This window comes from Accumulibacter sp. (assembly GCF_023806625.1).
Classification (GTDB): Bacteria; Pseudomonadota; Gammaproteobacteria; order Burkholderiales; family Rhodocyclaceae; genus Accumulibacter.
Genome location: NZ_JAMTDX010000043.1, coordinates 1 through 115,343, shown reverse-complemented (window position 1 = coordinate 115,343; position 115,343 = coordinate 1). Strand labels below are relative to the sequence as shown.

The following is a 115,343-nucleotide window of genomic DNA, read 5'->3' as shown; positions in this document are numbered from 1 at the left end:
CTCGTCGAACCACTTTCCGCGGTACTGGCCAGCGGCACAGGCGAAGACCGCTTCGATCTCCCAGTACGGGCGCGGGCGGAAGCGACGGATGCGGTCCTCTCGCTCGACGATCAGCGCCAGCGTGGGCGTCTGAACGCGCCCCACGGTGGTCAGGTGAAAGCCTCCGGTCTTCGAATTGAAAGCGGTCATCGCCCGCGTTCCGTTGATTCCGACGAGCCAGTCGGATTCCGACCGGCAGACGGCTGCATCGGCCAGTCCGCGCATCTCCGCGCCGCTGCGCAGCCGGGCGAAGCCTTCGCGGATTGCCGCCGGGGTCATCGACTGGAGCCAGAGGCGCTCGACGGGCTTGCTGTTTCCGGCGTATTGGGCAATGTAGTTGAAGATCAGCTCGCCCTCCCGGCCCGCATCACAGGCATTGACCAGCGAGCCGACGTCGCGCCGCTTGATCAGCCGGACGAGGAGCTTGAGCCGTGTCTCGGTCTTGGCGATCGGCTGCAGGGCGAAATGGGGCGGAATGACCGGCAGATGGGCGAAGGACCATTTGCCGCGCTTGACCTCGTATTCCTCGGGGCAGGCGAGCTCGAGAAGGTGCCCGATCGCCGAAGAGAGTACGTACTCTTCGGATTCGTAGTACTCCTCGTGGCGAACGAAGCTGCCCAGAGCCCGGGCGAGATCGGCGGCGACTGAGGGCTTTTCGGTGATGATCAGTTTCTTCATCGGGGTCTCGTTCTGCGCGGGAGGATGGCGGGGAGCGTCTGCAGGAGGCCCCACGGGATGAGGATCCTCGGCCGATGATAAGAGGAGTCTGCGGGGCTTGGCAAGCGACCGGGTCGCTTCACGTATCTGGCCCGCTGGCCGGAACCGCCGGGCAGGCGGACCGTGGCGCTGGCCTGGCGGACCGGTCGGGGATCGAATCGTCCCGAGGCAAAGGGGGCAGCGGGCAGGGCGGCCGGGAGACTGGGGAGGCCTTGCCGGCGTTTGCCCACGCCGGGGAACTCGCGGTCAGGCTGGCGAAAGCCTCTGATAGCGACCGCCCGGGAGGCTGGCGACGGCTCCAGCGAGTTCGAGCTGCAGGAGCATCACCGCGACGACGTCGGCCTTCAGGCCGGTTCGCGTCGCGAGTTCGTCGAGGCCGCAGGGGTCGAAGCCCATGTTCCGGAGCAGCGTGTCCGATTCTTCCGGAGCATCGGGAAGCGTGGCGGTGGCGACTCGAGTCCCAGGCCAGTGGAGCTCTTCGAGCACGTCCTCGACCGTCTCGACCAGCTTCGCTCCCTCGCGGATCAGTCTGTGGCAGCCACGCGACTGAGGCGAGTGGATCGATCCCGGAACGGCGAAGACGTCGCGTCCCTGTTCCGACGCCAGTCGGGCGGTAATCAGCGACCCGCTCTGGACGGTCGCCTCGACGATCAGCGTACCGCTGGTGAAGCCGGCGATCAGACGGTTTCGCCGCGGAAAGTTGGCGGCAACTGGAGGTGTGCCGAGCGGCAGTTCGGAGACGATCGCTCCGCGGGTGGCGATCTCGCTGGCCAGGGCATGGTTGGCGGCCGGGTAGACGCGATCGATGCCGGTGCCGATGAAGGCCAGCGTATTGCCTGATACGCGCAGCGCGCCGCGGTGCGCTGCGGCATCGATGCCGAGGGCCAGGCCACTGGTTACGGTCAGTCCGGCTTCGGCGAAAGCCGAGGCGAAGTGCTCGGCGTTCTTCATTCCCTGGGGTGTGGGGTTGCGGCTGCCGACGACGGCCAGAGCCGGTGTGTTCAGCAGCTCGACCCTTCCGCGGACATGAATGAGGGTTGGCGGATCAGGAATCTGCAGAAGACTCTGCGGGTACCCCGGGTCGGCGAGGGTCAGTATGTGCCGATCGGGTTCCTCCGCCCAGGCAAGCGCCCTTTCGACCGCCTGGCGATTGTCGGTGCCAAGAATCAGGTCGGCTGCCCGGTTGCTGGTGGCTGCGCTGAGCGCGCTGCGGCTTGCGGCGAAGATCGCCTCGGGGAGTCCGAAGGCCTTGAGCAGCGTTCGCTGGCTTTCTCCGCCCAGTCCGGGAATCAGCGTCAGTCGCAGCCAGCTGGCCAGCGACCCGGCTGGATCCATGCTACGGCGTGCGGACGAAATCGTTGGTGTCGACGGTGCCTTCCGATTGAACGATCAGCGCGTACGAAATTCGGCTGAAGGTGCGAAAGACGAAGAGCAGTCCGCTGCGCTCGGGAGGGATCGTGACGGCGACCCTGCGGTCCGACTCGTCGCGCGCGACGACCGTGCGGTTGCGCTCGATGGCCAGAACGTGTCCGATCTCGATGCCGTCGCTGGTTCCGCGGTTGATGGCGACGATTGAACCACGGCCGGCGACTTCGACCCCACCGTAGATCGAGATGATCCGGCCGTAGACCGGGAAATCGGGTCGGTGCGGGGCGTAGGCGACCAGCGGCGGGCGGACGGCCGGGAGCAGGCGATCGCCGCGACCGACTTCCTGCTTGGCGGTCACGATTTCGAAGGTCGCAGGCTCGCCGGGCTCGATCTGTCGAGCCGTCCCGAGATAAAAGGCTTCGTAGCCGAGAATATCGCCAGTCTCGGGGTCGCGCAGAGGCCGCGCATTGCGATAGACCTGCCAGTCGCGCTGCGCGGGGTTGGCGTTCGCGACGTAAGCCCTGTCGCCGTTACCCAGGTTAACCCGATCCTGCGCGGTGGCGATGATGCGCGCCGCGGTGTCGAGTTCGTCGTTTTCGACGACCAGCGGGTCGGAGAGGAAGGGACGGATCAGATTCGGCGGAATCGCCGGGATGACCTCGGATACTCCCTCGGCGTAAATCCTCGGCTTCAGTCGGACCTCCTGGAGACGCAGGCGCGGTTTCCCGTCTGCGTCCCGGTCGAGCAGGATAACGTCGCCGGGGTAAAGGAGATGCGGGTTGCGCAGTTCCTCGCGATTCATTCGCCAGATGTCGGGCCACAGCCACGGATCACGGAGAAACTTCCCGGAAATTCCCCATAACGTATCACCGGGCTGGACGACATAGCGCGCCGGCGCGCCCGGGGTGAGAACGACGTCCTGCGCTCCTGCACCGTGCAGAGCACCGGCCATCGCGAGAAGGAACGCAAACAGAATGCGGATCATCGTGTTATCCTCGTACAGGCCGCCACGGACGCGAAGGAACTTGCCGTGCAGCGTTCTTGTCCGATCGGTCCAGAGAACCAGGCCTCTCGCCGGGGTCTCGTGAAAGCGCTGCCGGCGGTTCCGGAACGACTACATGGTCTTTGATTTTGCACGCAGTCCATTCTTCGAGCAAGCCCTTTATGTCCTTACTTCCGATTCTCCGCTTTCCCGACCCGCGGCTGCGAAAAGTCGCCGCTCCGGTCGATCGCATCGACGAGAGCATCAGGCGCCTGGTTCGGGACATGGCCGAGACGATGTACGAAGCCCCGGGCATCGGTCTCGCGGCGACGCAGGTCGACGTGCACAAGCGGGTCATCGTCATCGACGTGTCCGAGACCAGGGATCAGTTGCTGACCCTGATCAATCCGGAAATCGTCGAGCGGGACGGAGTCCAGGTTTGCGAGGAAGGCTGTCTGTCGGTTCCCGGGATTTACGAGCGGGTCGAGCGGGCCGAGCGTGTCATCGCCCGTTATCTCGATCCCGATGGCGTCCAGCGGACGGTCGACGCGAGCGGTTTGCTGGCCGTCTGCCTGCAGCACGAAATCGACCACCTCGAAGGGCGCGTTTTCGTCGAACACCTGTCCCAGCTCAAGCAGATGCGCATTCGCAACAAGCTGGCCAAGCAGGCGCGAATCACTGCATGAGGGTGGTCTTCGCCGGGACGCCGGAGTTTGCCGCCAGGGCGCTTCGGGCGATCGCTGGTTCTGGCGATCAGCTGGCACTGGTTCTCACTCAACCCGATCGCCCGGCAGGACGGGGCATGACGCTGCGCCCTTCGCCGGTCAAGGAGTTTGCTGAAGCGCGCCGGATACCGGTGCTGCAGCCGGCGTCCCTGCGCGACGCGGTGGTTCAGGAGGCGATCAGGGCGGTCGACGCCGAGGTCATCGTCGTCGCGGCTTACGGACTGATCGTCCCGCAGACCGTCCTGGACATGCCGACCTACGGGTGCATCAACATCCACGCGTCGCTGCTGCCGCGCTGGCGCGGGGCAGCGCCAATCCAGAGGGCGATTCTCGCTGGTGATGCCGAGACGGGCGTCACGATCATGCAGATGGATGCCGGCCTGGACAGCGGGCCGGTGCTGATCGCCGAGAAGGTGGTCATCCACGCCGGTGATACGACGGGCTCGCTGCACGACAGGCTGGCCGAAGTCGGCGCCCGCTTGATCGTCGACACGCTGGCCAGGCTTCCGCTGGTGGCGTGCCCACAGCCTGACGCGGGCATCTGTTATGCGCCGAAGATCGGCAAGAGCGAGGCGGCGATCGACTGGGGGTTGCCGGCCACCCAGATCGAGAGACAGGTACGCGCCTTCAACCCCTATCCGGGAGCCAGTGCGGCGTTCCGCGACACGACGGTCAAAGTCTGGAGTGCCGGGCTGGCCGAGGGTTGGGGATTGCCAGGCTCGGTCCTTGCCGCCAGTGGCCACGGCATTGTCGTCGCCTGTGGTGAGGGAGCGCTCCGTCTGACCGAAGTGCAGAAGGCTGGAGGAAAGCGCGTGTCAGCCGCGGATTTCATCGCCGGAGCGCGCCTCCGGGTCGGCGATCGCTGGTCGCCGGCCTGAGCTTGAAATCGCCGCGTGCTGCCCAATCTATCCCAACGAATGCAATCCGGTCTGTAAGGAGGGCTCGCGAAATGCTCGGAAACTGGCTGAAAACCTCGTTGCTGATGGCCGCGATCGTGGCGCTGTTCGGAGTCCTCGGCGCGATGATCGGTGGCCGGTCGGGAATGCTGCTGGCGCTGCTGATCGGTGCCGGGATGAACGTCTTCGCCTACTGGTTTTCCGACCGGATGGTCCTGCGGATGTATAACGCTCAGCAGGTCGACGAGCAATCCGCGCCGCAGTTCTACCAGATGGTGCGCGAGCTCGCCCAGCGGGCGGGGCTGCCGATGCCGCGTGTCTATCTGATCGACGAGGCGCAGCCGAACGCCTTCGCCACCGGCCGTAACCCCGAGAACGCGGCAGTCGCCGCAACGACCGGGATTCTGCAGTTGCTGTCGGCTCGCGAGATACGCGGGGTGATGGCGCACGAACTGGCGCACGTGCAGCATCGCGACATCCTCATCTCGACGATCGCGGCGACGATGGCCGGAGCAATTTCGGCGCTCGCCAACTTCGCCGTCTTCTTCGGTGGCCGGGACAGTGAAGGACGGCCGAGCAATCCGGTCGCCGGTCTGCTGGTGATGTTCCTGGCTCCTCTGGCGGCCTCGCTGATCCAGATGGCCCTATCGCGGGCACGCGAGTTCGAGGCCGATCGTGGCGGGGCCGAGATCTGCGGCGACCCGGGTGCTCTCGCCGATGCGCTGACGAAGATCGACGCGTACGCGAGGGGGATCCCGATGGCCTCGGCCGAAGCGCACCCCGAGACGGCGCAGATGATGATCATGAACCCCCTGTCGGGGGGCGGGATCGACGCTCTGTTCAGTACGCATCCGCCGACCGCCGAGCGCGTTGCCCGGCTGCGGGCGATGGGCCGGCGTTAGCCCGGGCTCCGTCTGCTGCTGTTTCACGTGAAACCTCGGTGCTCGGCCGCGAGCGGGCAGGCCGTCCGGAGGAAGAAGGCAAGTCGCCGACCAGCGCCTTGAGCAGCTCGGCGAGGCGATATCCGGCTTCGGTCACGCGACGATTGGCGATCGCCACGGAGCGTTCGTGGAATTCCCGGCTGATCGTCGCTACAGCTGCCCCGAGTTCCTCGTCAGGATAGGCAAACTGGCCGGCGATCTGCCGGCTCTCGGCGATCCACTGTGCCGGACCCGCGGGTGTCGGCGGCTGTGGGTGGCGGGAGAGCAGCGCGGTCACCGTGCTCTCGATCTGGCGATCACGTAGCCACGGCGGACCCGGCAGATCGTCCCAGTAGCGGTGCAAGCTGGTCGACGGTTGCCGGGTGCTGAACGGGTTGTGGATCATCATCGCGTTGCCGCCGCTGTCGCTCTCGCCCCCAGGCGTCAGGCGGCTCGCCGTATGCAGTGGCTGGTGGGCATCAGCAACCAGATGGATCAGCCAGGGCAGTGAGTACGCGCGGAGCGCTCTATCCGCACGGCGATTGCCGAGAATCGCGATCAGCTCCGGCAGCTGGCGATCGAGCTGGCCCGCCCCTGGAACGCGGTGACTTGCGTCGGCCAGCGGGGGATCGACGTAATGCCAGTTGGCACGCCGCTCCATGTCCGGGAACCCGGGCTGGGTGGCCGTGGGTTGGTCGAGGCCCGTGGTGTAAAAGCGCGAGTCCTTGCGGATGTCGTCTGCCCAGGTCGACGCCTCGACGAACGCGCGACGGTCCTCGTCGGGATCGTTGCCGCTGGCCAGCCAGTGCTCGAAATCCGGATGCTCGCGGAGCAGCGCGCTGAGCGAAGCGCGCGTCGTCTCGTCGAGCTGGATCCAGGCAATCAGTGCAACGATCCGGTGCCCCGCCGCGTTCCAGGCCAGCGCTGGCTGAGCGGCAGCAAGCAGAACGGCCAGCCAGGCGACGACGAGGCTGCGGGCGAGGCCGCGTGGGCTAGCGGTCAAGTCCGATGTCCTCCAGCGACGCCGGATCTTCGAGCGGCTCGAGGTGGGTGAACACCGACGTGCGCGGCAGGGCCTCGCGGATCTCCCGCTCGATTTGCTCGACGAGCTGGTGGCCCCGGTCGATGGTCCAGTTCCCGGGAACCAGCACATGGACGGTGACAAAGCGTCTGGCTCCCGATTCCCGGGTGCGCAGGGCGTGATACTCAATCCCCGCCGCGCGATGGCGCTCGAGTATGGCGACGAGCATCGCGTGCTGCTCGCGTGGCAGGCTGCCGTCCATCAGCCCCGAGGCCGAACGCTGCAGAAGATGCCACGCCGTCCACAGGATGTTCATCGCGACGAGCAACGCGAGCACGGGGTCGAGCCACAGCCATCCGGTGAGGGCAACGCCGGCGATGCCGAGAATGACGCCCCCCGAGGTCCACACGTCGGTGAGCAGGTGGTGCGCGTCGGCTTCGAGAGTGATCGACCGATGTCGTCGCCCGGCGAGCAGCAGGATGCGCCCGACGGCGAGGTTGATCAGCGAGGCGAGAGACGAAACCAGCAGGCCGCCGCCGATCTGCTCGAGTTCACGCGGGTGAACCAGTCGTTCGATCGCCGTGACGGCGATCCCGGCGGCGGCGAGGACGATCAGCAGTCCCTCGAAAGCGCTCGAGAAGTACTCGGCCTTGCCGTGTCCGAAGGCGTGACCCTCGTCGGCTGGCCGTTCAGCGACCGAGAGCATGCCCAGAGCCATCACCGCCCCGGCGAGGTTGACGAGCGACTCCAGAGCATCCGAGAGCAGGCCGACCGACCCCGTGATCAGCCAGGCGACGCTCTTGAGCGCCACCGTCGTCAGTGCGGCGGCGATCGACAGCCAAGCGTAAGGCTTGAGTGAGTAGGGAGTCACCAGAGTATTATCGGGGAAAGGCGCCATCCATGTGACCTCGATCACCGTCCCGCTCGTCGGTCAGCGGCGGTCATCGTGCTACACTGACCGGTCGGTTGATCGCACCCTTCCCAGGCCTTGTCTCCATCTGCTCAGACTTCGTCGTCGCCGCGGGCGGCTCATCGGCGCAAGCCGGCAGCTCGCACCGGACAGACCTTCCGGAACCCACGCTTCCCGATGGCGTTGCCGGCCGATTCCCTGGCTTTCGCGCTGCTCGTCGCAGCAGAGATCCTCGCCCGGGTGGATGGCGGCGAGAGTCTGAGCGAGGCGATCAGCGTGCTGGGGGACACACCCGAGGCCTGTCGGGCCGAAGCGCGGGAGATCGCTTACGGGAGCTTGCGGGCGTACGGCCGAAGCGAGTACTTCCTCCAGAGACTGCTGCACAGGCCGTTGCCCGACCGGCAGGTCGAAGCACTGCTGCGGGCAGCGCTCTACCGGCTGGACACCGAGCCCGCGACGGCGTATGTGGTCGTCGACCAGGCCGTCGAGGCGGTCGCTGCTCTGGCCGGCGCCTTCAGGGGTTTGGCCAACGCCGTGTTGCGCAACTTTGTCCGGCAGCGAAACGCGCTGACCGCCGCGCTGGACGGCGATGAGGTTGTGCGCAGCCAGCATCCACGATGGTGGCTGGCGCGTCTGCGGAGGGCCTATCCCGAACGATGGCAGGAGATCGTCGCTGCGGGTAACTCCCGGCCACCGATGACCCTGCGCATCAATCGCCGTCGCGTCGTGCTCGCTGCCTACCTCGAACGTCTGCAGGCGGCCGGCTACCCGGCCCGGCAGGTCGGACCGGATGCGCTGTTGCTCGCCACGCCCGTTCCGGTGGCTCTCCTTCCGGGCTTCGCCGACGGTGACGTGTCCGTTCAGGACGCGGGTGCGCAGCGCGCCGCGGCAATCCTCGCTCCCTGCGCTGGCGAGAGGGTTCTCGACTGCTGCGCAGCACCGGGAGGCAAGACTGCGCATCTCCTCGAGGTCGCCGATATCGAGCTGCTGGCTGTTGACATCGACCCCGCACGCGCTGCGCTCGTTCGCAACAACCTCGATCGCCTCGGCCTGAGCGCGGCAGTCGTCGTCGACGACTGCCGCACGCCGGAACGATGGTGGGATCGGCGACCCTTCGACGTAATTCTCGCTGACGTGCCATGCTCCGCATCCGGGGTCGTTCGTCGCTTCCCGGACGTCAAGTATCTGCGCCGTGAGAGCGACATCCGTCGCTTCGCCCGGCAGCAGGCCGGCATCCTCGATCGGCTCTGGCCGATCCTCAGGCCTGGCGGGCGCCTGCTCTACGCGACCTGTTCGCTCTTTCCCGAGGAGAACGATGCCCAGATCGACGCCTTCGTCGTCCGTCAGCATGACGTGATACGCGGTTTCGAGGAACGCCTCCTGCCCGGAGCCGAACATGACGGATTCTTCTATGCGCTGCTGCACAAGGCTGTTTAGGCTCTGCTGCCTGGTCCTGATGCTCGTCGCCTCGCCAGCCAGCCAGGGGAACGATATCGTCGCGCGCAATGCGGTGCTCTCACCAAGTGAGGACGGCTACACTCTGGCCGCGGATTTCACGGTCAATCTCAACGCGCGCCTCGACGAAGCCATCGCCAGAGGCATCGCACTGTACTTCGTCGTCGAGTTCGAACTGACGCGTTCGCGCTGGTACTGGCTTGACGAGCAGGTCGTCAGCCGTAGCCAGACCTTTCAGCTTTCGTATCATGCGCTGACGCGGCAGTATCGGCTCTACAGCGGGGCGTTGCATCAGAGCTTCACCTCGCTCGACGACGCGCTGCGCATCATGTCCCGGGTGCGCAACTGGCAAGTGATCGACAAGAACCAGCTAAGGCCCGATCAAAGCTACCAGGCTGCCGTACGCATGCGCCTCGATCTGAGCCAGATGCCAAAAACCTTCCAGGTCAATGCGCTGGCCAATCGCGACTGGAGCCTGTCCTCCGAGTGGGTCAGGTGGGCCGTCATCGGGGCAGACAGCGCGCCAGGACCAGGCAATTCCAGCGGTTCACCAGTCGCCGGGCCGGTTGAGGCAAGATGAAAGCGCTGCTCGTCGTCGCCGCCTCGTTCGGCGGAATTCTCCTCTTCCTCCTCGCCTCGGCGAGCGCCAACACGGCACTGTTCGCCCGGCACTACCCCTGGCTGCTCGGCCTCAATGCGGGAGTCGCGCTGGCGCTGCTCGTCCTGATCGGCTGGCAGTTGCAGGCTCTCTGGCGCGAACACCGGGCGCAGATTTTCGGCTCCCGGCTGAAGTTGCGGCTGATGCTGATGTTCGGACTGATGGCCGTCTTCCCTGGAGTGCTGATCTATGCGGTGTCTGTCCAGTTCGTCACCAAGAGCATCGACTCGTGGTTCGACGTGCGCGTCGAGAAGGCTCTCGAGGCCGGTCTGAACCTCGGTCGCAGCGCCCTGGATTCGCTGCTCGAAGATCTGGCGGCAAAGGCGCAGATCATGGCCATCGAGCTCGCCGACCACTCGGAGACGCAACGGCGGCTCGATCTGAATCGCCTGCGCGAACAGAACGGCGTGCAGTCGGCGGCCCTGTTCACGACCAGCGGGGATCTGCTCGCCACGGCCACCGGCGAACTGGCCACACTGCTGCCGGCACAGCCCACGGCGGAGCAATTGCGCCGTGCGCGCAGCGACCGCCGCTACGCGGTCATCGACTCCACCGGCGACAAGGAGCTGAGCCTTCGCGTCCTGGTTGCCGTCACCCCGCCGGGATTGGCCACCGAGATCCGCATCCTTCAGCTGATCGACCCGGTTCCGACGAGCCTGGCGGCGAATGCCGACAGCGTGCAGGCGGTCTATTCGGATTACCAGGAACTCTCGCTTGGCCGCGATGGCCTGACGCGGATCTACGCGATGACCCTGACCCTGACCGTCCTGCTGGCGCTGTTCACGGCGATCGCGGCGGCCTTCGTGCTGGCCCGCCGGCTCTCGGCTCCGCTGTCGATCCTCGCTGAGGGCACGCAGGCTGTCGCAGCGGGTGACTACACACCACGCCAGGCGGTCTACAGTCAGGATGAACTCGGTGTGTTGACCCGCTCCTTCAAGCAGATGACCAGCCAGCTCGCCGATGCGCGTCGCGAGAACGAACGCCACCGGGCCGAGCTCGAGGCTGCGCGTGCCTACCTCGAGTCGATTCTCGCCAACCTGTCGGCCGGTGTTCTGGTCTTCGATCAACGGTTGGTGCTGCGGACGGTCAACCAGGGTGCCGAAGCGATCCTCGACGACGACTTTTCCGGCCTGATCGGCGAGCCCAGCGGCCGCTGGCCGCGGCAGCAGGCGCTCGGGCTGGCGATCTCCCGCGAGTTCGAAGAGCACGAGAACGGCGAATGGCAGGAGCAGATCGAGCTCGATCAGCAGGGGGGCTTGCCGCAAATCCTGTTGCTCCGTGGAACGCGGCTGCCCGCCGGTTCGCACGGTGGCTACGTAGTTGTCTTCGATGACGTGACACGACTCGTTGCCGCACAGCGCAGCGCGGCGTGGGGCGAAGTGGCTCGGCGCCTGGCGCACGAGATCAAGAACCCGCTGACGCCGATCCAGCTCTCGGCCGAGCGCCTGCAGATGAAACTCGCCGGTCGCCTGTCCGGCCCGGACGCCGAAATGCTCGAACGCTCGACCCAGACGATCATCACCCAGGTCCAGGCGATGAAGCGAATGGTCAACGATTTCAGCGACTACGCGCGCCTGCCTGCTCCGGACCTGGCACCGGTCGATCTCAATGCCCTGATCGTCGAAGTTCTCGGTCTGTACGAAACTTCGCGGGCGGACATCCAGCTCAAGCTGGCCGCCAAGCTGCCGCCGGTCGCCGGCGATGCCAACCAGCTGCGCCAGATCATCCACAATCTGCTGCGTAACGCGGAAGACGCCCAGGAAGCGACCGAGGCTCCGCGGATCCTGATCAGCACCCGCCGCCGCGCGAACGACCTGGCCGAAATGGCGGTCACCGACAACGGCCCGGGCTTTCCTCCGGAAATCATCGCCCGCGTCTTTGAACCCTATGTCACGAGCAAGGCTCGTGGTACCGGCCTCGGTCTGGCCATAGTCAAGAAGATCGTCGATGAACACCACGCGCGGATCAGCATTCATAATCGTCAACCGAATGGCGCCGAGGTCACCATCTTGCTGCCGCTGGTTTCGTCGCCACCCGCCGTTCGTCGGTCAGCCAGGGTTCCTGCGGAGAAGTAAGCATGGCGCAAGTATTGATCGTTGATGACGAAATGGGGATTCGCGAGCTGCTCTCGGAGATCCTTGCCGACGAAGGCCATACCGTCTGGCTGGCCGAGAACGCGGCCGAAGCCCGCCGGCTGCGCATCGACAAGCGCCCTGATCTGGTTCTGCTGGACATCTGGATGCCCGACACCGACGGCATCTCGTTGCTCAAGGAGTGGTCGGCAGCGGGGCTGCTGACCATGCCGGTGGTGATGATGTCCGGGCACGGGACGATCGATTCGGCGGTCGAGGCGACGCGCATCGGGGCCAGCGATTTCCTCGAAAAGCCGATCGCGCTGCAGAAGCTGCTGGCGACGGTGAAGAAGGCCCTGAAGCACGAGACCGTCCTCCAGAAGAGGCCCCTGACTCTGGATGCCTTCTCGCGCTCGCCGCTGCTCAAGGATCTCAAGAAGCGTCTCGAGCAGGCCGCGGCGAAGACGTCCGTCCTGTTGCTCAAGAGCGCGTCCGGGAGCATCGCCGAGATCTGCGCGCGTACACTCCAGACCCATCGCACGCCGTGGCTCGACCTGTCGGCATCGACGACGGCGCTGACCCAGGACATGCTGCAGAATGCCAGCGGCGGCATCGTCTTCGTCGCCGACCTCGCGCAACTCGGCAAGTTGCAGCAGATGAATCTCGTCTTCGCCCTCGATCGTCTCGATCGCTACAACCTGCAACTCGTCGCCGCGTCGAGCCGGACGATGGGCGGGCTGATCGAGACAGGCTGGGATTCGGCCCTGGTTGGTCGGCTTGGCGAAGTGTGGGTGACTCTGCCGCAGATCTCGGGACACGCCGATGATGTTCCGGAGATCGCCTCGCTGTTGCTCGCCCACCTGGCCGAGCGAGGTGATGTTCCCCTGCGTCGCTTTTCCAGCGGCGCGCAGAATGCGCTGCGCCTGCATCGCTGGAACGGCGAATGGTCAGAACTGCTCACCACGGTCAGGAACCTGGCGCTTTCGGCGCTCGACGAGGAAATCAGCGTGGAGGACGTGGCGCTGATTCTCGAAAGTGACGCGGAGCCGCTGGGCGCTCAACCGTTGCCGGCGATGTTCTTCGATCAGCCGCTGCGCGAGGCACGCGAGGCATTCGAGAGGATGTACTTCGAGTACCATCTCAATGGCGAACGCGGTAGTATGACGCGTCTGGCTGAGAAAACCGGCCTTGAACGCACTCACCTCTATCGCAAGCTGCGGCAGCTGGGACTGACTGTCGGGCGGCGTGGCGAGGAGCGCGACTGAGAGGGTGTGAAGATGTCGTCCCGAGCAGGCGACGCCGTACTGCGCGGGCCAGGGACTGAAGATTGGCTCGGTGGGTGAGACCGGATGAGCGGATGCAAGGTGAAGGACTGAGCACGGTCACCGATCGGCCGGTCGGCAGAGCTGCCCAGAGATTCTGAACTTCATTTCCCGTGTCTTCGAGGGAGATATCGAGAAGTGCGCATTGTCATCCTGGGGGCTGGTCAGGTGGGAGCCAGTGTTGCCGAGAGCCTGGCTGCGGAAAACAACGATATCACGATGGTCGACAGCGACCAGGATCGTCTGGCCCATCTCCAGGATCGCCTGGACCTGCAGACCGTCAATGGCAACGCCGCTCACCCGTCGGTACTGGCCAGTGCCGGTCTCGATGACGCCGACCTGCTGATTGCCGTGACCCAAAGCGACCAGACCAACCTGGTTGCCTGCAAGGTTGCGCACAGCGTGTTCAACGTCCCCGCGAGGATCGCCCGGCTGCGCGCACACGATTTCCTCGACAACGCCAGGTTGCTGGCAGTGGAAAACTTTGCCGTCGACTACGCACTGTGCCCGGAGCAGGTGATCACCGATTACCTTACCCGTCTGATCGATTTTCCGGAAGCCCTGCAGGTCCTCGGTTTTGGCGGTGGGCGCCTGGTTCTCGTCGGCGTCCGTGCCTACGCGGGCGGACTGCTCGTCGGCAGGCCGATCCAGGAGATGCGCGGGCACCTGCCACCGGAGACGGACGCGCGGATCGCGGCGATCTACCGCCGGGACGGAGCGATCACGCCGACCGGCGAAACGGTCATCGAGGAGGGGGACGAAGTCTTTCTGCTCGCTGCGGAAGAACACATCAGACCTGTCCTTCGCGAGCTCCGCCGGTCGGTGGACCCGGTCAGGAGGGTGATGGTTGCCGGTGGCGGGAACATCGGCCTTCGTGTCGCCCAGGCGCTGCAGAGCAAGTGCCAGGTCAAGGTGATCGAGATCGACCGACGGCGTGCCGAGTTCGTCGCGACGACGCTGAAGTCGGTTCTGGTGCTCAACGGTGACGCGACTGACGAGGAATTGCTGCAACAGGAAGCGATCGACGAAATGGATCTCTTCCTTGCGCTGACCAACGACGACGAAGACAACATCATGGGAGCGTCGCTGGCCAAGCGCATGGGTTGCAGTCGGGTCGTCGCGCTGATCAACCGCCGGGCGTACGCCGAACTCGTCCAGGGTGGGCCGATCGACATCGCGATCTCTCCGGCGCAGATATCGATCGGCACTCTGCTGACCTATGTCCGGCGCGGCGACGTGGCACAGGTGCATAGTCTGCGCAGGGGCGCTGCCGAGGCACTCGAAATCGTCGCCCATGGGGACTCCAGGACGTCGAAGGTCGTCGGCCGCAAGATCGGCGAGCTGCCCCAGATACCGGGCGCGTTCATGGCGGCGATCGTCCGCGATCTCGACAGGAACAACGAGGCCGGTTCGCTCGGCCAGGCGAGACAGAAGCAGAAGGGTCGCGTGCTGATCGCACACCGCGACGTGGTGATCGAATCCGGTGACCACGCGGTCGTCTTCTGTCTCGACAAGAGGGTCGTCAAGCAGGTTGAAAGGCTGTTTGCCGTAGGTTTCCATTTCTTTTGAGCAACCCGACCGCCACCAGTGGCGGCAGGTGTTCGGCAAGAAGACGAGCACCTGCAGAACGTTTTCTTGAGAGCAAGCCAACCGCCACCAGTGGCGGCAGGTGTGCGGCATGAAAACAACGACCTACAGAACGTTTTTTTGAGGAATCCGATGCTCGTGCAGCGAGAGCGACCTGCCAGACAGGAGCCGTCCACAGCCCTCCGTCGATCGACGGATGAAGTGGGCCCGACGACGCCCCGCGCCACGCGGGCAGCGCCGCACGTCGGCGCGCAGGGCAGCCCGGTCAGCGGCGGTCTGACGCCCCAGAGAAAGCTTGCCGGGGGTCGCCGGTGACCCGCCCGAGTAACGACAGCGTTCTGCGCGCGCTGCTTCGCCAGCCAACCCGGCATACTCCGATCTGGCTGATGCGCCAGGCAGGTCGCTATCTGCCGGAGTACTGCGAGACGAGGCGACGAGCGGGGAGCTTCCTGCAGCTGTGCAAGAGTCCTGCGCTGGCCTGCGAAGTCGCCTTGCAGCCACTGGCCCGATTCGATCTCGATGCCGCGATCCTTTTTTCGGACATCCTGACCGTTCCCGACGCAATGGGGCTGGGTCTGTACTTCAGCGATGGAGAGGGTCCGCGTTTCGAGCGTCCGCTGCGCGAAGAGTGGGCGATTCGCGACCTGGCGGCTCCCGACCCCTGGGACCACCTGCGCTACGTGATCGACGCAGTGGCCGAGATTCGGCGGGCGCTGAACAACTCGGTGCCGCTGATCGGCTTTGCCGGGAGTCCGTATACGCTGGCCTGCTACATGGTCGAAGGCGCGGCAAGCAGCGACTATCGCCATATCAAGCGCATGCTCTACGATCGTCCCGATCTGCTGCATCGGATCCTCTCGGTGACTGCCGATGCCGTCGGCGCGTACCTCAACGCCCAGATCGAAGCCGGAGCACAGGCGGTGATGATTTTCGACTCATGGGGCGGGTCGCTATCGGCTGCGGCCTACCAGGAGTTCTCACTACCGTACATGGCGCGAATCGTTGCCGGACTGCTGCGCCACAGGGACGGCGAGCGCGTACCATCGATCGTGTTCACGAAGGGTGGCGGCCTATGGCTGGAATCGATGGCGGCCATCGGCTGCGACGCACTGGCCGTCGACTGGACGATCGACCTCGGCGAGGCGCGGCGACGCGTCGGTCATCGGGTCGCGCTGCAGGGCAATCTCGATCCGGCCATACTCTTCGCCTCACCTGAGCGCATCGCGGCCGAGGCGACAAGGGTCCTCGATAGCTACGGTTCGGACAACACGGGGCATGTCTTCAATCTGGGGCACGGCATTTCACAATTCACTCCACCCGAGAGCGTGGCAGCGCTCGTCGAGGCCGTCCACGCCCATGGCTGCGCCACTCCCCGAGACGATCATCAGGTGCCCGCGCCGGGTTGACTTATTCACAGAAGCGTGGTCGTTTTCCGGCGCTCCGGGAAAAAAGCCTTTTGAATCAGCTCGTAATTTCTAAATGACGGATTTAGCTCAATTTTTGATTTGCCCATTTTTCGGGCGACTGCTCCGGAACCCTTGCCGGACGGGCGCTTCAGGCACTTCTACGGGACTTGATCCACAGAGTTATCCACAGATTCGGTGAACAGTGGAGAAAGCCAGATAACTGAGGGTCTTATCGCGCATAGTCAGAACTTCTGCGAACTTTGCAGGCTAAGTCGAAGGCTTTGGGGTGCCGACTGCGCCGATGGCTGAGACCGTTGATCCTGCGAGAATCGCCCGCGTTGCGCTCGATGTGCCGCGGCCGCTGTTCTTCGACTATCTGGCTGTCGCCTCCGAGGCGCTTACGTCAGCAGACCTCGGACTTCGTGTTCTGGTCCCGTTCGGCCAGCACCGCAAGGTCGGCATCCTCGTCGACCTGCCAGCGACCAGCGAGTTGCCGCTTGCCCAACTCAAGCCGCTGCTGGCTGTTTTCCGGGATGTGCGGCCGTTGCCTGGAGACTGGTTTCGCCTGACCCGGTTCTGCGCCAGCTATTATCAGGTGGCTCCCGGGAGGGTCATGCTCTCGGTGCTGCCGGCCGGACTGCGCTCGCCGCAGATCGCCCGGACGATCTCGCCACGCAGGGCTCGGCGTCCCGTGCTTTGCGCACCCGACACGCAAGTCGAGCTGACCGGAGAGCAGGCTGCCGCGATCCTCGAGGTAAGCGGGAGCGGCGCTGGGTTCCACGCCTATCTGCTGCACGGAGTCACCGGCAGCGGCAAGACCGAGGTCTACCTGCGGCTCATCGAACGGGTTCTGGAAACCGGGCGGCAGACGCTACTGCTCGTCCCCGAGATCAATCTGACTCCGCAGCTCGAATCCCGTGTTGCCGCGCGCTTTCCGGACGGCGGGCTGGTCTGCCTGCACAGCGGGCTCGGCGAGGCCGAAAGGACTCGCAACTGGTGTGCAGCGCTGAGCGGCCAGGCACGGATCGTTCTCGGCACCCGCCTGGCCGTGTTCACTCCCTTGCCCGAACTCGGGTTGATCATCGTCGATGAAGAGCACGACACGTCGTTCAAGCAGCAGGATGGTGTCCGCTACTCGGCGCGCGATCTCGCCGTGTACCGGGCTCGCGACGGAAACCTGCCGATCGTCCTGGGCTCGGCGACTCCGTCTCTCGAAAGCTGGGCCAATGCCACGGCCAGCGAGGGGCATGGCCGTTACCGGCTGCTCTCGTTGCACCAGAGGGCCAACGCGCGGGCGTCGCTGCCTCGGGTGCGAGTCGTCGACACGCGTCAGGACAAGCCGCGAAACGGCCTCTCGTCCGCACTGCTCGGGGCGATCGAGCAACGCCTGGCACATAGCGAACAAAGCCTCATCTTTCTCAACCGCCGGGGATACGCGCCGGTACTGCTCTGCGCGCCGTGCGGATGGACCTCGCGCTGCCATCGCTGCGCCGCCAACCTCGTCCTGCATGTCGTCGATCGTCGCCTGCGCTGCCATCATTGCGGCTACGTGACCGCCGTCCCGAAGTCGTGCCCGGATTGCGGCAATCAGGACATCAGCGCCTTCGGCCGGGGAACGCAACGGATCGAGGCCACCCTGCGTGAAAGCTTTCCGGAAGCGCGGATCCTGCGCGTCGACCGCGATTCGGCGAGTACCCGGCGGCAGTGGGCAGCCCTGCTGGAAACCATCCACCGGGGCGGCGCCGATATCCTCGTCGGGACCCAGATGCTCGCCAAGGGCCATGACTTTCCGAAGCTCACGCTGGTCGGCGCGATCGCTCCCGACGCCGCGCTGTTTGCCGCCGACTGGCGGGGTCCCGAACGTCTTTTTGCCCAGTTGATGCAGGTCGCCGGGCGAGCCGGTCGCGCCGACCTTCCAGGCGAGGTTCTGCTCCAGACACAGTTTCCCGATCATCCGCTCTATGCGGCGGTGGCCAGGCACGATTATGCCGGCTTTGCCGCCGCCGAGCTTGCCGAGCGCCGACGCGCCGGGTTTCCTCCTTATGTGCATCAGGCCATGCTCCGTGCCGAAGCAGTGGGCATGGCTGACGCGCTCGCCTTTCTGGCCACTGCGCGGGCGCTTGCCCTGGCCGACGACGACGACCGGGTGACCCTCTACGACCCGGTACCGATGCGCCTGTCGCGTCGGGCGAACCGGGAGCGCGCACAGCTCCTGCTCGATTCGCCTTCGCGTCCGGCGCTGCAGCGTTTTCTCCCGCTCTGGCTGCGTCGACTCGACGCACTGAAGGTGCCGGCGACCCTGCGCTGGCATGTCGAGGTCGATCCACTCGAAGTGTAGGGTGCCGTCTCGCCAATGCCTTGATCGGTCGGGGAGGAGGCATCCGCGAATTCGCGGTGCCGGGATGCAGGTAAGGGCGACCGGATTCCGCGCAAAGGCCAGCAAGCGCATTCGCCAGACAGCACACCGGCGGTGGCCAGGGGATCTCCGGCCGGTCGCGGGCGAGTCGGACCCTCTGCCGCGGCGGAGGTCTCGCTGACCGCACCAGGGGCAACGCTCAGCGTCGATCTGGAGTCGACCCGGCCGGCAAAGGGGCGTGGCTCGGTGCCCCGGTTTGACTTGCCTAGCGGCGCGGACCATACTGGTTGCCGATCGGCAGCGCAGCGGTGACGATTCGTGAAATCCGCCAGAGTTCACGCGACGTCCGGGTGCTAGATTGTCCGGGCCGGGAGATGCGCTGCGCAAATTCCCTGACCGCCAGCGGCGCAGTCGGCCAGGGGGTCTGCGAGGCGGCTCCCGGCGTCGGAGCCGGCAGCCGTCGTCTGCAGGGTCAGACCGGCCAACGGCGACGCCCTCGCCTGCGGGGTGTCGCCGCGAGACCCAGTCGGCAGGCCGAGGAGTCCGATGATGTCCTCCGATTTCGTCGCGGCGATCGATCTCGGGTCGAACAGCTTCCACATGATCGTCGCCCGGATTGTCGATGGGCGAGTGCAGATTCTCGACCGGCTGCGCGAGATGGTCCAGCTGGCCGCCGGCCTGGACAGCCGGAATCACCTGTCCGGCGAGGCCCAGCAAAGGGCGCTGGCTTGCCTCGCGCGCTTCGGCCAGCGCCTGCGCCAGATTCCGCCCGAACGCTTGCGCATCGTCGGCACGAACACGCTTCGACAGGCGCGCAACAGCGCGGATTTCGTCAGCCGTGCCGAAACGCTCCTCGGGCACAAGGTGGAGGTCGTCAGTGGCCAGGAGGAGGCTCGGCTGATCTATCTCGGCGTGGCGCACAGTGTCGCTGACGTCGTGGGTCGGCGACTGGTCATCGACATCGGCGGCGGGAGTACCGAACTGATCGTCGGCGCCGGCTTCGAACCGCAGCATCTGACCAGTCTGAGAATGGGCTGCGTCAGTCTCAGCCGCGCATTCCCCGAGGGGCGAGTGACCCGCAGCCAGCTTCGCGACGCCGAACTGCGGGTCCAGTTGAACGTCGAGCCGGTTCGCGAGGACTACCTGGGGCGGGGCTGGGCCGTCGCCACTGGTGCTTCGGGATCGATCAAGGCGATCCAGGATGTGCTGATCAGCGAGGGCTGGAGTCGCGAATGCATCACGCTCGACGGACTGCGCCGGCTGCGTTCTGTGCTGCTCGAGCTGCGCGATATCGCCGCGATCGCCGAGCGCTGGCAGCTCGAACCGGCCCGCGCACGAGTCTTCGCTGGCGGCTTCGTCGTTCTCCACGGTCTCTGCGAGGCGCTGAACATTGAAGAGATGGGAGTCTCAGAAGGTGCTCTTCGCGAAGGGCTGGTTTACGATCTGCTCGGTCGTATCCGGCACGAGGACGTTCGTGACCGGACGATCACCGAGGTCACGCGCCGTTTCGGTCTCGACGAGGCGCAGGCCGCACGCGTCAGCCGGACGGCCCTCGATCTGCTGCGCCAGGTCAGCAGTCGCTGGCCACTGAAAGGGGAAGAGATGCGTGAGCTGCTCGAGCGCGCCGCCCGCCTGCACGAGATCGGCCTGCTGCTGACCCACGACCGCTACCATCGACACGGAGCGTACGTGCTCGAGCACTCGGACCTGCCGGGCTACTCACGCGACGACCAGCAGCTGCTCGCGGCGTTGGTCCGGCGCCATCGGCGTTCGTTCCCGTCCGATGCATTCGCCGGTTTGCCGAAGGAATGGGCCAGGCCTGCCGCTCGTCTCTGTGCGCTGCTTCGTCTGGCGGTGGTTCTGCATCGCGGGCGCAGCAGCGATCCATTGCCCGCGCTCGGCCTGCACGTCGCCGGCCGGCGGATCCGGCTGGGCTTTCCGCGCGGATGGCTCGACGGGCATCCGTTGACCCGCGCCGACCTGCTGTGCGAAGCCCGACTGCTGCGCAAGGCAGGCTTCGTGCTTGAACTCGACGACCGGCAGCGGCAGCCCACGGACCAGCCGGCAATGGACCAGGATTCGCACGCGTGAGCGACCGCCGGAGCATCGGGGGGAGCCCGCTGCCGAGTCAGCTCGATCCCGCTTCCCGATGCCCTTGCGGAAGCCCTGCTCAGCTGGGCTGCACAGCGCTGTGCTCGGGCCGACGACTGGCGGTTGGTCGCCGCGACGCCACTCACCGCGGGAGGCCCCCCCCGTTGGGCTTGGTGCTCCTCTGCAGGTGCTATGCTCAGCGCGACCAGCGGATCGACGCAGAGAACCAGGCGTAAGCGGCCAACTGCACACCGAGCAGGGCGAGAAACGCCCGGCGATGTGCGGCGGCAGCGTCGCAGCCGGTCGCCTGTAGCAGATCGATGAGCAGACCCATGCCCCATTGCACGGCGAAGGCGCCGACGAAGACCATCAGATTGAACGCCGTGTTGGCCCGGCCCGAAAGCGCGACCGGGAAGCCCGCCGCCGCCTGCGAGTAGGCGAGAGTCCCGAAGCTCGAGAAGCTGCCGTAGGCCACCCAGAGGAGCTGCGTGTGGGCGCTCGCTTCGCTGGTGATCAGGCCGAGAGTCAGCAGTGACAGAGCGAGTCCGACGGCGAGCAGGATCACCGGGCGAATCCCGCGCCGGGCCAGTGCCGTGGCGAGCAGGCCGATCATCAGATAGGCGACGAGCATTGCCAGACTCATCCCGGCCATGTGTTCGGCGGCCGTTGCACGCGTATGGCCGTTGACCTGCATCAGCCAGGATACCGACCACAGGCTCTGAACGGCCATGAAGCCGCCGATGGTGGTCAGGCCGAGCGGAGCGAATCGCCAGAAGTGACGGCTCGCAAACACTTCCCTGACCCCTGCCCACTGGGCGCTCAACGGCTGAGTCTGCGCGCCGTCGTCGCGATCGGGCACACTGCGCTGGAGCCAGACGGCGACGGCCAGCGTCAGGGCGGCGAGAGCGACGAAGATGTCGCGCCAGCCGAACAGCTCGACGGCTGCCTCGAGCGGTGCCGTCGCGGCGAGAGCCCCGAGTCCGCCCGAGGTCATGATCCAGCCGGTCAGCGATGCCTGGCGCTCGAGCGGAAACCACAGCGAAAAGGCCTTGAACGCGGCCATCAGACACGCCGAGACGCCAAGTCCGATCAACGCCCGGGCGATAGCCAGATCGACGATCCCCTTACCGACCGAGAAGAGCGCCGCGCCGGCCGCGGCGACGAGCAGCAGCGCCGACTCGACGCGCCGTGCGCCGAAGCGGTCGAGAAGCATGCCGAGTGGCAGCTGGGCGGCGGCGAAGGAGAGGAAGTAGGCGCTGGTCAGCAGGCCGAGGTCGCCAGCGCCGAGCTGCAGCTCGCTGGCGAGCACCGGGCCGATGACCGCATTGGCCGTCCGGTAGAGGTAGGACAGAAAATACGCGCCCGCGAAAGGCAGGAACAGACGGGTCCAGATGGCCATCGCCGGTCAGGGTCTCCAGATGAGGATGGCACGCGCCGCCTCGACGGTCATCGTCGGAGCGGGTCGATGAACGGCGCCGGGTCCTCTCGGCCATCGTTCCACAGCCAGGCGGCTCCGCGAACCCCCGAAGAGTCGCCGTGGACGTTGCGCAGCAGCCGCGTGCGTACGACGTCGGAAAAGATGTGCCGTCCCCAGAGTCGGGGAACGGCGTGGTACCAGTGTTCGATGTTCGACAGGCCACCACCGAGGACGATCACCTGCGGGTCGAGGATGTTGACGACCTCGGCGAGGGCTTTCGCCAGTCGCCTCGCGTAACGCCCGAGCGAGGCTGCACAGGAATCGTCACCACCGGCAGCACGGCTGGCGATCGCCTCGGCGCAGAGATCGTGCCCAGTGTGTCGGCGGTGGTCGGCGGCAAGTCCGGGACCCGACAACCACGTCTCGACGCAGCCTGAGCGCCCGCAGTAGCAGGGCTCGGGGGGCAGCGTCTCTTCGTCGGGTAGCGGCAGCGGATTGTGGCCCCATTCGCCGGCAATCCGGTTGGCTCCGCCGAGCGCGCGACGGTTGACGACGATCCCGCCGCCGACGCCCGTTCCGAGGATCGCTCCGAAGACGATCTCGGCCCCTTGGCCGGCGCCGTCGATCGCTTCCGAAAGCGCGAAGCAGTTGGCATCGTTGGCGACGCGCAGCTCGCGCTGCAGATGGGCTTCGAGATCGGCACGCAGCGGCTCTCCGATCAGCCAGGTCGAGTTCGCGTTCTTGATCCGCGAGTCGATCGTCGATTCGGCGCCGGGTATGCCGATGCCGACCGTTCCACGTTCCCCGAGTTCGGCCTCGGCGGTCAGGACCATCCCGGCGATCGCCGTCAGCGTCGCCCGATAGTCGTCCCGGGGCGTGGCCTGCCGCCGGCGCAGCCGCACTCCCCCAGCCTCGTCGAGCGCAATCAGCTCGATCTTCGTGCCGCCGAGGTCGATTCCGATGCGCATGCCAGGTCCTCGTGTCTGTCGTTCGGCGGGCCGTCAGAAGGCGGCGATTCCCGTCTGCGCGCGACCAAGGATCAGCGCGTGGACGTCGTGGGTACCCTCGTAGGTGTTGACCACCTCGAGGTTGACAGGTGACGGATCACGCCGTAGTCATCCGAAATTCCGTTGCCGCCGAGCATGTCGCGTGCCATTCGCGCGACCTCGAGCGCCTTGCCACTCGAATTCCTTTTCATTAGCGAGGTCATCTCGGGGGTCGCTTCCCCCTGCTCCTTCAGCCGACCGAGGCGCAGGCAACCCTGAAGGGCGAGAGTGATTTCGGTCTGCATGTCGGCGAGCTTCCTTTGGACGAGCTGGTTGGCGGCCAGCGGCCGGCCGAACTGCCGGCGCTCGAGCGTATATTCACGCGCCGTGTGCCAGCAGGCTTCGGCGGCGCCGAGTGCTCCCCAGGCGATGCCGTAGCGTGCCGAGTCGAGGCAGGTGAACGGACCCTTGAGCCCGCGCACCTCGGGCAAGGCGTTGTCTGTCGGAACGAAGACGTCGTCCATGACGATCTGGCCGGTGACCGAGGTGCGCAGGCCGACCTTGCCGCGGATCAGCGGTGTCGACAGCCCGGGCATTCCCCTTTCGAGGATGAAGCCGCGGATCGCTTCGTCGTCGTCCTTCGCCCAGACGATCAGCAGGTCGGCGACCGGCGAGTTGGTGATCCAGGTCTTCGTTCCGCGGAGCAGATGGCCCCCTTCGACGCGCCGCGCACGGCTTGCCAGGCTGCCTGGGTCGGAGCCGTGATCGGGTTCGGTCAGCCCGAAGCAGCCGATCGATTCGCCGCTCGCCAGCCGGGGAAGGTAACGGCGCCGCTGCTGCTCGGTACCGAAGACCTGGATCGGCAGCATGACCAGCGATGACTGGACGCTGATCATCGACCGGTATCCCGAATCGACGCGTTCGACTTCCCGGGCGATCAGACCGTAGCTCACGTACCCGAGGCCCGAGCCACCGTACTGCTCGGGGATCATCGGACCAAGCAGGCCCATCCGGCCCATTTCGGGGTAGAGCGAAGGATCGTGAAGTTCCTGACGAAAGGCTTCGCGTACGCGAGGGATGAGCCTCTCCCGACAGTAGGCGCGCGCGGCGTTGCGCACCGCGCGCTCGTCTTCGCCGAGCTGGGCATCGAGCAGCAGCGGGTCGTCCCAGCAGAACCGCGGGGTGCCTTTCCGGGCCATCGACTGCTCCTCTTTCGTCGTCACGACTGCGTAGCCGGGAGCGAGCGCTCACGGGTTGTGGTTGCGCCGTTTCCACGCCCTGACCAGGTACAGCCGCCATGCCGCCTTGGTCAGCAGGTACCCGGTCAGCGCCAGTCCCGCAGCCAGCGTCACCAGTCCGGCCGCAAGCGGCGTGGCCACGTCGAGCATCCAGCCCTGCATCGCCTCGACCCAGCTGGTGAAGGCCGTTGCGTCGAATTCCGGGGGAGCGAGGAAGCCGGCGTCGTCGCCGGTCAGCAGACGCCCGATCTGATAGGCCAGGAGGTAGAGCGGAACGATGGTCAGCGGGTTCGTATAGAGCGTGACGACCAGCGCCAGCGGCAGGTTGACGCGGAAGACGAGGGCGCTGATCGCTGCGCCGATCATCTGCAGTGGCCCCGGGATCAACCCGCAGAACAGGCCGACAGCGACCGCTCCGGCGGCGGATCGACGATTCAGGTGCCAGAGTCGGGGGTGCAGCAGCGAGGACTCGAACGGCCTCAACCAGCGGTTCTCGCGAATCGCGGCGTGATCGGGCAGATACCGTCTGAGGTAGCGACGCATGCTTCGTTCCGTTCGCTCGCCGGGTAGATCCTTTACGCGGCAGTCCCGCTTGCTGGCCAACCCGGGCGGCGGTCAGCCGCGACCGGCTCGCCGATGATTTTCCCACAGCGTGGCGATCGGGCGCCAGCGATCGATTGCCAGCGTCTCCGGGCACGAGCCGGCGTCGCATCGGCGCGGCTCGCCAGTTCACGCCGCTTCGAGCAGTGCACCCGTCACCGCGCAGCCGGCGACCACCAGCCACGGCGGTAGCCTCCAGAAGATCAGGGCGATCAGCGCCAGCAGCGCCAGGGCGAAATCCGCGGCCTGATGGATCGCGCTCGTCCACACCGGCTGGTAAAGCGCAGCGAGCAGCAGACCGACCACACCGGCATTGACCCCGGCCAGCGCCGCCTGCGTCCGGACGCTGCGGCGCAGGCTTTCCCAGTAGGGCAAGGCGCCGACGACGAGCAGGAACGACGGGGCGAAGACGGCCAGCAGGCAGATCATGCCGCCGGCCCAGCCCGACGGCGGCCTGCTCATTGATGCTCCGAGGAATGCGGCAAAAGTGAACAGCGGTCCGGGTACGGCCTGTGCCGCACCATAACCGGCAAGAAAGGACTCGTCGCTGACCCAGCCCGGAGGCACGACCTCGGCCCGCAACAGCGGCAACACCACGTGCCCGCCCCCGAAGACCAGTGATCCGGCGCGGTAGAACGCATCGACCAGCGCCAGGGTCTGGTCGGGAATCGACCCGGCGACAGCGGGCAGGCCGAGCAGCAGCGCCAGGAAAAGGCACAGCCAGACCATTCCGGCGCGGTGTCCGACTCTGATCGGCAGCGGCTCGTGGCTGGCTGGCTGCTCCGGCCTGAAGAGCAGCAGACCGGTGATGCCGGCGGCGACGATCACCGCCACCTGTGTCCAGGCCGACGGCACGAGCAGGACCAGGCAGGCGGCAATCACCATGATCGTGACGCGCAGGACACCGCTGCACAGAGCCCTCGCCATTCCCCAGACCGCCTGGGCGACGACTGCGACGGCGACGACCTTCAAGCCGTGCACAGCGCCGTGGGGAATCGCGTCGGCGTAGCTGGCGATGCCCAGCGCGAAGAGGATCAGGGCGATCGCCGACGGCAAGGTGAACCCCGCCCAGGCCGCCAGTGCGCCTCCGTACCCCGATCGCGAAAGGCCGAGCGCCATGCTCACCTGACTGCTCGCCGGACCGGGCAGGAACTGACAGAGGGCGACCAGATCGGCGTAGCTGCTTTCGCCGAGCCAGCCCCGTCGCGTCACGAACTCGTCGCGGAAGTAGCCCAGATGAGCGATCGGACCACCGAACGAGGTCAGACCCAGCCGCAGGAAGATCAGAAACACGGCCCAGGGGCTGCGGTCAGTCGCGGGTGTGCCTTCGTCGGGCGGCCTCCTGGTCGAAATGCGCGGCGCGCCCGGCGGCGGCTCTCGGGGCTGTAGACGCGGCATCGTCAGTCCTCGGCGGCACGCGCCTCGCGAACGCTCTGGCGATTGCCGACCCGGTCCAGGAAAGCGACTAGTACCGGCCAGCGGCCGAGATCGACGCCGACCGCGCCGCTCCAGGCGAGCACGGCAAACAGGTAGGCATCGGCCACCGTGAAGCGCTCGCCGAGCAGGTAATCGCGCTCTTCGAGTGATGCGGCCACATGGCCGAGCCGGGCGGCAAGATCGTCCCTGATCGACTGGGCATACGAGTCGGGCGTGTCGGGGAAGAACAGCGCAGCGAATCTCTGGTGCAGTTCCGAACTGATGAAGGCGAGCCACTCTTCGAGTCGGTAACGCTCGCGGCTGAATGGCTGTGGCGCGAGCCCGCTCTCGGGCACTCGGTCGGCGATGTACTGGACGATCGCCGGGACTTCGGTGAGCACGCTGCCGTCTTCGAGTTCGAGGGCTGGAACGTAGCCCTTCGGGTTGATCAGCCGAAAGTCGCTGCCGTCGGCAAGCCGGTGCGCGCGGAGGTCGACACGGACGAGATCGAAATCGAGGCCCGCCTCACGCAGCGCGATGTGCGCGGCCAGCGAACTGGTTCCGGGTGCGAAGTAGAGCTTCACGACAAGGCTCCCGGGGACGGCATCCGGCGCCGCGGCCACCCTCTGTTCGACCGCTGCCGACCACGGCAGCCGGGTCACCTCGACGCTCAGGAAGCCGCGGTTGTCGGCGTAGGCGAAAGCCGAGTCGTTGGCGAAGAAGTACAGGAAACCGGGCTCGATGATCTCGATTTCGCAGCCGTCGGGGGTGGCGATCAGGCTGCTCTCGTCGTCGATCCGGGCAACCCCGCTGATCGTGCTTTCGAGCAGGCCGGTGAGCATGTTCTCGGAAGCCGGATTGCTCGCCTCGAGATCGGGCAGTGGATGGACGGCGGCGACCAGCGAGAACCATGGGCGCTCCTCGAGCCGCCTGCTGCCCTGGGTCAGGTGGTGGAGCCAGCCATCCGATTCGTAACCATCGGCGTTTGCCGGGACGCCGCGGTCGAGCCAGGTTCCGCTGGCCGCGATCCGATACCTTTCGCCGACATCGACTTCGACTCCCGAAGCGTTCCACCACTTGTGGGCATGGACCGGAAAACGGGTCGCGCCGTCCACCGGCAGCTTGCGGAACGGCAGCTCTTCGCGTTCCTGTTGCAGTTGCTCGTCTGCCCGGCGCTCGTCGTCCTCGAAGAACCCGGCGCAGACCGGGAGATCCTCGAGCGCCTTCGGCCGGTAGTCGAAGCGTTCGCGCAGCCGCTCGAGGACGCTTTCGTGCAGCTCGGCATCCTCGGGGACGCGGCGCTCCTTTTGCGGCCGTGATCGCCAGATCGGACCGCGGGTTTCGTCGTGGCGGTCCGCGAGGCAGTCGGCTTCGAGCGGCGCGTCGAGCGGGTCGGGCAGCAGCCTGAGCCCGGCGTCGAGGGCGTTGACCTCGCCGATCATCCATTCGAGCGCGACGTCAGAGAGACCCCGGTGTTCGTATCCACCGCCGACGTCGGCGTGCGCACCGGCAAACCAGACTTGCCGGACGCCTTCGCGTGCGGTCCACAAGGTCGGGGCGAAATCGGCGCGTTCTTCGTCGATCGCCAGTGCCTGGCGTCCGTGCTCGACTCGCGGACTGAGTTCGCGGTCGCTGAACTGCATCAGCCCGAGTTCCTCGCGGTCGACGAGGTGAAGCCCGTTGAATTCGGGTACCCCATTCTCGCCGACCGTATCCCAGACCCCGATCATGCGGATCGGCACCTCGTCATGGTAGCGCCAGAAGCGACCACCGCGCTTGAGGCCGAGTCCTTCCTTGTAGTTCAGCCAGATGCGCTCGGCGTTGTCGGCCGAGTCGTCGTCGTCTGCTTCGGGTCCGGGTATCAGGCCCGAGCGCGCGATGAACGCGCCAAGGGTTCGCGCCGCCCAGGCCCCCCGCGAGAAGCCGAAAATCCAGATCTTGTCGCCCCGCCGGTAGACCTGGGAAACCAGCAGGTAGGCGTCGATCACGCTGTCGTGCACAGTGATTCCGTGGGTGCGTCCGAGCAGGCCGTGCAGCCGTCCGCCCCTGCCGATGCCCTGGAGATAGTAGGCGAGCAGATCCTCGTTGCGCCGGACGAGATGCGAGCGGATCGGTCCGCTTTCCTCGACCCGCTGCTCTTCGCCGGCGAGCATTTCGAACAGCCGGTAGACGTTGGTCTGCTCGACCGGGTTGTTCCAGGTGCCATCCAGGCACACGACGATCTGTCTGCTCATCTCCTCTCCTGACCTCATCGAGTGTGGCGACCGGCTCCCCTGCTGCAGACGCTCCGTGCGCCGGACGCCAAACTCGAAGGATACTCCGCTCGCGCCGCGGCGTGACCGTCGACCGGGGCGCTCCCGATTTCCCTGCAGGCGCTGGCTTCTTGCGAAGCGTCAGCAATTCCAGTACCTTGCAGAACCAGGGCAGACGTGCTGGCCGACAGGCTGCAGGTGCGCGGCAGACGATCCACCAGTCGGGGTCGCTGACGCTGACGCCCGGCGCCGTCGTCCGGTCAGGCGCCGGTCAAGCCCGCGGTCTGCCGGACGCTCCCGCTCCATGCACGGCGCCCGCTCTACCTTCGCCAGGAAAGACCATGAACGCCAACGAGAAATTCATCGCCGCCGAAGCCCATGTCGACGAGGCTGCGGTGAGGCCGCTTCCCGGTTCGCGGAAGATCTATGTCGAGGGGAGTCGCCCGGACATTCGCGTGCCGATGCGCGAGATCAGCCAGTCGGATACCGAGACCTCCACCGGCCGCGAAAGCAACCCGCCGATCTTCGTCTACGATTGCTCGGGGCCGTACAGCGAGCCAGGTGCGGCGATCGACATTCGCCGCGGGCTGCCGGCATTGCGCGCCGGCTGGATCGCCGAGAGGGGCGACTGCGAAGCCCTGTCCGAGCTGAGTTCGACTTTCGGTCGCGGCCGCGCTGCCGACCCGGCGCTCGATGGGCTGCGTTTCCCGGGTCTGCAGCGGCAGCCGCTGCGCGCGCGGAGAGGCGCCAACGTCAGTCAGATGCACTACGCGCGGCGTGGGATCATCACCCCCGAGATGGAGTACGTGGCGATCCGCGAGAACGGCAACCGGAGCCGCTACCTCGAGCAGCTGCGCGCGTCGGGACCGCAGGGCGAGCGTCTCGCGCAGATCCTCGGTCGCCAGCACCGTGGCAATAGCTTCGGGGCGAGCATCCCGGAGGAGATCAGCCCCGAGTTCGTCCGCTCAGAGGTGGCGCGAGGCCGCGCGATCATCCCGGCAAACATCAACCACCCGGAGAGCGAGCCGATGATCATCGGCCGCAACTTCCTGACCAAGATCAACGCCAATATCGGCAACTCGGCCCTCGGCTCGAGCATCCAGGACGAAGTCGAGAAGATGACCTGGGCAATTCGCTGGGGCGGCGACACGGTGATGGACTTGTCTACGGGCCGGAACATCCACGAGACGCGCGAATGGATCATCCGCAACAGCCCGGTGCCGATCGGCACCGTGCCGATCTACCAGGCGCTCGAGAAGGTTGGCGGCAGGGCCGAGGAGCTGAGCTGGGAGATCTTCCGCGACACGTTGATCGAGCAGGCCGAACAGGGCGTCGACTATTTCACGATCCACGCCGGCGTGCTGCTGCGTTACGTGCCGCTGACTGCGGGCAGGCTGACCGGAATCGTCTCGCGCGGCGGATCGATCATGGCCAAGTGGTGCCTGGCGCATCATCGCGAGAGTTTCCTCTACACGCACTTCGAGGAGATCTGCGAGATCATGAAGGCGTACGACGTGGCGTTCAGTCTCGGCGACGGGCTGCGTCCCGGGTCGATCTACGACGCCAACGACGAGGCCCAGCTCGGCGAACTCAGGACGCTCGGCGAACTGACCGAGATCGCCTGGAGGCACGACGTACAGGTGATGATCGAGGGACCCGGCCATGTGCCGATGCAGCTGATCAGGGAAAACATGGAGCTGCAGCTCGAATACTGTCGGGAAGCGCCCTTCTACACGCTCGGACCGCTGACCACCGACATCGCTCCGGGCTACGACCACATCACCAGCGGCATCGGCGCGGCGATGATCGGCTGGTACGGAACGGCCATGCTCTGCTACGTGACGCCGAAGGAGCACCTCGGCCTGCCGGAAAAGGACGACGTCAAGACGGGGATCATTACCTACAAGCTCGCCGCGCACGCCGCTGACCTGGCCAAGGGGCATCCGGGCGCGCAGATTCGCGACAATGCCCTGTCCAAGGCGCGCTTCGAGTTTCGCTGGGAAGATCAGTTCAACCTCGGCCTCGACCCGGACAAGGCGCGCGAGTTCCACGACGAAACGCTGCCCAAGGAGTCGGCGAAGGTCGCGCACTTCTGCTCGATGTGTGGCCCCCACTTCTGCTCGATGAAGATCACCCAGGACGTGCGCGATTTCGCCGCCGCGCAGGGCCTCGGCGAGGCCGAGGCCCTCGAGCGGGGCATGGAAAGCAAGGCCGTCGAGTTCGTCGCCGCCGGAGCCGAGGTCTATCGCCGGGTCTGAGAGGGGTCCTCGTCGCCAGCCGTCGCGCGATTCACCTGCAGGCACGCGGCGATGCCGCTGGCGATCGCATCGGCCATCCTGATCTGGCGCGCCGGGTCACGCAGGGCGAGCTCCTCCTCGCGGTGCTTGATGACCCCGGCCTCGAAGAGCACCGCCGGCAGCGTCGTCTGGTAGAGAACGATGAGCCGATCGTGGAAATGGACGGCGTTGTCCAGGTCGGCGACGGGCCGCGATGGTCCGGCCGCCGGTTCGGCGTAATGCCGGGTTGGGCTGAAGCCGGCCCGACGGAGCAACGCGCCGATCGCCGAGGCGCAGCGCAGACTGCCGGCGAGATCGGGATTGGCGCGCGAGACGAAGAGCGAGAAGCCGCGATGCACGTCGCTGTACGTCCGGCTGCTGCCATCCCAGTCCCAATCGGTGAGCCACTCGGGGTGCACCGAGTCGTGGTGGATCGAGATGAAGAAATCGGCGCCCGCAGCGTGCTGCGGGCGCGCGGCGAGGCTGTCGATCAGCCCGTCGAAGTTGATCTCGCGGACGGCGATCCGTCGCGCGCGAAGTTCCTGCGCCAGAAGGTCGGCCAGCACGGCGTTGAACTCGTATTCGCAACGGCCGCGCGCGCTGATCGCTCCGCAGGCCGCAAGCGTATGCCCGACGTCGACGGCCACCTCGGCCGCCTCGCCGCCCGTCGCGGCGACCAGGAGCAGCGCGGCGAGGCGGGTCGGCCAACGGCTGCGTCGACCGCCCGGGACGCCGTGTCGGGCGCAGTCCGTCGGGCTAGAAATCCTTCGCTGCCTCCCAGAGAACGAAACCTTCCTCCCGGCGAGTCCATTCGAACAGCTCAATCAGCGGATAGGCGCGCTGACCGAGACCGACCGGGGTTTCCTCCTTGTTCTCGTCGTCGCCTTCGTCGTCCTTCGACCTGGCGGGCGGGCTCGCCGCCGCGCTCCTGGCCGCGGCGACCGCCGCGCGCAGCCGGTCGATCGCCTCAGGCAGCTGATCGCTCATGATGACCCCTTTGGCCGCGCATTCCTTGCCGATGATCTCGAGCATCTGACGGGCGGTCGGGGCGAACATCATGAGCTGTCCGGACGTGCTCGAGCTGAAGGTAACCAGCATTTTCGGCGTCTCCGCGAGTTTGAGACAAGGCTTGCGCATTGTTGCAGGTGCTCCGGCGAACGGCAAGCGGCGATTCGCCGGCGGGCCGCAAAGCGCCGATGGATCGGTAGTCGCAGACCCCGCGCTCAGCTGGCGGACCGCGCCCCAGGCAGGCCCCGATGCGCAGACGGTGCGATAATCGTCGCGCGCAATCGTGACCGGTGGGTGAGGCGGGGTGCCGCTGAACTAGCGCTTCGCCGGCATATCGGGAGGAAGAGGTGGTGGATTTCTTGGCGGAAAGCGACGGGCCAGGTGTGCCGATGGCCGCCCGAGAGCGCCTGTGCCTGCTCGCGCTGGCCGTCGGGCTGGGCCTCGCCGGCCCGGCAGCCGGGAGCGAACCGGCGGCCGGCGAGCAGGGAGTGTCGGCGATCTGCCTCGAAGAATCAGGCTGGTGGGTTCCGGGTGCCCGCGCGGCACAGCGTTCGGACAGCCGGCGGGTCCTCGGTGCGGTGGTCCGGCGGGACCTCGTCCTGCTCGGCGAGGAGCACGACGACGCCGACCATCATCGCTGGCAGCTGCAGGTCCTTGCCGGGCTGCACGCGTTGCGGCCGAAGCTGATCATCGGCTTCGAAATGTTCCCCCGGCGAGTCCAGCCGGTGCTCGATCGCTGGGTCGCCGGCGAGCTGAGCGTCGCCGAGCTTCTTGCGCAGACGGAATGGGACGAGGTGTGGGCGCATCCGGCAGAACTCTACCTGCCGTTGTTCGAGTTCGCGCGCATGAACCGGATACCGATGCTCGCCCTGAACGTCGACCGGCAACTGATCCGTAAGGTGGCCGCGAGCGGTTGGGCCGCCGTCTCCGCAGATCAGCGCGAGGGCGTCGGCAACCCGGCGCCAGCCCCGGCTGCCTATCGCGAGCTCCTGTCCGAGACGCATCGCCAGCACGCATCCTTGCGCGGCGGCTCAGCGGACAGTCCCGGGCGCGACCCGGCGTTCGACCGCTTCGTCGAGTCGCAACTGGTCTGGGACCGGGCGATGGCCGAGATCCTCGTGCGCAGCAAGGCGGCCGGCGGCCGCGGACCGCTGGTCGTCGGCATCGTCGGCAGCGGCCATCTGCGCTTCGGGCACGGCGTCGCGCACCAGTTGCGTGCGCTCGGCTTCGGCTCGACGGCCACGCTACTGCCGCTGCCCGTCGCCAGCGCGGAGTGCACCGGGCTGCCGGCGCAACTCGCCGATGCGGTGTTCGCGATCCCGGCGGCACGCGAGCCGTCGGCCCCGCCGCGTCTCGGTATCGCTCTCGAAAGCCATCGTGGCCAGGTCCTCATCTCGTCGGTCGGCGCCGGCAGCCTGGCCGAGAGCAGCGGTCTGCAGCCTGGCGACCGGATCGTCGCAGTCGCCGGACGGCCGGCGGCCGACGTTTCGACGGTGCAGGGCGCGGTTCGCCGGCAGCCACCGGGCACCGTGTTGCCAGTACAGATCGAGCGCGGCGAAGTCCGCCGCGAGGTCCTCGTCCGCTTCCCGGTCGATTGACCGGCGAACGACCGACGCGGGCGGTCGGCGGTGCCGCGACCTGCGGCGATTTCCGGGGTGCTGGCCGGCGGGTCTGCGCGGTAGAATGTCGGCAATGCTGGTCCTCGGAATCGAAACCTCGTGTGACGAAAGCGGACTCGCGCTGTACAGCAGCGAAGCTGGCGGCGGCCGGCTGCTCGCCCACGCGCTGCACTCGCAGGTGTGCATGCACGCCGACTATGGCGGCGTGGTGCCCGAACTCGCTTCGCGCGATCATGTCCGGCGCATCGTCCCGTTGTTGCGGCAGGTGTTGGCGGCGAGCGGGCGGCGCCTCGAAGAGCTCGACGCCGTAGCCTACACGCAGGGCCCCGGACTCGCCGGTGCCCTGCTCGTCGGCGCGGCATTTGCCGAGGCGCTGGCCACCGGCCTGGGCATTCCGACCGTCCCGGTGCATCACCTCGAGGGCCATCTGCTCTCACCGCTGCTCTCGCATGACCCGCCGGCTTTTCCCTTCGTCGCCCTGCTCGTCTCGGGTGGGCACACGCAGCTGATGCGCGTGACCGCAGTCGGCGCCTATGAGTTGCTCGGCGAGACGCTCGACGATGCGGCCGGCGAAGCCTTCGACAAGACGGCCAAGCTGCTCGGTCTCGACTACCCGGGTGGCCCGGCGCTGGCCGCCCTCGCCGATCGCGGCCGCCCCGGGCAGGTCGTCTTTCCGCGGCCGATGCTGCGTTCCGGCGACCTCGATTTCAGTTTCAGCGGCCTGAAGACCGCGGTTCTCACCCGGGTGCGCGAGATCGGAGATCTCGACGAGCAGCGACGAGCGGACATCGCCCGTGGATTTCAGGAGGCGATCGTCGAAGTCCTGGCCAGCAAGGCGCTCCGCGCACTGCGGCGCTGCGGGCTCAAGCGGCTGGTGGTCGCCGGCGGGGTCGGCGCGAACCGCGAACTGCGCCGGCAGATCGACGCCCGCGCGGCCCGGGCGAGGGTCTCGGTGTACTACCCCGAACTCGAATTCTGTACCGACAATGGCGCGATGATCGCGCTCGCCGGTGCGCTGCGTCTGCAGTCGGGGCACGCGGCAAAGCCGGCCGGTTGCTTCGCGGTGCGTCCCCGCTGGCCGCTGACCGGCTAAGCATCGACGCTCGGCGCCCAGCCGTGGGCTAGCGCGCCGCGAAGACCAGATCCCACAACGCGAGGACCGGCGCGATCCATTGGCTGAGCGACGCGCGTTCGACCCGCGCCCGGCGTCCGGCGTTGAGGCGCAGGACGTGCTGCAGGCGGCGAAACTCGCGGTAGGCATCGCGCGCGCTCCCGGCGAGGTCGCCAGGGATCAGGCCCAACTCGGCGGCGATGCCGAGCAGCGCGATGTTGCCGAGGTTGCCGCAAAGGCGCGCGTGCCGGTGAGCATGGCCGAGGATCAGATACTGGACGATGAACTCGACGTCGATCAGCCCGCCGCGATCGTGCTTGAGATCGAACCACTCCTCGCTGCGCGAGCCGTGTTCGTCGAGCATCCGCCTGCGCATCGCGAGTACCTCGTCGCGCAGCTTGTCCGGGTCGCGTGGCTGGCGGAGGATTTCGACGCGGATCGCCTCGAACTGTTCGCCGAGGGCCGGGTGGCCTGCGCAGTAGCGGGCTCGGGTCAGCGCCTGGTGCTCCCAGACCCAGGCCTGACCGAGCTGGTAGCGGCGGAACGCGTCGATCGGACAGACGAGCATCCCCGAGTCGCCGTTCGGGCGCAGGCGCAGATCGACTTCGAAGAGCATCCCGGCGGGCGTCTGCGTCGACATCCAGGTGCTCATCCGCTGGCCGAGACGCGCGTAGAGCTCGCCGGCTCCCGGCTCGGGGTCGTCGTGCAGGTAGACGAGGTCGAGGTCGGAGGCGAAGCCGAGCTCCTTGCCGCCAAGCTTGCCGTAGGCGATCACCGCGAAGCGTGGCGGCTCGTCCGGGTGTGGGTGGCGGAGTCTGAGCTTCTCCCAGCAGAGGTCGAGGGTCGCCTGGACCATGATGTCGGCGAGCTCGCTGAGCCGGTCGGCGAGGTGCTCGACGGTGTGCAGGCCGGCGATGTCCTGGGCGAGCAGGTGAAAGACCTGGGCGTGGTGGGCCTCGCGCAGGATATCCATTTCGCGTTCGGTATCGCCCTGGTGCTGGGCAAGGCGCGTCCGGAGTTCGGTGCGGAAGTCGTGCCAGTCCGGAGCGACTTCGAAGATTCGCGCGTCGAGCAACTCGTCGAGCAGAATCGGATGCCGCGTCAGGTAGTCGGCCGCCCACGACGAGCTGCCCACCAGATCGGCGAGCTTGCTCAGCGCCTGCGGGTACTGCTGGAGCAAGGCGAGGTAAGCGCCGCGGCGGCTGATCGTGTCGAGGAAGTCGAGACCGCGTTGCCAGGTGGCGTCGGGAGTGGCGGTCGCCGCAGCGGCGTCGATCAGGCGTGGACCGAGTGCGTCGAGCCGCTCGCGGTTGCTTGCCGGCAGCTGCTGGTAGCGCCCGCTCTGCCGAAACGCCCTGAGCCGGTCGAGCAGAGCTGCGGGTTGAGCAAAGCCGAGCCCGGAGAGGCGCTCGAATGCTTCGTCGCCGCTCGCCAGACCGTCCCAGATCGCGGCCAGCGGGTGATGCCCCTCGGCGGGCTCCGAAAAGACGCCCTCGAAATGGCGCGAAACGGTCGCGCGCTGGGCGTCGAGCGCAGCGACGAAGGTCGGCCAGTCGGCAAAACCCAGCGAAGCGGCGATCAGCCGGCGTTCGTCGTCGGCCGTCGGCAGCCGGTGCGTCTGCGCGTCGTTCACGTACTGCAGTCGGTGTTCGAGCCGGCGCAGGAAGTCGTAGGCGGTGGCCAGCTCCGCAGCGGTGTCCGCCGGCATCAGGCGCCGCTCGGCGAGCAGTCCGAGCACCTCGAGCGTCGGGCGGACCTGCAGGACCGGATCGCGACCTCCGCGAATCAGCTGGAAGACCTGGGCGACGAACTCGATTTCGCGGATTCCGCCAGGACCGAGCTTGATATGGTCGGCCATGTCCTTGCGCGCGACTTCACGGCGAATCTGCGCGTGCAGCCCGCGCATGGCATTGATCGCTCCGTAGTCCAGATACTTGCGGAAGACGAAAGGGCGAGCGATCGCGTGCAGCGCGCTGACCCATTGCGGTTGCAGATTCGCCCCGTCGTTCATCACCCGCGCCTTGATCCACGCGTAGCGTTCCCACTCCCGCCCCTGGGCGATGAAGTAGTTCTCGAGCGAGCCGAGCGAACCGACCAGCGGACCGGAGTCGCCGTTCGGCCGCAGGCGCATGTCGACGCGAAAGACCAGCCCGTGCTCGGTGAGTTCGCCGAGTGCGGCGACGAGCCGCTTGCCGAGGCGCAGGAAGAACTCGTAGTTGTCCAGCCGGCGGCCGGGCCCGGCAGTCTGCCCTTCCTGCGGGTAGACGAAGATGTAATCGACGTCGGACGAAACGTTGAGCTCGCGGCCACCGAGCTTGCCCATCCCGATGACCAGCAGCCGTTGCGGCTGTCCATCGTTGTCGAGCGGTTCTCCGAACTGTGCGGCAAGCTGCCGGTGGAAATGGTCGAGCGCGAAGTTGGTGACCACATCGGCAAGGTCGGTCATCGTCTCGACGACTTCGCCGAGCGGGGCGGCCCCGGCGAGGTCGCGAACGATCAGTACGGCCATGATCCGCTGGCGCAGCTGGCGCAGTGCGCGCTTGATCTGCTCGTCGGTCGATGCCGCGGCGCTGGCCAGGAAGTCGCTCATCAGCTCCTTGCCGAGCGGCTCTCCGGCGTGCCCGGCAAGCCATTCGCCAACCTCGGGGCGTGCCGAGAGCAGATCGCGCAGGTAGCGACTGTGCGCCCGTGCGCCTTCCCAGGGGGCGGCCAGCGCTGCCGCGACGATGCCATGCATTTCGGTCTCGGCGACCATTCTCTCTCCCGGTGTGTGCGTGCGCCGGCCGGCGGTCCGCGCCGGCCGCGAATGCAGGCGCAAAGCCGGTACAATGGCCGGCGACCCCGATCGAGCGATTTGGACACATTCTAGTGACGCGCGCCGGCTGTTGGCAAAAGTGTTTCCGCGGTGGCCCGCCCTGATGCGGAACGACGAACTGCGTCCGGCGCTCTATCACCGCCTGCACTACCTCCTGCCGTTCGTCTCGTCCCCGCTTGCCCGGGGGCTCGCGCGCTGGCTGTTGCGCGGCCTGCTGCTCCTCTACTTCGCCTTCGTAATCGGCGTTCTGTCGCTGCGCTACTACATCCTGCCGCAGGTCGAGAATTACCGGCCGGAGATCGAGCAGGCGCTGGGCCGCGCGCTCGGGCTGGCGGTCAGCATCGGTCGAATCCAGGCCAGCTGGGACGGACTCAATCCCGACCTGATCCTCTCCGACGTGCGCATCGCCGACACCGGCGGACGGCCGGCGCTGGCCTTCAGTCGCGTCGAGAGCGTCGTGTCCTGGTCGTCACTGCCGAGCCTGCAGCTTCGCCTCAGCCTGCTGCGCATCGACGAGCCGACGCTCCATCTGCGTCGCGACACCGAGGGGCAGCTGTTCGTCGCCGGAATTCCGGTCAATGCCGGCGACGGCGAAACAGGTTTCGCCGACTGGATCCTGGCGCAAAAGCGGATCCGGATCAGCGGCGCGACGATCGTCTGGGAGGACGAGAAGCGTGGAGCCCCGCCGCTGATCCTCGAAGACGTGAACTTCGCAGTCGATCGGTCGGGACGCCATCACCGCTTCGGTCTGACAGCCCTGCCACCAGCCGAGCACGCATCGCGGCTCGATCTGCGCGGTGACTTCGAGGGTCGGCGTGTCGAGGAACTGAGTGCGCTCAACGGGCAGGCGTTCGTCCAGATCGACCACGTCGACCTCGCCGTCTGGCGCACCTGGCTCGATTACCCGATCGCCCTGCCGCATGGTCGCGGTGCGCTGCGCGCGTGGGTCACTCTGGCGGCGGGAAATGTCCAGCAGGTTACCGCGGACCTTTCGCTCGACGACGTGCGCCTGCGTCTGGCGGGCAACCTTCCCGAACTCGAACTCGATCACCTGTCGGGTCGTCTGGCGGTTCGTTCCGGCACGAGCGCGATGCGCATCGAGGGCAGGCGCTTCGAGCTGTTGACCAGCCGGATTCGCGACCACGACGACGCGGCGGCGCCGGTGGTGCGCATCGAGCCGACCGATTTCCACGTCGAATGGCAGCGCCAGCCAGGAGCCGGTGCGGCGGTGCGCGGCAGTGCCGAGGCCAGCGCCGTCGACCTCGGCGCGCTCGCTCGTCTGGCGAGCTACCTGCCGCTCGACGCGGGTTCACGCAAGCTGCTCGACGACTTCGCTCCGCGCGGGGCGATCGGCGGCCTGCAGGCCAGCTGGCTCGGCGACGCCGAGGCTCTGCACGGCTATTCGCTGAAGGCGCGTTTCCAGGATCTCGGGTTCAGAGCGCAGGGCAGTCTGCCCGGGGTCAGTGGTCTGTCGGGGGTCATCGATGCCAGCGACCAGGGGGGCAGCGTGCAGCTCGCGTCGCGCAAGGTGCGCCTCGATCTGCCCCAGGTCTTCCCCGAGTCGTCGATCGAGCTCGATGCCCTGAACGCCCAGACGCGCTGGAAGATCGGCAAGGAGAGACTCGACGTGGAACTGTTGCGCGCCGAGTTCTCCGGTGCCGACGCGGCGGGATCGGCACAGGGCCTCTATCACCGCGCTGCCGAGGGACCGGGCAGCATCGATCTCACAGCGGCGCTGAGTCGTGCCGATGCGCGCGCCGTCTGGCGCTACCTCCCGCTGACGGTCAATGCCGACGCCCGGTACTGGCTCCGCGATTCGCTCAAGGCGGGCAAGGCCAGCGAAGCGAAGCTCACCCTCAAAGGCGATCTCGCCCGCTTCCCCTTCGTCGACCGCAAGCATGGCCAGTTCCTGGTGACCGTCAAGGCGCACGACGTGACGCTCGACTACGCGACCGGCTGGCCGATGATTTCGGATATGGACGCCGAGCTGCGCTTCGAGGGGGTCGGCATGACCGTGCATTCGCGCAACGGTTCGATCCTCGGTGCGCACCTCGTCGAGACGCGTGCCGAGATTCCCGACCTCGACGCGCCGGTGTCGACGCTCAAGGTCCAGGGTCGAGCCGAGGGTGAAACGGCCGAGTTCCTCCGCTTCATCCGCGACAGCCCGGTAGCCGGGCGCATCGATCATTTCACCGACGAGATGAGCGCCAGCGGCAAGGGTCGCCTGGACATTGCGCTGGTCATTCCGCTCGATGAGGCCCATCTCGGCGAGTCGAAGGTCGATGGCAGCTATCATTTCCTCGGAAACGAGGTGACCGTCGATTCGGCGCTGCCGCCGTTGCGTCAGGTCAGGGGATCGGTGCACTTCTCCGAGCAGGATCTGCGCGTCCCGGAGATCGGCGCGCAGTTGCTCGGTGGTCAGCTGCGGATCAGCGGCGGTACCCAGGGCGGCAAGGTGCTGATCGGCGCCAGCGGAACGCTGTCGGTCGACGAACTGCGCCGCCGGGCGCAGTGGCGGGCGCTCGACCGGCTTTCGGGAAGTACCGCTTACCGCGCCGAGGTTCGCGTGCGCAAGCGCGACGTCGAACTCGTCGTCGACAGCAATCTCGTCGGCGTCGGCTCGACGCTGCCGGCGCCGCTGGCCAAGACCGCCAGCGAAGCCTGGCCGCTGCATTTCGAGCGCGTGCTCCTGCCTCCGTCGACCGAGCAGCGCAACGGCCAGGCGATCTCGAGGGACCAGCTGCGCGTGACGCTGGGCAGTGTGCTCAGCGGACAACTGATTCGCCGCCGCGAGGATCGCGAGATGCAGCTCGAACGTGGGGCGATCGTCATCGGCCGCGCTCTGCCGGCGTTGCCCGAGCGCGGCCTGAGCGTCGGTTGCACGGCCAGGACCGTCGATGTCGATGCATGGCAGAAGCTGATGGGCAGCCGGACGCCCCAGGAGGCGCCGCAGACGGCTTCGGCGTTGCCCGTCGCCGTCGATCTCAAGGCCGATGAGCTGATCGTCGTCGGCGCCCACTACAGCGACGCGGCGGTCAGCGCAAGCGGCGCAGCGGGGCAATGGCGCGGCACGGTGCAGTCGCGTGAGGCGGTGGGGAACTTCCTCTGGGACGGAGCGGGGGCCGGTCGGCTGGCTGCACAGTTCAGGAAGTGGCGGCGGCCGGACCAGGTCGACGTGGGCAACGAACCCGCCGCAGAGGCGCTCAACGAGCTTCCGGCGCTCGATGTGGTGGTCGAGGACTTCACCATCGGCGAGAGGCGGTTCGGACGGCTCGACGTTCAGGCACACAACGAGGGCGGACTCTGGCGGCTCGATCGGGTCCAGCTCGCAAACCCCCATGGCAGCCTGTCGGGCAGCGGCCAGTGGGAGGCAGGCAAGGGCAACCGCACCCAACTCGACTTCACGCTCGAGAGCAGCGACGTCGGCAAGCTGCTCGAGCGGCTCAATTACGGCGGCGTCGTACGTGGCGGCACGGCGACGCTGAAGGGCCGGATTGGCTGGAATGGCCCGCCGACGGCGCTGGACTACGCCAGCCTCAGCGGTGAGATGCAGCTCGAGGCGAGCGGCGGGCGCTTCGTCAAGGTCGATCCGGGGGTCGGCAAGCTGCTTGGTCTGCTCAGCCTGCAGGGCCTGCCGCGTCGGCTGTCGCTTGATTTCGGCGACGTATTCAGCGAAGGTTTCGCCTTCGACAGGATTCACGGGGGTCTGACGGTGAGCAAAGGGGTGATGCATACCAAGCGCCTGCAGATCGTCGGTCCGGCGGCGCAGGTGGTGATGCGCGGGGAAGCGGACCTGAAGAACGAGACCCAGCATGTCAACGTCGTCGTCCAGCCCGAACTCGGCGGCAGTGCAGCGCTCGGGGTCGCGGTGATCAATCCGGTGGCTGGCCTGGCCACCCTGCTTGCCGACAAGGTTCTGCAACATCCGTTGGGCAAGGTATTCAGCGTCGAGTACCTGGTGACCGGCAGGTGGGATGACCCGAAGGTCGAGAAGGTCTCGCGAACGTCGCTTCCCGAGTCGGCGGCAAGCACTTCGCCGGGTGCGAACGATGTCCCCCCGGTCCGTTGACCCGTCGGGGGCGCTGCCACGCGTTCAGCCGACCTTGCGCGTGGCCGCCGTGCAGATGGTGTCGACACCGCGTGTCGAGGAGAATTTGCACACCGCCGCCGCGCTGATCGCCGAAGCCGTCGCACGCGGCGCCGAGCTGGTCGCCCTCCCCGAGTACTTCGCGATCATGGGTATCACCGACGACGACAAGGTCAGGGTCCGCGAGGTCGAAGGTCGCGGACCGATCCAGGACTTCCTTTCGGCCAGCGCGCGTGAGCATCGTGTCTGGCTGATCGGCGGCTCGCTTCCGTTGTGGACGGCGACCCGGGGAAAGGTCTTCAATTCGTGCCTCGCCTTCGATCCGCAGGGGCAGCAAGTGGCGCGCTACGACAAAATCCACCTTTTCGGCTTCCGCCAGGGCGAAGAGTCGTACGACGAAAGCCTGACCATCGAGGCGGGTCGCCAGCCGGTTGCCTTCGACGTGCCTTTTGGTCGGGTGGGCCTGTCGATCTGCTACGACCTCAGGTTTCCGGAACTCTACCGGGCGCTCGCGGTCACCGATCTGCAGGTCATTCCGGCGGCGTTCACCGAAACGACCGGCAGGGCGCACTGGGAAATCCTGCTGCGCGCCCGGGCGATCGAGAATCAGTGCTACGTTCTCGCCGTGGCGCAGGGCGGTCGGCACGAAAACGGCCGCGAGACCCACGGCAACAGCATGCTCGTCGATCCGTGGGGTACGGTGATCGATCGTCGTCCCAGGGGCCCGGGTCTGGTTTTCGGCAAGCTCAGCCGCGCGCGCATCGCCGAGGTACGAGCGAGCCTGCCGGCCTTGCGTCATCGCGTTCTCTGAGGCGGGAGCGGAGCGCTCCCCGGAACGGCAACCATGGAAATTCGATGAACACAGGATCGCGAAGTCTTCTCGAGCAGGCGACTCGGACGCTGCTGACTCCCTACGGTCTCGAGGTCGCGGATCTCGAGCCCGTACTGGCGAGGATCGTTGCCCATCGGGTCGACTATGCCGACCTCTACTTCCAGTACAGCCGGTCCGAGGCCTGGAGCCTCGAAGAGGGGATCGTCAAGGCAGGTAGCTTCAATATCGACGAGGGCGTCGGCGTGCGCGCGCTGTCCGGCGAGAAGACCGCCTTCGCCTATTCGGACGACATCAGCGCCGAGGCGCTCGGCGACGCCGCAGCGGCGGTGCGCGCGATCGCCGCCGCCGGTCAGCAGCGGCGCGTTCCCGCCGTCCGCAAGCGGCGCGGGCATCGGCTCTACGCGCCGCTCGATCCGCTGGCCTCGCTCGACGCGGCGAGCAAGGTCAGCCTGCTCGAACGGCTCGAGGCGATGGCACGCGCCGAGGACCCGCGAGTCAGCCAGGTCATCGCCCATCTCGCCGGCGAATACGAAGTCATCCTCGTCGCCGGCAGCGATGGCCGCCTGGCTGCCGATGTCCGGCCGCTGGTCCGCGTCTCGCTGACCGTGATCGTCGACGAGCGCGGCCGCCGCGAGCAGGGCTCGGCTGGCGGCGGCGGGCGGACCGACTACGGCTGCTTCAGCGATCGACTGCTCCAGGAATACGCGCGCGAGGCGGTCCACCAGGCGGTCACCAATCTCGCTGCCCGCCCGGCTCCGGCCGGGACGATGCCCGTCGTCCTCGGTTCCGGCTGGCCGGGGATCCTGCTTCACGAGGCCGTCGGCCACGGGCTCGAGGGCGATTTCAACCGCAAGGGCAGTTCGACCTTCGCCGGCCGGGTCGGCAGTCGCGTCGCCGCTCCCGGGGTGACGGTGATCGACGACGGGACGATCCCCGGACGGCGCGGGTCGCTGAACATCGACGACGAGGGCAACCCGACGCAGCGCAACGTGCTCATCGACGACGGCATCCTCGTCGGCTACATGCAGGATGCGCTCAACGCCCGGCTGATGGGGGTCGCGCCGACCGGCAACGGTCGGCGCGAATCGTTCGCCCACCTGCCGCTGCCCAGGATGACCAACACGACGATGCTCGCTGGTGAGCGTGCCCCCGAAGAGATCATCGCCTCGGTCAGGAAGGGCATCTACGCGGTCAACTTCGGCGGCGGACAGGTCGACATCACCAACGGCAAGTTCGTCTTCTCGATGGCCGAGGCGTACCTGATCGAGAACGGGAAGGTCACTGCGCCGGTCAAGGGCGCGACGCTGATCGGCAGCGGGCCCGAGGCGATGAAACAGGTGTCGCTGATCGGCAACGACCTGCGTCTCGACCCGGGAGTCGGCACCTGCGGGAAGGACGGCCAGAGCGTCCCGGTCGGCGTCGGTCAGCCGACGCTGCGCATCGACGGGCTGACCGTCGGCGGGACGGGCTGACGGTGTCCCGGCCTCACCGCCCGGCCGCGCGACGCATCGCCCGCGGGTATAATTCCCGGCGCCCTGATCGTCGATCGCCCTGATGAACCCGATCCCTTTGGTTTCTTCCCGCTCGTTCGCAGCGCTGTTCCTGCTCTGCGTCGCCGTTCTTCTGCTTTCTGGTGGAGCACGTGCGGCGGACAAGCCCGTCGAGCCGGCGCAGCTTCCCGAGGCGACGCTGATCTATCACTTTCGCCCGATCTTCACCTTTCGTACGACCTTCGTCGGGGCGAGTCCCGAGCACCGCGTGCGGCGGGCGCTGAACCGCATCGACGCGCTGCCCGAAACAGCGCGCGAGCAGCCGGTCGAGCTGACCCCGTTTACGATCGGCGGTGGGAGAGGCATCGGTCTGCACATCGGCGAGCACGTCCTGTTCAACGTTCTCGAGGGCGACCTCGACCCCGAGGAGAAACTCTCGCTCGAGGAGGCCGCCCGGCGTGCCGCCGACGAGATGACCCAGGCGCTGCGGGTCAGCGAAACCCAGAGGCGCCCGGCAATTCTGCTCAAGGGCCTGGGTCTGTCGGTACTCGCGACAGTCATAGCTGCCCTTCTGCTCGGGCTCATTCGCCGCGCGACGGCGTGGATCGTCCACCACTTCCAGGAGATCATCGAGGCCGAGCCCGAGAGCGGCAGGTTCCGCTGGGCGCGCCACGGATTGCTCCTCGTGCAGCGGATCGCGCAGCTGTTGATGGCTTTCCTCTGGCTGACCGTCGCCTACCTCTGGCTGACCTTCGTTCTAGCCCGCTTTCCGCTCACCGAGCCGCTCGGCGAGCACCTCAGCGACTTCCTCCTCCGACTGCTGAATACGCTCGGCTACGGCTTCATGGAGGCCGTCCCGGGGATGGCCACCGCGCTGATCATCCTGTTCCTGACCAAGGCCTTCAACGAAGCGCTGGGCAACTTCTTCAAGGCAGTGAGAGCCGGTCGGGTGCAGATGCCAGGGGTGTACCCCGAAACGGTCAACGCGACGCAGCGCATTGTCGCGATCCTCGTCTGGGGGCTCGGCGTCGCGGTTGCCTATCCGTTCATCCCGATGTCCAACAGCGATGCCTTCAAGGGGCTGTCGGTGATGTTCGGCTTCATGCTCACGCTCGGTTCGGCAGGCATCGTCAATCAGCTGATGAGCGGTCTGGTTCTCGTCTATTCGCGGGCGCTGGCGGTGGGCGATTTCGTCGATCTCGGCGACACCGTCGGTGTGGTCAGCGAACTCGGCGTCCTGTCGACCAAGATCATCAACATGCGCAACGAGGAGGTGACGATCCCCAACGCCGTGCTGGTCAGCAACCCGATCAAGAATTACTCGCGTCTCGCCGGCGAGCGCGGCACGCTGGTGTCGACCAAGGTGACCATCGGTTACGACACGCCATGGCGCCAGGTCCATGCGCTGCTGATCGCTGCCGCCGAACAGACGCCGGGCCTGCGTGGCACGCCGAGAGCCTTTGTCTATCAACGCAGCCTGTCGGACTGGTACGTCGAGTACGAGCTTTTCGCGCACATGGACAATCCGCTCGAGCGGGTTCCGGTGCTCTCGGCGCTGCATGCGAACATTCAGGATCAGTTCAATACCTACGGCGTCCAGATCATGTCGCCGCATTTCGTTCTGCAGCCCTCCGGATCGGTCGTCGTTCCGCGCGAGCAGTGGCACACCGCACCGGCGGCGCCCGAAGCTCCGCCACCCGGGAACTGACGGCCGGAGACACTTCCCCCTTTCCTTTGCGAAGGCCGTGTGACTTCCCGCGCGCCGGCAAGCGGCAGGAAGCTTTCGTTGCCGCGCTGCCGGCCAGCCACCCGGACGAGCCCGATGATCAGCTTCGCGATAACCGTCTTCCTTTCGGCCTTCCTGCTCTTCCAGATCCAGCCGATCATCGCCAAGATGATCCTGCCGTGGTTTGGCGGCTCGTCGTCGGTGTGGAGCACCTGCCTCGTCTTTTTCCAGGCCGGACTGCTGCTCGGCTATCTCTACGTCCATCTGCTTCACGAGTGGCTGTCACCGCGGCGCCAGAACGTCGTCCATTGCGCGCTGCTGTTGCTCAGTCTGGCGACCCTGCCGGTCATTCCCGACGACGCGTTGAAGGGAGCTGCGTTCGCGAGCCCGACGTTGAACGTCCTGCTCGTCCTCGCTTCGGCCGTCGGCATGCCCTATGTGCTGCTCTCGACGACCGGTCCGCTGATGCAGGCGTGGTACGCCAGGTCGTTTGCCAGCCTGATGCCCTACCGCCTCTACGCGCTGTCGAACCTCGCCTCGATGCTCGCACTGCTCAGCTATCCGCTGCTCGTCGAGCCCTACCTGGTCGACCGCGAGCAGGCCCTGATCTGGTCGGGAGCCTATGTGCTCTTCGTCGTCGCCTGTTTCGCGAGCACCTGGCAGTCCTGGAAAGGGGTATCGGGCGAGCGCGAGCGGACCGCGGCGGCCACGGCGACCGATCCCCGCCCGGCGGTCGGCGAATGCCTGATCTGGGTCGGTCTGGCGATGACCGCCTCGCTGCTGCTGCTGGCGCTGACCAGACACCTGACCCAGGACGTCGCGCCGGTGCCTTTCCTCTGGGTCTTGCCGTTGAGCATCTACCTGCTGAGCTTCATCCTCTGCTTCGACGCGCCGCGCTACTACTACCGGCCGGGCTTCCTGCTCGCTCTGCCGCTGGCTTTCGTGGCCATCGATCGTGTCCTCGACGGAGCGGGGATGCCGGTTCCGATGCTGGTCAGCGTGCTCAGCGTCTCGCTGTTCGTGATCTGCATGGTCTGCCACGGCGAACTGGTCAGAAGGCGACCGCCTGTCCGCCACCTGACGCTGTTCTATCTGATGCTTTCGATCGGTGGCGCGCTCGGCGGGAGCTTCGTCGGCCTCGTCGCCCCCGCACTCTTCAACGCCTACTTCGAATTGCCGATCGGCCTCTTCCTCTGCGCGCTACTCGTGGTCATCGTCCTCTGGCGCGAACTTCGTCCGCTCTGGCGCGGGCTGGTCGTCGCCGCGCTCGTCGCCTATACCTGCCGCCTGACGGCGATCTCGATCGGCTATGTCGAGGACTACCGGCGCGTACTGCGCAACTTCTACGGGCAGCTGCGCGTCGCAGAGGTCAACGAGCCCCCGCTGGGGATCAGGCGCAGCATCGTGCACGGGCGGATCAATCACGGCGAGCAGTTCATCGGTGAAGCTCATCGCCGGGAGCCGACGGCGTATTATTGCCGCCAGTCGGGGATCGGTCAGTTGCTCCAGAGCCTCGCCGACGGCCCGCCGCTGCACATCGGCATCGTCGGTCTCGGCACCGGCACGCTGGCGGCGTACGGCCGCCGTGGCGACGAGATGCGAATCTACGAAATCAACGAACAGGTTCTCGAACTCGCCCGCCAGGACTTCAGCTATCTCGCCGACAGCGCGGCACGAATCGTCCCGGTGCTCGGCGACGGACGGCTGATGCTCGAAGCCGATCCCGACCAGAACTTCGACGTGCTGGTCGTCGATGCCTTTTCGGGCGATTCGATCCCCACCCACTTGCTGACCATCGAGGCGATCCGGACCTATTTGCGGCAGATGAAGCCCGACGGGGTTCTCGCCGTGCATATCACCAACCGCTACCTCGACCTGCGTCCGGTGCTGGCCGGAGCGGCCCGCCATTTCGGGATGAAGGCGCTCGCCGTCGAGCTCGATCCCGACGATGACGATCGCTTCTGTCGGCATTCGCTGTGGGTGCTGCTCGCGCGGCCCGAGCGCGCCGAAGCGCTGCGCCGGAGTCTCGACAACGCCGGGAAGCTGGCTCCGCGACCCGGCTTCGCGCTGTGGACCGATGGCTTCTCGAACCTGATCGGCATCCTCAAGTGAGAGGTTGTGAAGAAATCGTCGCGAGCAGGCCGAGATGCAAGGCGCGAGCGAGCGAACGACGAGACATATCAGATGGATAGGCGAGGGCGAAGGCGGGGTTTCGCGCAGCATGCTGCGCGCCGCCGCAGCCGGCCGGCTGTGCAAAGCCGGCCGTCGGCGGAGCGAGTGAGCAACGCCGCAGATTGGTCGCGCAGCAGATTTGTCCACAACCTCTGATCCGGCGCGCCTGACGGCGGCGGCAGGGTGTTCCGGTTCAGCGGACGCGGGTGACCTGTGCGCCGAGCTGACTGAGCTTCGCTTCGATCCGCTCGTAGCCGCGGTCGAGGTGATAGATGCGATCGATCAGTGTCTCGCCACGGGCGACCAGGCCGGCAATCACCAGGCTCGCCGACGCGCGCAGGTCGGTAGCCATCACCGTCGCGCCGTCGAGCCGGTCGACGCCGGTGACCATCGCATTGCTGGCATCGATGCGGATGTCGGCGCCGAGGCGGATCAGTTCGACGGCGTGCATGAAGCGGTTCTCGAAAATCGTCTCGCGGATCACCGCCGATCCCTCGGCGACACAGTTGATGGCCATGAACTGTGCCTGCATGTCGGTAGGAAACGCCGGATACGGCGAGGTGCGGATGCTCACCGCCTTGAGCCGCGGCGGTGCCTTGAGGCTGATCGCCTCGCGCTCGGTGGTGATCTCGCAGCCGGCGTCGAGCAGCTTGTCGATCACCGCGTCGAGGTAGGCCGCCGAAGTGTGCGTCAGCCGGACGCTGCCGCCGGTGACGGCCGTCGCGCAGAGGTACGTACCGGTCTCGATGCGGTCGGCCATGATCGCATGCTCGGCGCCGTGCAGGCTGTCGACGCCGCGGATTCGGATCTTGTCGGTGCCTGCCCCGGAGATCTGCGCACCCATCGAGATCAGGCAGTTGGCCAGGTCGACGACCTCCGGCTCGCGGGCCGCGTTCTCGATGACCGTTTCTCCTTCGGCGAGGACGGCGGCCATCATCAGATTCTCGGTTCCGGTCACCGTGACCATGTCGGTGACCATGCAGGCGCCCTGCAGGCCGCGTCGGACACCGCCGGGTGCGCGTGCTTGAATGTAGCCGTGCTCGACCTGAATCTCTGCGCCCATCGCCTGCAGGCCGCGGATGTGCTGCTCGACCGGGCGCGCACCGATCGCGCAGCCGCCGGGCAGCGACACGCGCGCCTCTGCGCAGCGTGCGAGCAGCGGACCGAGGACGAGGATCGACGCGCGCATCGTCTTGACCAGATCGTACGGGGCGAGCGGATTGTCCAGACCGCGGCTGTCGAGGACCAGGCTGTCCGGGCCTTCACGGGTCACGCGCACGCCCATCTGCTCGATCAGCCTGAGCATCGTCGACACGTCCTTGAGCTGCGGCACGTTGGTCAGGCGCAGCGGCTCGGTGCACAGCAGGCTCGCACAGAGGATCGGCAGCGCGGCGTTCTTCGCGCCGGAGATGGCGATCTCGCCCGAGAGTGGCGTGCCTCCACGGATCAGCAGCTTATCCACCGGCCAGTTTCCTCCTCCACTCGTCGGGCGTGCAGGTGTTCATCGACAGTGCATGCAGTTCGCCACTGTCGAAGTGCCCGCGCAGGATCTCGTTGACCTTCTGCTGCCGCCGCACTCGGCTCAGGCCGGTGAACTCCATGCTGACGATCAGCGCCGTGAAATGCTGACCGTCACCGCCGACCTGAAGGTGTTCGCAAGTCAGCCCGCCGGCGATGATCCGGCGAATCTCGTCAGGGTGCATCATGACTCAGGTTCTCAGTTTGTAGCCGCTTCTCAGGAGCAGCAGCGTCGCCGCCGAGACGACGACGAAGCAGCCCGCGACGACCGCGAGGCTGGTCTCCGGCGCGACGTCGGAGACCCCGAAGAAGCCGTAGCGAAAACCGTCGATCATATAGAACACCGGGTTGAAATGCGACACCTGTTGCCAGAACGAAGGGAGCGAATGAATCGAGTAGAAGACTCCCGAGAGCATGGTCAGCGGCATGATCAGGAAATTCTGGAAGCCGGCGAGCTGGTCGAACTTGTCGGCCCAGATGCCGGCGATCATCCCCAGCCCACCCATGATCCCCCCACCGAGGACCATGAAGCAGAGAATCCACAGCGGTGCGGCGAGGCCCGGCCGCGCAAACCAGACGGTGACCAGCAATACGCCGGCGGCGACCATCAGGCCGCGCAGCACCGCGGCGACGACGTAGGCGAGAAAGAATTCGGCGTAGGAGATCGGCGGCAGCAGCACGAAGACGACGCTGCCGGTGACCTTCGACTGGATCAGGCTCGATGAGCTGTTGGCAAAGGCGTTCTGCAGCGCGGACATCATCACCAGTCCGGGGATCAGGAAAGCCGTGTAGGCGACTCCGTGAACCTGGACGTGTTCCTCGAGGACGTGCGAGAAGATCATCAGGTAGAGCAGCGCGGTGAGCACCGGCGCGGCGATGGTCTGGAAGCTGACTTTCCAGAAGCGCAGAACTTCCTTGTAGAGCAGTGTGCGAAAGCCGACCATCAGCTTCGTGCTCCCGCTGTGCCGGCTCCGTGCATCATGCTCAGGAAGACGTCTTCGAGGTCGGCCTGGGTCAGGCGCAGGTCGTCGATCCGGCTGCCGGCGAGACGCAGTTCGGCGAGCAGCGGCTCGATCTCGCCAAGGCTGGCCAGCTGGAAGGTCCATGTCCCGTCGCTGTAGCCGCCCCGGACACGCAGCGCTGGCGGCAGTTCCTGACCGGGCGCGAGCCGGACGCGCAGCGTTTGCCCGGCGAAGGCGGCGAGCAGGTTGCTCGTCGAGTCGAGCGCGACGATCCGGCCCTGCTTGAGCATCGCGATCCGGCCGCAGAGTGCCTCGGCCTCCTCGAGATAGTGGGTGGTCAGGATCACCGTATGGCCGCTGCGATTGAGCCGGCGGATGAACTGCCAGAGAGCCTGCCTGAGTTCGACGTCGACGCCGGCGGTCGGCTCGTCGAGGACGATCACCGGCGGCCTGTGCACCAGCGCCTGGGCGACCAGGACGCGGCGCTTCATGCCGCCGGAAAGCCGGCGCATGTTCGTGTCGGCCTTGCCGGTCAGGTCGAGGTTGGCGAGGATCTCGTCGATCCAGTCGTCGTTGTCGCGGATTCCGAAGTAGCCCGACTGGATGCGCAGCGTTTCGCGCACCGAGAAGAACGGATCGAAGACGAGTTCCTGCGGCACGACGCCGAGCAGTCGGCGGGCGCTGCGGTAATCGCGGACGACGTCGTGGCCGAGCACGGCCAGCCGTCCGGAGTCAGCGCGGCAGAGACCCGCGAGGCACGAGATCAGCGTCGTCTTGCCGGCACCGTTCGGTCCGAGCAGGCCGAAGAACTCGCCTTCGGCGATGTCGAAAGACACCCCGCCAAGCGCGAGCAGCGCGCCGAAGCGCTTCTCGAGCCGGTCAATCGAGACGGCGAAGGTCATTGGCCAGAATTACCCGGATGCGGATGACTGCGCCTGTCCTCAGGACACTGGAAGCAGCTCCGAGACTCCGTAGAGCTCGGCGAGGCTCGACAGGCTCGCCGGCGGGTTCAAGACGCGCAGCGTGAGCCCTCTCGCTGCGGCGCTGCGCAGCCACGCAAAGATCAGGCTCAGCGCCGCCGAGTCGACTTCGTCGACCGCCGACAGGTCGAGCTCGCTGACCCCGCCGGGCTGTGCCGAGCGCAGGCATGCCTGCCCGGCGCCGAGCAGCGCTCGCGCGTTGGCGATGGTCATCGGGGCCAGCACGCGAAGCCGGCTGTCGGCCAGCTCGATCACTTCCGGGTGCCGGCTTCGAGCTGCCTGTTCCGGTTGGCGAGCATGGGGATCAGGCCGTCGATCCCGTTGTTGCGCACTTCGTTGTTGAAGGTGTCGCGATAGTTGGTCACCAGACTGACGCCGGCGACGATCACGTCGTAGACCTTCCAGCTGTCGCCCTGTTTTTCGAGCGTGTAATCGAGCTGTACGGGTTTGCTGCCCGGCTGCACGATCTCCGTCTTGACGACGACGTGTGGGTCGTCGGGCTGAATCCTGGTCGGCTTGTAGACGACCGTCTGGTTCCTGTACGAAGTCAGCGAGTTCGCATAGGTGCGCACGAGCAGCGTCTTGAATTCCTCGGAGAGCCGCTTCTTCTGCTCCGGTGTCGCCTTGTTCCAGTCGCGCCCCATGGCCAGCGCCGTCATCCGCTGGAAGTTGAAATAGGGGAGAACCTTGGCGTCGACGAGTTCGATCGCCTTGCGCGTGCTTCCACCCTGAATGTCCTTGTCCTGGCGAACGACGGTCAGCACGTCCTCGGTGACCTGGCGGACGAGTGCGTCGGGCGAGACCTCCTGCGCCAGCGCGGGGGCGACGGCGAGCCATGCAGCAAAAAACAGCGACAGTAGGGACTTCATCATTTCTTCCTGAGAGATTGCAGTCTTCGGTCAGCCCTGCCAGAGCGGCTAGCGCTCGTCGTCGAGGACTTCGTGCGGCAGCGCCCCGTCGAAGATTTCGCTCCGGCGGTGCTGCAGGTAGGCATCGCGGATATAGTCGTACTTGTCGAAAGCGGCTTCCTCGACGACCTTGTCGGCCGGCAGCAGGCTCGCTCGCAGGTTGATGTAATGAACGGCGACCATGCTGTTGCGCAGCGCCATGTCGTCGGTGTGGTAGACGTGCCAGACCGGGTCGACGTAAACGTCGACCATCCAGCCGAAAGTGTCGCGCGTCGTCCGTGGCCCGATGATCGGCCAGTAGAAGTACGGTCCGTCACCGACTCCCCATTTGCCCAGAGTCTGGCCGAAGTCCTCGGAGTGCTTGGTCAACCCCATTTCGCCGGCGACGTCGAAAGCTCCGCCGATGCCGATCGTGCTGTTGATCAGTACTCGGCCGACGTCCGAGACGGCGTCTCCGGGCTTGCCCTGGAGCAGGTTGTTGACCGCCGTCCAGCTGTCCCAGATGTTGCCGAAGAAGTTGCTGATCGCCACTTTCAGGGGCAGCGGAGCGGCCGCGTCGTAACCCTGGGCGACGGGCTTGATGACTACGTCGAGGGCCTCGTTGACCGCAAACATCGCGCGATTGAAACCCTCGAAGGGGTCCTTCGGATTGTTCGCCGTCGTCGCACAACCTGCCGCAGCGATCGCGACCGCGCCAGCCAGGCAGGTAGCCCGGCGAGTGGAAAGCTGTGTGTTCACTGACTCCCTTTCGGTCTACTTGTCGCCCTGTCCTTCGGACGCCTTGTTGAACATGAACTGACTGATCAGCTTCTCGAGGACCACCGCCGACTGGGTCTTGGTGATGACTTCTCCGGCCTTGAGCATGGCCTCGTCTCCGCCCGGGTCGAGGCCGATGTACTGCTCGCCGAGCAGCCCGGCGGTGAGGATCAGTGCAAAGGTGTCCTTCGGGAAGCGATAGCGCGAGTCCATGCTCAGCGTGACGACGGCCTCGTAGCTCTCCGGATCGAAACGGATGTCGGCGACTCGCCCGACGACGACGCCGGCACTCTTGACCGGCGCACGCACCTTCAGGCCACCAATGTTAACAAACTTGGCGGTCAGCGGGTAAGTCTCCGACAGGTTGGTCGACACGTTGCCGACCTTCAGCGCCAGGAACAGCACCGACGCCAGACCGAAGGCAACGAAGATACCGACCCACAGATCGAGCAACTTGCGACTCATCAGCCCTCCCGGAACATGAACGAGGTCAACACAAAGTCGAGAGCGAGTATGGCCAGCGCCGACTTGACGACCGTGCCCTTGATCGAACCCGAAACGCCTTCGGCTGTCGGCACCGCGTCGTAACCCTCGAACACGGCAATCAACGACACGGCGATCCCGAAAATGAAGCTCTTGACGATTCCGCTCCAGACATCGTAGCGGAAGTCGACCGAAGCCTGCATCTGTGACCAGAAGGCGCCCTCGTCGACGCCGATGAACACGACCCCGATCAGGTAGCCGCCGAAGACGCCAGTCGCCGAGAACAGCGCAGCGAGCAAGGGCATCGAGATCACTCCGCCCCAGAAGCGCGGGGCGACCACCCGGGCGATCGGATTGATGGCCATCATGTCCATCGCGGTCAGCTGCTCGGTGGCCTTCATCAGCCCGATCTCGGCGGTGATCGACGATCCGGCACGCGAAGCGAAGAGCAGCGCGGCGACGACCGGGCCGAGCTCGCGGACCAGCGACAGCGCGACGAGCACTCCGAGCGCCTCGGCCGATCCGTAGCGCTGCAGCGTCTCGTAGCCCTGCATCCCGAGGACCATGCCGATGAACAGACCCGAAACGATGATGATCAGCAGCGACTGGAAGCCGCAATAATAAATCTCGCGGATCGTCAGGTGAAAACGCCGAAACGACTGTCCCGACCAACGCAACAGCACGATCAGGAAGCGCGTCGCGAAGCCGAGCCGCGCAAGCGCATCATTGACCCGGTGGCCGAGGCCGGTGACCGCGGTGAGGATCGACGCGGGACCCCGACTGCGCTCGCTCATGCCGCGGCCCTTCCGAGCAGTTCGCTGGCCAGGGGGGGCGCCGGATAGTGGAAGGGTACCGGTCCGTCCGCCTCGGCGAAGACGAACTGGTGCACGAACGGGTGCGCCGACGCACGAATCTCGTCGGGATTGCCAAGCGCGACGATCTTGCCTTCGGACATGAAATAGATGTAGTCGACGATCAGCAGCGACTCCTGGATGTCGTGGGTGACCATGATCGTCGTCGCGCCGAGCGCGTCGTTGAGCTTGCGAATCAGCTGTCCGATCACCCCCAGAGAAATCGGATCGAGGCCGGCGAAGGGCTCGTCGTACATGATCAGCATCGGATCGAGGGCGATCGCGCGCGCCAGCGCGACGCGTCGGGCCATTCCCCCGGACAGTTCGGCCGGCATCAGCTGGTGCGCCCCGCGCAGGCCAACCGCGTTGAGCTTCATCAGGACCATGTCGCGGATCAGCTCTTCAGGAAGATCGGTGTGCTCGCGCATCTGGTACGCGACGTTGTCGAAAACCGAGACGTCGGTAAACAGCGCGCCGAACTGGAAGAGCATGCCCATCCGCCGGCGCAGCGCGTACAGCGCGTCGTCGTCGAGCTGCGGCACCGACTGCCCATCGACGATCACGTCGCCGCGTTGCGGCCGGAGCTGGCCGCCGATCAGCCGCAACAGCGTCGTCTTGCCGCAGCCGGAGCCTCCCATGATCGCCACGACCTTGCCGCGCGGGATCGCCAGGCTGATTCCGCCAAGGATCGGCCGGTCCTCGTAGGCGAAATCCAGGTCCTTGATCTCGATGAGATTTTCGTCAGACACGCGGTCCTTTCGCGAAAAAGGGACGAGCATTATACCCTGCGGCCGATGTCCGGATGGTGAAATAGTTGACGTTAATATAATTGTGGAATAATGGAGATTGGCCGCTCGACCCACGACCCTACGCCGCGATGCTTTCCCAGTCCGCCCCGTCTCAGCCGGAAAAGCCGCTGTTGCTGATCGTCGACGACGATCCGCTGATCTGCGACACGCTGAGCTTCTCGATGAGTCCGCTGTTCGAGGTGGTCACCAGTCACTCGCGTTCGCATTGTCTGCAGCTGCTGCGCCAGCTGCGCCGGCCGCCGGAACTCGCACTCGTCGACCTCGGTCTGCCGCCGGTGCCGCACCGGCCCGACGAAGGCTTCGCGCTGATCTCCGACCTGCTCAAGGTGGCCCCGGAAATCCGCATCGTCGTCCTCTCCGGCCAGAGCGACGACGGCAACGCGCGTCACGCGCGCACGCTCGGCGCCGCGGATTTCGTCGCCAAGCCGTGCAGCCCGGTCGATCTGCAGCAGGTCCTCCAGGGTGCGCTGACCTTCCGCGCGCTCGACGAAAGGCAGAAGGACAATGCGTCGCCGCTGATCGGCAACAGTCCGGCGATCCAGAAACTGCGCCTGCAGCTGCGCCAGTATGCGGACCTGCCCTTCCCCGTCCTGATCGAGGGCGAATCGGGCAGCGGCAAGGAGATCATCGCATCAAGCTGCCTGCATCACGAAACGCGTCGACGCTATCGCCCGTTCATGGCGCTCAACTGCGCGGCGATTTCGCCGAACCTGATCGAAGCGACGCTCTTCGGCTACGCGCGCGGCGCGTTCACCGGCGCAGTGACGACCAAGGGCGGCTATTTCGAAGACGCCGCCGACGGCACGCTCTTTCTCGACGAAATCGGCGAACTCGCGCTCGATCTGCAGGCCAAGCTGCTGCGCGTGCTCGAGAACGGCGAATACCAGCGGGTCGGCGAAACGCAGAAACGCGTCAGCCAGGCGCGGATCATCGCGGCGACCAACCGCGACCTGCGCAAGGAAGTCAGGGCCGGACATTTCCGCTCCGATCTCTATCACCGGCTGTCGGTGTGTTCGGTCGTCGCCCCGCCGCTGCGCGAAATGGGCGACGACAAGCTGCTGTTGCTCGGGCATTTCCGGATGCTCTACGCCGCGCAGACGCAGCAGCCGCCGTTCACCCTCGCAGCCGACGCCGAACGGCTCTGGCTGGCGTATCCGTTCCCGGGCAACGTCCGCGAACTGCGCAACATCGTCATTCGCCTGACCACGCGCTATCCCGGGCAGCTCGTCGAGGCGCCGGCGCTGGCCAGCGAACTCGACGTGCCTGACGATCCCCCGGCGCCGGCGGTCGGCGAGATCGTTAGCGGCGACGAGATCGTCGCCGCGGCGATGCTCCGTCTGCGCCAGCGCGAGCCGTTCAGCCTCGACCGCCTGCTCGACGCCACCGAGCGCGGCTACATCGAGGCGGCGCTCAAGCTGAGTCACGGCAACGTCAGCCAGGCGGCACGGCTGCTCGGCATGCATCGCACGACGTTGTACAACCGCATGGAAGCGGTCGCCCGGGAGCCCTGATGTACCTCGACCACTTCGGGCTGCAGCAGGCACCCTTCCGGATCACGCCGCACACCGAATTCTTTTTCGGCGGCGCGAAGCGCGGCGCGACGCTCGAAGCGCTGATCTACGCGATCACCCACGACGAGGGGATCGTCCGGGTCACCGGCGAGGTCGGCAGCGGCAAGACTATGCTCTGCCGGATGCTGCTCGAAAAGCTGCCCGAGAACGTCGAGACCGTCTACCTGGCCAACCCGATGCTCAGCTGCGACGAGATCCTGCTGGCGATTGCCGGCGAGCTCGGGATCAGCCTCGGTGAAGGGCGCAGTCACCAGTTGCTGCAGTCGCTGCACGAACGGCTGCTCGGCATCTACGCAGCCGGCCGGCAGGTCGTCGTGCTGATCGACGAGGCGCACGCCATGCCCGCCGCAGCGCTCGAGCAGATCCGCCTGCTCTCGAATCTCGAGTCGAGCCGGCACAAGCTGCTGCAGATCGTCCTCTTCGGGCAGCCGGAACTCGATCAGCGCCTTGCCGAGCCGTCGATGCGCCAGCTCGGCGACCGGATCACGCACGGCTTCCGTCTCGATCCGCTCGGCCGTGACGACGTCGCCAGCTATCTCGACTTTCGCCTGCGGGCCGCTGGCTACCGTGGCCCGGACCTGTTCACGCGCGCGGCAATCGGCCTGATCAGCCGCGCCTCGGGCGGGCTGACCCGGCGCATCAACATCCTCGCCGACAAGGCCCTGCTCGCCGCGTTCTCGGCGGGCGTGCATCAGGTGGGCAGCCGGCAGGTCAGGGCGGCGATCCGCGATGCCCGGTTTGCTCCCGTCGGCCGCGACTGGCGCCGCCCCGCAAAGTGGGTCGGTGCCGGCGCGCTGCTGCTCGGCGTCGCCGGGCTGGCCTTCTTTGCCGGCAGTCGGTTCGCCGCTCCGCGGCTCGATGGACCGGCGGCGCCGGCCGGAGATCCCGCAGCGCTCGCCCCGGGTCTGCAGGATCGGGCCGCAGGCGTCGCGGCGGCGGCTTTGCTGGCCAGCGAGCCTTCAGCAGCAGCGGAGCCGCCAAAGGAAAAGCCCCTGGCGGTCGTTGACCAGAGCGAGCCCGCGACGCCGCCCGGCCCGCCCCGCACCGCGGCCGTGCTGCAGGCGAAGGCGATGAGCGTCGACGACCGCCTGGCGGCCACCGAGCGCTGGCTCAAGACGACGCCGGACAGCCATCATTTCATCCAGTTGCTCGTCACCGACGCCACCGGCACGAGGGAAGTCTCTGATTTCATTGCACGCCATGCTCGGGTACTCGATCCCGCGCAGATCCGCGTCTATCGCTCGACTGCCGGTGGCAGGGCAAGGCTCGGGGTGATCTACGGCGATTACGCCACCCGTGCAGAGGCCAGCGCGGCACTCGCCGCGCTCGGCGAAATCAGTCCGGCGAGTCGGCCGTACGTCCGGGCGGTCGCCCGGCTGCGCCCGGCGGACCCGCCAGCAGCCCTTGACGCGGCCGTCGCCCCTTCCGGGGCTGTTGCAACACAATAAAATCATGAACTTGAACCGATATCCGGACGTGGTATGATGAGCCGGATTCTGCCCGATACAGGGATTCAGTGTGTTTAAGGGAATTGCCGGCCTTCTCCTCGTCCTGCTGCTCGCCGCGTGTACGCCGACGACGCTGAGCAACGGCCCTTCGCCCGGGCATTTGCAGGCCGACAGCCTCGCGCGTCCGCCCGGCGCGATTCCCGAACCGGTGCAGCAGAGCCCGGTCTTGCCGAGGCCGAGAACGACGGCGAAGACCGAGACCTACTCGGTCGTCGTGCACAACGTCCCGGTGCAGGACCTGCTTTTTGCGCTGGCGCGCGACGCGAAGCTCAACGTCGACATCCATCCGGGGATCAGCGGGACGGTGACCCTCAACGCGATCGATCAGACGCTGCCGCAACTGCTGACGCGCATCGCCAAACAGGTGGACATGCGCTTCGAGATGGACGGCCCGAACCTCGTGGTCATGCCGGACACGCCGTACCTCAAGAACTACAGGGTGGACTACGTCAATCTGTCGCGCGACGTGACGGGTCTCGTGGCGACCAACACGCAGATTTCCACGAGCGCGCTGGCCACCGGCAGCGGAGGCGTCGCCGGCAGCGGAAACACCTCGCGGATCCAGATCGAGAACAAGTCGAAGAATCACTTCTGGGAAGCGCTCGAGAAGAACCTCAAGGACCTGCTCCACGAAACAGACAAGGTCTTCCCCGAGGGGTCGACCGAGACGGTGACCGAGCAGGTGGCCTCGCAGACGACGACCGGCACGGGTGCACCGGCACCCCGGATCACCGCGCCGCGTGGTGCTCAGCTTGCGCCATCGCTGGCCACCAGTCCGAATCCTGCGACGCTCGAGAACGTCGGAGCGACGGTCGTCAAGCGGATGACCTTCCGCGAGGCCGCATCGGTGATCGTCAATCCCGAAGGCGGAGTCGTCACGGTTCGTGCCACCTCGCGGCAGCACGAGAAGGTTCAGGAGTTCCTCGATCGCGTGATGAGCGGTGCGCGCCGGCAGGTGCTCATCGAGGCGACGATCATCGAAGTGGCGCTGAGCGACGGCTACCAGCAGGGTATCGAGTGGAGTCGTCTGACCAGCGGCAGCACTTTCGAGGTGTCCCGGCCAACACTGACCAGCAATGTTCCGAACGCGGTGCTGCCTTACGTCATCAAGTACCGCAACATCAATCCGTTGAACATGGCTGCGACGGTCGATCTGCTGCGTTCCTTCGGTAGCGTAAAGGTCCTGTCCAGTCCGAAGCTGGCGGTGCTGAACAATCAGACGGCGACGCTCAAGGTGTCCGAGGACTTCGTCTACTTCAATGTGGCGTCGAATACGACGACCACCGCCAACGTTGGCACGACGGTGGGAATCACGACCACGCCGCAATCCGTTTCCGTGGGGTTCTTCATGAGCCTGACGGCTCAGATCAGCGAGGGCGGAACCGTGACGCTGAACGTCCGGCCGTCGATTTCCAGCATCTCGGAACTGAAGCGCGATCCGAATCCGGTCATTCCGACGACGATCCCGAACTATGTGCCGCAGATCAGGACCCGGGAAATCGAATCACTGATGCGTATAGAGAGTGGAGACATCGCCGTGCTCGGCGGGCTGATGGTGGACACCGTCGATAACAAGGATGGGCGACTCCCGGTGTTCGGTGACGTCCCGATCATCGGAGAAGTGTTCAACACGCGAGCAAACTCGTCGATGAAGACCGAACTCGTCGTCCTGCTGCGCCCGACGGTGATCAGGGACGCCTCGCTGGACGGCGACTTCAGCAGTTTCCGGTCGTCCCTGCCGAACAAGGACTTCTTCCGCACCGACCAGGTGTTCAGGCCCTTCTCGTTCCCCGAGAACCCACCGGGGCCGCTGCGATGAGCCTGCTGATGGACGCGCTGCGCCGCGCCGAGGAAGCGAAACGCCAGGCGGGCGCGGCCGTCCAGTCGCCGACCGCGAAGACCCCCGCCGAGTTGAGCCTCGACCCCATCGAAGCTCCCGCGCCGCCCGGCCGGTCGCTGCCGCCGTTGAGCAGCGCGCTCGCCGCAGCCGAGGGCGACCTCGCCTTTGCTGAGGATTCCCCGCGCGACAGGCGCCAGGCGCCACGGGTCGAACCGACGCTGGCCGCCCAGGCGGCCTCTGCGGACCAGGCGGCGCGAGCGGCAGCGAAGAACGTCTTCGCCGTCAAACAGGCGGCCCGTTCACCGGCGTGGCTGTGGATCGCGCTCGGCACGGCTGCCGTCGTGGCGATCGGTATCGGCGGCTACTTCTGGTGGCAACTGCAGGGCGTGTCGACTTCGTCACTGGTCCGCCCGCCGGGGATGACTCCTCCGCTCGCTGCGGCTCCGCCACTCGCGCCGGCGGCGCCCACCGCGCAACCGGCCGCTCCGCAGTTGCCGGCCGACACGCCCGCAAGCGCTGCACCGGCGGGGACGTTGGCAGCAGCACCGGCGGCGGTGCCCCCGGCGGCGGGCCCGGTCCAGGCGGAAAGGATGTCGCCAGCCGCGCCGGGCGACGTGCCGTCGTCCCGGCCCGAGCGGACGGCGCGCGCCGCCTCGTCGTCCGCGGGCCAGCCGGCCGGCGTCTTCCGCACCAGTCGTGGACGCCCGGGTCCCGACCAGACGCTCAACGAGGCGTATCAGGCGTGGCTCGCGGGCCGCTTCGACGACGCCCGACGGGCCTACGAGCAGGTCCTGCGCGGCGACCCGCGCAACGTCGACGCGCTGCTCGGTCTCGCGGCGATCGAGTCGCGCAACGGGCGCAACGAGCGCGCCCACGAACTCTACCTGCGCGCCCTCGAAGCCGATCCGTCGGACGCAACCGCGCAGGCGGCGCTGATCAACCTGCGCGGCGCCAGCGATTCGGGCCAGTCGGAGAGCCGCCTGAAGACGCTGCTCGCCGGCCAGCCCGATTCGCCAGCGCTGCATTTCGCGCTCGGCAACCTCTACGCCCGGCAGGGACGCTGGAGCGAGGCGCAGCAGGCGTATTTCCAGGCGTACGCACTCGAGCCGGACAACGCCGACTATCTGTTCAACGTCGCGGTCAGCCTCGACCACCTCCGTCAGGGCAAGCTCGCGGCGCAGTATTACCGGATGGCTCTCGCCGCCGCGGAGACACGGCCCGGCGCTTTCGATGCGGCGGCGGCCGGGAAGCGTCTTCTTGAGCTGCAATACTGAATACCCCATAAGGCGGCGAGCCGGTTCCGGCGACGCGCGCGGGGACACCCGATGAGCCGGCCGGCCGGGCTCGCCCACTCGCGGCCGCTCGGCCAGATCCTGATCGCCAAGGGCATTCTCAGCGAGGATCAGCTGCGCATCGCGCTGCTCGAGCAGATGAAGTCGAACCTGCCGGTCGGCAAGCTTCTGGTCGCGCTCGGTTTCGTCTCCGAGGCGACGCTGCGCGACGCGCTGTCGGAGAGCCTCGGCAAGCAGAGCGTCGACCTGTCGAATGCGATCATCGATCCCTCGGCGCTCAAGCTCGTCCCGCGCGAGCTGGCCAAGCGCCATCACCTGCTGCCGCTCGACTTCGACAACGAGAATCAACGGCTGACAGTGGCCATCGCCGACGTCAACGACATCATCGCGCTCGACCGGATTCGCGCGCTCGCCGGCGACGAGATCGAGATCGACACGCTGCTTGCCGGCGAGACCGAAATCGACCGGGCGATCGACCAGTGCTACGGCTACGAGTTGTCGATCGACGGCATCCTGCACGAGATCGAGACCGGTGAGGTCGACTTCCGCGGGCTGCAGTCGTCGTCCGACGAGTACAGCCAGCCGGTCGTCCGACTGATCGACTCGATCCTCACCGACGCGGTCAAGCGCGACTCGTCGGACATCCATTTCGAGCCCGAGGCCGGCTTCCTGCGCATCCGTTACCGGATCGACGGCATGCTCCGCCAGGTCCGCTCGTTGCACAAGACGTACTGGCCGGCGATGGCCGTGCGCATCAAGGTCCTCTCGGGGATGAACATCGCCGAAACGCGCGCCCCGCAGGACGGGCGGATCTCGCTGAACATGCGTGGCCGCCAGGTCGACTTCCGCGTTTCGGCCCAGCCGACGATCCACGGCGAGAACATCGTTCTGCGCATCCTCGACCGGCAGAAGGGGATCGTCCCGCTCGAAGGGCTGGGCCTGACCGAAAGGCAGCTCGACCAGCTCAAGCTGATGATCGCCCGTCCCGAGGGAATCGTTCTGGTCACCGGGCCGACCGGCAGCGGCAAGACGACGACGCTCTACTCGGTGCTCAACCACATCAATTCCGAGGGAGTCAACATCATGACCCTCGAGGACCCGGTCGAGTATCCGATGACCCTCGTTCGCCAGACGTCGGCGGCCGAGTCGGTCAAGCTCGACTTCGCCAACGGCATCCGCTCGATGATGCGCCAGGATCCGGACATCATCCTGGTCGGCGAGGTGCGCGACGCCGAGACGGCGCAGATGGCGCTGCGCGCGGCGATGACCGGACACCAGGTCTATTCGACGCTGCACACCAACTCGGCGATCGGCGCGATTCCGCGACTGCTCGACATCGGTGTGCTGCCCGACATCCTGGCCGGCAACATCATCGGCATCGTCGCCCAGCGGCTCGTCCGTCGCCTCTGCGTTCACTGCAAGGTTCCCTACCAGGCCGAAGCGCACGAGCTCCGCCTGTTCGGTTCGCTCGCCGACGGACCGCGCCCGGTGATCTATCGCCCCGGCGGCTGCGAGCGCTGCGACTTCCAGGGCTACCGCGGGCGGCTGGCGATCATGGAGCTGCTGCGCATCGACAGCGACATGGACGAACTGATCGCCCGGCGCAGTACGGTGCGCGAGATGCGCCAGCTGGCTGCCAGCCAGGGGTTCACGACGCTGGCCGACGACGGGCTGCGCCGCGTCCTCGACGGCTCCACCTCGCTCGAGGAGGTCGGGCGAGTCGTCGACCTGACCGACCGGATGTAGGGCGATGCCGATCTACACGTACAAGGCGGTGGCGCCCGACGGACGGATGGTCTTCGGGCGGATCGACGCGATCAACCTCGTCGACCTCGAGATGCGCCTGCGGCGGATGGAACTCGACCTGGTCAGCGGCGATCTGCTCAGCAACCGCAGCCTGTTCGCCGGCAAACGCGTCCCGAGGCGCGAGCTGATCCATTTCTGTTTTCATCTGCAGCAGCTCGTGCGCGCCGGAGTGCCGATCCTCGAAGGGCTCACCGACCTCCGCGACAGCCTCGAGCACCCGCGCTTCCGCGAAGTCGTCGCCAGCCTGATCGAGTCGATCGAAGGCGGACTGACCCTCTCGCAGGCGATGGACCAGCACCGGCGCGTCTTCGACCGTGTCTTCGTCAGCCTGATCCGCGCCGGCGAGACCACCGGGCGGCTGCCGGAAGTGCTGCACAGTCTCAACGAGGCGCTCAAGTGGGAGGACGAACTCGCTTCGCAGACGCACAAGATCATCGCCTACCCGGCCTTCGTCGCGACGATCGTCCTGGCAGCGACCTTCTTCCTGATGGTCTACATGGTCCCGCAACTGAAGATTTTCGTGCGCAACATGGGGCAGACGCTGCCGTTTCAGACCCAGGTGCTGTTCTTCGTCTCCGACCTGCTGGTCGGTTACTGGTACCTTCTGCTGGCGCTGCCGCTGCTCGTCGCGGTCGTGCTCCGCGTGTTGCTGGCCACCAATCCGCTGGCCCGCCTGCGCCTCGACGACCTCAAGCTCAGGCTGCCGCTGATCGGCGAGATCCAGCGGAAGATCATCCTTTCGCGCTTCGCGAACACCTTTGCCCTGCTCTACGCTTCGGGGATCCCGATTCTCGAGTCGATCCGCACGACGCAGGACGTCGTCGGCAATCGGGTCATCCGCCAGGGTCTCGAACGGGTCGAGGAGTTGATCGTCGAGGGGCAGAACGTCACCGCCGCGTTCCGCGTCACCGGTTTCTTTCCGCCACTGGTCATCCGCATGCTGCGTGTCGGCGAGAACACCGGTGCGCTCGACGAGGCGCTGCTCAACGTCAGCTACTTCTACAATCGTGACGTCAGGGAATCGGTGCAGAAGATGCAGCAGCTGATGGAACCACTGCTGACCGTGATCATGGGCGCGCTGCTCGGCTGGATCATGCTCTCGGTACTCGGCCCGGTGTATGACGTGATCAGCCGGATCAAGGCCTAGCCCGATGTACGAGCGGCGCCTGCTCTATGTCAACGCCAGTCAGCTGAGCGCCTTCCTCTGGCAGGGCGGAGTGCTCAGCGAGGAGGGTTGCTTCGCGGCCGGCGATGCTGGCCGGCAACAGTTTGCCGCCTACCTCGCGGCGAATGCGAAGAGCGTTTTCACGATGCTCGCCAACGTCGCCGAGGAAGGCTTCCACGTCGAGCTGATTCCCTTCCTGCGTGGCGCCAACCGGCAGTCGATCATCAGCCGCCGGCTCGGGCAGCTGTTCTTTGGCGCGACGCTGACCACGGCGGTGTCTCTCGGCTATCAAAAGTCGCGGCGCAAGGACGAACGCGTTCTGCTCGCCGCGCTGACCCGCAACGAGCTGTTCGCTCCCTGGCTCGAGGTCATCGCCCGGGCCGAAGCGCCGCTCGCCGGAGTGCATTCGCTGCCGCTGCTCGGCCCGCTGCTGCTGCGCAAGCTGGCCTTGGCCGACGAGCGCTGCCTGCTGCTGACCGTCCAGGACCAGACGCTACGCCAGAGCTATCTCGAGAAGGCCGAGGTGCATTTCAGTCGCCTGACTCCTTTGCAGAGCAGCAGTATCGGCGCGGTCGCACAGACCTTCGCCAGCGAAGCGCGCAAGCTGCAGCAGTACCTCGTCAGCCAGAGGCTGATCGGCCGGCAGGAGCCGATCACCGCCTACCTGCTCGCCCGCCGCGAGGCCGGCGAGGCGCTCGCCGCGAGTTGCGTCGACAGCGACAGCCTGTCGTTCGTCCATCTCGACCTCGAACACTGTGCCGAGAAGTGCGGCCTGCGGACGATTCCCGCGGACCTGCGCTGCGAACCGCTGTTCCTGCATCTGCTGGCCAGCGATCCGCCGCGCGCGCAGTTTGCGAGCGACGTTGAGCGCCACGACTACCATCTCTGGCTGATCCGTTCGGCGCTGCACGGCGCCGCAGCGGTCGCCCTCTTCGCGTGCCTGCTGTGGGCCGGAAAGCAGCTCTTCCAGGCGTACCGGATCCAGGACGAGGTCGACGGGATCCGCGCCGAGACTCTGCTCGCGCGGGGCCGCTACGAGGAGATCGTCCGGACCTTCCCGCCGATACCGACGACGACCGACAACCTGCGGCGGGTGATCGACCGCTACGCCGAAATCGAACGCGGCAGTTCGTCGCCCGTCGATCTCTGGCGCGAGGTCAGCCACGCGCTGCAGGGCGCGGCGAGCGTCGAACTCGAGAGCCTCGAGTGGAAAGCTGCCGACTCGCCGGCGGTCGCTCGGGCGCCGGCCGGCGCGATCGGCGCGAGCGCGGTTCAGCCGCCGCCGGTCGGCGAAACGGCGATTCTCGCCGGCAGCCTGCGCCTCGGCGCGGAGAGCAAGCCCAGGCAGGTGCTGGCCGCCTTCAACAGCCTCGTCGACGCGCTCAAGCGTAACCCGGGGCTCGAAGTCGAGGTCTTGCAGCAACCCTTCGACGTCGAGTCGGGCAAGCCGCTGAGCGGCGGAGATGCCACGTCGGGCGAGTTCCAGGCGCGACCGTTCCGGATCCAGGTGCGCAGAAGGGTCGGCCCGTGAACATCGGCTCGGCCGACCTGCCGAAGCTTCGCAGCAGCGTGCTGCTCGCGCTGCTCGGGCTGGCGACCGGGGCGGCGATCGTCTACGCTTCGCTACAGGTCAGGGAGAGCGCCGAACGCGCGCGGGTCTCCGCGACGATGCAGCGCGACGAGTCCGATCGCCGGCTGCGGCAGGTCCGCGACGAGGAAAGCGAGATCAAACAGAAATCGCGGCTCTTCAATCAGCTGCAGCAGCGTGGCATCATTGGCGAAGAGCAGCGGCTCGACTGGGTCGAGCTGCTCAAGGAAGTCCGCGACCGGCGTCGCCTGCTCGATCTGCGCTATGATATTTCGCCACAGCGTCAGATCGAAGGCGGCAAGCCGGGCGAATTCGCGTTCTACGCGAGCGCGATGCGCGTGCAGCTGAAATTGCTGCACGAGGAAGATCTCGTCCGGCTGCTCGCCGACCTGCGCGACCAGGCGAAGGCGCTGATCCGGGTCAACCGTTGCCGTGTCGAGCGCTTGCCGGCGGGCGCCGACGAGCGCAGCAGCGGCCGGGCGAACTTGCAGGCAGACTGCGAACTCGACTGGCTGACGGCCCGCGAGACGCCGGCGAAGTAGACACCAAGGAGGCTTGCCGATGATCGCCTTGCGGGTTGTGGCCCCCTTTCTCGGCTGCGCCGTGATCGTCGCGGTCGCTGCTCCGGTGATCGCCGGCGATCAGGGAATCGACCGCCTGTTCTTCACGCCCGAGCGGCGCCAGCAGCTCGACCGCCAGCGCGAACTGAACGTTCCCGACGGGCAGCCGGTCAGGGTCGATCCGACGCTGACCATCGACGGCGTCGTCACCCGCAGCAGCGGCCGGCGAACGACGTGGATCAACGGCGTCGCCCAGGACGAGCGGGACGCCTTCAGCGGCGTGACGGTCAGCCCGCGGCCGGGCGATCCCGGGAAGGTCGTCGTGCGCATGAGCGACTCGCCGGCGGCGCGCGCGCGCGTCGGCGAGACGGTGAACGCGAGCACCGGTGAGGCGATCGACCTGCTCAACGGGGGCTCGATCGGCGTCCATGGGGGTGCCCGCGGTGCGCCGTAGGACTCTGCCGGCGACCCGGCGGCAAGAGGAAGGCGTCGCGCTCCTCGCCGTTCTGACGCTGCTCGGTCTGGCCGGGCTGTACCTGCTGCTCGGACAGCTCAACGCGGCCTCGTATCAGGCGGCACGGGAGGAAAGCGCCGGCCGCGCGCTCGTCGAGGCCAGGGACGCGCTGGTCGGCGAGGCGATTTCCGATGCCAGGGTGGCTTACGCGGGAGTCTTTCTGCTACCCGACATCGGCGTACGGATAGCGACTCCCGACGAAGGATACGCCTCCGGCACGCCTCCGGGGGCTTCGCGCGACTACTCTGTGGCCGGGAAGATCCCGTGGAAGAGCCTCGATATCTCCGCGCCGCGCGATCGTTCCGGGGAATGTCTCTGGTACGTGCTCTCGGGTCGTTTCCGCAGCGACGTCCGCACCCTGGTGTTCAACTGGGACACCCGGGGTCAGCTGATGATCTTCGACGCGGCGGGAAACCTGCTCGCTGACAACGTGGCCGCGCTGGTCGTTGCGCCTGGCCCGGCGCTCGGGTCTCAGGACCGCCGCCGCGCCGATCCCGATGATCCGAAATACAGTGAATGCGGCGACAACTACGACGCGCGCAACTATCTCGACCCCTTCGACGCCGCCAGCGCGATCGCCGGGCGCGTCAATTACTTCCCGGGAAGTAACGGGAACCGCGTCGCCTCGGACGCCGGCGACAAGGAGTTCGTCGTCGGGGCGAACGATTCCTACAACGATTCATTCCTGTACATTACTGCCGACGAACTCTTCGATCGATTGATCCGGCGCAGCGACTTCGCCGTCGCGGTCAGCAAGCTGCTCGACGATCCTGACCTGCGCCAGCAGGTGGAGACGGGTCGTACGCAGACGGTCGCCGTTTCTGCCGGCCCCGGCAAGGGGACCGACAACCTCGACTGCGCGCAGGTCAAGGCCGCAGACGTCCGGGTTTTCTGCACCAACTGGAAGGAGATGTTGTTCCTGACCCAGTTGCCAGTCGCTTCGCCGATCACCATCGACGGACTGCAGACAGGCGCCTGCGTCCGGGTCCTGATCTTCGCCGGCCGTCGGACCGCCGGTCAGATTCGCGTCGCGCCAACCGACAGGGTCAATCCCGCGAACTACCTCGAGGGCGCCAACCTGACCTCGTTTCGCGTGCCGGTCGCCGCCGCGTCGAGCTTCGCAGGCTGGAGCCAGTTCGACGCCAGGTACCCCGAAAGGGATCTCGTGAGGTGTCTGCCATGAATGCAAACCATCGTCTGCCGCGTTCGAACTCCGGGTTCACGTTGACCGAACTCGCCGTCGTTCTGGTCATCGTCGCGCTGCTGCTGGGCGGCCTGCTGGCTCCTCTGTCGGCACAGATCGACGTGCGCAACACCAGCGACACGCGCCGGGCGCTCGGCGAGATCCGTGAGGCCTTGCTCGGCTTCGCCGCAGCCAACGGTCGGCTGCCGTGCCCGGCCCCGGCGAGCACGGCGAGCGGAGCGAACGGCGCCGGGATCGACCCGCTGGTCGGCACGACCCTCGTGGCCTGCCCGAGTGAATCGGGCGTGCTACCGTGGGCGACGCTCGGCGTCGCCGAGACCGATGCCTGGGGGCACCGCTATACCTATCGGGTCAGCGCGGCGTTCGCGCAAGCGCTGCCTTCGGGAAGCAAGGCCGCTTTCCAGCTTTCCACCCAGGGAACCCTGGACGTCTACTCGGCGGCCACTGGTGGTGCGGTCGTGGCCACGGGCGTCCCGGCGGTGGTCGTCTCGCACGGTGCCAATGGATTCGGGGCGTTCACCTCCGACGGGGTCCAGCTGTGGGTCGGTGACAGCAATGACGAAGCAGAGAACCAGCTGACCGGCGGCGGCTCCGCGATGGCCAATACCACCTTCGTCAGCCGGACGAGGACGCCGAGGTTCGACGACGAGGTCGCGTGGATCTCCCCCGGAGTTCTCTTCAACCGGATGATCACTGCCGGGAAGCTGCCCTGAACGGTTTTCCGACGGGTGGCGCAGACGGCGGACCCCGTGGAGAGGCTCGGGGCGTCGTGCGGGTTCCCGATCGCTGCCGCGCATTGACCGCGGGCGTGCTTCTGGGGTCCAATTGGCCGATGCCTCCTTTCCCCTTCGAGCTCACCCACGATGGACGCCGGTCGTTCGTTCATTGACCGGCTGCGCAACGCGGGGATCTCGCCGAGCGACCCGGAAGAGCTGCGTCTGCAGAAGTCTCTGCTCGTTTTCGCCACCGGTCTGATCTGCTTTGCGTCGGTGCTCTGGCTGTCGATCTATTGGCAGTTGGGGCCGCGCTTCTCGTCGAACCTCCCGTTTGCCCTGCAGCTGCTGCTCGTCGGCAATCTGCTGGTCTACCTGAAGACGCTGAACTTCAACGCCTTCCGGCAGATCCAGCTGGCGCTGTTCCTGTTCAGTCCCTTCGTCGCGCAATGGAGCATCGGCAGCTTCATCACCGCCAGCGGCGTCAGCCTCTGGGCGCTGCTCGCGCCGATCGGCGCGATCCTGTTCATCGGCCCGCGCGAGTCGGGTGCCTGGTTCTTTGCCTACTTCGTACTGACCGCGCTCTCCGGCGCCGTCGATTTCCATCTCGCGGATCTCCAGCCGATCGGCGAGTACCGCGTTCCGTCGCAGACCGCCGCGTTCTTTTTCGCGCTGAACTTCGTCGCCGTGTCGACGATCGTCTATCTGCTGCTCCGCTATTCGGATTCCGAGAAGCACAAGGCCCAGCAGCGGCTGCAGGAAGCCCACCGCCTGCTGCAGGTCGAGCAGGATCGCTCGGAGCGGCTGCTGCTGAACATCCTGCCGGCGCCGGTGGCCAGGCGTCTGAAGGACAGCGACCAGACGATCGCCGACGGTTTCGCCGAGGTGTCGGTGATGTTTGCCGACATCGTGAACTTCACGCGGGTTGCCGAAGGGCTGACCCCGCAGCAGGTATTCACGATGCTCAACAAGATCTTCTCGTGCTTCGACGAACTCGCCGAGAAGTACGGTCTCGAGAAGATCAAGACGATCGGCGACGCGTACATGGTCGCCGCCGGGCTCAACGAGGAGTGCAGACATCCGACCGAGGCACTCGCCGACATGGCCCTGGAGATGTGCGCGCTGCTGCACGAGGATTTCAGCATCAACGAGATGCATCTCGAGTTGCGTGTCGGCATCGGGACCGGCCCGGTGGTCGCCGGCGTCGTCGGCAAGAAGAAGTTCATCTACGATCTATGGGGAGACACGGTGAACATCGCCAGCCGGGTGACCAGCGAAGGCGTTCCGGGAATCGTCCAGGTCGACGAGCGCACCTACGAGCACCTGCGTGCCGACTTCGACTTCCAGGAGCCGCAGACGATCTACCTCAAGGGCAAGGGCAACATGGTTGTCCATCGGCTGATCGGCCGCCGCGCCGCCGGCCAGACGACGGCTTCGCTCCGCTGAACGTCGTCGCGCAGCGCCGGCCCATTGCTCGTCCGGACCACGCCACTCAGTCTGTCGCTGCGCGAGTCGCCGGTGCCGGCCGATCGCAGCGTTCCTTGCGGGTCAGTTCGAAGCAGACCTCGCCGGTCCGGTTGCCCGCCAGGCGCAGTTCGTAACCGCAGCTCTCGGCCTGGCGTGCCGCGTGGTAGAGGCCGATCCCGAGTCCGCGCTCCGAGCGCACCGGCTCGCGCAGCAGGCTGCCGGCGATGTCCTCGTCGATCGCGCTGCCACTGTCGCAGACGGCGAGTCGCGAGGCGTCCGCCGTGAGGCTCGCGCTCACCTCCAGCCCGCTCTCGGCCTGCGCCTTGAGCAGCGCGTTGTGCAGCAGGTTGTCGGCGACGCTGTCGAACAGTGAGGTCGGCACGAGGGCCTCGGGGTCGAAGTCGGTTTCGGCGAAGCAGACCGGCGCCGTCGCGTAGCGCTGCTGCTGGATCTTCCACCACATATCGGCGGGCAGTACGCCACCGGCCTCGCTTTGCGGCTTCTGCAGCTTGGCCAGCGTCTGCTGCACCCGTTGCGTGATCTGCGGCAGCTGCCGCTGCAGCAGCCCGAGGCGGTCAGCGTCGGCGCCATCGCTCGCCTGGGCGAGATAGCAGAGGTTGTTCAGCGACTGGAGGAGGTTCTTGACGTCGTGGGTCAGCCGCGCGCCGGTTTCGTGGATTGCGCGCAGGTAGCTGACCTGCTGCAGCTCGCGAGCGCGCAGCTTGGCGATGTAATGCTCGTTGGCCAGTTGCGCGAGGAGGTGGAAATGCCAGATCAGCGCGGGACTCAGCTGGTGTCGGGTATACAGCGTGAGGAGCATCGGCTCGGCAGGAAAGTCGTGACGGTAGCGGGCTTCGGCGCCGAACGTGCCGCTCTTCGATCCGGCGTGCCAGCGGCCGCCGACGACCCAGGGAAGGTCGCGCATCTCGGCGAGTGCCTGCGCGAGGAAGCGGTCGGGCTCGCTCTCGCGGCTGGCCAGGGTCGTCAGGCGATGCAGCCATTTCTCGAAGGGCAGGCCGATCGACAGCAGGTAGCGCGAGAAGAAGACGTCGATGCCGGTGTAGCCCGGGCGCGTATTCCACGTCCAGCCGATCAGCAGGAGCAGCAGCGCGATCGAGATCAGCGTGTTCAGCACGGCCTCGAAATACCCTGACTGGCGTAGCAGCATGAAGGCCAGGCTGCCGAGGACGAGCACGGCGATGAGCAGGAAAATGAACAGGCTGTAGAACAGGTCGACCATCGCACCGTCCGCCCGCTGGTCCTCGCCCGGGACCGGCAGCACACTCATTACCACCAGAAAGAGCGGCAGCGCCCAGGCGAGTTCGCCATCCAGAGGCGGACCGGCCAGGGCCGAGCCGGGGACGATCTTCGGCACCAGCCAGAAGAGCAGCGCGGCGAGCAGATAGGCGAAGGCGACGAGATGGAAGACGCGCGTCGGCCGGTGGTCGAGGAACATCACGCGTCCGCCGACGAGCGCGGCGAGGACGACCACCCAGACGATCAGCAGCCACCAGCCGTACCACAGGACACCGCAGACGAGCCACAGCGCGATCACCGCGAAGCCGCTGAAGTCGAGCCTGCGTTCGGCGTAGATGAACGGCTGCCAGAGGATGAACAGCCCGACATTGACCAGCCAGCAGACCAGGCTCATCGCCGATTGTGCTCCGGCGACCAGCGCGAGGTGCAGCGCGCCGAGCAGGCCGACGAGCAGCCAGCGCTGGCGCTGGCGAAGCGCGACGCCGACCTGTTGAAGAGCGGTCACCGGGCGTCCCCGGGACGGCAGCGGCGACCGCTGCGCAGTCCGGCTTTCGACAGGAGTGACCGGAATCCGACACTTTTCACCGCGCCGAACGCCGAAATGGCCGATTTATCCTGGCATGCATCATGCTTCAGCTTGGCCGTCATGGTCGGTAAGCAACGGAGAACGAGATGAATCTGGCGAAGGGACGGGAATCTGGCTTCACCCTGGTGGAGATTGCGATTGTACTCGTCATCATCGGCCTGCTGCTCGGCGGTGTACTGAAGGGGCAGGAGCTGATCAGCAGCGCGAAAGTCAAGAACATGGTCGGCGACTTCCGCACCGTGTCGAGCCTGATGTACGCGTATCAGGACCGCTTCAAGGCGTTCCCGGGTGACCAGACGCAGACGCAGCTCGACAACGCCTTCGGCGTCGCCGCCGCTCAGGCCTGCGCGCCGGCTGCGGCGGGGCAGTGCGCACAGAACAACGGGCGGATTGACGGCGCATGGAACGCCGGTGGCGCGGGCACCGGCGTGCTCACCGACGAGACTTCGCTGTTCTGGCAGCACGTGCGCCTGGCCAACCTGGCCACCGGGCCGACCGCGATCGCCGACCCCAACTACCGGCCGCGCAACGCCGACGGCGGGTTCATCGGCATCGAGATGGCCGGCGCAGCCGCGACTCCGTACATCCAGAACATGCGCGGCTCGTTCTTCGTCTGCTCGGACGGCATCCTCGGCCGCTACGTCAAGCAGATCGATACGACGATGGACGACGGCAATACCGCCGGCGGCTCGGTCCAGGCCGTCCCGACCGGGTCGGCGCGCAATACCGCGCCGACCGCAACCGTGGCCATCGTCGACGGCAACCAGTACACGGTCTGCGCCGCGTTCTAGCCCGAGTCCGCGCTGCCGGAAGAGCGGCGCGGCGACCTCGACGGCACACCTCCGGTCGGCTCTCGCGGTGGCGGACTTTGCCGCGCGCGCGATTGGCGCTATCATGATGATATCTATTTGCAAGCGCCTGGACGCAGCGGCCGTCGCTGCCCGCCCGGTCGCGAAAGGAGTTGGCGGTGGCGACGGACTCGATGGCGCGCTCGCAAGAGATCGAGCGCGAGACGATCAGCGGCTACGTCGGTCTGGCTCTCGGGCTCGGCTTGCTCGGCGGGGCGCTCTATTTCTTCCTGAACGTCGCGGCGAGCGGCCCACGCGCGCTGGCGATGGCGATTCCGCTCGCCGTGCTCGGGGCCTTCGTCCTCGCCGGTCTGTACATGCTCCAGCCCAACGAGGCGGCGATCCTGCTGCTCTTCGGCCAGTACAAGGGAACCGACAGGAGTGAGGGCCTGCGCTGGGCGAATCCCTTCTACCGCAAGCAGAAGATCAGCCTGCGCGCGCACAATCTGGCGAGCGACCGGCTGAAGGTCAACGACAAGCGCGGCAATCCGATCGAGATCGCCGCGGCGGTCGTCTGGCGGGTCGCCGACACCGCCCAGGCGAGCTTCGACGTCGAGGACTACCAGCAGTACGTGCGCATCCAGGCCGAGGCCGCGGTGCGTCACCTGGCCTCGACCTATGCCTACGACGAAGGCGAGGATCTGCACCCGGGCGAAATCACGCTTCGTGCGGGCCAGGACCGGGTTGCCGAGTCGCTGATCCGCGAGCTGACCGACCGCTTCGATCGTGCCGGCATCGTCGTCGAGGATGCCAAGCTGACGCACCTCGCCTACGCTCCCGAGATCGCCCAGGTGATGCTGCGCCGGCAGCAGGCCGAGGCGATCATCGCCGCGCGCAGCAAGATCGTCCACGGCGCGGTCAGCATGGTCGAAATGGCCCTCAACGGGCTCTCCGAACGCGACATCGTGCACCTCGACGACGAGCGTCGAGCGGCGATGGTCAGCAACCTGCTGGTCGTGCTCTGCGCGGAGAGCGAAGTCGCGCCGGTGATCAACACCGGCACGCTGTATCAGTGAGCGAGTGACCGCGCAACGATGAACCCGCTGCTCGTCGTGGTGATGATCGGCTGTGGTGCCGGGCTGGTGCTCGTCGCGTTGTTGCTTCACGGCCTCGGCCCGGCCGGGGAACGAGGCGCGATGGTCACCGGCGCGGTCGGCGTCGCCATCGCCATCGGCGCTGCGCTGCTGCGAGCCTTCGCGGTCGGGCGTCCGGACACCCGCCAGGCGGACTTGCCGGGTCTGCGTTACGCTCATCGCCAGCCCGGGCGCTTCGTCTGGCTGCCGGTGCTCCTGGCAGGAATCGGTCTGGGCGTCGCGCTTTCGGTGACGCACGACGCCTGGCCGCTCATGTTGATCCCGCTGCCGGTCGTCGTGCTCGTCGCCTTCGCTTTCGACGGACTGACGATCCGTGTCTCGGGCGACGAGCTCAGCTGGAGTTTCGGGCGTTTCGGTTTTCCCCGCGGGCGAGTCGGCCTTGCCGAGCTCGCGTCGACGAGCCTGACGCAGACGACCTTTGCCGAGGGGTGGGGCATCCGGCGGACGCGGCGTGGCTGGCTGTACAACATCTCGGGGTTCGACGCGGTCGTCGTTCACCGTCGCGACGGCAAGAGCTTCCTGCTCGGCAGCGACGAGCCGCGCAAACTCAAGGCGGCGATCGATTCGGCGCTCGCGGCGAGCCGCAGCGGATGATCACCGGCGATGCCCAGTCCGGCGAAGAAGGCCTTCCTGCTGCGCGTCGATCCTGCTCTCTGGGCCGAACTCGAACGACTGGCCGCGGCCGACCTGCGCAGCGTGAACGGGCAGATCGAGTACCTGCTCCGCGAGGCGCTTGCGGCGCGCGGAATCCACCTCGTGCCGGGTGGGCGAACGCCGCCCGCCGATCGCTAGCCTGCTTTCCCCGGCACCGGAGCGCTTCGCCGCCGTTCTTCGGCCTGCGTCAGGCGCCCGCGCGAATTCGCCGGTACAGGGTATTGCGGCTGACCCCGAGCCGCCGTGCGGCTTCGGACAGGTTCCCCCGACTGCTGTCGATCGCCTTGCGGATTGCCGCCTGCGAGATCTCGCGCAGATTCTCTCCGGCGGCGGAGCCGGTGAGGCGGGGATCAGCGCCGCTCGCGGCTGCGCGCAATTCTTCGGCGAGGTCATCGGGCAGGTGTGCCCAGCCGATGACCTTCTCGTCGTCGTCGATCAGTGCGCAGGCGGTGCGTAGCGCGTTGGCGAGCTGCCGGAGGTTGCCGGGCCAGGCGTAGCCGGCAAACGCAGCGGCGAGCGAGGCGTCGAGCGAGAGGGCGCGTTCGGGCGAGACTTCGCGGAGCATGCGCATGGTCAGCAGGGCCAGATCGCGGCGTTCGCGCAGCGGCGGAAGGATCAGTGTCAGGCCGTTGATCCGGTAATAGAGGTCGGAACGGAAGCGTCCCGCGTCCATCTCGGCCTTGAGGTCGCGATGCGTCGCGCAGATCAGGTCGAAGTCTACTGGAACAGGCTGAACTCCACCGACCGGGACGACCTCGCGTTCCTGAACGACGCGCAGCAGCCTCGCCTGCTGCGCGAGCGGCATGTCGCCGATCTCGTCGAGGAACAGCGTTCCTCCGTGGGCGCAACGGATGTGCCCGGGCGATCCTTCCCGCCTCGCACCGGAGAAGGCTCCGGGTACGTAGCCGAACAGTTCGGCCTCGACGAGATTCTCGGTGAGCGTCGCGCAGTTGACGGCGACGAACGCCTTGCCGCGCCGTGGGCCGGAGTTGTGGAAGGCTTTGGCGAAGAGTTCCTTCCCGGCGCCCGATTCGCCGCGCAGCAGCAGAGCGATCGGCTTGCCGATCACCCGGCGCGCCTTGGCGATGGCCGCCCTGAGACACGGATCGCCGGTGTCCAGCGCGCTCAGCGCGTCCGGGCCGTCGTCGCTCGCCGGCGCCGGTGCCGGCACGATCAGCCGCTGCTGTTTCCGGCCGATTTCGACGCGCAGGAACAGGCGCTGGCCACTCGCGTCGCGCGCGGGCATGGCCATGCCGGAGCGCAGGCGTCCCCAGTGGAGGAGGTCGGCGACCGATACGTCGACCACGGACGACACCGGGGTCGTGCCGATGTCTGCCGGGCGCAGGCCGAGCATCTGCAGCGCCGACCGGTTGGCGCCGACGACCAGGCCATCCCTGGACAAGGCGAGGCAGCCTTCGGCGACGCTGCCGATGCCTTCGCGAAGCCGATGGCAGCGCAGCCGCAGGTCGTCGCCGTGGCGCGCGGCGAACAGGCTGTTCTCGATCATCTGCGCGGCGACCCGGACCAGAGCGAGGGTGTGTGGATTCCGGCCGCGGCGGTCGCCGGAAACGTCGAGCACGCCGAGCAGGCGGCCGTCGGGAGCGCTCATCGCGGCTGCCGCGCAGGTGAGAAAGGCGTTGCGCTCGAGGAAGTGTTCGGCGCCATGGACGACGACCGGCTGCCTTTCGACCAGTGCGGTGCCGATGGCGTTGGTGCCGCGATCGCCTTCCGTCCACGACGCGCCGCGCATCAGGGCGACGCGCTCGGCGCGGCTCAGGAAGTCGGCTTCGCCGAGCGTCCGCAGCAGGATCCCACGATCGTCGGCGACGATCACCATGCTTCGCGAATCGCGCGTCTGGGCGTACAGGTAGTCGAGCACCGGCCGAGCATGGGCGAGCAGCTCGGCCTGGCGCTCGGCGGCGCTCTGCAACTCGCTGGTGGTGAGCAGGGCGGGCTCGGGCAGCGGGCCTGCCGGGGCGAGGCCGGCATCGAGACAACGGCGCCAGGAGCGCGCGACCAGCGGGCCGACCGACTCGTCGGACGGTGCCTCGCCGCGTTCGATCAGCAGCTGGCGCGCCTCGCGCAACGCGATCCCACTCGATCTGTTCGGCATCCGTCTCCTCCTTTGCCGCTGCGCAGCCGTGGTCGGCCCGTCGATCCGTTTTCCATGACCATACCCGCTGCCCCACCGGTGTGCAACAGTCGCCGGCGATCGATACCCGCGCCTGTGTCAGATCGGGACAAGTGCGTCATCGTGTGACGCTCCGCAAGCGTGTCGCTGGTCCTCTCGAAGACAGGAATGTCCGAGAAACAGTGCACTACGCCGGGCACATGGCTGGCACGTTCCCTGCTGTAGATCAGACGACACGCGTCAAGACGGGTCAGATTTCCGCACCACGACAACGCACAGAGGAGATACGGATGATCTACGCTTTTCCTGGCGCCCCCGGCGCGACGGTCGAGTATGGCCGCAGATACGACAACTTCATCGGCGGACGCTGGGTGCCACCGGTCAAGGGACAGTATTTCGACGTCGTCACGCCGATCACCGGCCGGTCGTATACCCAGGTGGCGCGGTCGACGGGCGAAGACGTCGAGCTTGCCCTCGACGCGGCGCACGCTGCGGCCGACCGCTGGGGACGGATTTCGGCAGCGGACCGCTCGAACGTCCTGCTGAGGATCGCCGACCGGATCGAGGCCAACCTCGAACGGCTGGCTTACGCCGAAACCGTCGACAACGGCAAGCCGATGCGCGAAACGTTGAATGCCGACATCCCGCTGTCAGCCGATCACTTCCGTTACTTCGCCGGCGCGCTGCGTGCCCAGGAAGGCGGCATCAGCGAGATCGATGAGACGACGGTCGCCTACCACATTCACGAGCCGCTCGGCGTCGTCGGCCAGATCATTCCGTGGAACTTCCCGCTGCTGATGGCCGCCTGGAAGCTTGCCCCAGCGCTCGCTGCGGGCAACGCGGTGGTCTTGAAGCCGGCAGAGTCGACGCCGGTGAGCATTCTGATCTTCGTCGAACTGATCGCCGACCTGCTGCCCCCGGGAGTCCTGAACGTCGTCAATGGCTACGGCCGCGAAGCGGGTCTGCCGCTGGCGACCAGCAAGCGGATCGCCAAGATCGCGTTCACGGGCTCGACGACGACCGGTCGGGTGATCGCCCAGGCGGCGGCCAACAATCTGATCCCGGCGACGCTCGAACTCGGCGGCAAGTCGCCGAACGTCTTCTTCGCCGACGTCATGGCCGCCGACGACGGCTTCCTCGACAAGGCGATCGAGGGTCTCGTGCTCTTCGCCTTCAACCAGGGCGAGGTGTGCACCTGTCCTTCGCGGGCGCTGATCCACGAGTCGATCTACGACCGCTTCATCGAGCGCTGCCTGCCGCGCATCGCTGCGATAAGACAGGGCAATCCGCTGGACACCGAGACGATGCTCGGCGCGCAGGCCTCGCAAGAGCAGCTGACCAAGATCACCTCGTACCTCGACCTCGGTCGTCAGGAAGGCGCCGAAATCCTCATCGGCGGAGCCCAGGCTGAACTCGGCGGCGAACTTGCCGGCGGCTATTACGTGCAGCCGACGCTGTTCAAGGGGCATAACCGGATGCGCGTCTTCCAGGAGGAGATCTTCGGCCCGGTGCTCGCGGTGACCACCTTCCGCGACGAGGCCGAGGCGCTCGAGATCGCCAACGATACGCTCTACGGACTCGGCGCCGGAGTGTGGACGCGCAACGGCAACCTCGCCTACCGGATGGGTCGCGGCATCAAGGCCGGCCGCGTGTGGACCAACTGTTACCATGCCTACCCCGCGCACGCCGCTTTCGGCGGGTACAAGGAGTCGGGCATCGGCCGCGAGACGCACAAGGTCATGCTCGATCACTACCAGCAGACGAAGAATCTGCTGGTCAGCTATTCCGAGCAGAAGCTCGGCTTCTTCTGATCGTTGCCGATCCGCTTCCCGACGATCTCTCTCCCTCGGGGGGCAGGCAGCTGCCCCCGCTCTTCCGGAGTCAGCCATGGTGTCACGAGTCATCGCCACGGAGGCCGCGCTGGAGCTCATCGAGTTGCTCAAGAAGAAGCATGGTCCGGTGTTCTTCCATCAGTCGGGCGGTTGCTGCGACAACAGTGCGGCCAACTGCTACCTCCCGGGCGAGCTGACGATCGGATCGGGTGACGTCTACCTCGGGGACATCGGCGGCTGCCCGTTCTACATGGGAAAGTCTCAGTACGAGTACTGGAAGCACACCCAGCTGATCATCGACGTGATCGACGGATTCGGCGGGACCTTCTCGCTCGAGGGCCCCGAAGGCAAGGCCTTCCACACCCGCTCCCGGGTATTCAGCGCCGAGGAGCTGGGCGAGCTGTCGCGCATGATCGACGAATAGACCGGAGTCGGGCGGATCCCGCTGGCGGCGACCCGAGCCGGGATGGAGCCTGGGCACGAGGATAGTCAGCGCGGCCGCTGCGGCCAGCGCGATCAGCGGTGGTCGAGTCGCAGCGACCGCCGTTCTCCGCTTTTCCGGCCGGCCTGTGCGCTTCGCTGATTCCCGCGAGACCGCCCGGTGCAGGGCGGCCGCAGGATTCGCCGGGATTGCCGACGGCGTGGGGTCCCGGGGCCGCGTGCTGATGGAAACGGCCCGTCGAGCCACCCCTCGAGGAATCAGGGTCATGCCCGTTCCCTCCCCCCGTCGCTCCGGATGCTCTCCCACAAGCGCACGAGGCCCGGTCCACCGGTTGTCGGGCGACTTTCGCGTTACACTGGCTGACCGACGACGCGGCGCCCCGGCCGCCTGGCATCGTCGGCAATCGACCGGAGGCCGTGATGCGCCCGTCACACCCGCTGATCACTGCACTTGCCACGATTGTCCTCGGGATGCCTGCGGAGCTTCTCGCTGACGCCCCCTGCGGCGTCAGGCTGTGTTCCGTCGGCGAGAGCAGTTGGTGCTTTCGCGCCGTCGCCCGTGAAGGCAAGTCCAGCGACAGGCAACTGCTCACCTTCCTGCGCACGAATCCCGGGGCCAGTCTGGCCTGTCTGCGCGAGCAGGTCGATCAGGCAGGCGGGACGATCCGGGAAATCGGCGAAGCGTACTCCGGGATCATCGGCGGCGACGTCAAGCCGGACAACGTGGACATCGTCCGCGTCGCGCGGGCGGGCGACTGGCAGATCGGACTGATCGACCTCGACGACGGCGGTGAGGGCAGCCTGTTCCTCGATCTGCTGCACACGCTGGTCTACGACGCGATCTGGAATCCGTCGCTGGATCTGCCGGATGCGCTCGACGCCTATCGCCTGGGCCTCGCCAACGAGGACTTGCGAGGGGTTCCGACGCTGAAGGCGATCCTCGGCGAGCAGCGGCGCAGCGCGCGCTCGTGTCGGGATGTCGAGCGGCGCTGGGCGCGTGACCTCAACCAAGGCAGGATCCGCAGGTTGGCCGATGCGCCGCGCGCGGTCAGCGAAGTCTACGACGGGCCGACCTTCGAGCGGGAACTCCAGCGCTTGCTGGCGGGTGAGCGCGACGCCGCCGGCCCGAAAGCCAGACTGAGCATCGAGGACCAGGGTTTCTCGCGCAAGGAGAGCAGCGGTGGCAGCCTGTGCGTCCCGCGTTTCGTGTATCGCGTGCGCCTGGCTGGAGGAAGCGACGGCAGCGGAGAGCGCTGCGAGATCGTCGAGTTCAAGCAGCAGACGAGGCCAGCCGCGGCCGCGACCAGCCCCTCGCACGCCGCTGGCGCCGATCATCGGCAGAGGCTCGCCGCGCTGAATCGCCATTACCGTCCGCTCGTCGACGGCGACGCAGCGAAGGCGGATCCCGGAAACGTCATTGGCGTCGTCGACGTCGCTGGCCAGTCCTTCCTCGTGCGCTACGCCCGGCCTGAGCTGTTCGATTCCGGCGAGGCCAGCCGGAAGGATGCTCTGGCTTACGCGAAGCGGATGTTCCACTGGCTCGGCCAGGTGCACGCGGCACAGGGCCCGGAGTACGCGAAACGCCTCGACACGGCGCTCGACGATCCGAAGGTGGTCGGCGGAGTGCGGCGGATCATCCAGGCCCATGTCGCTTACCTGGAACGGCTTGCGCAGCGCGGGGCAGCGTACCGCTGCCCCGACTGATCGGCGGTGCCGCAGTTGTCATCGACTGGTGCCTACGCGGAAGGCGGCGACGAACGCGCCGGCAGCGAACGCGGCCCGGTCGATCGGTGGTGTCGCTCGTCCGTTGGGGGTTCATTCGGGCATCCTTCGCGCCGTCCTGCCCAGCCGTCGCGTCGCCGGCAGTGACCTGCCTGGCGCTCGTCCAGGCGAACTTCACGGGCAGCGTCGGGACGGCGATCGAACCCGGCTCGACTGTGCCGATGTTCGGCGTCGGCGCGTCGGCGCTCGACTCGTCGGTCTGATTTCCTCCGGCCGCGTCGGAATCCTCCGCGGGCGCTGAACAGCTCCCTCGCCAGGCCCGGAAACGTTGCCGGCTGGCTGGGCTACCTCGCTTCTGAGCCGTTTCGAGAACCTCTGCCAACCCCAGAGCCTGCCGAATCCCCTGTCCTGCCTGGCGCCCATGTCGGCCATCCGGATGGCGCGCGTCAAGTCAACTATACTAGTCCTGCACGGGCTGTTCATCTGGTGTGGACTGTGTCGTCCGCGTGCATTTTGCAGAAGCCGTCAGAGGTGCCGAGATGCGCTGCCGGAGATCGATCCTGTGCCTGGTCGCCTTGGTCTTCGCGGTTGCCGGGTGTGTCACGCCGCCGAGGACGACACTGGAGCCGTCGGCCCGATCACTTCCGGGAGGCCGGGAGTTTGTCCTGAGCATTCCCCAGGAGGAGATCGCGACGACGATCGTCCGATCGGGTTTTGCCAACTTTGCCGGCGGGGGGCTGATCCCGGCGTTGATCGATCTGGCGATCGACGCGTCACGTGCGAAACAGGCCGAGGCGGACGTCGTGCCGCTGCGGGACGCTCTGTCCGGCTATGATTTCGACCGGCGCGCCACCGAGGCTCTGCAGGAACTGCTGACGCACAACGATTGGCTGGGCGTCAAGAGTGTCTCCCTGGCGAAGCCTTCGACGCGAGAAGAGCGCGAGAGGCTTCTCGACGCCAGCGCGACCGATCAGGTCGCGTTTCTTGAATACTCCTACTCGTGTTCGGCGAGTTTCGCAAGCATAGAGGTGGGCCTTGAGGTGCAGCTGGTGAACACGGCGATTCCGGGTGGCGGCTCGCCTGCTGATCGGCTGAATCCGGAAAACCTCGCCTATGCCCACTCCTTCAGGAGCGTGATAGCGCTCCATATCCCCATCGGGGAGGCAAGGGACAACGTCCAGCGCTGGGCTGCCAGTGACGGCCAGCTGGCGCGGCAGGCGCTCGATATCGGCATTGCGCGCGTGCACTGGATGCTCGAAAAGAGTCTGGCGCGCACGCCGGAAGCCGCGGCGGCCCTCGGGAGTCTGCCGAACTCCAGTGTTGGTGCTTACTACGGGAAGGTGGTTGGGACTGACGCCCATGGGACGCTGCTTCAGTTGTTCGATGGGCAATGGGTTCTTGTCGAGTCTGGCGCCTTGTGAGACGCGGGCGTCTGGCGAAGACTCGTCAAGGTTGCCAGCCAGATACCGATTTGCCTGGCCGCTGCCGCCTGCGTCTCATCGAATCCGCTGGTGCTGCGCTCCGAATGGCAGCCCCGCGAGATTGCCAGCCTGCCGGGACGTGGGCCAGCGGCGCCTGCGCAATGCATCATCCGGCTGTCGTCAGTAAGGGACCTTCGCAGGGACCCGGTCAACCTTGGGGTGCTGTACGGCCGTCTCGTGCGTGCTCCCGCGGACGGGGCCGAATGGCTGAGCAGCATTCTCGCTGGTTTGCGCCAACAGGGCATCGAGGTTCTCAGGATCGCTGACGCGTCCCCCGCGGATCCCGACCTCGCAGTCGAGGCAGAGATGCTGACCGCCTGGGTCACTCACGTCTCGATCGCCAAGTCAGCGAATGTGGTCGTCAGGATCCTTTACATGCGGGGCAGTACGCTTGTCCGGAAAGGAACGTACCGCGGATAGGACACTTCGGTGAATTGGGCGGCGACTGACGACGAGATCCAGGCCATGGTCGAACGCGCGTTTGCTGGCATTCTCGTGTAGATCGCTGACGAGATAAGAGACTCATGTTCCACCCCCAAGTCCTCCGGAGTGCCCGCGCGATCGATCTGGCACGGTCAGGTGACCGGTGAGGGCGCAACCCTGCTCGTCGCTGTCCTTACGCGCGCCGCTTTACCGGCGGAGTCCGGCCGGCAGCGAAGCACTGCGCAAGTGAGCTACCCGACGATACCCGCATTCGCACCGGACATCGGGGTCGCGGGCGTCTCCGTTGCCTGACCGCGCAGGTGCCCGGGGGGAAGCCGCCTTGCCAAGGCATGAGCCGTGCAGCTGAACGACCTGTGGCCGATCGGTTCGCGGGGCTGAGGCGAGGGGCGCAGCTGAACGTCAGTCAGAGGCGATCCCTGCTCAGAAGTACTTCTGCGCGCAGCGGGCCACGTCTGCCGGCCGCTCATACTGCAGGCACGCCCGCGCGTCGAGGTGCCAGCGCGTAGGACGGCGAACCAGGCGGGCAGGCGTGCCGGTCTCCTCGCCGCTCGGACTCCCGGCTTCCGGCGAGCCCGGTGGCTGCGCTGTTGCCTGAGCCGTCGGGCGCGGCTGACTGGCGAAGACCTCGGCCAGCCTGCCGGCGAAGCGCTGCTGACCGTCCTGGAAGTGTTCGCGCATCACCTGCCAGACGTTCTCCGTGTACCACTTGCCTTCCGGGCTTTCGTAGATCGCCGCCAGGGCCGCGAGTTCGTCGTCGGTCGCCTCGCGATAGGCATAGGCAAGCCTGCTGACGAAAGACTCACGAATCCGCGGTTCGAGCGTCGCGCGCAGCGTAGCGAGTTCCCCCTCGACGTCGGCGACGCGCTTTCCTCCGGCTGCCGATGCGGCCTGCAACATGGCCCGGGCGCTGTCCAGGGTCATCTCGACGGTCCACTGGCCGGCGCCGATGGCCCGGTCGAGTCGCTGCAGCAAGGCCTGCCGCTTGTCGCTAAGCGGCTGCGTGCGCATCTGTTCGACGAAGCGGACGAAAGCCTGCTCGTCGCTTGCGCCGGCCGCGGCGAGTTCCTTCATCCGTCGCGCAACCGGGCCATTGAAGTCGGCGAGCAGCGTGCGCAACTGCGCTTCGTTGAACTGGGCCTTGAAGCGCTCCTGCAGGCGATCGCGCAGCGCATCCGGGGGAAACGCCTCGAGCTGCGCCGCGTGGATCAGCTGTTGCTGCTCTGGACCGAGCCGCAGGTAAGCGCCAAAGGTCTCGATCGAGACGCCGATACGCTGCTGCATCGCGTCGATGCTCCGGCTGATCCCGGTGGCCTCGAATACCTGACCGATCAGCGCGTCGGGTGCCGGGGCAGTCGCCTGCTGAGTGGCTGCCGGCTTCGGGGCGGGTGTCACGACTGGAGGCGGGGTTGGGGGCAGAGGTTCACCCGGCAGCCAGTCCCTGCCGAACCAGACCAGCGCCAGCACGACCACGAGAGCCAGCAAGGCCAGCAATAACTTTCTTTCCCTGGGCACTGTCGGATCCCTCCCTGTGGTTGTTTGATCGCTCCCGACCGTGGCCGCGACGCCTGCGCAAAGCAGGTCGCTGCCGATCCCGCGACGCCTGCGGCACCCCGGCAATGTGCCTGCGCCGAAGACGACGAGACTTCTTCGGCTCTTCATTCGGGCGAAGCGTGGGCGGTCGCCTTGCCATTCGCTGGCCTACGATCAGGCCGACGAGGTCGCCCCGTCGCCGTTGCTGCTATTCTAGTTCGTGGGCCGGGAACGGCAAAGTGGAATTCTTGGCGAAAGGCGCCGGCAGAATCGTCAGCGCGGGGCGGCCGTGCTCGCGCCGGCGGTGAGCGGACGGCTCGCCGTCGGCTCGCTTCCGGGGCAATCGATCACCGCCATCTGGCGGCGGTCCGCGACTCGCGGGTGCCGATTCCGGCCGCCTATACTGAGCGCTGCTGCCCATTGCGCAGCGGTCGTCTGTGCGGGCCGATCGCCCGCTGGCCCGTACCAGGCGGAGCCGCCGGGTGTCGCTCGGCAACGGACCGGCGACGATCGGGCGAGACGTTCCTGCTCATCGCAGCACGGGAAACGCACCATGGAACAGTCAGCCAGAAGACTTGCGCCGGTTGTTCGGCGATCGCCGGCGCCTTCGTCGAGGACATCGGTGGTGGCGCTGATCCGCGGACTGATCGTCGTGCTCGTCGTCGTGCTCGCCGGGTGCGCGACACGCGAGCGCCTCGCCGAGCCCGCTTCGCCGGTGCATGTCCCGGAAAGTACTTGGTGGCAGGTCGACCGCGAAATCGCGCTCGCCTCGGAGGTTGCCGCGGCTTCGGCCGGCAGCTACGCGCGAACGGCGATGGAGAAATGGCGCGGGATGGTCGCCAGGCGCAACGAGTCGGACTTCATTCCCTGGTTCTCGGGCTACTGGACGCAGCAGTGGCTGGCGATCAAGGTGGCCTGGTACAGGCTGGGCTCGGGCGAAGCAACGGATCCCGCGGTCAGACGACTGGCCGCGTATCTGCAGGAGCAGTACCGGGAACGCGTGCTCGACCCGGTGGCCCGGGAGGTCGATCCCGATCTGGTCAGGGAAACGGCAACGAGACTCTACGTCGAGTCGCTCGGCCGGGGTGTCCGGCCAATCCCGATGCGCCACGGCGTGCCGGCAGATCAGTTCGACGAGCGGCTGCGGGGAATCCCGGCGATCGCGCTCGCCCCACCGCCGGCGCACGACGCCTCGCTCCACGACCTGTTGCGCGCCGATCCGCTGGCGGCGCTGCCGGCGTATTCGGCCCTGCTCGCGCGGATTCGCCCGGCGGCTGGCAGCGCCGGCTCGGGGCCCTCGGAACAGAGGATCTCGCCAGTGGCCAAGAGGGCCAGCGAGAAGCTTGTCGCCCGCTTTGCCGCGAGTGGCCTGTCGAGTGCCGCCGCGGCGGCAATCGGTGGCGTCGCCGGTGCGGTGATCTCACTCGGTGCCCTTGGTATTGGGGCGCTGGCCCACGAGAGTCAGCGCCCCGAAATGGAGGCCGAACTGCGCGCGAGCCTGAACGCCGCACTCGACGACATGTGGCACAGCCAGATGGACGACCCGACCACCGGCGTGCTCGCCGGAGTGAACTATCTGGTCCAAAGAATCGACGAGAAGCTCTCGCGCCCGGTGACGTTGCCCGTCGAGCTCGGCCGGGCGCCCGAAGAGCTGCCGCTGGCGGAGGACGCGCAGGACACTGGCGAGGCGCTTTCCGACGAGGAGATGGATCAGGCGGATCAGGGTGACGAGGCTGCGGGAGGCGATAACGTCAACGACGATGCCGAGTGAGCCTGACCGGCGACAGACGCTCCTTCGAGGGCCTGTTGGACCTCCTCGCCGCACGGGCACCGCTCAGCGATCGGTCGCCGGCGATGCCCCGTCGCTGACCACTCCGAGGCTCAAGAGGCTGTCGATGACCACCCGCACGCGCGGCGGGACGAGCCGGCCCGACGGGTAGACGACGCTGATCGGTTCGGCCGGCGGCCGCAGCGACGGCAGTACTTCGACGAGGCGACCACCGGCGATCTCGTCGGCGACCATGTAATCGGGAACCTGCGCCAGGCCGAGCCCGAGACACGCCGCCGCGACGACCCCGTCGCCGTCGTTGATCTGCACCCGCGACGGCGGGTCGACGTCGATCCGTCGTCCGGCGCTGGCCAATACCCAGCTGCGCAGTCGACCGCTCGTCGGCAGGCGGTGAACGATCGCCCGGTGCGTCGCCAGATCATCGATCGTTTGCGGCGGCCCGTGTTCGCCGAGATAAGCCGGGCTGGCGCAGAGTACCAGGACCTGCTCGGCGAAGCGGCGGGCGACGAGCCGTGAATCTCCGAGGGTACCGACGCGCACGGCGAGGTCGATCCCGTCCCTGATCAGATCCGTGTAGCTGTCGTGCAGCCGCAGGTCGAGCTGCAGCGCCGGGTAACGCTCGACCAGCCGGGCGAGTACCGGGAGGAGCACGCGGCGCCCATAGACGATCGGCAGGTCGACACGCAGCAGCCCTGCCGGGGCGCCGCGCGTGCCCGCGGCTTCGGACTGCAGCGCCTCGACTTCGGCCAGCACGCGCTGACAGCGCTCGAACAGGCGCTCGCCGTCGGCGGTCGGGCGAACCTGCCGCGTCGTGCGGTGAAACAGCTTGACGCCGAGCGAAGCCTCGAGTCGGGCAACGGCCTTGGCCAGCGTCGACGGCGCGGTTCCGAGTTCGCGGGCGGCGGCCGCAAAACTGCCGTGCTTGGCCGTCTCGGCGAAAGCGATCAGCTGCTGGAGACCGTGCACCGCGAGACCCCGTTCATCGAGGACATTCTATCGGCAATGTTACGACATTGCGCAGGCTTCCGCTCTGCCGCCTGCGGCTGCATACTGCGTCGCACGCGTGGCGCCGCGAGTACGAACAACCCGACAGACAGCCCTACCCGCCCATTCAGGAGGACCCTCATGTACATTCACGCCCAGACTCCGCCCCTGGCCACTGCGCTTCCCGGAATCGCCCACAGCACCTGGGCAGGTCAGGCCCAGGGACTGACCCAGCTGACCCTCTGGCGGCAGAGCGTCGCGCCGGGCGGCGCGACGCCGCCGCACCGGCACGATTGCGAGGAAATCGTCATCTGCCTGGCCGGCAGCGGCGAACTGCACATCGCCGCCGAGGTTCACCGCTTCGCTGCCGGCGAGATGATCGCCGTGCCGCGCGACGCGCTGCACCAAATCTTCAGCACCGGCGAGGAGCCGATGGAAATCATCGCCGTCCTGGCTGCCGCGCCGGTCGCCGTCTATCTCCCCGACGACCAGCGCCTCGATCTCCCCTGGCCGGCCTGAGCGGCCGACGACCGGCACCCGCTGAGCGGCGCGGCTCGCCGTCAGCGGATCAGAGGTCGTCCCGGATGCTCACGCAGACCTTGCCGAAATGTCTGCCGCTGGCCAGGTAGTCGAGCGCCTCGTGCAGCGCGGCGAACGGAAAGACGCGGTCGACCACCGGTTGCAGCGCGTGCTGGCCGATCGCCGCGCTCATCGCCAGGAAATCGTCGCGGCTGCCGACGGTGATGCCCTGCAGGCGGACGTGCCGGGTGACCACGAGCCCGAGCGAGGCGTCCATCCGGCCGCCCGAGAGGACGCCGATCAGGCTGATCGTTCCGCCGGGGCGGATCGCGCGCAGCGAGTGGCCGAGGGTGTTCTCGCCGCCGACCTCGACGATGTGGTCGACTCCCCCGCCACCGGCGATCTCGCGTGCGCGCCGGCCCCAGTCGGGGACGCTCCGGTAATTGATCGTCGCGTCGGCGCCGAGCAAGCGGGCTCGCGCGAGTTTCTCGTCGCTCGACGAAGTGACGACCACCTGGCAGCCAGCGAGCCTGGCGAACTGCAGCGCGAAGAGCGAGACGCCACCGGTGCCCTGGACGAGCACCTTGTCTCCCGGGCGAACCCGGCCTTCGCCGATCAGTGCCCGCCATGCGGTCACCGCTGCGGTCGGTAGTGTCGCCGCCTGAAAGTCGTCGAGATGCGCCGGTACCGGAGCGACTCCCGCTTCGGGCAGAACCCGGTACTCGGCCATCGTTCCGTCGACCTCGCAGCCAAGGCTTCGGCCGAGGCGCCGTCCGGTTGCCGGGCCACCCGTCCAGCTCTGGAAGAACAGTGGGCAGACGCGTTCGCCGACGGCGACCGTGGTGACCCCCGGCCCGACGGCATCGACGATCCCGGCGCCGTCGGAGAGCATGATCAGCGGCAACGCCTGCATCCGCGCCCCGTAGCCGCGCTGGGGAACGAGCAGGTCGCGGTAGTTGAGCGCCGCGGCACGCATCGCCACGCGCACCTCGCCGGGCCCGGGATGCGGGTCGGGGCGGGTCGACGGACGCAGGTGTTCCCTGCTCCACTGCTCTTCGACCTGGAATACCTTCATCGGAAACTCTCCTCGTCTGGATGCTGCCGGCAGAAAGCGATGGGTCGGCGGGCCGCGTCCCGCTCGCCCCACGGTCCGCAACGCGAGCGAAAGGCGCTGCGCGGATGCGATATTCTAAGCGTCCGGCGACCCGTCGCCGCCTGGTGAGGCCCGTTGCCTCGAGGCGTTCGCCGGCGTGGTGGAGGCCGACGACGATTGACCCCGGTTGACGGCGGAACATATACTCGCGCCCGGCGTCGTAGTTGACGATGCTGCCAGCGATTCAGGAAAGGACGCAAGTAGCGCGAAACTTCCGGCGAGCCGTGCGCGAGCGCGTCGCGACACGACCAGGCGCAAGCCTGCGAATCCACTATGAAGGAGAGGCCAAGATGACCCGAAACGCAGAACTGGTGATTCCAAACGACGTGCAGCCCGAGAACGTGTCCGCCGAGGCGTCAGGCGCCCAGTCTCCCCAGGTCCCGGTGATCAGACCAGAGATGGCCAGGTTGCTCGAACTGACGCAGGTCGGCGGTTCGGCCACCACGGCCAAGGAAATCAACGCCCAGCTCGACCGCGTGCTGCGCGATTACGACGAGCTGACCGCGCTCTACGCCGAGAACAACCGGCGGATCGACAGCCATCTGGCCGAGCTGCGCAGCTCCGGCGGCGACCTCTCGAGCAGGCTGCACCAGCTTGATGCCGGACTCCGGCACCACGGCGAACTGCTCGCCCAGCAGGCGGCGACCGCGCAGAGCCAGGTCGAGGCGCTGCGCAGCGAAGCGCACGATGCGCTGGCTGGTTCGGAAGAGCGCTGGGAAGCCCGGCTGGCGATCAGCAATGCACGGATCGGGTCGGATCTCGCCCGGCTCGATGCCGGAATCGGTTCTCTCGATGCGCTGCTGCAGGCGCAGGAGAGAATCATTGCCGAGCAGCGCGCGCGGCTCGACCAGTTCGACGTGGCCTACCAGCTGCTCGATACGGCGACGCGTGGCAACAAGGCGCGGATCGAAGCGGTCCGCGAACAGACCGAGAAGCGCCACACGATCGTCGAGGCGCGGATCGACGGTCTGAGCGCGTTGCAGCGCGAGCACTACGCGGAGATCGAGAACCTGAAGGGCCTGGTCGGCGTACTGCAGTCGGAAAGCCAGCGCCTCGACCAGGCGATCAGCCAGGTCAGCGCCGCGCTGGCCACTCACCGGGTCGAAACTCGCGACCGCTTCAGATGGACGCATCTGGCGATCGCCGGCGTCCTCGTCGTGGCGGTTATCGGTTTCGCTCTCGTCAAGTGGTCGCCCGCCTTTGCTCCGGCGAGCACCGAGGCCGCGGTCGCCCGGAGCGACGCACGAATCGCCGAGGTTGGCGGTCAGGTTGCCGCACTGAGCGCCCGCGATGCCGCGCAGCAGGATCTCGACGCACGGCAGGAAGCGAGCATCGACCGGGTCTCCGGAAAGCTTGGCAGTCTCGAGAGAAGCCTCGCGGAACTGCGCGCCGCAGTCCGCAAGCTGCAGACCCAGGGGGCGGGCGGTGGTGTGTTGCGCGACAGCGAGTGGCTGATCAGGCAGAACCCGAAGGCCTACACGGTGCAGCTGGTCACCTCGCCGAGCCAGGCCGACATGGCTCGTTTCATCGACCGCAACGTCGACCAACTGGCGCTCGACTCGCTCGCCTACTCGGTGACCGAAGGCAGCGAGGGCCAGCGCTACAACCTGTTCCTCGGCGTCTTCGCTACGGTTGCCCAGGCGCGCGCGGCGATCGAGGCGCTGCCGCAGGAATTGCGCGTGTATCGCCCGTGGGTTCGCCAGTTCCAGTCGGTGCAGGATTCGTTGCGCTGACCTCGCGCCGACGCCGCACATCGCGAGCGGCTGCCGGAATCGCCGGCTGTCCGCTCGCGTTTCGCCGATCGTCTATCGCCCGCCGAGAAGTGCCCAGGCACCGGCGGCCGCGAGCAGGCAGCCGCCGGCGACGTGGAAGCGACGCCGGGCCGCCGGCGAGATCAGCAGTCGATGGGCCGACGCGGCGAACAGGGCATAGAGCGTCGCGTTGATCGTCGCCAGGGCGACGAAAGTCACCGCCAGCAGCCATAACTGCGCGGAGATTTCAGCCTTCGGGTTCAGGAACTGGGGCAGGAAGGCGATGAAGAAGACGATTCCCTTCGGGTTCAGCGCGGTCACCAGATAGGTGTGCGCAAAGAGGCGCCAGCGCGAGCCGGGCGCGGCTGGCGAGGCAGGGTCGGGGGCCGCCCCGGCGGCACGCAGCAGTCTTGCGCCGAGGAACAGCAGGTAGGCACCGCCGAGCCATCTGATCGCGGTGAACCAGGTGTCCGACGCCGCCAGCAGGGCGCCCAACCCGACCAGCGACAGGAACAGGGCTGTCGAATCGCCGAGGGCGACGGCAGCAATCAGCGGCACCCTGGCCGCTCGGCCAAGGGCCAGCGAGTAGCTGATCACCGTGAGAATCGTCGGCCCGGGAATGACCAGCAGGATCGCCGATGCGCTGACGAACGCGAACCACGATTCAGGAGTCATCGGCCATTCTCCGGCAAGTCGCCCGCTCCTCCGGCTGGTCAGGAGACTTCATCGTCAGTCGCTTCAGCCCTTGAGAAGTCTTTCCTCGGCGGCGCTCAGCGCTGGCCAACCGCCGAGCAGGACGATCACGTCGCCGGTCTCGAAGCGGATGTCCGCGGACGGTTCGAGCGCGCGGATGTTGCGTCGGCGCACCGCGGTCACCTCGACGCCGATCGCCGCCAGCCCGAGTTCCCCGGGCGAGCGGCCGACCGCGTGCGCCCCGCTAACCAGAACGACCGAATGCAGGCGCGTCTCGCCGTCTTCCGGCGAGCTCTCTTCGGCGTCGCCGCTCCCCCGGAAGAAGCCGCGCAGCTCGCGGTAGCCGCCGCTGCGTGTCTTCCGGAATCGCTCGAGGACCTCGGCGACGGGAACGCCAGCCCGGCTCAACGCATGGGCGGCGAGGACCATGCTCGCTTCGAGAGTCTCGGGGACGACCTCGGCGGCGCCGGCCTGCTGCAACGCGGCCATGTCCTTCTCGTCGAGGGTTCGCGCGATCACCGGCAGACTGGCGTTGATCGCGCGGACATGCTCGAGGACGCGTAGCGCAGTTCGCGGATCGGCGAAGGAGGTGATCAGCACGCGGGCGCGAGACACGCCGGCCGCGAGTAGCGTCTCGCGTCTTGTCGCATCGCCGTAACTGACGTTTTCGCCAGCTGCAGCGGCTTCGCGAACCCGCTCGGGATCGAGGTCGAGAGCGACGTACGGCACGGCTTCCTGTTCCATGAAGCGGGCCAGGTGCTGTCCGCTCCGCCCGTAGCCACAGATCACCACATGCCCGGACGTGTTCATCGTCTGCGCCGCGAGGCGGGTGATCTGCATCGAGCGCAGTAGCCATTCGCTGCTCGCGAAGCGCAGCACGAGGCGATTGCTGTACTGGACGATCAGCGGAGCGACGAGCATCGACAGGACGAGCGCGGCAAGTACCGCCTGGAGCAGCGGCGCAGGGGCGAGCTCGAGCGGGGCCATTTCGGAGAGCATCACGAACCCGAACTCGCCGCCCGTACAGAGCCAGAGAGCCGTGCGCATGGCGTTGCCCGGGCCGGTCCCGAAGAGGCGCGACAGGCCGAGCACGAGAGCGAACTTGAGGCCGAGCAGCGAAGCCAGGATGCCGACCACCAGCGGCGCGTTGCCGACGACCGTCGGGGCGTCGAGCATCATCCCGATGGTGATGAAGAACAGTCCCATCAGGACGTCGCGGAACGGCTTGATGTCTTCCTCGACCTGGTGCCGGTACTGTGTCTCGGAGATCAGGATTCCGGCGATGAACGAGCCGAGCGCGAGGGACAGGCCGGCCAGTTCGGTCAGCCAGGACAGTCCGAGGGTGATCAGCAGCACGTTGAGCATGAACAGTTCGGCCGACCTGCTGCGCGCGACGATGAAGAACCAGTGATTGATCACCCGCTGCCCGATGACGAGTACGATCGACAGCGCGAGGACGGCCTTCACCGCTGCCAGGCCGAGCATCATCGCCATCCGCTCGGGCGAGTGGGCGAAGGCCGGAATCAGGATCAGCAGCGGCACGACGGCCAGATCCTGGAAGAGCAGGACGCCCATCACCTCGCGCCCGTGTGGCGAATCGAGTTCCATGCGTTCGCTGAGCAGCCTGCTGAGCACGGCCGTCGAGGACATCGCCAGTGCCCCGCCGAGGGCCACGCCGGCCTGCCAGCCGAGCCCGGCGGCGAGTGCAATCGCGCTGACCACGGCAATCGTCAGCAGGACCTGCAGCAGCCCGAGTCCGAAGACCGTACGGCGCATGGCGTGGAGCTTGGGCAGCGAGAACTCGAGCCCGATCGAGAACATCAGGAAGACCACCCCGAACTCGGCGAGGTGCTGCGCGCTGCTCAACCCGCCGACGAGATCGAGCGCGTGCGGGCCGATCAACGTCCCAACGAGCAGGTAGCCGAGGACTGGCGGCTGATTGATCGAGCGGCAGAGGATCACTGAAACCACCGATGCGGCGAGCAGCATCAGCACGGTCGGCAACATGTCCATCGCGGCGTTCCCCAGGAACAGACAGTCGTTGCTGCGGCGACAGCCGCGCGGCGGGCGTCCGCAGGAGAGGGCGCCGCGACCTTCTGTTATACTTGCCGCATGATAGCGGCTGTCCGTAGATGAGCCAAATTGAGCCGTCAGCGCGGGCCCTCGAGCTGGCCCGGCAGGTTCTGCAGATCGAGGCTGACGCCGTGCGTTCGCTGGCCGAGCGGATCGGCAGCGAATTCCTCGAGGCGCTCGGCGTGATCCTCAACTGTCGCGGACGGATCATCGTCAGCGGCATGGGCAAGTCCGGGCATGTCGGGCGCAAAATCGCCTCGACTCTGGCGAGCACCGGTACGCCGGCCTTTTTCGTCCACCCGGCCGAGGCCAGTCATGGCGACCTCGGGATGATCACTCGGGACGACGTGCTCCTTGCCCTGTCGAATTCCGGCGAGAGTCAGGAACTGCTGACCATCGTGCCGATCGTCAAGCGACAGGGTGCCCGGCTGATCAGCATGACCGGGAATCGGCGGTCTTCGCTGGCCCTCGAGTCCGACGTGCATCTCGACGCAGCCGTTGCCCAGGAGGCCTGCCCGCTGAACCTAGCGCCGACGGCGAGTACGACGGCGACTCTGGCGCTCGGCGACGCCCTCGCGGTCGCGCTGCTCGATGCACGCGGCTTCGGTCCCGAAGACTTCGCCCGCTCGCATCCCGGGGGCTCGCTCGGACGCCGGCTGCTGACCCACGTTCGTGACGTGATGCGCGCCGGAGCGGCCGTTCCCCAGGTCGGGCCGGGGACCAGCCTGCCCGACGCGATCCTCGAAATTTCACGCGGCGGCATCGGCATGACCGCGGTGGTCAGTCCGGAGAAGCGGGTGATCGGCATCGTCACCGATGGTGACTTGCGCCGTGCGTTCGCCCGCGACCTCGATCTGCGCAGCGTCACGGTGGCCGAGATCATGGGCCACCGGCCCCGCCTGATCGGCCCGGAGCGCTTGGCCGTCGAGGCCGTGGCGATGATGGAACAACACAAGATCAACCAGTTGCCGGTCGTTGACGAGCAGGGCCTGCTGATCGGAGCGCTGAACATGCACGATCTTTTCAACGCCAGGGTGATCTGATGGCCGCAGGTTTTCCGGAGGAAGCCCGTGTCCGTGCGACACGCGTCCGCCTGATCGGATTTGATGTCGATGGTGTGCTCACCGACGGTTCGCTGTACTACACGGATCAGGGCGTCGAGATCAAGGCGTTCAACACGCTCGACGGTCACGGGCTGAAGATGCTCCAGCGCGCTGGCATCGCCGTGGCGATCATTACCGGGAGACGCAGCCGCTGCGTCGAACTGCGCGCACGGAACCTGGCGATCGATCATCTGTTCCAGGGTGTCGACGACAAGCTCGAGGTGATGACTGCGCTGGCGTGCGATCTGGGGCTCGGACTTGCCGACTCGGGCTACATGGGCGATGACGTCGTCGACCTGCCGGTGATGACCGCCTGCGCGTTCTCTGCCGCGCCGCGCGACGCACACCGGCTGGTCAGGGAACATGCGCGCTTCACGAGCACCTGCGCGGGTGGTCGCGGCGCCGTCAGGGAGGTCTGCGAACTGATCCTTGATGCCCAGGGCAGGCTGAGCGAGGCGCTCGCTGCCTATCTGCCCGGTGAACGGCGATGAAGCGCTGGAGTACGGCGGTACTGCCGGTGACCATCCTGCTCGTGCTCGCCGCACTGACTGCCTGGCTGCGCTACGCGACCGAGATGCCCGAGGTGGGCAACGACGGGAAGACTCGGCACGATCCGGATTCGATCATCGTCGGCGCGATCGGCTGGAAGCTCGATGCCAATGGCCGGCTGCAGTCCACACTCGTCGCCGACGAGATTCGCCACTATCCCGACGACGACACCAGCGACCTGCGCAATCCGGTGATCGTCTACCTCGATCCGGTCAAGCCACCGGTGATCATCCGCGCCGGTCACGGGCACGCGACCTCGCGGGCCGAGAGAGTCGATCTCATGCAAGACGTCGAGATTCGCCGATCGGCGACCAGTGACAGTCAGGAACTCGTCGCCACGATGCCTGACCTGACCGTACTGACCGACGACGAACGGGCGTTCACGGCGAGCCCGGTGCTGATCACGCAGGGGGCGTCGTGGGTTCGCGGCGTCGGCCTGCAGGTCGATAACCGGTTGCAGACCTACGTGTTGGAGTCGCGGGTTCGCGGGCAGATCGAGAGCCAGTACGCCAGGAAAGGACCCCAGTGATGGACAGGATCGTCGTCGCGCGCAGCGCTGCCTGCGCGCTTTGTCTTCTACTGTCGGTGGCCGCAAACGCCGAGCGCGCCGACCGTGAAAAGCCGATCCATCTCGAAGCCGATCGTCTGAGCATCGACGACGTCAACAAGGTACAGGTTCTCGAGGGCAACGCCGTGCTCACCCAGGGGACGATGGTCCTGCGCACGAGTCGACTCGTCGTCACCCAGGACGTCGATGGCTTCCAGAAAGCCGTGGCCACCGGAGGGGCCAACGGCCTGGCGTATTTTCGCCAGAAGCGTGAGGGCGTCGACGAGTACACGGAGGGCGAGGCCGAGCGCATCGAACATGACGCGCGCACCGAGACGACGCAGTTCTTCACCCGTGCCTGGGTGCGCACCGGCCAGGACGAGGTGCGCGGACAGTACATTTCCTACGATGCGCTGAACGAAAAGTACCTCGTGACCCCCGGTGAGGGGACCACGAAGACCGCCACCGGCGCCGCCCAGGCGCGCGTTCGGGCGATCATTCAGCCGAGAGCAAAGGGAGATAGCCCTGCGCCCGGAAAGAACGAAGCGCTGCCACTCAAGCCGGCGACCACCGTCAACCCGGCGGCGAACTGAACGGCCCTCGCTTCGTCGTCGGCAGCCAGGCTCGTCTGTTCCTGGGTGCCCGAGTTCTCGCGGGCCGCGCTTGTCTGACGCGCCACAGCAATCCCGAACGGCACCAGCCTGTTTGCCATGCGCATGAAGTTTGCACATTCAATACATCGCCCTAGAATGATTGGTGCAGTGCAGCAAAAATCACTTGACAAGTTCGCCGGGGAGCCTATAATGGCGGTCATGGTGCAGCGCAGCAATTCTCCCCGGCAGCGAGCACGACAGCGTTCCGGGGAACGTGCCATCCGGCATGTTGTGTTGTGCCCGTCCCTTTCTTGAGGAGATTCGCCATGTTCAATACCCCCGAACAGTTTGCCGCAGCCAACAAGGCTTCCGTCGACGCGCTGCTGACTCTCGCCAATACGGCGCTGGCCAGCGCCGAGCGGATCGCGGCGCTCAATCTGAACACCGCCCGCTCGATGCTCGAGGACGGCGTGGCCAATGCCAAGGCGATGCTCGGCGCCAAGGACGCCCAGGAGTTCTTCGCCCTGCAGGCGTCGCTGGCCCAGCCCGGTCTCGAAAAGGCCGTCGCCTACACGCGCAGCGTCTATGAGATCACGGCCCAGTCCAAGGAAGAAATGTCCAAGCTGCTCGAAGCGCAGTTCGCCGAGTTCCAGAAGCAGACTCTGGCGCTGCTCGAAAAGGCCACCAAGAATGCGCCGGCCGGTTCCGAGGTCGCCGTTTCCGCGGTCAAGTCGGCGATCGCTGCGGCTACATCCGCCTTCGACAGCATGAACAAGGCCGCCCGGCAGGTCGCCGACATCGCCGAGGCGAACGTCGCTGCGGCGACCAACGCGACCGTCAAGGCCGTCGGCGCGACGGCTGCCGCGACCAAGAAGTAGGTTCTGCCGGGTTCTGCCAAGCGGCTGCTGATCCCGTTCGCGAGCAGACTGGAACCAGGAAGCCCCCGGCCTCGGTCGGGGGCGTCTTGGTCAGGTTTCCAGCGAGAATCGGAGCCCGTCAGCACCAGGGACATCGGCCCAGTTGGGCGCGGAGGCAGCGGTCGTCCGCTGTCCTGCGCCTTGGCCTCGTTTCTTCATCCGCATCACCCTAGTATCCACGGAGGAATTCCATGAGCACCATCGATATCGAGAAACTCGCCGAGAGCCAGAAAGCCAACGCCCAGGTCATGATGACGCTGGTCCGCACGGCGTTCCACGGTCTCGAGCAACTGACCGCACTGAACCTGGCTGCCAGCCGCGAGCTGTTCAACACCAGCACGGCCGGTGCCCAGCAGCTGTTGAATGTCAAGGATCCCCAGGATCTGAAGGGCGTTGCCGAGTCGCTGGCGCGTCCGAACGCCGAGAAGCTGCTCGAGTATTCGCGCAACCTCTACGAGCTCGCCGCGAACATGCAGCGCGAGATCACCACGGTGATGGAGGAGCAGTACGACAACCTTCGCCACAGTGCGTCGGGTCTGATCGAAAAGGCGGGCGCCGGGTCACCGATTGCCGGTGACGTGTTCAGCGCGGCGATGAAGCAGATGATGAACGCCTCGACCACGGCTTTCGACAACATCTCGCAGATGGCCAAGCAGATGACCGACATCGTCGACACCAACGTCAAGGCTGCGACCAACGCCACCGCGCAGGCCGCCGCCGCGCTGACGCCGAAGAAGTGATCGGCTCGCCCGACTGGACAGCGAACCCCGGCCGCAGCCGGGGTTTTTTGTCCTTGGGGAGGCGCTTGCCTCCCGCCGGTGCGCCTGCGCAGCCAGCTTGGTCGCTCCGGTCCGGTCCCGATCTCCCCGCCCGGCGACGGGCTCTGCAGTCCGGCCTGGCCGTCAGGTCCGCCAGCGCCAGGCGATGCCCCGGCGTTCGACCTCTTCGCGCATCATCGACATCGCCTGGTCGACGAGATCCGGTTCTCCCTCGACGCCGAGTTCGAGATGGCGTCTCTGCCCGTCGTCGGACATCGACGGCAGGCTGAACAGGCGCAGCGTCGGGAAGTCGGCGACGATCGTCTCCATCAGGTCGAGCAGGGCGCTCTCGTAGGAATTGGCGCCGCTGAGCAGCAAGGCCCGTTCGACCGACGCCCGTCGGTGAAATAGCGGAGCGTAGAAGGTGTCCAGCACCCACTCGGCCATCGGATGCGCCATCTGCGGAAATCCCGGCAGGAAGTGGTGATCGCGGATGCGAAAGCCCGGGATGCGGTTGAACGGGTTGGGGATGATCTGAACACCCCTCGGGAAGGTGCCGAGGAGCAGGCGCACCTCGCTCGTCTCGGCGCCGAAGCGCGCACGGATTTCGCGCTCGGCGTCGGGGTGCAGGACGAGATCGACGTCGAGCGCTTCGGCCGCCGCCTGGCGGGTATGGTCGTCGGGCGTATTGCCGATTCCGCCGAAGCTGAACACGACGTCGCCGGCAGCCAGAGTTCGCCGCAAGGTCGATGCGATTCGCGGTCGCTCGTCGCCGAGGTACTCGACCCACGAAAGGCGCAATCCGCGTTCGGCGAGCAGCCCGGCCAGCTTCGCAAAATGCCTGTCGACACGCTTCCCCGAGAGGATCTCGTCACCGATGATGATCGCGCCGAAGCTCATCTCGCCTCCAGGAACGCCGTTCGTCCGCTGCTGATTCTACCGCTCGCGCGCTGCGCGTGGATCCAGCGAGCGCGGTCCGGGCGAAGTCGATCAGCGTCGCTGCTCAGATGGCTTCCCAGATTTTCTGCAGGCGCTTGCTCGACACCGGCACCGGCGTGCGCAACTCCTGGGCAAACAGCTGGACGCGAAGCTCTTCGAGCAGCCAGCGGAACTGCTCGAGCGCCGGTTCGACGACGTTCTGTTTGGCGCGCAGCGTCGCCCGTCGCTCGTAGTTCGACCACAGCGGCAGGAACTCGGCGAGCAGGCGTTCATCGCGCTGTGCGCCGAGGCTGCCGGCGGCCTTGAGACGGTCGAGCCGCGAGGCGACCGCCTGCAGGTAACGCGGGAAGTGCTGGAGGCGCTCGAAGGGCGTATCGACGACGAAGCGCGTGCGGATCAGTCGCCCGAGTTGCTGCTCGACGTCCTGGACCACGCGCGGGAAAGCGCGGAACGCCGGGAGCTTCTTCTGCAGCGCCCGCCAGCTGCCGAGGATCTGTCCGACGAGACGGCAAATCTCCTGGGCCAGCAGCGTCAGCCGCGGCCGCGCATCGTGGCAGCGGGCGCGGAAGCTTGGCTCGTCGTGCGGCCACGGCTCGCGCAGACAGGCGCGGGTCACGGTCAGCTCGATCAATTGGTGCCGCAGTTCGTCGGCCGTCCCGAGGGGCATGAAATCGACAGCCATCTGCAGGAATCCCGGGAGGCTCTTCTCGAGATACCTGGTCTGTTCGCGGAAATGCAGCAGGAACAGGCGCAGCAAGCCCGCAACGTGGACTCTGCGGGCCTCGTCGGCCGAGTCGAAGACCGACAGCGAGACGCCGTCGCCCTGGTCGACGAGCCCCGGATAGCCGACGAGCCGTTGCCCGCCGCCGGCGTCGACTTCCATCAGCTCGGGCAACTCGCCGAAGCTCCAGTCGGTCATCCGCGAAAATGCACGCGGCGCTTCGTGGAGTCCGGAGAATTCCTGCTTTGCCTCGCGGCCCCACTCGGCGCGGAGTTCATTGAGCCGCCGGCTCATCGCCAGCTGCCGGCCTTTGTCGTCGACCAGGCGGAAGTTGAGGAACAGGTGTGCCGCCAGCGCGTCGGGCCGGAAGGCGTCGGGAGTGATCTCCCAGCCACGCGCGTTGAGCCCGCGGGTTTCGAGAATGAAGCCGATCAGTGAGGCGACCAGCGCCTTGTCCGACGGCGCCACGCGGGCGACGAAGTCGTCGGCGAAGTCGGGAACGGGGACCAGCTTGGAGCGGATTCTTTGCGGCAGTGTGCGCACGAGCTGGACGACCTTTTCGCGGAGCAGGCCGGGGACCAGCCACTCGCAGCGCGCAGCAGGGATCTGGTTGAGCTGGGCGAGTGGAATCGTCATCGTCACGCCGTCGCGCGGACTGCCCGGCTCGAAGTGATAGGCCAGCTCGTAATCGGCTCCCCCCAGGCGCAGCCGCGGCGGGAAGGCTTCGCTCGTCACGCCGGCCGCCTGATGGCGCATCAGATCCTCGCGCTGCAGATAGAGCAGCCGCGGGTTGTCGCGTTCGGCTTCGCGCCGCCAGCTGTCGAACGCCGTGCCGCTGCTGATCGCTTCGGGAATCAACCGGTCGTAGAAGGCAAAAATCAGCTCGTCGTCGACCAGGACGTCGGGCCGGCGCGACTTGTGTTCGAGAGTCTCGATGTCCACGATCAGCTGCTGGTTGTGTCTGAAGAAATCCCAGCGCCGGGCGAACTCGTCGCTGACCTCGCCACCGACGAGCGCCTGGCGGATGAAGATCTCGCGCGCCGCCGCCGGATTCAGCTCGGCAAAGCTGACCCGGCGGCGCGGGTCGATGATCAACCCGTACAGCGTGATCCGTTCGAAGGCGACTGCCTGCATCGCGCGCTTCTCCCAGTGCGGGTCGAAACTGCTGCGCTTGAGCAGATGTGCGCCGGCCTGCTCGATCCAATCGACCTCGACGCGGGCGATGCAGCGCGCGAAGAGCCGGGTCGTTTCGCTGATTTCTGCGGCGACGATCCACTTGCCGGACTTCCTGACCAGCGGTGAACCCGGATGAATCAGGAACCTGATCCCGCGCGCGCCGAGATAGTGTCCCGATTCTTCGGATTTGCAGCCGACGTTGCCGAGCAGACCGCTGAGCAGCGCGCGATGGATCGCCTCGTGACTGGCTGGCAGGTCGTTCTCTCGCCACCCGTGCTCGACGGCGAGTGTCCGGAGCTGGCCGTGGATGTCGCGCCACTCGCGCATGCGTACTGGCGAGAGGAAGTTTTCCCGGCAGCATTCGGCGAGCTTCCGGCGGGATCGGCCGTTCTCGATCTCCGCCTGGTACCAGTCCCAGAGCTTCACCCAGCCGACGAACTCGGATCGCTCGTCGAGGAAGCGGCGATGCGCTGCATCGGCCGTTCCCTGTCGCTCCTGAGGTCGCTCGCGCGGATCCTGGACGGCCAGCGCCGCGGTGATCACCAGTACCTCGCGCAGGCAGCCCGCGTCGCGCGCAGCGACGATCATTCGTCCGAGCCGCGGATCGAGCGGCATCCGCGCGAGTTCCTGGCCAAGGGGCGTCAGAGCGTGTTCGCGGTCGATTGCGCCAAGTTCGAGCAGTGCCTGATAGGCGTCGCTGATCGCCCGTTGCGGCGGAGCTTCGATGAACGGAAAGTCTTCGACCGCTCCGAGGTTGAGCGTCTTCATGCGCAGAATCACTCCGGCGAGCGACGAGCGCAGGATCTCGGGGTCGGGATAGGCAGGTCGCAGGGCGAGGTCCTGTTCCTCGTAGAGTCGGATGCACACTCCGGCGGCAACCCGACCACAGCGTCCAGCCCGCTGGCTCGCCGACGCCTGGGCGATCTTCTCGACCTGCAGCTGTTCGACCTTGTTGCGGTACGAGTAGCGCTTGACCCGCGCGAGACCCGAATCGACGACGTAGCGGATCCCCGGGACGGTCAGCGAGGTTTCGGCGACGTTGGTGGCGAGGACGATCCGTCGTCCGAGGTGCGGGCGGAAGACCCGGTTCTGTTCCTCGGTCGAGAGGCGTGAATACAGCGGCAGGATTTCGGTGTGCGGCGGGTGGTGCTGGCGCAGAGCATTGGCGGCTTCGCGGATCTCGCGCTCGCCGGGGAGGAAGACGAGGACGTCGCCCGGTCCGACCGCGTGCAGCTCGTCGCAGGCGTCGGTGATCGCCTCGTAGAGGTCGCGCTCGTCGTCGGCAGCGTCGTCGCCGAGACGGCCAAGCGGACGGTAGCGAATCTCGACGGGGTGGAGTCGCCCGGAGACCTCGATCACCGGTGCACCCGAGAAGTGTCGGGAAAAGCGGTCGGCGTCGATCGTCGCCGAGGTGATGATCAGCTTCAAATCACGCCGCCGTGGCAGCAACTGCCTGAGGTAGCCGAGCAGGAAGTCGATGTTCAGGCTGCGCTCGTGCGCCTCGTCGATGATCAGCGTATCGTACTGCTCGAGCCAGCGGTCGCCCTGCGTTTCGGCGAGCAGTATCCCGTCGGTCATCAGTTTGACGAACGCGCCGGGCGATGTGAGGTCGGTGAACCGGATCTTGTAGCCGACGAGCTCGCCGGGCTCGCTGTGCAGCTCCTGGGCGATCCGCGCTGCCGTTGAACGCGCGGCGATGCGTCTCGGTTGCGTATGGCCGATCAGGCCGCGGGTGCCGCGGGCGAGTTCGAGACAGATCTTGGGCAGCTGCGTCGTCTTGCCCGACCCCGTCTCGCCGCAGACGACCACCACCTGGTGGGCGGCGACCAGCCGGGCGATCTCCTCGCGGCGGCCGCTGATCGGCAGTTCGTCGGCAAACTCCGGCGCCGGCAGACGTGATCGGCGAGCGGCGACGGCCGCGCGCGACTTCTCGACGAGCCTCGCCCGTTCGCCGAGCAGCGCATCGCGTCGCTCACCGAAGGCGTGCCGGAGGTCCCGGGTCAGCGCGCGTAGCCGCCGCTGATCGGCGGCGAGGCAGTCGGCAAACGGTTCGGCGTCGCTGTCCTGGATGGCCGACGATCGGGGTCTCATGTCCGGGCTCAACGCGAACGTGCCAGATCGAGATCAGCCGTATTGCGCTCGTCGACGAAGATGCGTGCCGGCTCCGGTGGAGCGCCGTTGCGGCAGGTGACCACGACGTTCGCCAGGACCTGTCTCTTCTGCAACACCTCGACTGCACATCGTCCATAGACGCTTTCGATCGTCGCCAGCAGGTTGCGCGAATATGGACTGGCCAGTGCGCTGTCGAGGACCAGATTGGCGATCAGCAGACCGTCCGCGTCGAGCACGCGCCGCGTCGCCTGCCAGAACTCGCGGGTCACGAGGTGCGCGGGAATCGAGAACTGTGCACCGTAGACATCGACCACCGCGGCGGCGAAGCGCTGGTCGCTGCGCACGACGAAACGGCGCGCGTCGTCGGCCACAAAATCGCCGCGAGCGCTCTCGCCGAGAAACTGCCTTTCGGCAATCGAACGAATCGCCGGGTCGATGTCCACGTAGGTGTAGTGGTTCGCGAATTCCCGGTGTGACAGCGTGAAACCGCCGGCGCCGAGGACGAGGATCCGCCGGTCGCGAAAGCGAAGTTCATCGATCAGCAGTCGCCGGATGTGCTCGATGTAGCGAGCGTAGCGGGGTGGCTCGGAGTCGTCGATCAGCGAAGCCAGCGAGTCGTTGTTCTTCAGCGCCCGCCCGTTGATCGACGCGTCGAAGTCGACCGGAACGACCAGGTAGCTCGCGTAGGCGGTCTCGATCTCCGGGCGGAGCCAGGCGTTGGCGCCCAGCGTCAGAAGCAGCGAAGCCGTCGAGGCGAGGATCGCCGGCCACACCATGCGACGCAGCATGAGGTAGCCGGCGACGAGCAGCAGCGCGCACAGGGCGACCGCGGCCGACACGCCGAGCCACTGCATGACCAGCAGCGACAGCGAGAGCGAGCCGAGGAACGAACCCAGAGTCGAGTAATAGAGCGCCCGTCCGCTGGCTTCGCCGGCGCGTCCGTGCTCGAGGAGATTGGTGACGATCGGTACGGTCTGACCGAGCAGCCAGGCTACCGGACAGACGATCGCCCCGACCAGCGTCAGATAGGCGAGCTCGGGCGGTGTCAGCCAGACAAAGAGCCGGTCGATCGCCACGCCTGAAAGCCCGGTTCCGACGAGCAGTGCGGCGAGCAGAAAGTTTCTCGCGACGGCGCCGACGTAGTCGCGCTCGATCCGCGAACCCGAGTGGTAGCCAAGGGCCAGGGCGAGCAGGAAGAAGCCGATCGTCGGCGCGGTGACGACGATCGAACTGCCCATGTGCGGGACGATCTGACGCAGCGCGAGGATCTCGGCGCCAAGCGAGCAGAAGCCTTCGATGAAGACGACGGCGTAGAGCAGCGAGGCCGGCATCAGCGCAGTGCAGCGCGAAGCCTTCCGGCGCGGCGATCGGCGAAGCCCGGCTGATCAGGCAAAGGTTTCGGCTCTCGCCAGTGGGACGCCCTGCCGGTCCTTGGCCGACAGCAGAGGTTCTCCCGAGAGCGGCCAGTCGATCGCCAGGTCGGGGTCATCCCAGGCGATACAGCGCTCGTGCTGCGGAGCCCAGTAGTCGGTCGTCTTGTACAGGAACTCGGCGGTCTCGCTGAGCACGAGGAAGCCGTGGGCAAAACCTTCGGGGATCCACGCCTGCCGCTTGTTGTCCGCGGAAAGGACGACGCCGACCCATTGACCAAAGGTCGTCGACCGCCGGCGGAGGTCGACCGCGACATCGAAGACCTCGCCCAGAACGACGCGGACGAGCTTGCCCTGCGGCTGGCTGATCTGATAGTGCAGGCCGCGCAGCGCACCATGAATCGACCGTGAGTGGTTGTCCTGGACGAAATTGACCGCCCGGCCGGTAGCCTCGGAAAACTGCGCCTGGTTGAAACTCTCGAAGAAGAATCCCCGGTCATCGCCAAAGACTCTCGGCTCGAGGAGAACGACGTCGGGAATGGCCAACGCTGTCGCTTTCATGTCGTCATCCGGCGAAGGGGTGAGTTTCTCTGAGGACGCGCAGCAGGTACTGTCCGTACCCGTTCTTGATCAGCGGCCCGGCGAGGTTTTCGAGCTGCCCGGCGTCGATCCAGCGCTGGCGGAAGGCGATCTCTTCGGGACAGGCGATCTTCAGTCCCTGCCGGTTCTCGACCGTGGCGATGAACTGGCTGGCGTCGAGCAGGGATTCATGCGTTCCGGTGTCGAGCCAGGCGTAGCCGCGTCCCATGACCTCGACCTTGAGTTGGTCCTGTTCGAGGTACCTGCGGTTGAGGTCGGTGATCTCGAGCTCGCCGCGTGCCGAGGGGACCAGGCTCCTCGCCAGACTGACCACCTGCGGGTCGTAGAAGTAAAGGCCGGTCACCGCGTAACTGGACTTCGGCTGCCTGGGCTTTTCCTCGAGCGACAGGACCCGGCCCTGGGCGTCGAACTCGGCGACGCCGTAGCGCTCGGGATCATTGACGTGGTAGGCGAAGACGGTCGCGCCTTCGGCGCGGCTCGTCGCCTTGCGCAGCAACTGCGGAAAGTAGTGACCGTAAAAGATGTTGTCCCCGAGGACCAGCGCCGAATGATCGTCGCCGATGAACGAGTCCCCGATCAGGAAAGCCTGCGCGAGGCCGTCGGGACTCGGCTGGACCGCGTAGTGGAGGCTGATGCCCCAAGCCGATCCGTCGCCGAGCAGTTGCGCGAAGCGTGGCGTGTCCTGCGGAGTCGAGATCACCAGCAACTCGCGGATCCCGGCGAGCATCAGCGTGCTCAGCGGGTAATAGATCATCGGCTTGTCGAAAACTGGCAACAGTTGTTTGCTGATCGCCAGCGTAGCCGGGTGCAATCGCGTTCCCGAGCCGCCGGCGAGAATGAGTCCCTTGCGTTTCATCAGGCGGTCTCCCGATCAGGTGGATGAGCGGACACTCAGGCCGTTGCCCAGGCGGAGCGATGAGCAGCCGTCCTCTTGCCCAGGAGCGAGTGCTGCTTCGGCCAGCACACTGGCCTTGCGTCGGCTCGATCCTGCGGCCAGGCCGATGGTCGCGCGAGTGATCGCTGATCGGGTGTGCCCCAGTGCGCAGCGTAGCGCCGATGACCACGGGCCTGGCCAGGTCATCGACGGTCCGTTCCGGCCGCCGGATTCCGGGTCAGCTCGCCCAGGATTCTGACGACCGCCCAGACGATCAGCGCGATACCGGCGATCACTGCTCCCACCGCAGCTCCGCCACTGCCCGGAAATCCGGCGATGAAGAGCGCCTCGCCGCGGACCAGCCACATCAATCCGCTGGCCAGGACGAGCATGCCCAGTGCGTCGACGAGCGCATAGAGCATCACCTTCGGCGTGACTCGCGGGCGCTTGCGGAGGTCCATTGCCTGCCTACTTGACGCGCATTCCGGGTTGAGCGCCGGCATCTGCCGAGAGCAGGAAGATGCCCGGCTGCCGTCCTTCGGGATCCGAAGCCGCAAGGATCATCCCTTCGGAAAGACCGAACCTCATCTTGCGCGGTGCGAGATTGACGATGACCACAGTGAGACGCCCGACGAGCGCTGCCGGGTCGTACGCGGCCTTGATTCCGGCGAAGACCTGTCGCCGGCCGAGGGGTCCGACGTCGAGCAGCAGCCGGACGAGCTTGTCGGCTCCTTCGACGTGGCTCGCCTCGGCGATCCGCGCGACGCGCAGATCGACGCGCATGAACTCGTCGAGCGCGACGTGTGCGCCGCCCACGGGCGGCCCTTCGGCCTCGACCGCAGATCGGGCCGCCGCCTTTTCCTGATGTTCGGCGTGTCGCTGCGGCGCCGGCGGCGGCGCGGCAGCGAGCGATTGGCGATTGGCTTCGACGAGGGCGTCGACCTGTCGCCGATCGACGCGCGTGAGCATGTGCCGGTATGAACGGATTGCATGGCCGGCGGCGAGTACGGTCGCTCCGTCGTCCCAGGTGAACGGCGCGACGTTGAGGAAGTCCTCTGCCTTCACGGCGAGCGCGGGCAATACCGGCTTGAGCAGGACGGCGAGCAGCCTGAAGAGGTTGACCGCGTTGCTGCAGGCGGTGTGGAGTTCCCTCTCGCTGCCCGGCTGGCGCGCCAGCTCCCAGGGCTTGACGCGGTCCACGTACTGGTTGGCGAGGTCGGCGAGGGCCATGATCTCGCGGATCGCCTTGCCGAACTCGCGGCCTTCGTAGTGCCCGGCGATCACCGCCCGGCGATCGCGGATCGCGTCGACCGCGTGCAGCGACTCGTCGCAGGTGCACAGCCGGCCGGCAAAGTGTCTGACGATGAACCCGGCCGAGCGGCTGGCGATGTTCACGAACTTGCCGACGAGGTCCGAATTGACCCGGGCGATGAAGTCGTCGAGGTTGAGGTCGATGTCCTCCATCGTCGCGGAAAGTTTGGCCGCGTAGTAGTAGCGCAGCCATTCCGGGTCGAGGCCCTGGGCGAGATAGCTTTCGGCGGTGATGAAGGTGCCTCGCGATTTGGACATCTTCGCGCCGTCTACGGTCAGGAAGCCGTGCGCGAAGACCCGGGTCGGCGTCCGATAGCCGGCGTGCTCGAGTTCGGCTGGCCAGAACAGGGCGTGGAAGTAGAGGATGTCCTTGCCGATGAAGTGGTACAGCTCGGTCGACGAGCCGTCCTTCCAGTACTCGTCGAAGTCGAGGCCGGTACGCGAGCAGAGGTTGCGAAAGGATCCCATGTAGCCGATCGGCGCGTCGAGCCAGACGTAGAAATACTTGCCCGGTGCTCCGGGGATCTCGAAACCGAAATACGGCGCATCGCGCGAGATGTCCCAGTCGGTGAGGCGGTCCTCACCCTCTTCGCCGAGCCATTCCTGGAGCTTGTTGGCCGCTTCGGGTTGCAGGCGGTCTTCGCTCTGTGTCCAGCGACGCAGGAACGACTGGCACCGGTGATCGGAAAGACGGAAAAAGTAGTGCTCGGACTGGCGAAGCTCCGGTCTGGCCCCGGAGACCGCCGAATAGGGGTTGCGCAGCTCGCTGGCCGTGTACGCCGAGCCACAGCTCTCGCAGTTGTCGCCGTACTGGTCGTGCGCGCCGCACTTCGGGCACTCGCCCTTGATGAAGCGGTCGGGAAGGAACATCTGCTTGAGCGGGTCGTAATACTGCTCGATGGTCCTCGTTTCGATCAGTCCGGCGGCCGCGAGGCGGGCGAAGATGTCGTTGGCACAGGCGCGGGTTTCCTCCGAATGCGTCGTGTAGTAGTTGTCGAAGCCGACGTGGAAACCCGCGAAGTCGCGCGTGTGCTCGCCGTGGACGCGGTCGATCAGGACCTCGGGCGAGATGCCCTCCTTCTCGGCGCGCAGCATGATCGGTGTGCCGTGGGTGTCGTCGGCGCAGACGTACCAGCACTCGTGGCCGCACATTTTCTGGAAGCGTACCCAGATGTCGGTCTGGATGTACTCGACCAGGTGGCCCAGGTGAATCGCACCGTTGGCATAGGGCAGTGCCGAAGTGACCAGGATCTTGCGTTTCATCGATATCGCGCAACGCGGGAAAAGCGCATTCTAGCAAATCACCGCAGGCTGCCCGCGCGCGAGGCCGCCTTGAACCCTCAGCATCGGCAAGCGCGCGATCAGGGACGTGGCGTGCGCTTGGGAAGCAGCAGAATTGCGTCGCGGTTGCTCCACGAGAAGCAGCGCTCGGCAGCTTCGCGCCACGGTAGCCAGCAGTAGCCGAGATGTTCGCCAGGGGCGACGGTCACCGGCCGGGCCGCCGGCACCTTGAGCGCGAAGACGTGCTCAGTGTTGTGGCGCACTCCCGGCGGATACCGGTCCCGCCACTCGGCGAAGATTTCGTAACGGTTGACGATTCGCCAGTCGCGCAGCGTCTCCCGGCTGGCTTCGATTCCGGTCTCCTCGGCGACCTCGCGCAGCGCCGCATCGACGAGCGACTCGCCCTCCTCGACGCTGCCGGTGACCGATTGCCAGTAGCCGGGGTGAGCCGCACGCTCGAGCAGCAGCACCTGGTGGTCAGGCGTATGGATCAGCACGAGCACCGAGACCGGTCGCTTGTACCGGCTCATGCGCCTGGAAAGCGGGCGAGCAGCGGGTCGATGTCGGCGCTATGCAGCACCCACATCGGAACGTCACGCTCGCGCCACTCGGCGATGGCTTCGGCGAAGACCTCATTGACCATCGCCCACCCGGCCGGGTTGCCGGCGCACAGCCTTTCCGCGTGCACGACGAGCAGCACGTAGCCGGTGGCCGGATGCCATGAGAGGTCGGTCAGACAATCCTTGAGAGCATCCAGGTTGGCGCCGTACCATGCCGGAAAGCGGAGGTCCCGGCCGATTGCGGCGAGCACCGGTTCGACCCCGGTGGCATCATCGAAGCTGACCTCGCAGCAGCTCAGGCCGGCGCCTTCAGCGGCTGCCCGGATGGCCGGACGGCTCGATCCGGCCAGCGAGTAGATCCCCGCCCGTCGGCAATCCTTGAGCAGGGCTGCCAGTCGTTCGCGCTTCATGGCGATTCGCGTATCCGGAGGAAGCTGCGGTAATGGTTGGCGCTGTAGTAATACTCTCCCGAGGTCGCGACATCGCCGGTTCGGCCTTCGCCGGCGACGATTCGCCGCGCTCCGCGGTCGGGACTGCCCGGAGTTTCGACCGTGTACTCGCGGTAGTAGCCCCGCGGGCGGATGGGCAGATGCCGCTCGAAATTGCCGAAAACGCTGCCGTCCTTCCTCGGGTAAGGAAACGGGCCCCCCTGCCGGATCAGCTTGAGCGTGCGCAAGGCTTCGGGGGGGAGATCGGCCAGGGCAACGGTCGGCAGCGATGGCGACTCGCGTGCCTGAGCGGGCGCAACCAGCCCGGGCACGCCGACCAGCGTCGCCAGCAGGAGCAGCCGGACGAGTGCCCGGACCCGGTCGATCGCCGCGTTCAGGCGCTGCCAGCTCATCGCTGCGCGGCGGCGTCTACCGCGCCGCCCCCGTGGCGGAGCACGACGGCATGGCACACGTTCAGGTCCTGCCCAGCTCGATCTGCGTGTCGACCCTGTGGCGCAGGCGGATGTGCAGTTCGCGGAGCTGCCTTTCGCTGACCTCGCTCGGCGCATCGGTGAGCAGGCATTGCGCGCGCTGCGTCTTCGGAAATGCGATGACGTCGCGGATCGACTCGGCGCTGGCCATCATCGCGACGATCCGGTCGAGCCCGAAGGCCAGACCGCCGTGCGGCGGCGCACCGTACTTCAGCGCTTCGAGCAGGAAGCCGAACTTCGCCTGCGCTTCGTGCTCGCTGATCCCCAGGGCCCTGAACACCCGCTCCTGGACGGCCGCCCGGTGAATCCTCACCGACCCGCCGCCGAGCTCGGAGCCGTTCAGCGCCAGGTCGTAGGCCTTGGCCAGGCAGCTGGCCGGGTCGCTCTCGAGCAGCTCGAGATGCTCGTCCCGGGGGCTGGTGAATGGGTGATGGCAGGCGGTCCAGCGCTTCTCCTGTTCGTCGTACTCGAACATCGGAAAATCGACCACCCATACCGGCTCCCAGTCGTTCCCGTTGACGAAGCCCTTCTCGTGCCCGATACGGACGCGCAGCGCGCCGAGCGAGTCGTCGACCACCTTGCGCCGGTCGGCGCCGAAGAAAATCAGGTCGCCCGAAGTTGCGCCGGTCCGCTCGACGATCGCACGCAACGCCGCGCCATGGAGGTTCTTGACGATCGGCGACTGCAGGCCGCTCTCGTTGAGCTGGCTGACATCGTTGACCTTGATGTAGGCGAGGCCCCTGGCACCGTAAATGCCGACGAACTGAGTGTAGGCGTCGATCTCGCTGCGCGTCAGGCGCGCGCCGCCGGGAATGCGCAGCGCGGCGACCCGGCCCCCTTCGCTGTTGGCTACCGTCGAGAAGACCTTGAACGAAACGTCGCGGAGCACGTCGGTGACCTCGGCGAGTTCGAGCGTCACGCGCAGGTCGGGCTTGTCTGACCCGTAGCGCTCCATCGCCTCGCGGTAACTCAGCCGCGGGAACGGGTTGGGCAGTTCGACGGCAATCGCTTCACGGAACACCGCCCGGATCAGTTCCTCCATCTGCCCGATGATCTCGCCCTCGTCCATGAACGAGGTTTCGATATCCACCTGGGTGAACTCCGGCTGACGATCCGCGCGCGAGTCCTCGTCGCGGAAGCAGCGGGTGATCTGGTAGTAACGGTCGAACCCGGAAACCATCAGCAGCTGCTTGAACAGCTGGGGTGACTGCGGCAGCGCAAAGAACTGCCCCGGGTGGATGCGCGAGGGAACCAGATAGTCGCGCGCACCTTCGGGGGTGCTCTTGGTGAGCATCGGTGTTTCGATGTCGATGAACCCCGCCTCGTCGAGGAAGCGGCGGAAAGCGCGGGTCGCGCGGTAACGCAGCAGCAGGTTCTTCTGCATCTGCGGGCGGCGCAGGTCGATCACCCGGTGGGTCAGACGGATGTTCTCCGAGAGATTGTCGTCGTCGAGCTGGAACGGTGGGGTGAGTGACGGATTGAGAACCTCGATCTCCTGACACAGCACCTCGACCTCGCCGCTGGCGAGATGCGGGTTGACGGTTCCCTCGGGCCGTGCGCGCACCTTGCCGCTGACCCGGAGGCAGAACTCGTTGCGCACCGACTCGGCGGTCCTGAACATCTCCGGGCGATCCGGATCGCAGACGATCTGGGCCAGCCCTTCGCGGTCGCGCAGGTCGACGAAGATCACTCCGCCGTGGTCGCGGCGGCGGTGGGCCCAGCCGCAGAGGACGACCTGCCGGCCGATCAGCCGCGAGTCGAGTTGTCCGCAATAGTGAGTGCGCATGTTCTTTCCCGAATGACCCTGAGCTCAGTTGCCCGGCAGATTCCCGGCCGCATCGGCCGTGGCCGGCCGCGGAGGTGGTGGAGCGACGACGCCCATGGAGATCACGTACTTGAGGGCCGTATCGACGCTCATGTCCAGTTCGATGACCTCGTTGCGCGGCATCATCAGGAAGAAGCCCGAGGTCGGGTTGGGCGTCGTCGGCACATAGACGCTGACGTAATCGCCGTGCAGGTGACGGAGTACGTCGCCGCCCGGTCGGCCGGTCAGGAAGGCGAGCGTCCACGAACCGCGGCGCGGGTACTCGATGAGCAGTGCCTTGCGGAACGCGTGTCCCGACGACGAGAAGAGCGTGTCCGAGACCTGCTTGACACTGTTGTAGATCGAATTGACCACCGGGATTCGCGCCAGCAGCCGTTCCCACCAGACGACCAGGCGCTGGCCGATGAAATTCGCCGCCAGCAGCCCGGTCAGGAAAACGATCAGCAGCGTCAGGATCGCTCCCGAACCCGGGATGTCGAAGCCAAGAACGTGGCGCGGATGCACGGCTTCCGGAATCAGGCGCAGCGACTGGTCCATCGTGCCGACGATCAGCGTCAGCACCCAGACGGTGATCGCCAGGGGAACCCAGATCAGCAGGCCGGTGATGAAGTAGCGCTTGATCAGCTGTCGGCGCACGCGTTCGCTCCGCCGGGAGCTTCGCTCTTGGCGGCCGGCGGGGAAGTCGCCGGCTTGTCGGCTGCCGGGGGGTTATCGGCTGCCGTCGGTTTGTCGTCGGCAACCTTCGCCTTCCGTCCACCATCACGGAAATCGGTGGCGTACCAGCCGGTGCCCTTGAGCTGGAAGCCTGCCGCCGTCACCTGCTTGCGGTACGACGGCTGAGCGCATTCCGGACAGACCTCCAACGGTGGGTCGTCGATCTTCTGCAGATGATCCTTCTCGAAACCGCAGGACGTGCAGCGATAGGCGTAGATCGGCATGGGCAACCCTTCGCAGGCATGGAACGGCTGCGATTATACCCGAAGCACCTGGTCCTCCGGCCGCGCCGCGAACGCCTCCGCGCGGGCAGCAGCCCTCACGCGGCCGCCAAGGCCCGCCACGCTGACCAGGCCGCAGCTTGTGCGAAAGTTCCTCGGTCGATCGTCGGGGTGCCTTTAGAATCGCGCCATGTCCAGCCCGATTTCTCCCGCGACCCCCGAACTCAATCGCCTTCGCGCAGCCGCCGCGCTGATCCCGATCATCGAGATCGGACTGAGTGATGCGAAGCTGTCGGTCGAACGAGCGACGATGATGGCCTCCTTCTGCGAGTGGAGCGCGTCGGCCATCCCGAGCGACCCCGAGGCGGTGCGGCTCGCCGAGGCCGTGACGCGTGGGCTGAAGCGGGTCAGGGAAACGCTGTCCGCGCTGGCCTGACGTGTCGGTCGCTGACGCGGTTCACCTGACCGGCGTCCGGCCGCCTTGTCGGACTCGCCACTGAGAGAGTATAGTGCGCCGGTGAGTGCATCGAGCCCCGCCCAGTCCCCGTTTGCCAGGATATGGCGCCAGGTGCGCGTGCGCCCGCGGCTGGTCGCCTCGATCATCACCGGACTGCTCATCGAAGTGATCCTTCCCTCGACCTGGACGCAGTCGACGCGCGCGCTGGTCACCTGGGATGTCGGCGCCGGTCTCTATCTCGTTCTCGGCTGGACGATGATGATGCGCGCTTCGGTCGAGCACATGCGCTGGCGGGCGCGGATCCAGGACGACGGCGCGGCAGTGGTGCTCTGTCTGTCGGTGGCTGCAGCGCTGGCGAGCCTGGCGGCGATCGTCATCGAACTCTCGGACCTGCAGAGCCTCGCGACGACCCGGCAGATCCTGCGCCTCGCTCTCGTTGCCGTGACCATCGTCGTTTCCTGGCTGCTCGTGCATACGGCCTTCGCGCTGCACTACGCGCACGTCCACTACGTCGCGGTCGGTCGGGAAGGCAGGCCGCCGCTCGATTTCCCGGGCCAGGACACGCCGGTCTATCCCGACTTCCTGTACTTCGCGATCGTCGTCGGAATGACCTCGCAGACTGCCGACGTGGCCATCGTCAGCACGCAGATGCGCCGTCTGGCCATGGTTCAGGGGATGACCGCGTTTGCCTTCAACATGACGCTGCTCGCCCTGACGGTCAACGTCGCCGCGAGTCTGCTCGGCTGACCGTCGGCGACGGCAGACTTTCCGCCCGCCCGCTGCGCGTGCGGGCAGTTCGACTGACCGGCCGTGCGGCAGGAGCGCTATCGACACTCTGTCGGCGGCGCGCCCGACGCCGTGCCGCGACGTTCGATCCTCAGCCAGATCTGCGCGTCATGGGGGACGAGCCGCCTCCCGCTCCCCGGCTTCGCCAGCGTACCGTTTGCCGGGCCGACGAGAACCTTCTCGACGGACACGGCGACCGGGAGGTAGGGGGTGTCGCAGAACGGCGCCGCCAGTCGTGAAAGGAGCTTCTCCTCCGAGAGGATCGCCGCAGCGAGTCCGTTCAGATCCCCGTGGCGGACCTTTCCCCGACGCGAGTCCCACGAGCGATGGTCGAGCGCCCGCTCGGCAAGGTAACCCGAAATCCACGGAAAATCGATCGCCCGGCCAAGCGACAGACGGGTCAGCGGCGCCGCCTGCGGGCGCCGACGCAGCCAGTCGGCGATCACCCGGTTGTAGGCCGGTTCATCGACCGGACAGCGTTCGAAGGCGTCGCTGTGCCGGCGGAATACGGCTGTCGTCTCCGCCAGCCACTCCTCGACCGACGGCGTGCAGGCGAATCCCGCCGAACAGATCATCAGCGAGACGCCGGCGATCCATTGCCGCGGGCCCGCCGCGTCCATCACACGCGCAGTTCCGGGAGGCGTGCCGGATCCGCCGAGCAGCGCACCTGGCGCGCGCAGAAGCAGGTCGAGCGGTCGATGATCGCCTTCACGCTTCACTTCACCTCGAGCTCGAAACAGAGCCAGCGACAGCGAGAGATCTTCCCGGCGCTCCGTCGCCGTCGATCCCGGCGCCGAGTCTCGGGGCGGCCGCGATCCTGCGGCAAGATAGCCGAAGAGCCGGCGACTGGCAAGCCGTGCTTTGCCGTCCGAGGACCCGGTTCCGGCCGGACAGGCGCCGGAGAATCATCCGCGCGCCGTGCAGCAGGATTGCGCGAGTGAATTCGGCTATGGCCTCGATGAACAGAAACAATTGGCCCGACGCGGGTTGGCAGACTAGATTGTTTACAGGTAATCACCCTGAACGAAAGGAGCGAACGATGTCATCCGAAGCGAAATGCCCATTCGCCGCGCTGCACGGTGCGCGGACAACGGCGGGCGTGCAGTCGAATCGGGACTGGTGGCCGAAGCGGCTGAACCTCAAGATCCTCAGCCAGCATTCGGAGAAGGTCAGTCCGATGGGCGGGCAGTTCAACTACGCCGAAGAGTTCAGGAGGCTCGACCTCTCCGCGCTCAAGAACGACCTCTACGCGCTGATGACCGACTCGCAGGACTGGTGGCCTGCCGACTGGGGGCACTACGGCGGCCTGTTCATCCGCATGGCCTGGCACAGCGCCGGCACTTACCGCATTGCCGACGGGCGAGGCGGCGCCGGCACCGGAAACCAGCGCTTCGCACCGATCAACAGCTGGCCGGACAACGGCAACCTCGACAAGGCTCGCCGCTTGCTCTGGCCGATCAAGAAGAAGTACGGCCGGCGAATCTCCTGGGCCGACCTGATGATCCTCGCCGGTAACTGTGCGCTGGAATCGATGGGCTTCAGGACGTTCGGCTTCGCCGGCGGACGCGAAGACATCTGGGAACCCGAGGAAGACATCTACTGGGGCTCCGAAGGCGAATGGCTCGGCGACCGGCGTTACCGTGGCGACCGCGAACTCGAGGATCCCCTCGCTGCGGTGCAGATGGGACTGATCTACGTCAATCCGGAGGGGCCCAACGGCAATCCCGACCCGGTCGCCTCGGGCCGCGACGTTCGCGAAACCTTCGCCCGGATGGCGATGAACGACGAAGAGACGGTCGCGCTGGTCGCCGGTGGCCACACCTTCGGCAAGGCCCACGGTGCGGGCGATCCCGGGCTGGTCGGCCCCGAACCCGAAGCAGCCCCGCTCGAAGAGATGGGTCTTGGCTGGACATGATTAGCCACAATGTTCAGCAAACCTGATCACGCGCTCTGGCCGAGGTCC

At 66.8% G+C, this 115,343-nt stretch carries 95 protein-coding genes and 2 pseudogenes (1 of these 97 running past the window's edge); 52 read left to right on the top strand and 45 right to left on the bottom strand.

The genetic code is table 11. The features are described 5' to 3' along the window. From NFW05_RS08105 to NFW05_RS08095, 3 genes are all read right to left on the bottom strand, one after another. On the bottom strand, positions 1-717 hold the start of the coding sequence (locus NFW05_RS08105) for a DNA topoisomerase III (RefSeq protein ID WP_295304763.1). The gene continues 1,875 nt to the left of window position 1, outside the view; only the first 717 of its 2,592 coding nucleotides appear in the window; the start codon lies at positions 715-717; its stop codon lies beyond the left edge, outside the window. Positions 718-1,002: 285 nt separating this feature from the next. Further along, positions 1,003-2,091 carry a DNA-processing protein DprA gene (gene dprA, locus NFW05_RS08100; RefSeq protein WP_295304760.1) on the bottom strand — a complete coding sequence of 363 codons (1,089 nt, stop codon included), beginning with the start codon at positions 2,089-2,091 and terminating at the stop codon, positions 1,003-1,005. A 1-nt stretch (position 2,092) separates the two neighbouring features. Continuing rightward, positions 2,093-3,109, bottom strand: coding sequence for a LysM peptidoglycan-binding domain-containing protein (locus tag NFW05_RS08095; protein WP_295304757.1), 1,017 nt, complete (start codon positions 3,107-3,109; stop codon positions 2,093-2,095). Between the two features lie 179 nt (positions 3,110-3,288). Here NFW05_RS08095 and def point away from each other — a divergent pair, with 179 nt between their 5' ends. The 3 genes from def to htpX all read left to right on the top strand — a co-directional run bounded on the left by def (position 3,289) and on the right by htpX (position 5,629). Beyond that, positions 3,289-3,792 (top strand): peptide deformylase, encoded by a 504-nt coding sequence (gene def, locus NFW05_RS08090; RefSeq protein WP_295304754.1) that lies wholly within the window; start codon positions 3,289-3,291, stop codon positions 3,790-3,792. Beyond that, positions 3,789-4,709 carry a methionyl-tRNA formyltransferase gene (gene fmt, locus NFW05_RS08085; protein WP_295304752.1) on the top strand — a complete coding sequence of 307 codons (921 nt, stop codon included), beginning with the start codon at positions 3,789-3,791 and terminating at the stop codon, positions 4,707-4,709. Before def ends, fmt begins: the two co-directional genes overlap by 4 nt. A 71-nt stretch (positions 4,710-4,780) precedes the next feature. Continuing rightward, positions 4,781-5,629: a zinc metalloprotease HtpX gene (gene htpX, locus NFW05_RS08080; protein WP_295304749.1), complete on the top strand. Its 849-nt coding sequence runs from the start codon at positions 4,781-4,783 to the stop codon at positions 5,627-5,629. Here the strand turns inward: htpX and NFW05_RS08075 are convergent. After that, positions 5,568-6,650, bottom strand: a complete 1,083-nt coding sequence (locus tag NFW05_RS08075; protein WP_295304746.1) for a S1/P1 nuclease — start codon at positions 6,648-6,650, stop codon at positions 5,568-5,570. The two genes, htpX and NFW05_RS08075, sit on opposite strands and share 62 nt — an antisense overlap. Beyond that, positions 6,640-7,566 carry a cation diffusion facilitator family transporter gene (locus NFW05_RS08070; RefSeq protein WP_295304846.1) on the bottom strand — a complete coding sequence of 309 codons (927 nt, stop codon included), beginning with the start codon at positions 7,564-7,566 and terminating at the stop codon, positions 6,640-6,642. The genes NFW05_RS08075 and NFW05_RS08070 overlap by 11 nt, the downstream gene beginning before the upstream one ends. Positions 7,567-7,755: 189 nt before the next feature. On the opposite strand from NFW05_RS08070, the gene rsmB reads away from it, so the two are divergent. From rsmB to NFW05_RS08030, 8 genes are all read left to right on the top strand, one after another. Beyond that, positions 7,756-9,015 (top strand): 16S rRNA (cytosine(967)-C(5))-methyltransferase RsmB, encoded by a 1,260-nt coding sequence (gene rsmB / locus NFW05_RS08065; protein ID WP_295304743.1) that lies wholly within the window; start codon positions 7,756-7,758, stop codon positions 9,013-9,015. Next, positions 8,975-9,613, top strand: coding sequence for a DUF4390 domain-containing protein (locus NFW05_RS08060; protein WP_295304740.1), 639 nt, complete (start codon positions 8,975-8,977; stop codon positions 9,611-9,613). The genes rsmB and NFW05_RS08060 overlap by 41 nt, the downstream gene beginning before the upstream one ends. Then, positions 9,610-11,766: an ATP-binding protein gene (locus NFW05_RS08055; protein ID WP_295304737.1), complete on the top strand. Its 2,157-nt coding sequence runs from the start codon at positions 9,610-9,612 to the stop codon at positions 11,764-11,766. The genes NFW05_RS08060 and NFW05_RS08055 overlap by 4 nt, the downstream gene beginning before the upstream one ends. Before the next feature lie 2 nt (positions 11,767-11,768). After that, positions 11,769-13,028: a response regulator gene (locus tag NFW05_RS08050; RefSeq protein ID WP_295304733.1), complete on the top strand. Its 1,260-nt coding sequence runs from the start codon at positions 11,769-11,771 to the stop codon at positions 13,026-13,028. A 195-nt stretch (positions 13,029-13,223) separates the two neighbouring features. Beyond that, a complete protein-coding gene (gene trkA, locus NFW05_RS08045; RefSeq protein ID WP_295304731.1) occupies positions 13,224-14,654 on the top strand; it encodes a Trk system potassium transporter TrkA in 1,431 nt (476 codons plus the stop codon). Between the two features lie 329 nt (positions 14,655-14,983). After that, positions 14,984-16,078, top strand: a complete 1,095-nt coding sequence (gene hemE / locus NFW05_RS08040; protein WP_295304728.1) for a uroporphyrinogen decarboxylase — start codon at positions 14,984-14,986, stop codon at positions 16,076-16,078. A gap of 301 nt (positions 16,079-16,379) precedes the next feature. After that, complete coding sequence (locus NFW05_RS08035; RefSeq protein WP_295304725.1) at positions 16,380-18,416, top strand: primosomal protein N'; 2,037 nt, start codon at positions 16,380-16,382, stop codon at positions 18,414-18,416. 564 nt (positions 18,417-18,980) lie between these two features. Next, positions 18,981-20,525 (top strand): HD domain-containing protein, encoded by a 1,545-nt coding sequence (locus NFW05_RS08030; protein WP_311104696.1) that lies wholly within the window; start codon positions 18,981-18,983, stop codon positions 20,523-20,525. A 196-nt stretch (positions 20,526-20,721) separates the two neighbouring features. Here the strand turns inward: NFW05_RS08030 and NFW05_RS08025 are convergent, their stop codons facing one another. From NFW05_RS08025 to gstA, 6 genes and pseudogenes are all read right to left on the bottom strand, one after another. Continuing rightward, positions 20,722-21,924: an MFS transporter gene (locus tag NFW05_RS08025; protein WP_295304722.1), complete on the bottom strand. Its 1,203-nt coding sequence runs from the start codon at positions 21,922-21,924 to the stop codon at positions 20,722-20,724. A gap of 47 nt (positions 21,925-21,971) precedes the next feature. After that, a complete protein-coding gene (locus NFW05_RS08020; RefSeq protein ID WP_295304719.1) occupies positions 21,972-22,910 on the bottom strand; it encodes an ROK family protein in 939 nt (312 codons plus the stop codon). 33 nt (positions 22,911-22,943) lie between these two features. Further along, positions 22,944-24,127, bottom strand: a pseudogene (locus NFW05_RS08015) (acyl-CoA dehydrogenase). 48 nt (positions 24,128-24,175) lie between these two features. Continuing rightward, positions 24,176-24,709 carry a DUF2062 domain-containing protein gene (locus NFW05_RS08010; protein ID WP_295304716.1) on the bottom strand — a complete coding sequence of 178 codons (534 nt, stop codon included), beginning with the start codon at positions 24,707-24,709 and terminating at the stop codon, positions 24,176-24,178. 186 nt (positions 24,710-24,895) lie between these two features. Further along, positions 24,896-26,119 (bottom strand): chromate efflux transporter, encoded by a 1,224-nt coding sequence (gene chrA / locus NFW05_RS08005; protein ID WP_295304841.1) that lies wholly within the window; start codon positions 26,117-26,119, stop codon positions 24,896-24,898. Positions 26,120-26,166: 47 nt separating this feature from the next. After that, positions 26,167-28,416, bottom strand: a complete 2,250-nt coding sequence (gene gstA / locus NFW05_RS18545; protein WP_311104697.1) for a glutathione transferase GstA — start codon at positions 28,414-28,416, stop codon at positions 26,167-26,169. A 359-nt stretch (positions 28,417-28,775) separates the two neighbouring features. Between gstA and thiC the strand changes: the two genes are divergently transcribed. Beyond that, positions 28,776-30,692 (top strand): phosphomethylpyrimidine synthase ThiC, encoded by a 1,917-nt coding sequence (thiC, locus tag NFW05_RS07990; protein ID WP_295304714.1) that lies wholly within the window; start codon positions 28,776-28,778, stop codon positions 30,690-30,692. Here the strand turns inward: thiC and NFW05_RS07985 are convergent. Continuing rightward, positions 30,677-31,357, bottom strand: coding sequence for an N-acetylmuramoyl-L-alanine amidase (locus NFW05_RS07985; protein WP_295304711.1), 681 nt, complete (start codon positions 31,355-31,357; stop codon positions 30,677-30,679). The genes thiC and NFW05_RS07985 overlap by 16 nt on opposite strands. Positions 31,358-31,466: 109 nt before the next feature. Next, positions 31,467-31,847 (bottom strand): DUF1840 domain-containing protein, encoded by a 381-nt coding sequence (locus NFW05_RS07980; protein ID WP_295304708.1) that lies wholly within the window; start codon positions 31,845-31,847, stop codon positions 31,467-31,469. A 260-nt stretch (positions 31,848-32,107) separates the two neighbouring features. Here NFW05_RS07980 and NFW05_RS07975 point away from each other — a divergent pair, with 260 nt between their 5' ends. After that, complete coding sequence (locus tag NFW05_RS07975; protein WP_295304706.1) at positions 32,108-33,316, top strand: ChaN family lipoprotein; 1,209 nt, start codon at positions 32,108-32,110, stop codon at positions 33,314-33,316. 94 nt (positions 33,317-33,410) lie between these two features. After that, a complete protein-coding gene (tsaD, locus tag NFW05_RS07970) occupies positions 33,411-34,430 on the top strand; it encodes a tRNA (adenosine(37)-N6)-threonylcarbamoyltransferase complex transferase subunit TsaD (RefSeq protein ID WP_295304703.1) in 1,020 nt (339 codons plus the stop codon). Positions 34,431-34,458: 28 nt separating this feature from the next. Here the strand turns inward: tsaD and glnE are convergent, their stop codons facing one another. Further along, the gene (gene glnE, locus NFW05_RS07965) at positions 34,459-37,185 is read right to left on the bottom strand and encodes a bifunctional [glutamate--ammonia ligase]-adenylyl-L-tyrosine phosphorylase/[glutamate--ammonia-ligase] adenylyltransferase (RefSeq protein ID WP_295304835.1); all 2,727 of its coding nucleotides are present in this window, start codon (positions 37,183-37,185) and stop codon (positions 34,459-34,461) included. A 181-nt stretch (positions 37,186-37,366) separates the two neighbouring features. Here glnE and NFW05_RS07960 point away from each other — a divergent pair, with 181 nt between their 5' ends. From NFW05_RS07960 to NFW05_RS07940, 5 genes are all read left to right on the top strand, one after another. After that, entirely contained in the window at positions 37,367-41,332 is a 3,966-nt protein-coding gene (locus tag NFW05_RS07960) for a YhdP family protein (protein WP_295304700.1), read from the top strand. Beyond that, positions 41,313-42,161: a carbon-nitrogen hydrolase family protein gene (locus NFW05_RS07955; protein ID WP_295304697.1), complete on the top strand. Its 849-nt coding sequence runs from the start codon at positions 41,313-41,315 to the stop codon at positions 42,159-42,161. Before NFW05_RS07960 ends, NFW05_RS07955 begins: the two co-directional genes overlap by 20 nt. Before the next feature lie 44 nt (positions 42,162-42,205). After that, positions 42,206-43,654 (top strand): metalloprotease TldD, encoded by a 1,449-nt coding sequence (tldD, locus tag NFW05_RS07950; RefSeq protein ID WP_295304694.1) that lies wholly within the window; start codon positions 42,206-42,208, stop codon positions 43,652-43,654. Between the two features lie 82 nt (positions 43,655-43,736). Further along, on the top strand, positions 43,737-45,380 hold the full coding sequence (locus NFW05_RS07945) for a mechanosensitive ion channel domain-containing protein (RefSeq protein ID WP_295304691.1): 1,644 nt from the start codon (positions 43,737-43,739) through the stop codon (positions 45,378-45,380). 114 nt (positions 45,381-45,494) lie between these two features. Next, entirely contained in the window at positions 45,495-47,510 is a 2,016-nt protein-coding gene (locus tag NFW05_RS07940; protein WP_295304689.1) for a spermidine synthase, read from the top strand. 253 nt (positions 47,511-47,763) lie between these two features. Here NFW05_RS07940 and murA read toward each other — a convergent pair whose 3' ends face one another. From murA to NFW05_RS07890, 10 genes are read right to left on the bottom strand one after another with little or no spacing between them, the layout of a single operon-like run. Continuing rightward, positions 47,764-49,032 (bottom strand): UDP-N-acetylglucosamine 1-carboxyvinyltransferase, encoded by a 1,269-nt coding sequence (gene murA / locus NFW05_RS07935; protein WP_295304686.1) that lies wholly within the window; start codon positions 49,030-49,032, stop codon positions 47,764-47,766. Further along, entirely contained in the window at positions 49,025-49,276 is a 252-nt protein-coding gene (locus NFW05_RS07930; RefSeq protein ID WP_295304683.1) for a BolA/IbaG family iron-sulfur metabolism protein, read from the bottom strand. Before NFW05_RS07930 ends, murA begins: the two co-directional genes overlap by 8 nt. Positions 49,277-49,279: 3 nt before the next feature. Next, positions 49,280-50,032, bottom strand: coding sequence for an ABC transporter permease (locus NFW05_RS07925; RefSeq protein ID WP_295304680.1), 753 nt, complete (start codon positions 50,030-50,032; stop codon positions 49,280-49,282). After that, positions 50,032-50,952, bottom strand: coding sequence for an ABC transporter ATP-binding protein (locus tag NFW05_RS07920; RefSeq protein WP_295304677.1), 921 nt, complete (start codon positions 50,950-50,952; stop codon positions 50,032-50,034). The genes NFW05_RS07925 and NFW05_RS07920 overlap by 1 nt, the downstream gene beginning before the upstream one ends. A 39-nt stretch (positions 50,953-50,991) precedes the next feature. Further along, positions 50,992-51,285 (bottom strand): STAS domain-containing protein, encoded by a 294-nt coding sequence (locus tag NFW05_RS07915; protein WP_295304674.1) that lies wholly within the window; start codon positions 51,283-51,285, stop codon positions 50,992-50,994. Beyond that, positions 51,282-51,902 (bottom strand): phospholipid-binding protein MlaC, encoded by a 621-nt coding sequence (locus NFW05_RS07910; protein WP_295304672.1) that lies wholly within the window; start codon positions 51,900-51,902, stop codon positions 51,282-51,284. The genes NFW05_RS07915 and NFW05_RS07910 overlap by 4 nt, the downstream gene beginning before the upstream one ends. Before the next feature lie 45 nt (positions 51,903-51,947). Continuing rightward, positions 51,948-52,640 (bottom strand): VacJ family lipoprotein, encoded by a 693-nt coding sequence (locus NFW05_RS07905; protein WP_295304832.1) that lies wholly within the window; start codon positions 52,638-52,640, stop codon positions 51,948-51,950. A gap of 51 nt (positions 52,641-52,691) precedes the next feature. After that, positions 52,692-53,159, bottom strand: a complete 468-nt coding sequence (gene mlaD / locus NFW05_RS07900; RefSeq protein ID WP_295304669.1) for an outer membrane lipid asymmetry maintenance protein MlaD — start codon at positions 53,157-53,159, stop codon at positions 52,692-52,694. After that, complete coding sequence (mlaE, locus tag NFW05_RS07895) at positions 53,159-53,971, bottom strand: lipid asymmetry maintenance ABC transporter permease subunit MlaE (protein ID WP_295304666.1); 813 nt, start codon at positions 53,969-53,971, stop codon at positions 53,159-53,161. Before mlaE ends, mlaD begins: the two co-directional genes overlap by 1 nt. Then, positions 53,968-54,807, bottom strand: a complete 840-nt coding sequence (locus NFW05_RS07890; protein ID WP_295304663.1) for an ABC transporter ATP-binding protein — start codon at positions 54,805-54,807, stop codon at positions 53,968-53,970. The genes mlaE and NFW05_RS07890 overlap by 4 nt, the downstream gene beginning before the upstream one ends. Before the next feature lie 98 nt (positions 54,808-54,905). Here NFW05_RS07890 and NFW05_RS07885 point away from each other — a divergent pair, with 98 nt between their 5' ends. The 12 genes from NFW05_RS07885 to NFW05_RS07830 all read left to right on the top strand — a co-directional run bounded on the left by NFW05_RS07885 (position 54,906) and on the right by NFW05_RS07830 (position 70,044). Beyond that, the gene (locus NFW05_RS07885) at positions 54,906-56,348 is read left to right on the top strand and encodes a sigma-54 dependent transcriptional regulator (protein ID WP_295304660.1); all 1,443 of its coding nucleotides are present in this window, start codon (positions 54,906-54,908) and stop codon (positions 56,346-56,348) included. Further along, positions 56,348-57,856, top strand: a complete 1,509-nt coding sequence (locus NFW05_RS07880; RefSeq protein ID WP_295304659.1) for an AAA family ATPase — start codon at positions 56,348-56,350, stop codon at positions 57,854-57,856. Before NFW05_RS07885 ends, NFW05_RS07880 begins: the two co-directional genes overlap by 1 nt. A gap of 70 nt (positions 57,857-57,926) precedes the next feature. Next, positions 57,927-59,735: a type II and III secretion system protein gene (locus NFW05_RS07875; RefSeq protein WP_295304656.1), complete on the top strand. Its 1,809-nt coding sequence runs from the start codon at positions 57,927-57,929 to the stop codon at positions 59,733-59,735. Further along, entirely contained in the window at positions 59,732-61,030 is a 1,299-nt protein-coding gene (locus NFW05_RS07870; protein WP_295304654.1) for a tetratricopeptide repeat protein, read from the top strand. Before NFW05_RS07875 ends, NFW05_RS07870 begins: the two co-directional genes overlap by 4 nt. 51 nt (positions 61,031-61,081) lie before the next feature. Next, positions 61,082-62,794 carry a GspE/PulE family protein gene (locus NFW05_RS07865; RefSeq protein ID WP_295304652.1) on the top strand — a complete coding sequence of 571 codons (1,713 nt, stop codon included), beginning with the start codon at positions 61,082-61,084 and terminating at the stop codon, positions 62,792-62,794. Between the two features lie 4 nt (positions 62,795-62,798). Further along, positions 62,799-64,001: a type II secretion system F family protein gene (locus NFW05_RS07860; RefSeq protein WP_295304649.1), complete on the top strand. Its 1,203-nt coding sequence runs from the start codon at positions 62,799-62,801 to the stop codon at positions 63,999-64,001. 4 nt (positions 64,002-64,005) lie between these two features. Continuing rightward, positions 64,006-65,550 (top strand): hypothetical protein, encoded by a 1,545-nt coding sequence (locus tag NFW05_RS07855; protein ID WP_295304646.1) that lies wholly within the window; start codon positions 64,006-64,008, stop codon positions 65,548-65,550. Then, a complete protein-coding gene (locus tag NFW05_RS07850; RefSeq protein WP_295304645.1) occupies positions 65,547-66,149 on the top strand; it encodes a hypothetical protein in 603 nt (200 codons plus the stop codon). The genes NFW05_RS07855 and NFW05_RS07850 overlap by 4 nt, the downstream gene beginning before the upstream one ends. A gap of 19 nt (positions 66,150-66,168) precedes the next feature. Further along, the gene (locus NFW05_RS07845; RefSeq protein ID WP_295304642.1) at positions 66,169-66,621 is read left to right on the top strand and encodes a hypothetical protein; all 453 of its coding nucleotides are present in this window, start codon (positions 66,169-66,171) and stop codon (positions 66,619-66,621) included. Then, entirely contained in the window at positions 66,611-67,864 is a 1,254-nt protein-coding gene (locus NFW05_RS07840; RefSeq protein WP_295304639.1) for a hypothetical protein, read from the top strand. The genes NFW05_RS07845 and NFW05_RS07840 overlap by 11 nt, the downstream gene beginning before the upstream one ends. Then, a complete protein-coding gene (locus NFW05_RS07835) occupies positions 67,861-68,598 on the top strand; it encodes a prepilin-type N-terminal cleavage/methylation domain-containing protein (protein WP_295304637.1) in 738 nt (245 codons plus the stop codon). Before NFW05_RS07840 ends, NFW05_RS07835 begins: the two co-directional genes overlap by 4 nt. 150 nt (positions 68,599-68,748) lie before the next feature. Then, positions 68,749-70,044, top strand: coding sequence for an adenylate/guanylate cyclase domain-containing protein (locus NFW05_RS07830; RefSeq protein ID WP_295304634.1), 1,296 nt, complete (start codon positions 68,749-68,751; stop codon positions 70,042-70,044). Between the two features lie 46 nt (positions 70,045-70,090). Here NFW05_RS07830 and NFW05_RS07825 read toward each other — a convergent pair whose 3' ends face one another. Then, positions 70,091-71,827 (bottom strand): sensor histidine kinase, encoded by a 1,737-nt coding sequence (locus tag NFW05_RS07825; RefSeq protein ID WP_295304631.1) that lies wholly within the window; start codon positions 71,825-71,827, stop codon positions 70,091-70,093. Positions 71,828-71,994: 167 nt separating this feature from the next. Here NFW05_RS07825 and NFW05_RS07820 point away from each other — a divergent pair, with 167 nt between their 5' ends. The 4 genes from NFW05_RS07820 (at position 71,995) to NFW05_RS07805 (ending at position 74,642) form a co-directional block, all read left to right on the top strand. Next, complete coding sequence (locus NFW05_RS07820) at positions 71,995-72,699, top strand: prepilin-type N-terminal cleavage/methylation domain-containing protein (protein WP_295304628.1); 705 nt, start codon at positions 71,995-71,997, stop codon at positions 72,697-72,699. Positions 72,700-72,890: 191 nt separating this feature from the next. Continuing rightward, positions 72,891-73,772, top strand: coding sequence for an SPFH domain-containing protein (locus NFW05_RS07815; protein ID WP_295304830.1), 882 nt, complete (start codon positions 72,891-72,893; stop codon positions 73,770-73,772). Positions 73,773-73,790: 18 nt separating this feature from the next. Continuing rightward, on the top strand, positions 73,791-74,444 hold the full coding sequence (locus NFW05_RS07810; protein WP_295304626.1) for a hypothetical protein: 654 nt from the start codon (positions 73,791-73,793) through the stop codon (positions 74,442-74,444). Positions 74,445-74,453: 9 nt separating this feature from the next. Continuing rightward, positions 74,454-74,642, top strand: a complete 189-nt coding sequence (locus NFW05_RS07805; protein ID WP_295304623.1) for a hypothetical protein — start codon at positions 74,454-74,456, stop codon at positions 74,640-74,642. A 49-nt stretch (positions 74,643-74,691) separates the two neighbouring features. Here NFW05_RS07805 and NFW05_RS07800 read toward each other — a convergent pair whose 3' ends face one another. Further along, positions 74,692-76,617: a sigma-54-dependent Fis family transcriptional regulator gene (locus NFW05_RS07800; RefSeq protein ID WP_295304620.1), complete on the bottom strand. Its 1,926-nt coding sequence runs from the start codon at positions 76,615-76,617 to the stop codon at positions 74,692-74,694. A 308-nt stretch (positions 76,618-76,925) separates the two neighbouring features. Between NFW05_RS07800 and NFW05_RS07795 the strand changes: the two genes are divergently transcribed. The 5 genes from NFW05_RS07795 to NFW05_RS07775 all read left to right on the top strand — a co-directional run bounded on the left by NFW05_RS07795 (position 76,926) and on the right by NFW05_RS07775 (position 82,051). Beyond that, the gene (locus NFW05_RS07795; RefSeq protein WP_295304617.1) at positions 76,926-78,446 is read left to right on the top strand and encodes an aldehyde dehydrogenase family protein; all 1,521 of its coding nucleotides are present in this window, start codon (positions 76,926-76,928) and stop codon (positions 78,444-78,446) included. Positions 78,447-78,522: 76 nt separating this feature from the next. Continuing rightward, on the top strand, positions 78,523-78,891 hold the full coding sequence (locus NFW05_RS07790) for a DUF779 domain-containing protein (RefSeq protein ID WP_295304614.1): 369 nt from the start codon (positions 78,523-78,525) through the stop codon (positions 78,889-78,891). 437 nt (positions 78,892-79,328) lie between these two features. Then, positions 79,329-80,612: a hypothetical protein gene (locus NFW05_RS07785; RefSeq protein ID WP_295304611.1), complete on the top strand. Its 1,284-nt coding sequence runs from the start codon at positions 79,329-79,331 to the stop codon at positions 80,610-80,612. 89 nt (positions 80,613-80,701) lie between these two features. Next, positions 80,702-80,893 carry a hypothetical protein gene (locus tag NFW05_RS07780; protein ID WP_295304608.1) on the top strand — a complete coding sequence of 64 codons (192 nt, stop codon included), beginning with the start codon at positions 80,702-80,704 and terminating at the stop codon, positions 80,891-80,893. 276 nt (positions 80,894-81,169) lie between these two features. Next, a complete protein-coding gene (locus NFW05_RS07775; protein WP_295304605.1) occupies positions 81,170-82,051 on the top strand; it encodes a hypothetical protein in 882 nt (293 codons plus the stop codon). Between the two features lie 924 nt (positions 82,052-82,975). Here the strand turns inward: NFW05_RS07775 and NFW05_RS07770 are convergent. Then, entirely contained in the window at positions 82,976-84,067 is a 1,092-nt protein-coding gene (locus NFW05_RS07770; protein ID WP_295304602.1) for a hypothetical protein, read from the bottom strand. Positions 84,068-84,710: 643 nt separating this feature from the next. Between NFW05_RS07770 and NFW05_RS07765 the strand changes: the two genes are divergently transcribed. Continuing rightward, positions 84,711-85,856, top strand: a complete 1,146-nt coding sequence (locus tag NFW05_RS07765; RefSeq protein ID WP_295304599.1) for a hypothetical protein — start codon at positions 84,711-84,713, stop codon at positions 85,854-85,856. Between the two features lie 63 nt (positions 85,857-85,919). On the opposite strand, the gene NFW05_RS07760 is transcribed toward NFW05_RS07765, so the two are convergent. Then, the gene (locus NFW05_RS07760) at positions 85,920-86,840 is read right to left on the bottom strand and encodes a LysR family transcriptional regulator (protein WP_295304597.1); all 921 of its coding nucleotides are present in this window, start codon (positions 86,838-86,840) and stop codon (positions 85,920-85,922) included. A 159-nt stretch (positions 86,841-86,999) separates the two neighbouring features. On the opposite strand from NFW05_RS07760, the gene NFW05_RS07755 reads away from it, so the two are divergent. After that, entirely contained in the window at positions 87,000-87,377 is a 378-nt protein-coding gene (locus tag NFW05_RS07755; protein WP_295304594.1) for a cupin domain-containing protein, read from the top strand. Positions 87,378-87,426: 49 nt separating this feature from the next. Here the strand turns inward: NFW05_RS07755 and NFW05_RS07750 are convergent, their stop codons facing one another. Continuing rightward, positions 87,427-88,452, bottom strand: coding sequence for an NAD(P)-dependent alcohol dehydrogenase (locus tag NFW05_RS07750; protein ID WP_295304592.1), 1,026 nt, complete (start codon positions 88,450-88,452; stop codon positions 87,427-87,429). 368 nt (positions 88,453-88,820) lie between these two features. On the opposite strand from NFW05_RS07750, the gene NFW05_RS07745 reads away from it, so the two are divergent. Then, complete coding sequence (locus NFW05_RS07745; RefSeq protein WP_295304589.1) at positions 88,821-90,263, top strand: SPOR domain-containing protein; 1,443 nt, start codon at positions 88,821-88,823, stop codon at positions 90,261-90,263. A 72-nt stretch (positions 90,264-90,335) separates the two neighbouring features. Here NFW05_RS07745 and NFW05_RS07740 read toward each other — a convergent pair whose 3' ends face one another. Together NFW05_RS07740 and NFW05_RS07735 are read right to left on the bottom strand one after the other, a co-directional pair. Beyond that, positions 90,336-90,956: a LysE family translocator gene (locus NFW05_RS07740; RefSeq protein WP_295304586.1), complete on the bottom strand. Its 621-nt coding sequence runs from the start codon at positions 90,954-90,956 to the stop codon at positions 90,336-90,338. Positions 90,957-91,019: 63 nt separating this feature from the next. After that, positions 91,020-92,987 carry a monovalent cation:proton antiporter family protein gene (locus NFW05_RS07735; RefSeq protein ID WP_295304583.1) on the bottom strand — a complete coding sequence of 656 codons (1,968 nt, stop codon included), beginning with the start codon at positions 92,985-92,987 and terminating at the stop codon, positions 91,020-91,022. Positions 92,988-93,106: 119 nt separating this feature from the next. Between NFW05_RS07735 and NFW05_RS07730 the strand changes: the two genes are divergently transcribed. The 6 genes from NFW05_RS07730 (at position 93,107) to NFW05_RS07705 (ending at position 97,496) form a co-directional block, all read left to right on the top strand. Further along, a complete protein-coding gene (locus NFW05_RS07730) occupies positions 93,107-94,090 on the top strand; it encodes a KpsF/GutQ family sugar-phosphate isomerase (protein ID WP_295304580.1) in 984 nt (327 codons plus the stop codon). Further along, complete coding sequence (locus tag NFW05_RS07725) at positions 94,090-94,641, top strand: HAD family hydrolase (RefSeq protein ID WP_295304578.1); 552 nt, start codon at positions 94,090-94,092, stop codon at positions 94,639-94,641. The genes NFW05_RS07730 and NFW05_RS07725 overlap by 1 nt, the downstream gene beginning before the upstream one ends. Next, positions 94,638-95,228: an LPS export ABC transporter periplasmic protein LptC gene (lptC, locus tag NFW05_RS07720; RefSeq protein ID WP_295304575.1), complete on the top strand. Its 591-nt coding sequence runs from the start codon at positions 94,638-94,640 to the stop codon at positions 95,226-95,228. Before NFW05_RS07725 ends, lptC begins: the two co-directional genes overlap by 4 nt. Next, positions 95,228-95,839: a lipopolysaccharide transport periplasmic protein LptA gene (lptA, locus tag NFW05_RS07715; RefSeq protein ID WP_295304572.1), complete on the top strand. Its 612-nt coding sequence runs from the start codon at positions 95,228-95,230 to the stop codon at positions 95,837-95,839. Before lptC ends, lptA begins: the two co-directional genes overlap by 1 nt. A 326-nt stretch (positions 95,840-96,165) precedes the next feature. After that, positions 96,166-96,717: a phasin family protein gene (locus tag NFW05_RS07710; protein ID WP_295304570.1), complete on the top strand. Its 552-nt coding sequence runs from the start codon at positions 96,166-96,168 to the stop codon at positions 96,715-96,717. Positions 96,718-96,947: 230 nt separating this feature from the next. Then, entirely contained in the window at positions 96,948-97,496 is a 549-nt protein-coding gene (locus NFW05_RS07705; protein ID WP_295304567.1) for a phasin family protein, read from the top strand. Positions 97,497-97,658: 162 nt separating this feature from the next. On the opposite strand, the gene NFW05_RS07700 is transcribed toward NFW05_RS07705, so the two are convergent. From NFW05_RS07700 to NFW05_RS07640, 13 genes are all read right to left on the bottom strand, one after another. Beyond that, positions 97,659-98,414 (bottom strand): molybdopterin-binding protein, encoded by a 756-nt coding sequence (locus NFW05_RS07700; protein WP_295304563.1) that lies wholly within the window; start codon positions 98,412-98,414, stop codon positions 97,659-97,661. 103 nt (positions 98,415-98,517) lie between these two features. Further along, a complete protein-coding gene (gene hrpA, locus NFW05_RS07695; RefSeq protein ID WP_295304560.1) occupies positions 98,518-102,441 on the bottom strand; it encodes an ATP-dependent RNA helicase HrpA in 3,924 nt (1,307 codons plus the stop codon). An 8-nt stretch (positions 102,442-102,449) separates the two neighbouring features. Continuing rightward, a complete protein-coding gene (locus tag NFW05_RS07690; protein ID WP_295304557.1) occupies positions 102,450-103,793 on the bottom strand; it encodes a fused MFS/spermidine synthase in 1,344 nt (447 codons plus the stop codon). A 54-nt stretch (positions 103,794-103,847) separates the two neighbouring features. After that, positions 103,848-104,393, bottom strand: coding sequence for a dTDP-4-dehydrorhamnose 3,5-epimerase (gene rfbC, locus NFW05_RS07685; RefSeq protein WP_295304555.1), 546 nt, complete (start codon positions 104,391-104,393; stop codon positions 103,848-103,850). Positions 104,394-104,397: 4 nt separating this feature from the next. Further along, positions 104,398-105,288, bottom strand: coding sequence for a glucose-1-phosphate thymidylyltransferase RfbA (rfbA, locus tag NFW05_RS07680; protein ID WP_295304552.1), 891 nt, complete (start codon positions 105,286-105,288; stop codon positions 104,398-104,400). 221 nt (positions 105,289-105,509) lie between these two features. Continuing rightward, the gene (locus NFW05_RS07675; RefSeq protein WP_295304549.1) at positions 105,510-105,767 is read right to left on the bottom strand and encodes a hypothetical protein; all 258 of its coding nucleotides are present in this window, start codon (positions 105,765-105,767) and stop codon (positions 105,510-105,512) included. Positions 105,768-105,774: 7 nt separating this feature from the next. Beyond that, positions 105,775-107,880, bottom strand: a complete 2,106-nt coding sequence (metG, locus tag NFW05_RS07670; RefSeq protein WP_295304546.1) for a methionine--tRNA ligase — start codon at positions 107,878-107,880, stop codon at positions 105,775-105,777. A 98-nt stretch (positions 107,881-107,978) separates the two neighbouring features. Continuing rightward, positions 107,979-108,428: a dihydroneopterin triphosphate diphosphatase gene (nudB, locus tag NFW05_RS07665; RefSeq protein WP_295304544.1), complete on the bottom strand. Its 450-nt coding sequence runs from the start codon at positions 108,426-108,428 to the stop codon at positions 107,979-107,981. Beyond that, positions 108,425-108,868 carry a barstar family protein gene (locus NFW05_RS07660; protein ID WP_295304542.1) on the bottom strand — a complete coding sequence of 148 codons (444 nt, stop codon included), beginning with the start codon at positions 108,866-108,868 and terminating at the stop codon, positions 108,425-108,427. The genes nudB and NFW05_RS07660 overlap by 4 nt, the downstream gene beginning before the upstream one ends. Then, positions 108,865-109,299, bottom strand: a complete 435-nt coding sequence (locus NFW05_RS07655) for a ribonuclease domain-containing protein (protein ID WP_295304539.1) — start codon at positions 109,297-109,299, stop codon at positions 108,865-108,867. Before NFW05_RS07655 ends, NFW05_RS07660 begins: the two co-directional genes overlap by 4 nt. 61 nt (positions 109,300-109,360) lie before the next feature. Continuing rightward, on the bottom strand, positions 109,361-111,163 hold the full coding sequence (gene aspS, locus NFW05_RS07650) for an aspartate--tRNA ligase (RefSeq protein WP_295304536.1): 1,803 nt from the start codon (positions 111,161-111,163) through the stop codon (positions 109,361-109,363). A 24-nt stretch (positions 111,164-111,187) separates the two neighbouring features. Next, a complete protein-coding gene (locus tag NFW05_RS07645; protein ID WP_295304827.1) occupies positions 111,188-111,823 on the bottom strand; it encodes a DUF502 domain-containing protein in 636 nt (211 codons plus the stop codon). Further along, a complete protein-coding gene (locus NFW05_RS07640) occupies positions 111,823-112,140 on the bottom strand; it encodes an FmdB family zinc ribbon protein (RefSeq protein WP_295304533.1) in 318 nt (105 codons plus the stop codon). Before NFW05_RS07640 ends, NFW05_RS07645 begins: the two co-directional genes overlap by 1 nt. Positions 112,141-112,327: 187 nt before the next feature. Here NFW05_RS07640 and NFW05_RS07635 point away from each other — a divergent pair, with 187 nt between their 5' ends. Together NFW05_RS07635 and NFW05_RS07630 are read left to right on the top strand one after the other, a co-directional pair. Continuing rightward, complete coding sequence (locus tag NFW05_RS07635) at positions 112,328-112,573, top strand: hypothetical protein (RefSeq protein ID WP_295304532.1); 246 nt, start codon at positions 112,328-112,330, stop codon at positions 112,571-112,573. Between the two features lie 132 nt (positions 112,574-112,705). Then, positions 112,706-113,341 (top strand): DUF1345 domain-containing protein, encoded by a 636-nt coding sequence (locus NFW05_RS07630; RefSeq protein ID WP_295304530.1) that lies wholly within the window; start codon positions 112,706-112,708, stop codon positions 113,339-113,341. 77 nt (positions 113,342-113,418) lie between these two features. Here the strand turns inward: NFW05_RS07630 and NFW05_RS07625 are convergent, their stop codons facing one another. Next, the gene (locus tag NFW05_RS07625) at positions 113,419-114,099 is read right to left on the bottom strand and encodes a hypothetical protein (protein WP_295304527.1); all 681 of its coding nucleotides are present in this window, start codon (positions 114,097-114,099) and stop codon (positions 113,419-113,421) included. Between the two features lie 320 nt (positions 114,100-114,419). Here NFW05_RS07625 and NFW05_RS07620 point away from each other — a divergent pair. Further along, positions 114,420-115,289: pseudogene (locus tag NFW05_RS07620) on the top strand (peroxidase family protein); the annotation flags it as partial. Between the last annotated feature and the right edge of the window lie 54 nt (positions 115,290-115,343).

Coding starts and splice junctions, on each gene's coding strand:
- dprA (WP_295304760.1), bottom strand. CDS start 2,091: ATGGATCCAGCCGGGTCGCTGGCCAGCTGGCTGCGACTGACGCTGATT.
- NFW05_RS08095 (WP_295304757.1), bottom strand. CDS start 3,109: ATGATCCGCATTCTGTTTGCGTTCCTTCTCGCGATGGCCGGTGCTCTG.
- def (WP_295304754.1), top strand. CDS start 3,289: ATGTCCTTACTTCCGATTCTCCGCTTTCCCGACCCGCGGCTGCGAAAA.
- fmt (WP_295304752.1), top strand. CDS start 3,789: ATGAGGGTGGTCTTCGCCGGGACGCCGGAGTTTGCCGCCAGGGCGCTT.
- htpX (WP_295304749.1), top strand. CDS start 4,781: ATGCTCGGAAACTGGCTGAAAACCTCGTTGCTGATGGCCGCGATCGTG.
- NFW05_RS08070 (WP_295304846.1), bottom strand. CDS start 7,566: ATGGCGCCTTTCCCCGATAATACTCTGGTGACTCCCTACTCACTCAAG.
- rsmB (WP_295304743.1), top strand. CDS start 7,756: ATGGCGTTGCCGGCCGATTCCCTGGCTTTCGCGCTGCTCGTCGCAGCA.
- NFW05_RS08060 (WP_295304740.1), top strand. CDS start 8,975: ATGACGGATTCTTCTATGCGCTGCTGCACAAGGCTGTTTAGGCTCTGC.
- NFW05_RS08055 (WP_295304737.1), top strand. CDS start 9,610: ATGAAAGCGCTGCTCGTCGTCGCCGCCTCGTTCGGCGGAATTCTCCTC.
- NFW05_RS08050 (WP_295304733.1), top strand. CDS start 11,769: ATGGCGCAAGTATTGATCGTTGATGACGAAATGGGGATTCGCGAGCTG.
- NFW05_RS08035 (WP_295304725.1), top strand. CDS start 16,380: ATGGCTGAGACCGTTGATCCTGCGAGAATCGCCCGCGTTGCGCTCGAT.
- NFW05_RS08030 (WP_311104696.1), top strand. CDS start 18,981: ATGATGTCCTCCGATTTCGTCGCGGCGATCGATCTCGGGTCGAACAGC.
- NFW05_RS08025 (WP_295304722.1), bottom strand. CDS start 21,924: ATGGCCATCTGGACCCGTCTGTTCCTGCCTTTCGCGGGCGCGTATTTT.
- NFW05_RS08020 (WP_295304719.1), bottom strand. CDS start 22,910: ATGCGCATCGGAATCGACCTCGGCGGCACGAAGATCGAGCTGATTGCG.
- NFW05_RS08010 (WP_295304716.1), bottom strand. CDS start 24,709: ATGCGTCGCTACCTCAGACGGTATCTGCCCGATCACGCCGCGATTCGC.
- gstA (WP_311104697.1), bottom strand. CDS start 28,416: ATGAGCAGACAGATCGTCGTGTGCCTGGATGGCACCTGGAACAACCCG.
- thiC (WP_295304714.1), top strand. CDS start 28,776: ATGAACGCCAACGAGAAATTCATCGCCGCCGAAGCCCATGTCGACGAG.
- NFW05_RS07980 (WP_295304708.1), bottom strand. CDS start 31,847: ATGCGCAAGCCTTGTCTCAAACTCGCGGAGACGCCGAAAATGCTGGTT.
- NFW05_RS07975 (WP_295304706.1), top strand. CDS start 32,108: ATGGCCGCCCGAGAGCGCCTGTGCCTGCTCGCGCTGGCCGTCGGGCTG.
- tsaD (WP_295304703.1), top strand. CDS start 33,411: ATGCTGGTCCTCGGAATCGAAACCTCGTGTGACGAAAGCGGACTCGCG.
- glnE (WP_295304835.1), bottom strand. CDS start 37,185: ATGCATGGCATCGTCGCGGCAGCGCTGGCCGCCCCCTGGGAAGGCGCA.
- NFW05_RS07960 (WP_295304700.1), top strand. CDS start 37,367: ATGCGGAACGACGAACTGCGTCCGGCGCTCTATCACCGCCTGCACTAC.
- NFW05_RS07955 (WP_295304697.1), top strand. CDS start 41,313: ATGTCCCCCCGGTCCGTTGACCCGTCGGGGGCGCTGCCACGCGTTCAG.
- tldD (WP_295304694.1), top strand. CDS start 42,206: ATGAACACAGGATCGCGAAGTCTTCTCGAGCAGGCGACTCGGACGCTG.
- NFW05_RS07945 (WP_295304691.1), top strand. CDS start 43,737: ATGAACCCGATCCCTTTGGTTTCTTCCCGCTCGTTCGCAGCGCTGTTC.
- NFW05_RS07940 (WP_295304689.1), top strand. CDS start 45,495: ATGATCAGCTTCGCGATAACCGTCTTCCTTTCGGCCTTCCTGCTCTTC.
- NFW05_RS07930 (WP_295304683.1), bottom strand. CDS start 49,276: ATGATGCACCCTGACGAGATTCGCCGGATCATCGCCGGCGGGCTGACT.
- NFW05_RS07925 (WP_295304680.1), bottom strand. CDS start 50,032: ATGGTCGGCTTTCGCACACTGCTCTACAAGGAAGTTCTGCGCTTCTGG.
- NFW05_RS07920 (WP_295304677.1), bottom strand. CDS start 50,952: ATGACCTTCGCCGTCTCGATTGACCGGCTCGAGAAGCGCTTCGGCGCG.
- NFW05_RS07910 (WP_295304672.1), bottom strand. CDS start 51,902: ATGATGAAGTCCCTACTGTCGCTGTTTTTTGCTGCATGGCTCGCCGTC.
- mlaD (WP_295304669.1), bottom strand. CDS start 53,159: ATGAGTCGCAAGTTGCTCGATCTGTGGGTCGGTATCTTCGTTGCCTTC.
- mlaE (WP_295304666.1), bottom strand. CDS start 53,971: ATGAGCGAGCGCAGTCGGGGTCCCGCGTCGATCCTCACCGCGGTCACC.
- NFW05_RS07890 (WP_295304663.1), bottom strand. CDS start 54,807: ATGCTCGTCCCTTTTTCGCGAAAGGACCGCGTGTCTGACGAAAATCTC.
- NFW05_RS07885 (WP_295304660.1), top strand. CDS start 54,906: ATGCTTTCCCAGTCCGCCCCGTCTCAGCCGGAAAAGCCGCTGTTGCTG.
- NFW05_RS07880 (WP_295304659.1), top strand. CDS start 56,348: ATGTACCTCGACCACTTCGGGCTGCAGCAGGCACCCTTCCGGATCACG.
- NFW05_RS07870 (WP_295304654.1), top strand. CDS start 59,732: ATGAGCCTGCTGATGGACGCGCTGCGCCGCGCCGAGGAAGCGAAACGC.
- NFW05_RS07865 (WP_295304652.1), top strand. CDS start 61,082: ATGAGCCGGCCGGCCGGGCTCGCCCACTCGCGGCCGCTCGGCCAGATC.
- NFW05_RS07860 (WP_295304649.1), top strand. CDS start 62,799: ATGCCGATCTACACGTACAAGGCGGTGGCGCCCGACGGACGGATGGTC.
- NFW05_RS07855 (WP_295304646.1), top strand. CDS start 64,006: ATGTACGAGCGGCGCCTGCTCTATGTCAACGCCAGTCAGCTGAGCGCC.
- NFW05_RS07845 (WP_295304642.1), top strand. CDS start 66,169: ATGATCGCCTTGCGGGTTGTGGCCCCCTTTCTCGGCTGCGCCGTGATC.
- NFW05_RS07835 (WP_295304637.1), top strand. CDS start 67,861: ATGAATGCAAACCATCGTCTGCCGCGTTCGAACTCCGGGTTCACGTTG.
- NFW05_RS07830 (WP_295304634.1), top strand. CDS start 68,749: ATGGACGCCGGTCGTTCGTTCATTGACCGGCTGCGCAACGCGGGGATC.
- NFW05_RS07820 (WP_295304628.1), top strand. CDS start 71,995: ATGAATCTGGCGAAGGGACGGGAATCTGGCTTCACCCTGGTGGAGATT.
- NFW05_RS07815 (WP_295304830.1), top strand. CDS start 72,891: ATGGCGCGCTCGCAAGAGATCGAGCGCGAGACGATCAGCGGCTACGTC.
- NFW05_RS07810 (WP_295304626.1), top strand. CDS start 73,791: ATGAACCCGCTGCTCGTCGTGGTGATGATCGGCTGTGGTGCCGGGCTG.
- NFW05_RS07805 (WP_295304623.1), top strand. CDS start 74,454: ATGCCCAGTCCGGCGAAGAAGGCCTTCCTGCTGCGCGTCGATCCTGCT.
- NFW05_RS07800 (WP_295304620.1), bottom strand. CDS start 76,617: ATGCCGAACAGATCGAGTGGGATCGCGTTGCGCGAGGCGCGCCAGCTG.
- NFW05_RS07795 (WP_295304617.1), top strand. CDS start 76,926: ATGATCTACGCTTTTCCTGGCGCCCCCGGCGCGACGGTCGAGTATGGC.
- NFW05_RS07790 (WP_295304614.1), top strand. CDS start 78,523: ATGGTGTCACGAGTCATCGCCACGGAGGCCGCGCTGGAGCTCATCGAG.
- NFW05_RS07785 (WP_295304611.1), top strand. CDS start 79,329: ATGCGCCCGTCACACCCGCTGATCACTGCACTTGCCACGATTGTCCTC.
- NFW05_RS07775 (WP_295304605.1), top strand. CDS start 81,170: ATGCGCTGCCGGAGATCGATCCTGTGCCTGGTCGCCTTGGTCTTCGCG.
- NFW05_RS07755 (WP_295304594.1), top strand. CDS start 87,000: ATGTACATTCACGCCCAGACTCCGCCCCTGGCCACTGCGCTTCCCGGA.
- NFW05_RS07750 (WP_295304592.1), bottom strand. CDS start 88,452: ATGAAGGTATTCCAGGTCGAAGAGCAGTGGAGCAGGGAACACCTGCGT.
- NFW05_RS07745 (WP_295304589.1), top strand. CDS start 88,821: ATGACCCGAAACGCAGAACTGGTGATTCCAAACGACGTGCAGCCCGAG.
- NFW05_RS07740 (WP_295304586.1), bottom strand. CDS start 90,956: ATGACTCCTGAATCGTGGTTCGCGTTCGTCAGCGCATCGGCGATCCTG.
- NFW05_RS07735 (WP_295304583.1), bottom strand. CDS start 92,987: ATGGACATGTTGCCGACCGTGCTGATGCTGCTCGCCGCATCGGTGGTT.
- NFW05_RS07730 (WP_295304580.1), top strand. CDS start 93,107: ATGAGCCAAATTGAGCCGTCAGCGCGGGCCCTCGAGCTGGCCCGGCAG.
- NFW05_RS07725 (WP_295304578.1), top strand. CDS start 94,090: ATGGCCGCAGGTTTTCCGGAGGAAGCCCGTGTCCGTGCGACACGCGTC.
- lptC (WP_295304575.1), top strand. CDS start 94,638: ATGAAGCGCTGGAGTACGGCGGTACTGCCGGTGACCATCCTGCTCGTG.
- lptA (WP_295304572.1), top strand. CDS start 95,228: ATGGACAGGATCGTCGTCGCGCGCAGCGCTGCCTGCGCGCTTTGTCTT.
- NFW05_RS07710 (WP_295304570.1), top strand. CDS start 96,166: ATGTTCAATACCCCCGAACAGTTTGCCGCAGCCAACAAGGCTTCCGTC.
- NFW05_RS07705 (WP_295304567.1), top strand. CDS start 96,948: ATGAGCACCATCGATATCGAGAAACTCGCCGAGAGCCAGAAAGCCAAC.
- NFW05_RS07700 (WP_295304563.1), bottom strand. CDS start 98,414: ATGAGCTTCGGCGCGATCATCATCGGTGACGAGATCCTCTCGGGGAAG.
- hrpA (WP_295304560.1), bottom strand. CDS start 102,441: ATGAGACCCCGATCGTCGGCCATCCAGGACAGCGACGCCGAACCGTTT.
- NFW05_RS07690 (WP_295304557.1), bottom strand. CDS start 103,793: ATGCCGGCCTCGCTGCTCTACGCCGTCGTCTTCATCGAAGGCTTCTGC.
- rfbC (WP_295304555.1), bottom strand. CDS start 104,393: ATGAAAGCGACAGCGTTGGCCATTCCCGACGTCGTTCTCCTCGAGCCG.
- rfbA (WP_295304552.1), bottom strand. CDS start 105,288: ATGAAACGCAAGGGACTCATTCTCGCCGGCGGCTCGGGAACGCGATTG.
- NFW05_RS07675 (WP_295304549.1), bottom strand. CDS start 105,767: ATGGACCTCCGCAAGCGCCCGCGAGTCACGCCGAAGGTGATGCTCTAT.
- metG (WP_295304546.1), bottom strand. CDS start 107,880: ATGAAACGCAAGATCCTGGTCACTTCGGCACTGCCCTATGCCAACGGT.
- nudB (WP_295304544.1), bottom strand. CDS start 108,428: ATGAGCCGGTACAAGCGACCGGTCTCGGTGCTCGTGCTGATCCATACG.
- NFW05_RS07660 (WP_295304542.1), bottom strand. CDS start 108,868: ATGAAGCGCGAACGACTGGCAGCCCTGCTCAAGGATTGCCGACGGGCG.
- NFW05_RS07655 (WP_295304539.1), bottom strand. CDS start 109,299: ATGAGCTGGCAGCGCCTGAACGCGGCGATCGACCGGGTCCGGGCACTC.
- aspS (WP_295304536.1), bottom strand. CDS start 111,163: ATGCGCACTCACTATTGCGGACAACTCGACTCGCGGCTGATCGGCCGG.
- NFW05_RS07640 (WP_295304533.1), bottom strand. CDS start 112,140: ATGCCGATCTACGCCTATCGCTGCACGTCCTGCGGTTTCGAGAAGGAT.
- NFW05_RS07635 (WP_295304532.1), top strand. CDS start 112,328: ATGTCCAGCCCGATTTCTCCCGCGACCCCCGAACTCAATCGCCTTCGC.